This window comes from Mycobacterium sp. PS03-16 (genome assembly GCF_004570325.1).
Taxonomy (GTDB): domain Bacteria; phylum Actinomycetota; class Actinomycetes; order Mycobacteriales; family Mycobacteriaceae; genus Mycobacterium.
Genome location: NZ_SPQO01000010.1, coordinates 1 through 113,544 on the forward strand (window position 1 = coordinate 1; position 113,544 = coordinate 113,544).

The 113,544-nt window shown below is 70.5% G+C and carries 112 protein-coding genes and 2 pseudogenes (1 of these 114 only partly in view); 67 read left to right on the top strand and 47 right to left on the bottom strand.

The features are described from left to right. Positions 1–245: ESX-1 secretion-associated protein (locus E4P42_RS10815; RefSeq protein WP_135126027.1), on the bottom strand; the 245-nt coding region annotated here is incomplete at its 3' end. A gap of 85 nt (positions 246–330) precedes the next feature. Here E4P42_RS10815 and upp point away from each other — a divergent pair. Further along, positions 331–954 carry a uracil phosphoribosyltransferase gene (gene upp / locus E4P42_RS10820; protein ID WP_135126029.1) on the top strand — a complete coding sequence of 208 codons (624 nt, stop codon included), beginning with the start codon at positions 331–333 and terminating at the stop codon, positions 952–954. 4 nt (positions 955–958) lie between these two features. Here upp and E4P42_RS10825 read toward each other — a convergent pair whose 3' ends face one another. Beyond that, complete coding sequence (locus E4P42_RS10825) at positions 959–2,596, bottom strand: phospho-sugar mutase (RefSeq protein WP_135126031.1); 1,638 nt, start codon at positions 2,594–2,596, stop codon at positions 959–961. Beyond that, positions 2,593–3,045, bottom strand: a complete 453-nt coding sequence (locus tag E4P42_RS10830) for a MarR family winged helix-turn-helix transcriptional regulator (protein WP_135126033.1) — start codon at positions 3,043–3,045, stop codon at positions 2,593–2,595. The genes E4P42_RS10825 and E4P42_RS10830 overlap by 4 nt, the downstream gene beginning before the upstream one ends. A gap of 87 nt (positions 3,046–3,132) precedes the next feature. Here E4P42_RS10830 and E4P42_RS10835 point away from each other — a divergent pair, with 87 nt between their 5' ends. Further along, positions 3,133–4,260: an AbrB family transcriptional regulator gene (locus E4P42_RS10835; RefSeq protein WP_135126035.1), complete on the top strand. Its 1,128-nt coding sequence runs from the start codon at positions 3,133–3,135 to the stop codon at positions 4,258–4,260. Here the strand turns inward: E4P42_RS10835 and E4P42_RS10840 are convergent. Beyond that, the gene (locus tag E4P42_RS10840; protein WP_135126037.1) at positions 4,206–5,000 is read right to left on the bottom strand and encodes a purine-nucleoside phosphorylase; all 795 of its coding nucleotides are present in this window, start codon (positions 4,998–5,000) and stop codon (positions 4,206–4,208) included. The genes E4P42_RS10835 and E4P42_RS10840 overlap by 55 nt on opposite strands. A gap of 33 nt (positions 5,001–5,033) precedes the next feature. Between E4P42_RS10840 and E4P42_RS10845 the strand changes: the two genes are divergently transcribed. Genes E4P42_RS10845 through E4P42_RS10855 form a run of 3 tightly spaced genes read left to right on the top strand, consistent with a single transcriptional unit; the run spans position 5,034 to position 8,695 of the window. After that, positions 5,034–6,215 carry a M20 family metallopeptidase gene (locus E4P42_RS10845; RefSeq protein ID WP_135126039.1) on the top strand — a complete coding sequence of 394 codons (1,182 nt, stop codon included), beginning with the start codon at positions 5,034–5,036 and terminating at the stop codon, positions 6,213–6,215. After that, a complete protein-coding gene (locus E4P42_RS10850; protein ID WP_135126041.1) occupies positions 6,212–7,384 on the top strand; it encodes an amidohydrolase in 1,173 nt (390 codons plus the stop codon). The genes E4P42_RS10845 and E4P42_RS10850 overlap by 4 nt, the downstream gene beginning before the upstream one ends. A 39-nt stretch (positions 7,385–7,423) precedes the next feature. Further along, positions 7,424–8,695, top strand: coding sequence for a DUF4032 domain-containing protein (locus E4P42_RS10855; protein WP_135126043.1), 1,272 nt, complete (start codon positions 7,424–7,426; stop codon positions 8,693–8,695). 7 nt (positions 8,696–8,702) lie between these two features. On the opposite strand, the gene E4P42_RS10860 is transcribed toward E4P42_RS10855, so the two are convergent. Beyond that, the gene (locus E4P42_RS10860) at positions 8,703–9,182 is read right to left on the bottom strand and encodes a gamma-glutamylcyclotransferase (RefSeq protein ID WP_135126045.1); all 480 of its coding nucleotides are present in this window, start codon (positions 9,180–9,182) and stop codon (positions 8,703–8,705) included. A gap of 100 nt (positions 9,183–9,282) precedes the next feature. Between E4P42_RS10860 and E4P42_RS10865 the strand changes: the two genes are divergently transcribed. The 7 genes from E4P42_RS10865 (at position 9,283) to E4P42_RS10895 (ending at position 15,824) form a co-directional block, all read left to right on the top strand. Continuing rightward, positions 9,283–10,695, top strand: coding sequence for an NAD(P)H-quinone dehydrogenase (locus E4P42_RS10865; RefSeq protein ID WP_135126047.1), 1,413 nt, complete (start codon positions 9,283–9,285; stop codon positions 10,693–10,695). 53 nt (positions 10,696–10,748) lie between these two features. Next, positions 10,749–12,488 carry a glycerol-3-phosphate dehydrogenase/oxidase gene (locus tag E4P42_RS10870; RefSeq protein WP_135126049.1) on the top strand — a complete coding sequence of 580 codons (1,740 nt, stop codon included), beginning with the start codon at positions 10,749–10,751 and terminating at the stop codon, positions 12,486–12,488. Then, the gene (locus E4P42_RS10875; RefSeq protein WP_135126051.1) at positions 12,485–13,348 is read left to right on the top strand and encodes a pseudouridine synthase; all 864 of its coding nucleotides are present in this window, start codon (positions 12,485–12,487) and stop codon (positions 13,346–13,348) included. Before E4P42_RS10870 ends, E4P42_RS10875 begins: the two co-directional genes overlap by 4 nt. A gap of 120 nt (positions 13,349–13,468) precedes the next feature. Continuing rightward, complete coding sequence (locus E4P42_RS10880) at positions 13,469–14,038, top strand: hypothetical protein (RefSeq protein ID WP_135126053.1); 570 nt, start codon at positions 13,469–13,471, stop codon at positions 14,036–14,038. Further along, positions 14,035–14,631, top strand: a complete 597-nt coding sequence (locus E4P42_RS27395) for a hypothetical protein (RefSeq protein ID WP_245233973.1) — start codon at positions 14,035–14,037, stop codon at positions 14,629–14,631. The genes E4P42_RS10880 and E4P42_RS27395 overlap by 4 nt, the downstream gene beginning before the upstream one ends. 79 nt (positions 14,632–14,710) lie before the next feature. Beyond that, a complete protein-coding gene (locus E4P42_RS10890; RefSeq protein ID WP_135126211.1) occupies positions 14,711–15,034 on the top strand; it encodes an RNA-binding protein in 324 nt (107 codons plus the stop codon). Between the two features lie 19 nt (positions 15,035–15,053). Then, on the top strand, positions 15,054–15,824 hold the full coding sequence (locus E4P42_RS10895; RefSeq protein ID WP_135126055.1) for an SDR family NAD(P)-dependent oxidoreductase: 771 nt from the start codon (positions 15,054–15,056) through the stop codon (positions 15,822–15,824). Here E4P42_RS10895 and E4P42_RS10900 read toward each other — a convergent pair. Then, positions 15,793–16,572, bottom strand: coding sequence for an enoyl-CoA hydratase-related protein (locus E4P42_RS10900; RefSeq protein WP_135126057.1), 780 nt, complete (start codon positions 16,570–16,572; stop codon positions 15,793–15,795). The genes E4P42_RS10895 and E4P42_RS10900 overlap by 32 nt on opposite strands. 99 nt (positions 16,573–16,671) lie before the next feature. Here E4P42_RS10900 and E4P42_RS10905 point away from each other — a divergent pair, with 99 nt between their 5' ends. Then, positions 16,672–17,091 (top strand): hypothetical protein, encoded by a 420-nt coding sequence (locus E4P42_RS10905; protein WP_135126059.1) that lies wholly within the window; start codon positions 16,672–16,674, stop codon positions 17,089–17,091. A 3-nt stretch (positions 17,092–17,094) separates the two neighbouring features. On the opposite strand, the gene E4P42_RS10910 is transcribed toward E4P42_RS10905, so the two are convergent. Then, entirely contained in the window at positions 17,095–17,775 is a 681-nt protein-coding gene (locus E4P42_RS10910; RefSeq protein ID WP_135126061.1) for a TetR family transcriptional regulator, read from the bottom strand. Positions 17,776–17,845: 70 nt separating this feature from the next. Between E4P42_RS10910 and E4P42_RS10915 the strand changes: the two genes are divergently transcribed. From E4P42_RS10915 to E4P42_RS10925, 3 genes are all read left to right on the top strand, one after another. Continuing rightward, on the top strand, positions 17,846–18,919 hold the full coding sequence (locus E4P42_RS10915; protein WP_135126063.1) for a ferredoxin reductase: 1,074 nt from the start codon (positions 17,846–17,848) through the stop codon (positions 18,917–18,919). A 14-nt stretch (positions 18,920–18,933) separates the two neighbouring features. Beyond that, the gene (locus E4P42_RS10920) at positions 18,934–20,040 is read left to right on the top strand and encodes an acyl-CoA desaturase (RefSeq protein ID WP_135126065.1); all 1,107 of its coding nucleotides are present in this window, start codon (positions 18,934–18,936) and stop codon (positions 20,038–20,040) included. 88 nt (positions 20,041–20,128) lie between these two features. Continuing rightward, on the top strand, positions 20,129–21,694 hold the full coding sequence (locus E4P42_RS10925) for a phospholipase D-like domain-containing protein (protein WP_245233974.1): 1,566 nt from the start codon (positions 20,129–20,131) through the stop codon (positions 21,692–21,694). On the opposite strand, the gene nei2 is transcribed toward E4P42_RS10925, so the two are convergent. From nei2 to E4P42_RS10940, 3 genes are read right to left on the bottom strand one after another with little or no spacing between them, the layout of a single operon-like run. After that, entirely contained in the window at positions 21,685–22,458 is a 774-nt protein-coding gene (gene nei2 / locus E4P42_RS10930) for an endonuclease VIII Nei2 (RefSeq protein ID WP_135126067.1), read from the bottom strand. The genes E4P42_RS10925 and nei2 overlap by 10 nt on opposite strands. A gap of 4 nt (positions 22,459–22,462) precedes the next feature. After that, positions 22,463–27,034, bottom strand: a complete 4,572-nt coding sequence (locus E4P42_RS10935; protein ID WP_135126069.1) for an ATP-dependent helicase — start codon at positions 27,032–27,034, stop codon at positions 22,463–22,465. Between the two features lie 45 nt (positions 27,035–27,079). Further along, positions 27,080–27,733 carry a TetR/AcrR family transcriptional regulator gene (locus E4P42_RS10940; RefSeq protein ID WP_135126071.1) on the bottom strand — a complete coding sequence of 218 codons (654 nt, stop codon included), beginning with the start codon at positions 27,731–27,733 and terminating at the stop codon, positions 27,080–27,082. 48 nt (positions 27,734–27,781) lie between these two features. Here E4P42_RS10940 and E4P42_RS10945 point away from each other — a divergent pair, with 48 nt between their 5' ends. Beyond that, positions 27,782–29,170: a cytochrome P450 gene (locus tag E4P42_RS10945; protein WP_135126073.1), complete on the top strand. Its 1,389-nt coding sequence runs from the start codon at positions 27,782–27,784 to the stop codon at positions 29,168–29,170. Here E4P42_RS10945 and E4P42_RS10950 read toward each other — a convergent pair. Both E4P42_RS10950 and E4P42_RS10955 read right to left on the bottom strand, forming a co-directional pair. Further along, on the bottom strand, positions 29,167–29,958 hold the full coding sequence (locus E4P42_RS10950) for an SDR family oxidoreductase (protein ID WP_135126075.1): 792 nt from the start codon (positions 29,956–29,958) through the stop codon (positions 29,167–29,169). The two genes, E4P42_RS10945 and E4P42_RS10950, sit on opposite strands and share 4 nt — an antisense overlap. Positions 29,959–29,968: 10 nt before the next feature. Then, positions 29,969–31,534 carry an aldehyde dehydrogenase family protein gene (locus E4P42_RS10955; protein WP_135126077.1) on the bottom strand — a complete coding sequence of 522 codons (1,566 nt, stop codon included), beginning with the start codon at positions 31,532–31,534 and terminating at the stop codon, positions 29,969–29,971. A 69-nt stretch (positions 31,535–31,603) separates the two neighbouring features. On the opposite strand from E4P42_RS10955, the gene E4P42_RS10960 reads away from it, so the two are divergent. Continuing rightward, positions 31,604–32,080: an Lrp/AsnC family transcriptional regulator gene (locus E4P42_RS10960; protein WP_135126079.1), complete on the top strand. Its 477-nt coding sequence runs from the start codon at positions 31,604–31,606 to the stop codon at positions 32,078–32,080. On the opposite strand, the gene E4P42_RS10965 is transcribed toward E4P42_RS10960, so the two are convergent. After that, positions 32,081–32,350 carry a hypothetical protein gene (locus tag E4P42_RS10965; protein WP_135126081.1) on the bottom strand — a complete coding sequence of 90 codons (270 nt, stop codon included), beginning with the start codon at positions 32,348–32,350 and terminating at the stop codon, positions 32,081–32,083. It abuts the gene before it with no gap. Between the two features lie 78 nt (positions 32,351–32,428). On the opposite strand from E4P42_RS10965, the gene E4P42_RS27585 reads away from it, so the two are divergent. Together E4P42_RS27585 and lat are read left to right on the top strand one after the other, a co-directional pair. Further along, a complete protein-coding gene (locus tag E4P42_RS27585) occupies positions 32,429–32,560 on the top strand; it encodes a hypothetical protein (protein WP_256371149.1) in 132 nt (43 codons plus the stop codon). A gap of 95 nt (positions 32,561–32,655) precedes the next feature. Then, a complete protein-coding gene (gene lat / locus E4P42_RS10970; RefSeq protein WP_135126084.1) occupies positions 32,656–33,987 on the top strand; it encodes an L-lysine 6-transaminase in 1,332 nt (443 codons plus the stop codon). Here lat and E4P42_RS10975 read toward each other — a convergent pair. Beyond that, positions 33,980–34,537, bottom strand: coding sequence for a restriction endonuclease (locus E4P42_RS10975; RefSeq protein ID WP_135126086.1), 558 nt, complete (start codon positions 34,535–34,537; stop codon positions 33,980–33,982). The two genes, lat and E4P42_RS10975, sit on opposite strands and share 8 nt — an antisense overlap. Positions 34,538–34,712: 175 nt before the next feature. On the opposite strand from E4P42_RS10975, the gene E4P42_RS10980 reads away from it, so the two are divergent. From E4P42_RS10980 to usfY, 3 genes are all read left to right on the top strand, one after another. After that, positions 34,713–35,003, top strand: a complete 291-nt coding sequence (locus E4P42_RS10980; protein WP_135126088.1) for a hypothetical protein — start codon at positions 34,713–34,715, stop codon at positions 35,001–35,003. Between the two features lie 119 nt (positions 35,004–35,122). Beyond that, entirely contained in the window at positions 35,123–35,470 is a 348-nt protein-coding gene (locus tag E4P42_RS10985) for a hypothetical protein (RefSeq protein ID WP_245233975.1), read from the top strand. Between the two features lie 99 nt (positions 35,471–35,569). Then, positions 35,570–35,878, top strand: a complete 309-nt coding sequence (gene usfY, locus E4P42_RS10990; protein ID WP_135126091.1) for a protein UsfY — start codon at positions 35,570–35,572, stop codon at positions 35,876–35,878. Positions 35,879–35,931: 53 nt separating this feature from the next. Here usfY and E4P42_RS10995 read toward each other — a convergent pair whose 3' ends face one another. The 3 genes from E4P42_RS10995 to E4P42_RS11005 all read right to left on the bottom strand — a co-directional run bounded on the left by E4P42_RS10995 (position 35,932) and on the right by E4P42_RS11005 (position 37,360). Further along, on the bottom strand, positions 35,932–36,168 hold the full coding sequence (locus tag E4P42_RS10995) for a CsbD family protein (protein WP_135126093.1): 237 nt from the start codon (positions 36,166–36,168) through the stop codon (positions 35,932–35,934). 69 nt (positions 36,169–36,237) lie between these two features. Further along, entirely contained in the window at positions 36,238–36,438 is a 201-nt protein-coding gene (locus E4P42_RS11000; protein WP_245233976.1) for a DUF2795 domain-containing protein, read from the bottom strand. A 55-nt stretch (positions 36,439–36,493) separates the two neighbouring features. Continuing rightward, the gene (locus E4P42_RS11005; protein ID WP_135126097.1) at positions 36,494–37,360 is read right to left on the bottom strand and encodes an SDR family oxidoreductase; all 867 of its coding nucleotides are present in this window, start codon (positions 37,358–37,360) and stop codon (positions 36,494–36,496) included. Between the two features lie 142 nt (positions 37,361–37,502). Between E4P42_RS11005 and E4P42_RS11010 the strand changes: the two genes are divergently transcribed. Beyond that, positions 37,503–38,471 carry a glycosyltransferase gene (locus tag E4P42_RS11010; protein ID WP_135126099.1) on the top strand — a complete coding sequence of 323 codons (969 nt, stop codon included), beginning with the start codon at positions 37,503–37,505 and terminating at the stop codon, positions 38,469–38,471. A gap of 20 nt (positions 38,472–38,491) precedes the next feature. Further along, positions 38,492–39,733, top strand: coding sequence for a glycosyltransferase (locus E4P42_RS11015; protein WP_135126100.1), 1,242 nt, complete (start codon positions 38,492–38,494; stop codon positions 39,731–39,733). A 5-nt stretch (positions 39,734–39,738) separates the two neighbouring features. Here the strand turns inward: E4P42_RS11015 and E4P42_RS11020 are convergent, their stop codons facing one another. Beyond that, positions 39,739–40,623: a glycosyltransferase family 2 protein gene (locus tag E4P42_RS11020; protein WP_135126102.1), complete on the bottom strand. Its 885-nt coding sequence runs from the start codon at positions 40,621–40,623 to the stop codon at positions 39,739–39,741. Here E4P42_RS11020 and E4P42_RS11025 point away from each other — a divergent pair. Genes E4P42_RS11025 through E4P42_RS11065 form a run of 9 tightly spaced genes read left to right on the top strand, consistent with a single transcriptional unit; the run spans position 40,622 to position 50,783 of the window. Then, the gene (locus E4P42_RS11025; protein WP_135126104.1) at positions 40,622–41,683 is read left to right on the top strand and encodes an NAD-dependent epimerase/dehydratase family protein; all 1,062 of its coding nucleotides are present in this window, start codon (positions 40,622–40,624) and stop codon (positions 41,681–41,683) included. The two genes, E4P42_RS11020 and E4P42_RS11025, sit on opposite strands and share 2 nt — an antisense overlap. Before the next feature lie 10 nt (positions 41,684–41,693). Continuing rightward, positions 41,694–43,349 carry a carbamoyltransferase C-terminal domain-containing protein gene (locus E4P42_RS11030; RefSeq protein WP_135126106.1) on the top strand — a complete coding sequence of 552 codons (1,656 nt, stop codon included), beginning with the start codon at positions 41,694–41,696 and terminating at the stop codon, positions 43,347–43,349. Next, positions 43,346–44,848, top strand: a complete 1,503-nt coding sequence (locus tag E4P42_RS11035; RefSeq protein WP_135126107.1) for an HAD-IIIA family hydrolase — start codon at positions 43,346–43,348, stop codon at positions 44,846–44,848. The genes E4P42_RS11030 and E4P42_RS11035 overlap by 4 nt, the downstream gene beginning before the upstream one ends. A gap of 28 nt (positions 44,849–44,876) precedes the next feature. After that, the gene (locus E4P42_RS11040; RefSeq protein WP_135126108.1) at positions 44,877–45,896 is read left to right on the top strand and encodes a glycosyltransferase family 9 protein; all 1,020 of its coding nucleotides are present in this window, start codon (positions 44,877–44,879) and stop codon (positions 45,894–45,896) included. Next, the gene (locus E4P42_RS11045) at positions 45,893–46,462 is read left to right on the top strand and encodes an SIS domain-containing protein (protein ID WP_135126109.1); all 570 of its coding nucleotides are present in this window, start codon (positions 45,893–45,895) and stop codon (positions 46,460–46,462) included. Before E4P42_RS11040 ends, E4P42_RS11045 begins: the two co-directional genes overlap by 4 nt. Beyond that, positions 46,455–47,843 carry a D-glycero-beta-D-manno-heptose 1-phosphate adenylyltransferase gene (gene rfaE2 / locus E4P42_RS11050; RefSeq protein WP_135126110.1) on the top strand — a complete coding sequence of 463 codons (1,389 nt, stop codon included), beginning with the start codon at positions 46,455–46,457 and terminating at the stop codon, positions 47,841–47,843. The genes E4P42_RS11045 and rfaE2 overlap by 8 nt, the downstream gene beginning before the upstream one ends. A 17-nt stretch (positions 47,844–47,860) precedes the next feature. Further along, positions 47,861–48,562, top strand: a complete 702-nt coding sequence (locus E4P42_RS11055) for an SDR family oxidoreductase (RefSeq protein ID WP_135126111.1) — start codon at positions 47,861–47,863, stop codon at positions 48,560–48,562. Next, positions 48,559–49,491: a glycosyltransferase family 9 protein gene (locus E4P42_RS11060; RefSeq protein WP_135126112.1), complete on the top strand. Its 933-nt coding sequence runs from the start codon at positions 48,559–48,561 to the stop codon at positions 49,489–49,491. Before E4P42_RS11055 ends, E4P42_RS11060 begins: the two co-directional genes overlap by 4 nt. Next, positions 49,488–50,783, top strand: coding sequence for a UDP-glucose/GDP-mannose dehydrogenase family protein (locus tag E4P42_RS11065; RefSeq protein ID WP_135126113.1), 1,296 nt, complete (start codon positions 49,488–49,490; stop codon positions 50,781–50,783). The genes E4P42_RS11060 and E4P42_RS11065 overlap by 4 nt, the downstream gene beginning before the upstream one ends. Positions 50,784–50,789: 6 nt before the next feature. On the opposite strand, the gene E4P42_RS11070 is transcribed toward E4P42_RS11065, so the two are convergent. Both E4P42_RS11070 and E4P42_RS26975 read right to left on the bottom strand, forming a co-directional pair. Continuing rightward, positions 50,790–51,806 carry a DNA topoisomerase IB gene (locus E4P42_RS11070; protein WP_135126114.1) on the bottom strand — a complete coding sequence of 339 codons (1,017 nt, stop codon included), beginning with the start codon at positions 51,804–51,806 and terminating at the stop codon, positions 50,790–50,792. Positions 51,807–51,921: 115 nt separating this feature from the next. After that, entirely contained in the window at positions 51,922–52,059 is a 138-nt protein-coding gene (locus E4P42_RS26975) for a hypothetical protein (RefSeq protein WP_167759448.1), read from the bottom strand. A gap of 136 nt (positions 52,060–52,195) precedes the next feature. Between E4P42_RS26975 and E4P42_RS11075 the strand changes: the two genes are divergently transcribed. Beyond that, a complete protein-coding gene (locus E4P42_RS11075) occupies positions 52,196–52,630 on the top strand; it encodes an ATP-binding protein (RefSeq protein ID WP_135126115.1) in 435 nt (144 codons plus the stop codon). 62 nt (positions 52,631–52,692) lie between these two features. Beyond that, a complete protein-coding gene (locus tag E4P42_RS11080) occupies positions 52,693–53,418 on the top strand; it encodes an RNA polymerase sigma factor SigF (protein WP_371287017.1) in 726 nt (241 codons plus the stop codon). On the opposite strand, the gene E4P42_RS11085 is transcribed toward E4P42_RS11080, so the two are convergent. After that, positions 53,389–53,817, bottom strand: a complete 429-nt coding sequence (locus E4P42_RS11085) for an STAS domain-containing protein (protein ID WP_135126117.1) — start codon at positions 53,815–53,817, stop codon at positions 53,389–53,391. The genes E4P42_RS11080 and E4P42_RS11085 overlap by 30 nt on opposite strands. Positions 53,818–54,058: 241 nt before the next feature. Between E4P42_RS11085 and E4P42_RS11090 the strand changes: the two genes are divergently transcribed. After that, entirely contained in the window at positions 54,059–54,607 is a 549-nt protein-coding gene (locus E4P42_RS11090) for an NTP transferase domain-containing protein (protein WP_135126118.1), read from the top strand. Between the two features lie 9 nt (positions 54,608–54,616). On the opposite strand, the gene E4P42_RS11095 is transcribed toward E4P42_RS11090, so the two are convergent. After that, positions 54,617–54,958, bottom strand: a complete 342-nt coding sequence (locus E4P42_RS11095; RefSeq protein ID WP_135126119.1) for a hypothetical protein — start codon at positions 54,956–54,958, stop codon at positions 54,617–54,619. 174 nt (positions 54,959–55,132) lie between these two features. Here E4P42_RS11095 and E4P42_RS11100 point away from each other — a divergent pair, with 174 nt between their 5' ends. After that, positions 55,133–55,957 carry an alpha/beta fold hydrolase gene (locus E4P42_RS11100; protein WP_135126120.1) on the top strand — a complete coding sequence of 275 codons (825 nt, stop codon included), beginning with the start codon at positions 55,133–55,135 and terminating at the stop codon, positions 55,955–55,957. 827 nt (positions 55,958–56,784) lie between these two features. On the opposite strand, the gene E4P42_RS11105 is transcribed toward E4P42_RS11100, so the two are convergent. The 6 genes from E4P42_RS11105 to E4P42_RS11130 form a co-directional block, all read right to left on the bottom strand. Next, on the bottom strand, positions 56,785–58,593 hold the full coding sequence (locus tag E4P42_RS11105; RefSeq protein ID WP_135126121.1) for an acetyl/propionyl/methylcrotonyl-CoA carboxylase subunit alpha: 1,809 nt from the start codon (positions 58,591–58,593) through the stop codon (positions 56,785–56,787). A 548-nt stretch (positions 58,594–59,141) separates the two neighbouring features. Next, positions 59,142–59,558, bottom strand: coding sequence for a SufE family protein (locus E4P42_RS11110; RefSeq protein ID WP_135126122.1), 417 nt, complete (start codon positions 59,556–59,558; stop codon positions 59,142–59,144). Then, complete coding sequence (locus tag E4P42_RS11115) at positions 59,555–60,451, bottom strand: sulfurtransferase (protein WP_135126123.1); 897 nt, start codon at positions 60,449–60,451, stop codon at positions 59,555–59,557. The genes E4P42_RS11110 and E4P42_RS11115 overlap by 4 nt, the downstream gene beginning before the upstream one ends. Positions 60,452–60,486: 35 nt before the next feature. Further along, positions 60,487–61,116, bottom strand: coding sequence for a nucleoside triphosphate pyrophosphatase (locus E4P42_RS11120; RefSeq protein WP_135126124.1), 630 nt, complete (start codon positions 61,114–61,116; stop codon positions 60,487–60,489). 3 nt (positions 61,117–61,119) lie between these two features. Beyond that, positions 61,120–61,398 carry an acyl-CoA carboxylase epsilon subunit gene (locus E4P42_RS11125; RefSeq protein WP_135126125.1) on the bottom strand — a complete coding sequence of 93 codons (279 nt, stop codon included), beginning with the start codon at positions 61,396–61,398 and terminating at the stop codon, positions 61,120–61,122. Between the two features lie 35 nt (positions 61,399–61,433). Further along, complete coding sequence (locus tag E4P42_RS11130) at positions 61,434–63,074, bottom strand: acyl-CoA carboxylase subunit beta (RefSeq protein WP_135126126.1); 1,641 nt, start codon at positions 63,072–63,074, stop codon at positions 61,434–61,436. A 564-nt stretch (positions 63,075–63,638) separates the two neighbouring features. On the opposite strand from E4P42_RS11130, the gene E4P42_RS11135 reads away from it, so the two are divergent. After that, on the top strand, positions 63,639–65,129 hold the full coding sequence (locus tag E4P42_RS11135; RefSeq protein ID WP_135126127.1) for a sugar transferase: 1,491 nt from the start codon (positions 63,639–63,641) through the stop codon (positions 65,127–65,129). Between the two features lie 45 nt (positions 65,130–65,174). Beyond that, positions 65,175–65,693, top strand: a complete 519-nt coding sequence (locus tag E4P42_RS11140; RefSeq protein ID WP_135126128.1) for a PH domain-containing protein — start codon at positions 65,175–65,177, stop codon at positions 65,691–65,693. On the opposite strand, the gene E4P42_RS11145 is transcribed toward E4P42_RS11140, so the two are convergent. After that, on the bottom strand, positions 65,648–66,358 hold the full coding sequence (locus E4P42_RS11145) for a GtrA family protein (protein WP_135126129.1): 711 nt from the start codon (positions 66,356–66,358) through the stop codon (positions 65,648–65,650). The two genes, E4P42_RS11140 and E4P42_RS11145, sit on opposite strands and share 46 nt — an antisense overlap. Before the next feature lie 31 nt (positions 66,359–66,389). On the opposite strand from E4P42_RS11145, the gene E4P42_RS11150 reads away from it, so the two are divergent. Genes E4P42_RS11150 through E4P42_RS11165 form a run of 4 tightly spaced genes read left to right on the top strand, consistent with a single transcriptional unit; the run spans position 66,390 to position 70,179 of the window. Further along, complete coding sequence (locus tag E4P42_RS11150; protein ID WP_135126130.1) at positions 66,390–67,646, top strand: 5-(carboxyamino)imidazole ribonucleotide synthase; 1,257 nt, start codon at positions 66,390–66,392, stop codon at positions 67,644–67,646. Further along, entirely contained in the window at positions 67,643–68,155 is a 513-nt protein-coding gene (gene purE, locus E4P42_RS11155; RefSeq protein ID WP_167759449.1) for a 5-(carboxyamino)imidazole ribonucleotide mutase, read from the top strand. Before E4P42_RS11150 ends, purE begins: the two co-directional genes overlap by 4 nt. A gap of 39 nt (positions 68,156–68,194) precedes the next feature. Further along, on the top strand, positions 68,195–69,361 hold the full coding sequence (locus E4P42_RS11160; RefSeq protein ID WP_135126131.1) for an acyl-CoA dehydrogenase: 1,167 nt from the start codon (positions 68,195–68,197) through the stop codon (positions 69,359–69,361). Between the two features lie 2 nt (positions 69,362–69,363). Then, positions 69,364–70,179 carry a biotin--[acetyl-CoA-carboxylase] ligase gene (locus E4P42_RS11165; RefSeq protein WP_135126132.1) on the top strand — a complete coding sequence of 272 codons (816 nt, stop codon included), beginning with the start codon at positions 69,364–69,366 and terminating at the stop codon, positions 70,177–70,179. A gap of 7 nt (positions 70,180–70,186) precedes the next feature. Here E4P42_RS11165 and E4P42_RS11170 read toward each other — a convergent pair whose 3' ends face one another. From E4P42_RS11170 to E4P42_RS11210, 9 genes are all read right to left on the bottom strand, one after another. Then, positions 70,187–70,519, bottom strand: a complete 333-nt coding sequence (locus tag E4P42_RS11170) for a hypothetical protein (RefSeq protein WP_245233977.1) — start codon at positions 70,517–70,519, stop codon at positions 70,187–70,189. A 150-nt stretch (positions 70,520–70,669) separates the two neighbouring features. Beyond that, a complete protein-coding gene (locus E4P42_RS11175; protein WP_167759450.1) occupies positions 70,670–71,350 on the bottom strand; it encodes a YveK family protein in 681 nt (226 codons plus the stop codon). A 6-nt stretch (positions 71,351–71,356) separates the two neighbouring features. Continuing rightward, positions 71,357–72,715, bottom strand: coding sequence for a hypothetical protein (locus E4P42_RS11180; protein ID WP_135126134.1), 1,359 nt, complete (start codon positions 72,713–72,715; stop codon positions 71,357–71,359). Further along, positions 72,712–73,734, bottom strand: coding sequence for a glycosyltransferase (locus E4P42_RS11185; protein WP_135126135.1), 1,023 nt, complete (start codon positions 73,732–73,734; stop codon positions 72,712–72,714). The genes E4P42_RS11180 and E4P42_RS11185 overlap by 4 nt, the downstream gene beginning before the upstream one ends. Before the next feature lie 3 nt (positions 73,735–73,737). Then, positions 73,738–75,033, bottom strand: coding sequence for a lipopolysaccharide biosynthesis protein (locus E4P42_RS11190; RefSeq protein WP_256371150.1), 1,296 nt, complete (start codon positions 75,031–75,033; stop codon positions 73,738–73,740). Then, the gene (locus E4P42_RS11195) at positions 75,030–76,109 is read right to left on the bottom strand and encodes a glycosyltransferase family 4 protein (protein ID WP_135126216.1); all 1,080 of its coding nucleotides are present in this window, start codon (positions 76,107–76,109) and stop codon (positions 75,030–75,032) included. The genes E4P42_RS11190 and E4P42_RS11195 overlap by 4 nt, the downstream gene beginning before the upstream one ends. Positions 76,110–76,138: 29 nt before the next feature. Beyond that, the gene (locus tag E4P42_RS11200; RefSeq protein ID WP_135126136.1) at positions 76,139–76,966 is read right to left on the bottom strand and encodes a glycosyltransferase; all 828 of its coding nucleotides are present in this window, start codon (positions 76,964–76,966) and stop codon (positions 76,139–76,141) included. A gap of 54 nt (positions 76,967–77,020) precedes the next feature. After that, positions 77,021–78,571 (bottom strand): sugar transferase, encoded by a 1,551-nt coding sequence (locus tag E4P42_RS11205; protein ID WP_167759451.1) that lies wholly within the window; start codon positions 78,569–78,571, stop codon positions 77,021–77,023. Between the two features lie 492 nt (positions 78,572–79,063). Continuing rightward, positions 79,064–80,392, bottom strand: a complete 1,329-nt coding sequence (locus tag E4P42_RS11210) for a glycosyl hydrolase family 28-related protein (RefSeq protein ID WP_135126138.1) — start codon at positions 80,390–80,392, stop codon at positions 79,064–79,066. Between the two features lie 214 nt (positions 80,393–80,606). On the opposite strand from E4P42_RS11210, the gene E4P42_RS11215 reads away from it, so the two are divergent. Then, entirely contained in the window at positions 80,607–81,647 is a 1,041-nt protein-coding gene (locus E4P42_RS11215) for a glycosyltransferase family 1 protein (protein WP_135126139.1), read from the top strand. A 240-nt stretch (positions 81,648–81,887) separates the two neighbouring features. On the opposite strand, the gene E4P42_RS11220 is transcribed toward E4P42_RS11215, so the two are convergent. The 3 genes from E4P42_RS11220 to E4P42_RS11230 form a co-directional block, all read right to left on the bottom strand. Next, the gene (locus tag E4P42_RS11220) at positions 81,888–82,241 is read right to left on the bottom strand and encodes a hypothetical protein (protein WP_135126140.1); all 354 of its coding nucleotides are present in this window, start codon (positions 82,239–82,241) and stop codon (positions 81,888–81,890) included. A 98-nt stretch (positions 82,242–82,339) separates the two neighbouring features. Further along, positions 82,340–83,053, bottom strand: coding sequence for a TIGR03089 family protein (locus E4P42_RS11225; protein WP_135126141.1), 714 nt, complete (start codon positions 83,051–83,053; stop codon positions 82,340–82,342). Beyond that, a complete protein-coding gene (locus E4P42_RS11230; RefSeq protein WP_135126142.1) occupies positions 83,041–84,513 on the bottom strand; it encodes an LCP family protein in 1,473 nt (490 codons plus the stop codon). Before E4P42_RS11230 ends, E4P42_RS11225 begins: the two co-directional genes overlap by 13 nt. 79 nt (positions 84,514–84,592) lie before the next feature. Between E4P42_RS11230 and rfbD the strand changes: the two genes are divergently transcribed. The 3 genes from rfbD (at position 84,593) to E4P42_RS11245 (ending at position 87,494) form a co-directional block, all read left to right on the top strand. Next, positions 84,593–85,456 (top strand): dTDP-4-dehydrorhamnose reductase, encoded by an 864-nt coding sequence (gene rfbD, locus E4P42_RS11235; RefSeq protein WP_135126143.1) that lies wholly within the window; start codon positions 84,593–84,595, stop codon positions 85,454–85,456. A 62-nt stretch (positions 85,457–85,518) separates the two neighbouring features. Further along, positions 85,519–86,400 carry a glycosyltransferase family 2 protein gene (locus E4P42_RS11240; protein ID WP_167759452.1) on the top strand — a complete coding sequence of 294 codons (882 nt, stop codon included), beginning with the start codon at positions 85,519–85,521 and terminating at the stop codon, positions 86,398–86,400. Between the two features lie 2 nt (positions 86,401–86,402). Beyond that, positions 86,403–87,494 (top strand): sugar phosphate nucleotidyltransferase, encoded by a 1,092-nt coding sequence (locus E4P42_RS11245; protein WP_135126144.1) that lies wholly within the window; start codon positions 86,403–86,405, stop codon positions 87,492–87,494. Between the two features lie 10 nt (positions 87,495–87,504). On the opposite strand, the gene E4P42_RS11250 is transcribed toward E4P42_RS11245, so the two are convergent. Genes E4P42_RS11250 through cofD form a run of 3 tightly spaced genes read right to left on the bottom strand, consistent with a single transcriptional unit; the run spans position 87,505 to position 90,385 of the window. Further along, complete coding sequence (locus E4P42_RS11250; RefSeq protein ID WP_135126145.1) at positions 87,505–88,053, bottom strand: NUDIX domain-containing protein; 549 nt, start codon at positions 88,051–88,053, stop codon at positions 87,505–87,507. Beyond that, positions 88,050–89,390, bottom strand: coding sequence for a coenzyme F420-0:L-glutamate ligase (locus tag E4P42_RS11255; protein WP_167759453.1), 1,341 nt, complete (start codon positions 89,388–89,390; stop codon positions 88,050–88,052). Before E4P42_RS11255 ends, E4P42_RS11250 begins: the two co-directional genes overlap by 4 nt. Further along, positions 89,387–90,385: a 2-phospho-L-lactate transferase gene (gene cofD, locus E4P42_RS11260; protein ID WP_135126147.1), complete on the bottom strand. Its 999-nt coding sequence runs from the start codon at positions 90,383–90,385 to the stop codon at positions 89,387–89,389. The genes E4P42_RS11255 and cofD overlap by 4 nt, the downstream gene beginning before the upstream one ends. A gap of 443 nt (positions 90,386–90,828) precedes the next feature. On the opposite strand from cofD, the gene E4P42_RS11270 reads away from it, so the two are divergent. Next, positions 90,829–91,092, top strand: coding sequence for a WhiB family transcriptional regulator (locus E4P42_RS11270; RefSeq protein WP_209305755.1), 264 nt, complete (start codon positions 90,829–90,831; stop codon positions 91,090–91,092). Between the two features lie 16 nt (positions 91,093–91,108). Here E4P42_RS11270 and E4P42_RS11275 read toward each other — a convergent pair whose 3' ends face one another. Then, positions 91,109–91,531, bottom strand: coding sequence for a metallopeptidase family protein (locus E4P42_RS11275; protein WP_135126150.1), 423 nt, complete (start codon positions 91,529–91,531; stop codon positions 91,109–91,111). 133 nt (positions 91,532–91,664) lie between these two features. Here E4P42_RS11275 and E4P42_RS11280 point away from each other — a divergent pair, with 133 nt between their 5' ends. The 4 genes from E4P42_RS11280 to manA all read left to right on the top strand — a co-directional run bounded on the left by E4P42_RS11280 (position 91,665) and on the right by manA (position 95,863). Further along, entirely contained in the window at positions 91,665–92,081 is a 417-nt protein-coding gene (locus E4P42_RS11280; RefSeq protein WP_135126151.1) for a DUF3499 domain-containing protein, read from the top strand. Positions 92,082–92,157: 76 nt separating this feature from the next. Beyond that, positions 92,158–93,555, top strand: a complete 1,398-nt coding sequence (locus E4P42_RS11285; protein ID WP_135126152.1) for a phosphomannomutase/phosphoglucomutase — start codon at positions 92,158–92,160, stop codon at positions 93,553–93,555. Further along, positions 93,552–94,631 (top strand): TobH protein, encoded by a 1,080-nt coding sequence (locus tag E4P42_RS11290; RefSeq protein WP_135126153.1) that lies wholly within the window; start codon positions 93,552–93,554, stop codon positions 94,629–94,631. The genes E4P42_RS11285 and E4P42_RS11290 overlap by 4 nt, the downstream gene beginning before the upstream one ends. 5 nt (positions 94,632–94,636) lie before the next feature. Next, positions 94,637–95,863, top strand: coding sequence for a mannose-6-phosphate isomerase, class I (gene manA / locus E4P42_RS11295; RefSeq protein ID WP_135126154.1), 1,227 nt, complete (start codon positions 94,637–94,639; stop codon positions 95,861–95,863). Between the two features lie 4 nt (positions 95,864–95,867). Here the strand turns inward: manA and E4P42_RS11300 are convergent, their stop codons facing one another. Next, positions 95,868–97,253, bottom strand: coding sequence for an NAD(P)/FAD-dependent oxidoreductase (locus E4P42_RS11300; protein ID WP_135126155.1), 1,386 nt, complete (start codon positions 97,251–97,253; stop codon positions 95,868–95,870). A gap of 65 nt (positions 97,254–97,318) precedes the next feature. Between E4P42_RS11300 and E4P42_RS11305 the strand changes: the two genes are divergently transcribed. The 11 genes and pseudogenes from E4P42_RS11305 (at position 97,319) to lpqB (ending at position 109,908) form a co-directional block, all read left to right on the top strand. Next, a complete protein-coding gene (locus E4P42_RS11305; protein WP_135126156.1) occupies positions 97,319–98,776 on the top strand; it encodes an amino acid permease in 1,458 nt (485 codons plus the stop codon). A gap of 158 nt (positions 98,777–98,934) precedes the next feature. Further along, positions 98,935–100,170, top strand: coding sequence for an alkane 1-monooxygenase (locus tag E4P42_RS11310; RefSeq protein WP_135126157.1), 1,236 nt, complete (start codon positions 98,935–98,937; stop codon positions 100,168–100,170). Between the two features lie 39 nt (positions 100,171–100,209). Continuing rightward, positions 100,210–100,392 (top strand): annotated as a pseudogene (locus tag E4P42_RS11315) (rubredoxin). Between the two features lie 74 nt (positions 100,393–100,466). Further along, a complete protein-coding gene (locus E4P42_RS11320) occupies positions 100,467–101,063 on the top strand; it encodes a TetR family transcriptional regulator (RefSeq protein WP_167759459.1) in 597 nt (198 codons plus the stop codon). An 86-nt stretch (positions 101,064–101,149) separates the two neighbouring features. Further along, a complete protein-coding gene (gene ahcY / locus E4P42_RS11325; protein ID WP_135126159.1) occupies positions 101,150–102,619 on the top strand; it encodes an adenosylhomocysteinase in 1,470 nt (489 codons plus the stop codon). Positions 102,620–102,856: 237 nt separating this feature from the next. Next, entirely contained in the window at positions 102,857–104,083 is a 1,227-nt protein-coding gene (locus E4P42_RS11330) for a lipase family protein (RefSeq protein ID WP_245233985.1), read from the top strand. Positions 104,084–104,174: 91 nt separating this feature from the next. Beyond that, positions 104,175–105,002, top strand: coding sequence for a GAF and ANTAR domain-containing protein (locus tag E4P42_RS11335; protein WP_135126160.1), 828 nt, complete (start codon positions 104,175–104,177; stop codon positions 105,000–105,002). A gap of 43 nt (positions 105,003–105,045) precedes the next feature. Beyond that, positions 105,046–105,678, top strand: a complete 633-nt coding sequence (locus E4P42_RS11340; protein WP_135126161.1) for a dTMP kinase — start codon at positions 105,046–105,048, stop codon at positions 105,676–105,678. A gap of 75 nt (positions 105,679–105,753) precedes the next feature. Beyond that, entirely contained in the window at positions 105,754–106,440 is a 687-nt protein-coding gene (mtrA, locus tag E4P42_RS11345; protein ID WP_024448556.1) for a two-component system response regulator MtrA, read from the top strand. A gap of 49 nt (positions 106,441–106,489) precedes the next feature. Beyond that, complete coding sequence (gene mtrB, locus E4P42_RS11350; RefSeq protein ID WP_135126162.1) at positions 106,490–108,148, top strand: MtrAB system histidine kinase MtrB; 1,659 nt, start codon at positions 106,490–106,492, stop codon at positions 108,146–108,148. An 11-nt stretch (positions 108,149–108,159) separates the two neighbouring features. Then, on the top strand, positions 108,160–109,908 hold the full coding sequence (lpqB, locus tag E4P42_RS11355; RefSeq protein ID WP_371287018.1) for an MtrAB system accessory lipoprotein LpqB: 1,749 nt from the start codon (positions 108,160–108,162) through the stop codon (positions 109,906–109,908). Between the two features lie 4 nt (positions 109,909–109,912). Here lpqB and E4P42_RS11360 read toward each other — a convergent pair whose 3' ends face one another. Continuing rightward, entirely contained in the window at positions 109,913–111,232 is a 1,320-nt protein-coding gene (locus E4P42_RS11360; RefSeq protein WP_135126164.1) for a DUF2252 domain-containing protein, read from the bottom strand. A gap of 68 nt (positions 111,233–111,300) precedes the next feature. Here E4P42_RS11360 and E4P42_RS11365 point away from each other — a divergent pair. The 3 genes and pseudogenes from E4P42_RS11365 to secA all read left to right on the top strand — a co-directional run. Then, positions 111,301–111,914 (top strand): annotated as a pseudogene (locus E4P42_RS11365) (ComF family protein). A 332-nt stretch (positions 111,915–112,246) separates the two neighbouring features. Next, positions 112,247–112,888 (top strand): ribosome hibernation-promoting factor, HPF/YfiA family, encoded by a 642-nt coding sequence (hpf, locus tag E4P42_RS11370; RefSeq protein ID WP_371287019.1) that lies wholly within the window; start codon positions 112,247–112,249, stop codon positions 112,886–112,888. A gap of 132 nt (positions 112,889–113,020) precedes the next feature. After that, positions 113,021–113,544, top strand: partial view of a preprotein translocase subunit SecA gene (secA, locus tag E4P42_RS11375; protein WP_135126166.1) — the 5' portion only. 2,299 nt of this gene lie beyond the right edge of the window; only the first 524 of its 2,823 coding nucleotides appear in the window; the start codon lies at positions 113,021–113,023; the stop codon falls past the right edge of the window.

The following is a 113,544-nucleotide window of genomic DNA, read 5'->3' on the forward strand; positions in this document are numbered from 1 at the left end:
GATCTGGTGTCCGCAGCGGCGCCGAGGCGCTCGGCCAGCGCGGCGGTAGCGTGCGCCTGGGCCGCCACCGCATCGGCCAGCGCAGCCACGAAGCGCGCACCGACAGGCCCCAGCGCACCGTCCCCGGAGGTGAGCGGGACCGCGCCGAGCGCGGCGGCGACCGCGGTGAGCTCCGCGCCGTGGGCGGTGTGGGCATGGGCCAGGGTGCGGACGGATTCGGTGTCGACACGGGTGTGGGCGGACATGCGAGATAGGACGCGCGCCGCACCCCGGTGGTTCCCGCGCTGCGCTGCGCTGCGCAGCGAGCGGCGGGCACTAAGGTCTGTGGCCATGGATGTGCGCGTCGTCGACCACCCGCTGGCCGCTGCGCGGCTGACCACGCTGCGTGACGAACGCACCGACAACGCGGCGTTCCGGTCCGCGCTGCGCGATCTCACGTTGATGCTGGTCTACGAGGCGACCCGCGACGCCGCCCGTGAGGACGTGCCGGTGCGGACCCCGCTGACCGAGACCATCGGCTCGCGGCTGGCCCGGCCGCCGCTGCTGGTGCCGGTGCTGCGGGCCGGCCTGGGCATGGTCGACCAGGCCCACGCGCTGATTCCCGAGGCACGGGTCGGATTCGTCGGCGTGGCCCGCGACGAGGCCACTCACGAACCGACCCCGTATCTGGAGTCGCTGCCCGACGACCTGAGCACCCAGCCGGTGTTCGTGCTGGATCCGATGCTGGCCACCGGCGGATCGCTCGCCCACACGGTCGGGCTGCTGCAGTCGCGCGGGGCGGTGGACATCACCGCGATCTGTGTGGTGGTCGCGCCCGAGGGGATCGCGACGCTGGAGCGGGTGGCGCCCGGTATGCGGCTGTTCACGGCCACCGTCGACGACCGGCTCAACGAGGCCGCCTACATCGTGCCCGGGCTCGGGGACGCGGGGGACCGTCAGTTCGGGCCGCGCTGACCCGTCACCACTGGTGCGCCACGGTGGCGAGTTCGTCGCACAGCCGCTGCGCCTCGGCCCGCGCAGCCGCGAGATCGCTGCCGGCCGCGCGCCGAACCTCGATGTAGGACTTGACCTTCGGTTCGGTGCCCGACGGGCGCACGACCATCCGCACCGACGTGTCGGCGTCCCCGCCGGCGAGGATGAGCGCATCGGTGCGCATCGGTTCCTCGGCGGTGAGCAGGTCGGTGACGGTCACCTCGAAGCCGGCCAGCCGATCCGGTGGGGTGTCGCGTAGCCGGGACAACACGGCGGCAGCCTCATCGGTGCCTTCGACGGACCGGTTCACCGCGGTGGTGGCGTGGACGCCGTGGCGCAGGGCGAGCTCGTCGAGCGCCCGGGTCACGGTGCGGCCCTGCTCGTGCAGCGCCGCGACCAGATCGCAGGCCAGCATCGCCGCGCTGATGCCGTCCTTGTCCCGGACGGCGGCCGGGTCGACACAGTGCCCGATGGCCTCTTCGTAGGCGTAGACGAGCGTGGCGCCGGGGAGGTCGGCGTCGGCGCGGGCCAACCACTTGAACCCGGTGAGGGTTTCGGCGTACTGGGCGCCGTGCGAGGCGGCGATGGCGCTGAGCATGCGCGAGGACACCACAGTGCTGGCCACCACCGTCGCGGCCATCACCTCGCCGGGTTCGATCTGCGAGAGGATGTAATCCCCGAACAGCCAACCGGTTTCGTCGCCGGAGAGCATGCGCCAGCCGTCGGGTGTCGGGATGCCGACCGCGCACCGGTCGGCATCGGGGTCCAGCGCGATCGCGAGGTCCGCGTCGACGTCGGCGGCGAGTGCGAGCAGGGCGTCGACGGTGCCGGGTTCCTCGGGGTTGGGCAGCGTCACGGTGGGGAAGTCCGGATCCGGCGCGAACTGGCTCTCGACCACATGGATGTCGTCGATGCCGCCGCGGTTGAGGACGTCGAGCAGATACTCACCGCCCACGCCGTGCAGCGGGGTGAACGCCACCCGCACCTTGCCGTGTGCGTGCCGGACGTTCGCCGCCCGGTTGACGTAGTGGACGATCTCCTCCATGCCGCCGGTTTCGACCGCGGCCCTTCTGATCTCGTCGGCGTGCGGGGCGTCGGCGATCGCCGCCTCGATCTCCCGGTCGGTCGGCCCGACGATCTGCAGACCCTCTTCGAAGAAGACCTTGTAGCCGTTGTCGGTCGGCGGGTTGTGCGATGCGGTGATCATGATGCCCGCGGCCGCGTGCATGTGCCGCACGATGAACGCGACCACGGGCGTGGGCACGGTGGCCAGCATGAGGATGACCTCGAATCCCTCGGCGGTGAGGACTTCGGCCGCCGCGCGGGCGAATTCGTCGGACCCGTGCCGCGCGTCGCGCCCGACCACCACCTGCGAGCCGCCCCGGCCGCGGTCCTTGAGGACCTTGGCCACCGCCCACGTCGTGCGCAGGACGACGGCGAGGTTCATGCCGTTGGGCCCGGCGCGCAGCGGGCCTCGTAGCCCGGCCGTGCCGAAGGTCAGCGAGCGGGCGAACCGCTCGTCGAGTTCTTCAGGACTGCACGCCGATAGTTCGGCGGCGGTCTGCGGATCGGGGTCGTGGGAGATCCACTCCTGCGCGGTCGTCGAGATCGCCGAGGACGTCATGGGGCAAGTGTGCCCGCTTTCACGTCATTTGATGCCAGCTTGCGAAGGACCGGGGCGACGAGCATCACCAGGTCGAATTCCAGGTCGGTCAGCGTGTCGGCCATTGCCCGGTGCAGCCAGGCGTCGCGCTCGGCGCGGTCGGCGGCGAGGAAGTCGACCCCCTCGGCAGTGGCCTCGATGAGTTGTCGGCGGCGGTCGCGGTCGTCGGGGCGCCGGCGCAGCAGGCCGCGGCCGACGAGTTCGTTGAGGCCGTCGGTCAGCGATTGCGCGCGCACCTGCAGGCGGGCGCCCAGTTCGGCAGGCGTGGTGGTGCCGAGCCGGGTGACCTCACCGAGCAGCTCCATCTGGCTCAGCGTCAGGCCGTGATCGGGCCGGTGGCGGCGCATCTGCCTGGCCACCGCCATGATCGCCTCACGCAGTTCGGTCGCCGGCGCGGCATCACGGGTCATAGCCAAGTTATACCTTCACAACCGTGCTTCTGCCAGCTGATCTACGCATGTTGCAGCTCGGAGTTATGAAGTACATACTTGGTATCTGTGAAGGATGGTCGCGCCGGACGGGTGCTGCGGTGGGTGGTGCTGGCGGCCGCGTCGGTCGCCGTCACCGTGCCGCTGACGCTGGCCGGTGTGCCGTCGGCCGGACTGTTCGCCGCGTTGGCCGTCGGCATCGTGCTCGCGCTCGCCTCGGCCGCGCCCACCGGTGTGCCGCGTCCGCTCGGCGTCGCGGCGCAGGGGGTGCTGGGGGTCTACATCGGCACGATGGTGCAGCACGACGCGGTCGGTGCGCTGGGGGCCGACTGGCCGTTCGTGGTCGCCGTGGCGGTGGCCACCCTGGTGCTCAGCGTGGCGGCCGGGGCGCTGCTCGGTCTGCACCGGGACGTCACCCCGCTCACCGGGTCGCTCGCGCTCACCGCCGGCGGCGCCTCGGGTCTGGTCGCCATCGCCCGCGATCTCGGCGGTGACGACCGGGTGGTCTCCGTGGTGCAGTACCTGCGGGTGGCGCTGGTGACCGCGTCCATGCCGGTGGTGGTGTCGGTCGTCTACCACGCCGACACCTCACACCCGACGGCCTCGCTGGCCCGAACCGACTCGGCCCCTTGGTATCTCAGCCTGGCCATGCTGACCGGGCTGGTGCTGCTCGGCACGGCGGCGGGGCGGCTGCTGCGGCTGCCGGGGGCCGGGCTGCTCGGTCCGATGGCGCTGACCGTGGCGCTGCAACTGAGCGGTCTGTCGTTCGGGTTGAGCGTGCCGGTGGTGCTGGTCCAGCTCGGCTACCTGCTGATCGGGTGGCAGGCGGGGCTGGCGTTCACCACCGAGTCGCTGCGCGCGATCGTCCGGGTGCTGCCCGCGGCGCTGACGTTGATCGTCGTGCTCGGCGTCGGCACCGCCGGCCTCGGCGTCCTGCTGGCGCACTACACCGCGTTGACCCCGCTGGAGGGCTACCTCGTGACCAGTCCGGGCGGGGTGTACGCGGTGCTCGCGACCGCGGTCGAGACCGGCTCGAACGTCACGTTCATCATTGCTGCCCAGGTGCTGCGGGTGCTGCTGATGCTGTTCGCCTCGCCGCTACTGGCGCGGGCGATCGTGTGGGCGGGCCGCCGCCTGCGCCGTCACAACGCCGAGATGACACCGGCCAGCAGCGCGCCCATCCGGCTCGCCGACTGACGGCCGGCCTCGAGCACCTCGGCGTGCGACAGCGGCTGGCCGGTGATGCCGGCAGCGAGGTTGGTCACCAGCGAGATACCCAGAACCCGGGCGCCGGCCTGTCGCGCGGCGATGGTCTCGTGCACCGTCGACATGCCGACCAGGTCGGCGCCCAGCGTGCGCAGCATGCGGATCTCGGCCGGCGTCTCGTACTGCGGTCCGGGCAGCCCCGCGTACACGCCCTCGGCGAGCTCCGGATCGATCCGCCGGGCCAGATCGCGCAGGTCGGGGGCGTACGCGTCGACCATGTCGACGAACTCCGCACCGATCAGCGGTGAGCGGGCGGTCAGGTTGAGATGGTCGCTGATCAGAACCGGTTGACCGACCGCGAAGCCGTCCCGCAGCCCGCCCGCGGCGTTGGTCAGCACCACCGTGCGCACCCCGGCCGCGCACGCGGTTCGCACCGGGTGCACCACATGGCGCAGGTCGTGGCCCTCGTAGGCGTGGATCCGGCCGACGAGCACCAGCACCCGGTGCGCGCCGACCGGCACCGACAACACGCGGCCGCCGTGCCCGGCCGCCGTCGGAGGAGTGAAGCCGGGCAGATCGGCCATCGGCACCGAGGCGGTGGCAGTGCCCAGGGCGCCGACCGCCGGGGCCCATCCCGAGCCCAGCACCACCGCGACGTCGTGGGTGTCGACACCGGTGCGTGCAGCGATCTGCGCCGCCGCCTGCTGGGCGGCCTCGGCCGGGCTCGTCACGGTCGCCGAGCTTAGCGGTGAGATACTTCCCCAATGCCCTCCGCCACCGCTGCCACGAGCGTCGAAGACGCCGTGACCCGGCGGCGCGGGGATCTCGTCGAGCTGTCGCACGCCATCCACGCCGAGCCGGAACTGGCCTTCGAGGAGCACCGCAGCTGCGCCAAGACCCAGGCGCTGGTCGCCGAGCACGGATTCGAGATGACCAGCTCCGCCGGCGGGCTCGACACCGCGTTTCGCGCCTCCTACGGCAGCGGTCCGCTGGTCGTCGGCATCTGTGCGGAGTACGACGCGTTGCCCGGAATGGGACACGCGTGCGGCCACAACATCATCGCGGCCTCGGCCGTCGGCACCGCGCTGGCGCTCGCCGAGGTGGCCGACCGGCTGGGCCTGACGGTGGTGCTGGTGGGGACGCCGGCCGAGGAGGCCGGCGGCGGTAAGGCGCTGCTGCTCGACGCCGGGGTGTTCGACGACATCGCGACCGCGGTGATGCTGCATCCCGGGCCGGTGGACATCGCCGCGGCGCGCTCGTTGGCGCTTTCGGAAGTCAACATCACCTACACCGGCCGGGAATCGCATGCCGCGGTCGCCCCGTACCTCGGCGTCAACGCCGGGGACGCGGTCACCGTCACCCAGGTGGCGATCGGGCTGCTGCGTCAGCAGCTCGCGCCGGGACAGATGGTGCACGGCATCGTCACCGACGGCGGTCAGGCCACCAACGTCATCCCCGGCCGGGCCGAGTTGCGCTACACCATGCGCGCACAGGACTCGACGTCGCTGCGCGGGCTCGAGGACCGGATGGCCGGGTGCTTCCGGGCCGGCGCCGTCGCGACCGGGTGTGAGTACGAGGTCGCCGAGACCGCCCCCGCCTACGCCGAGCTGACCCCAGACCACTGGCTCGCCGAGACCTTCCGGGAGGAGATGCAACGGATGGGCCGCACGCCCCTGCCCGCCGAACTGGAGGCGGCGGTGCCGCTGGGCAGCACCGACATGGGCAACGTCACCCACGTGGTGCCGGGCATCCACCCGGTCGTCGGCATCGACGCCGGCGGGGCGTCCATCCATCAGCCGCAGTTCGCCGCGGCGGCGGCCGGGCCGAGCGCCGACCGGGCCGTCGTGGACGGCGCGGTGATGCTGGCGCGCACCGTCGTCCGGCTCGCCGAGACGCCCGCCGAACGGGATCGCGTGCTGCAGCGGCAGGCGAGGCGGGCCTCATGAGTGTGCTGCCCCACGCCGCCGCGCGGTGGCTGTCGGAGAACTACGACCAGCTCGTCGCGTGGCGCCGGCACATCCACGCCCACCCCGAGCTGGGCCGTCAGGAGTTCGCCACCACCCAGTTCGTCGCCTCCCGGCTGGCCGACGCCGGCCTCAACCCCAAGGTGCTTCCCGGCGGCACCGGGCTGACGTGTGACTTCGGGCCCGACCACGGTCCGCGCATCGCGTTGCGCGCCGATATGGACGCGTTGCCGATGGCCGAGCGCACCGGCGCCCCGTACGCGTCGACCGTGCCGAACGTCGCGCACGCCTGCGGCCACGACGCGCACACCTCGGTGCTGCTGGGCGCCGCGCTGGCGCTCGCCTCGGTGCCCGAACTGCCCGTGGGCGTGCGGCTGATCTTCCAGGCCGCCGAGGAGCTGATGCCCGGCGGCGCGATCGACGCGATCGCCGCGGGCGCGCTGACCGGGGTGTCGCGGATCTTCGCGGTGCACTGCGACCCGCGCCTGGCCGTCGGCAAGGTCGCCGTGCGGGCCGGGCCGATCACCTCGGCCGCCGATCAGATCGAGGTGACGCTGCAGTCGCCCGGCGGCCACACGTCCCGTCCGCACCTGACCGGTGACCTGGTCTACGGGCTGGGCACGCTGATCACCGGCGTGCCGGGGGTGCTGTCGCGGCGCATCGACCCCCGCAACAGCACCGTGATGGTGTGGGGTGCGGTCAACGCCGGGGTGGCGGCCAACGCGATCCCGCAGACCGGCTCGCTGGCCGGCACCATCCGCACCGCCTCGCGTGAGACCTGGCTGACGTTGGAAACCATTGTGCGCGAGACGGTCTCGTCGCTACTGGCGCCGTTGGGCATCGAGCACACGCTGCAGTACCGCCAGGGCGTGCCGCCGGTGGTGAACGAGGAGATCGCAACGCGGATCATGACCCACGCGATCGAGGCGATCGGCCCGGACGTGCTCGCCGACACCCGCCAGTCCGGCGGCGGCGAGGACTTCTCCTGGTACCTCGAGGAGGTGCCGGGCGCCATGGCGCGGCTGGGGGTGTGGAGCGGTCGCGGACCGCAGCTGGATCTGCACCAGCCGACCTTCGACCTCGACGAGCGCGCGCTGGGTGTGGGGGTGCGGCTGCTGGTCAACCTGGTCGATCAGGCCGCACGGCTGTAGAACCGCACCCTCGCGCCCGTGAGGTGACAGGCTGGAGTGATGGCCCTGCCAGAACTGCGGCTGCGGGCGCCGACGGCCGACCTGCTGGCGCTGCCGTGGGACCGGCCGCTCGCGGAGTGGTCGGCGCCCGACGTGCCGCTGCGCGACATCGCGGTGGGACCCAGCCGTCACCTGGTGAAGTTCGTCGCCTGCGACGGCGCGGTGTGGGCGGTCAAGGATCTGCCGCCGCGGCTGGCGCACCGGGAGTACGACGTCCTCGGCCGGCTCGAGGAGATGGGTCTGCCCGCGGTGCGCCGCGCCGGCCTGGTGCTGCAGCCCGACTTCGAGACCGCGCTGCTGCTCACCCGGTTCCTCGACGGCTCCTGGCAGTACCGGCGGCTGTTCCGCCGGCTGCCGCCCGACGAGCCCAAACACCGCGCCCGGCTGTTCGACGCGATGGCCACCCTGCTGGTCGAACTGCACCGCCACGGCGTGTTCTGGGGTGACTGCTCGCTGGCCAACACGCTGTTCTCCCGCGACGGCCAGGTGCTGCAGGCCTGGCTGGTCGACGCCGAGACCAGCGAGGTGCATCCGCGGCTGTCCGACGGCCAGCGCCGCCACGACCTCGACATCCTGGTGGAGAACGTCGCGGCCGATCTGATGGACCTGGCCGCGTGGCTCGGTTCGTCAGAAGAGCTCGAGGACGCGCTGATCGCCGAAGCGCAGGACATCCCGAACCGCTATCAGCGGCTCTGGGACGTGCTGCACGCCGAGCCGGTGTTCGAGTTCACCGACCGCTACCGCGTGGAGGGCACGATCCGGCGGCTCAACGACCTCGGGTTCGCGGTCGAGGAGGTGACCCTGCAGCCGGTCAGCGACGCCATGCCCGACCGGCTGCGGCTCAACGTCGCCGTCGGGGACCGGCGCTTCCACGCCGAGCGGCTCCGCGAATTGACCGGCCTGGACGTCGGCGAGGGGCAGGCCCGCATCCTGCTCGGCGATCTACAGACCTATCAGGCCCAGTTGAGTCAGGAGTCCGGACAGGACGTCGACGAGTCGACGGCCGCGCAGCTGTGGGTGATGGAGATCGCCACACCCACCATGCACCGTGCGCACGATGCGATCGGCGGCGCGGGCACGCCGATCCAGGCGTTCTGCGATCTGCTGGAGGTGCGCTGGCTGCTCAGCGAACGCGCCGGCCGTGACGTCGGCACCGAACGGGCGCTGGTGGCACTGGCCCGCGACGTCATCCCGCCGGACTCGGCGGCCAAGATGGCCGTCGCCGAGGTCCCGACCCAGCCGATGCCGGTGATCGACTTCGACGACGACTGAGGCGCGCTCAGCCCGGCGTGCCGGGGCCGATGTTGCGCGACGGGCGGGTCCGCAGGCCGTGCACGTAGTCGGCGGGGGCACCGGCGATCTCCGCGGCGTCGGCCATCACCCCGAGGTAGCGCGCCGACGGCAGGCCGCCCTCCCACGCGTCCACGACGTACAGCCACGCCAGCACCGGATCGGTGTCGGTGTCCGACGACAGCCGGTGCACCCGGCACCGGATCTTCTTGTGGATGCCGAGTTCGGAGCCCTCCCAGCGGTCGAGGGTCTCCTCGTCCTCCTTGGTCATGTCGTAGAGGACCACGAACACCTTCGACAGCGGATCCTCGACGACCGTGGCCAGCGCACCCTCCCAGCCGATGTCCTCGCCGCCGAAGGTCAGCCGCCAGCCGTGCAACCAGCCCGTCCCGGCCATCGGCGAATGTGGTGCACGCTCCATCATCTGCTCGGGATGCATGTTCGATCCGTAAGCGGCGTAGAGCGGCACGGTAGGAGAGCTTAACTTGCAGGACAGCTCCCGCGACCGGAAGCGTCAGCCCGACGCGGCGCAGCGGCGTCCGCGGTGGGTGACCGACTAGATTGTGCTCGTGGCTACCCGCATCGTGATCATCGGCGGTGGGCCCGCCGGCTATGAAGCGGCGCTCGTGGCCGCGGGCAGAGGTTCCGAGGTTCACGTCACCGTCGTCGATTCCGACGGGCTCGGCGGCGCCTGTGTGCTCTACGACTGCGTCCCGTCGAAGACCTTCATCGCCTCGACCGGCGTGCGCACCGAACTGCGCCGCGCGTCGGGGCTGGGCTTCGACATCAGCATCGACGCCGCGAAGATCTCGCTGCCGCAGATCCACAACCGGGTCAAGACGCTGGCCCGGTCGCAGTCCGCCGACATCGGCAGCCAGCTGCTGCGTGAAGGCGTGACGGTCATCGGCGGCCGCGGTGAGCTGGTGGACGACGCCCCCGGGCTGGCCCAGCACCGGGTCAAGGTCACCACCCACGACGGCAAGACCGGCGTGCTCAAGGCCGACGTGGTGCTCGTCGCCACCGGCGCCAGCCCGCGGGTGCTGCCCAATGCGGTGCCCGACGGTGAGCGGATCCTGACCTGGCGCCAGCTCTACGACCTCACCGAACTGCCCGAGCACCTGGTGATCGTCGGCTCGGGCGTCACCGGCGCGGAGTTCTGCAACGCCTACACCGAGCTCGGCGTCGATGTGACCGTGGTGGCCAGCCGCGACCAGATCCTGCCGCACGAGGACAGCGACGCCGCCGCGGCGCTGGAGGAGGTGTTCGCCGAACGCGGGGTGACGCTGGTCAAGAACGCCCGCGCCGAATCGGTGACCCGCACGGACTCCGGCGTCAAGGTGCAGATGGCCGACGGCCGCTGCGTCGAGGGCAGCCACGCGCTGATGACGGTGGGTTCGGTGCCGAACACCACCGGGCTCGGACTCGAGCGGGTCGGCGTCGAGCTGGGCCGCGGGAACTACATCCCCGTCGACCGGGTGTCGCGCACCCCCGCCCCGGGCGTCTACGCGGCCGGTGACTGCACCGGCCTGCTGCCGCTGGCGTCGGTGGCGGCCATGCAGGGCCGCATCGCGATGTACCACGCGCTCGGTGAGGGGGTCGCCCCGATCCGGCTGCGCACGGTGGCCTCGGCCACCTTCACCCGCCCCGAGATCGCGGCGGTCGGCATCCCGCAGACCGCGATCGATGACGGCAGCGTGCCGGCGCGCATCCTGATGCTGCCGCTGAACACCAACGCCCGCGCCAAGATGTCGCTGCTGCGGCACGGTTTCGTCAAGATCTTCTGCCGGCCGGCCACCGGCGTCGTCATCGGCGGGGTGGTGGTCGCCCCGATCGCCTCCGAGCTGATCCTGCCGATCGCGCTGGCGGTGCAGAACCGGATCTCGGTGACCGACCTCGCCCAGACCCTGTCGGTGTACCCGTCGCTGTCGGGGTCGATCGTGGAGGCCGCGCGCCGGCTCATGGCGCACGACGATCTGGACTGACTCCACGTAGCCTGGGAGGGCAAACCGTACCGACGAGTAACCAGGAGTCCGTCGTGCGCGACCCGATCTCCGGCAACGGGCAGACCCTGCTCGACCCGCACCAGCGTGCGGAGGCCTGGCAGCGGCTCGGCAGCGAGCAGTTCGACGTCGTGGTCATCGGCGGCGGGGTGGTCGGCGCGGGCGCCGCGCTGGATGCGGCCACCCGGGGGCTGAAGGTGGCGCTGGTCGAGGCCCGCGACTTCGCCTCCGGCACCTCCAGCCGCAGCAGCAAGATGTTCCACGGCGGGCTGCGCTACCTCGAGCAGCTCGAATTCGGTCTGGTGCGCGAGGCGCTGCACGAACGCGAACTGTCGCTGACCACGCTGGCGCCCCATCTGGTCAAACCGCTGCCGTTCCTGTTCCCGCTGACCCACCGGTGGTGGGAGCGGCCGTACGTCGCGGCAGGCATCTTCCTCTACGACCAGCTGGGCGGCGCGAAATCCGTTCCTGCGCAGAAACATCTGCTCAAGGCCGGCGCGCTGCGGCTGGCCCCCGGGCTCAAGCGCAGCTCGCTGATCGGCGGGATCCGGTATTACGACACCGTCGTCGACGACGCCCGGCACACCATGACCGTCGCCCGCACGGCCGCCCACTACGGCGCGGTGGTGCGCACCTCGACGCAGGTGGTGAACCTGCTGCGCGAGGGCGACCGGGTGATCGGGGTGCGGGTGCGCGACTCGGAGAACGGTGCGGCCACCGACGTCCACGGCCATGTCGTGGTCAACGCCACCGGCGTCTGGACCGATGAGATCCAGGCGCTGTCGCGCCAGCGCGGCCGGTTCCGGGTGCGGGCCTCGAAGGGTGTGCACGTCGTGGTGCCCCGCGACCGGATCGTCAGCGAGGTCGCGATCATCCTGCGCACCGAGAAGTCGGTGCTGTTCGTGATCCCGTGGGGCACGCACTGGATCATCGGCACCACCGACACCGACTGGAACCTCGACCTGGCGCACCCGGCCGCCACCAAGGCCGACATCGACTACATCCTCGAGACGGTCAACACGGTGCTGGCCACGCCGCTGACCCACGACGACATCGACGGCGTGTACGCCGGGTTGCGGCCGCTGCTGGCCGGGGAGAGCGAGGAGACCTCCAAGCTCTCCCGCGAGCACGCCGTCGCCGTGCCCTCACCCGGGCTGGTGGCGATCGCGGGCGGCAAATACACCACCTACCGGGTGATGGGGGAGGACGCGATCGACGCGGCCGCGGAGTTCGTGCCCACCCGCGTCGCACCGTCGATCACCGAGAAGGTGCCGCTGATGGGCGCCGACGGCTATTTCGCGCTGATCAACCAGACCCAGCAGGTCGGGGTGCGCTACGGCCTGCACCCGTACCGGGTGCGCCACCTGCTCGACCGGTACGGCTCGCTGATCGGCGAGGTGCTGCAGATGGCCGAGAATCGGGCCGACCTCCTGGCACCGATCACCGAGGCGCCGGTGTACCTGAAGGTCGAGGCGTGGTACGCGGCCGCGGCCGAGGGCGCGTTGCACCTCGAGGACATCATGGCCCGGCGGATGCGGATCTCGATCGAATACCCGCACCGCGGTGTGGACTGCGCGCGCGAGGTGGCCGAGGTGGTGGCGCCCGTGCTGGGGTGGAGTGCCGAAGACGTCGACCGCGAAGTCGAGACCTACTGTGCGCGTGTGGATGCCGAGGTGCGCAGTCAGCAGCAGCCCGACGACGAATCCGCCGATGCGCTGCGGGCCGCCGCACCCGAGGCACGCGCGGAGATCCTCGAACCCGTCCCGCTGCGATGAGCCGCGGGCGGCCGGCGCCGCTGCCGGTGCGCGACGGACTCGGACCGGCTCGCGTGCGGTTGCGCGGCGGCGCGGTACTCGTGGAACTGGCCTCCCGGTTCGGTGAGGCCGCCGCGGCGAAGGTCTTCGACGGTGAGGTGGTGACCGCCGACGGCACCGTCGTCACCCCGGGCACCGTGCTCCCGCCGGGTGCCCACGTGTACCTGTATCGCGAACTGCGCGATGAGGTCCCGGTGCCGTTCGAGATGCCGGTGCTGCACCGCGACGACGACATCGTCGTCGTCGACAAACCGCACTTCCTGGCCACCATGCCGCGTGGGCGCCACGTCGCGCAGACGGCGCTGGTCCGGTTGCGCCGCGAACTCGACCTGCCCGAACTGAGTCCGGCGCACCGCCTGGACCGTCTCACCGCGGGGGTGCTGTTGTTCACGGTCCGCCGGGAGATCCGCGGGGCATACCAGACGATGTTCGCGCGGGGGTTGGTCGGCAAGGTCTATCTGGCGCGGTCGGCCGGCCGCAGTGCGGTGCCGTTGCCGACGGTGGTGCGTAGCCGGATCATCAAGCGACGCGGGCAGTTCCAGGCGGTCGAGGAGCCCGGCGAACCGAATGCCGAGACCCTCGTGGAGCAGGTCGACGGTGAGCTGTACCGGCTGACGCCGCGCACCGGGCGGACCCACCAGCTGCGGGTGCACATGGCCCGGATCGGGTTGCCGTTGCTGGGCGATCCGCTGTACCCGGACGTCGTGGACGTCGCTGCCGACGACTTCAGCACACCGCTGCATCTGCTGGCGCACAGCCTGGAGTTCGACGACCCGCTCACCGGGGCGCCGCGCCGGTTCGTCAGCGCCCGCACCGTGTGATTTTCGGTGTTGTCGGTCGCGCTGACCGCGACGAACTACACCGAAATCGCCCGGCGGCGCTGAATTGACGTTTCCGTCGAACGGCATCAGGTAACCCTCTCCTCGACGAGGAGGTGCGAGATGCCCACATGGGTGTGGTTGGTGATCGCTGCCGTCGTGCTGGTCGCGGTCATCGCGGTCGTCGTCTACGGCAAGACGGCCGGCAGCAAGAAGCGGACCCAGCGACTGCGTGAACACTACGGGTCCGAATACGACCGCGCGCTACAGGAGACCGGTGACGCCCGCGCGGCCGAATCCGCGCTGCTGCAGCGCGAGAAGCGGGTAAAGAAGCTCGACATCGTCACGCTCTCACCGCAGGCGTGTGCGATGTACACCGATCACTGGCACCGGGTGCAGAAAGGGTTCGTCGACAACCCGTCCGGCGCCCTGGGCGAGGCCGACATGCTGGTCAACCAGGTGATGCGGGAGCGTGGCTACCCAGTCGACGACTTCGACGAACGGGCCGCCGACATCGCCGTCGACCATCCCGACATCGTGCAGAACTACCGGGCGGCACACAGCATCTTCGCGTCGCAGGAACGCGGTCGGGTCGACACCGAACGCCAGCGTGAGGCGTTCGTCCACTACCGCGCCCTGTTCGACCGTCTGCTGGCCAACGAGACCGATACGCCGAAGGAGGCACGCGCATGACCGCGCCCGATCACCCCACAGCCACCCCGTTCAACCGGGACACCGACCCGCGTGCGGGCCGCGAACCCATGCCCCACGATGCGGGCCCGCACGACCCGAACGCCGCTGCGATGCCCGGACCCGGGGCGCCCGGCGGCGGAGCCGCGGGCGCACGACTGCCCGACGCGACCACCGGGCCGCTCGCCCAGCCGCCGATGTCCGGTGGGCCGCAGACCGCCGCCCACGGCTCCGGCCGGCCACACGGCGACGACGCGGGCACCGACCGCCCCGGCGGAGACGCGGGCACCGACCGCGCCGGCGGCGACGGCGGCCCGGCGGGAGGCGACGACCAGCTGTTCCACGGCGCGGACCTGTCGGGGATGCGCAGCCGCTGGGACGACGTGCAGGCCGCATTCGTCGATGACCCGCGAGCCTGCGTGCAGAAGGCCGACGCCCTGGTCTCGGAGGTCGTCGACCAGCTGACCCGCCAGTTCGCCGAGGCGCGGTCCCGGCTCGAGGGTCAGTGGTCGCGCGGGGAAGAGGCGTCGACGGAGGATCTGCGGATCGCGCTCAAGCGCTACCGCGAGTTCTTCCAGCGGCTGCTCTCGGTCTAGGACAGCCGGACGCGTGCGCGGATTCGGTCAAGACCGCGCACGGCGAGCGGGCCGGGGGCACTATTGACCGGTGCGAAAGATGTGGTGTCTGCCCGGAGCCGGTGCGGTGGCCCTGGTGTTCGCCGGAGGCCTGACGCTTCCCGTGGCCCCGACGGCGTCGGCCACCCTGTGCGGTTCGGTCGGTGGCCGGTTCGTCGACGTCACGGGGTGTGCCGACCCCCTGTCGTACCTGAACGACGTGCCGCCGCCGCCTCCGCCACCCCCACCGCCCCCGCCGCCCGGGGCCGCCCCACCGCCGCCACCGCCCCCGCCACCCCCGCCGCCGGTGTACGTGCCGCCCGCGCCGAACGTGAACGTGTGCGCGAGCGTCGGCCGGCGGATCAGCGTGAGCGGTTGCGTCTGAGCGTGCTCTACTGACACGCGTGGATCGCGCGCGTTTCGACCGACTGTTCGACCTGACCGACCGCACCATCGTGGTGACCGGTGGCACCCGAGGAATCGGGCTGGCGCTGGCGGAGGGCTTCGTGCTCGCCGGCGCGCGGGTGGTGGTGGCCAGCCGCAAAGGCGATGCGTGCGAGCAGGCCGCCGCACATCTGCGCGGGCTGGGCGGACAGGCCATCGGGGTGCCCACCCATCTCGGCGACGTCGACGCGCTCGGCACGCTGGTCGACCGCACGGTGGCCGAGTTCGGCGGTATCGACGTGGTGGTGAACAACGCCGCCAACGCGTTGGCCCAACCGCTGGGGGAGATGACGGTCGAGGCGTGGGCCAAGTCCTACGACGTGAACCTGCGCGGACCGGTGTTCCTGGTGCAGCAGGCGCTGCCGCACCTGAAGAGCAGCGCGCACGCCGCGGTGCTCAACACGGTGTCGGTCGGCGCCTTCAATTTCGCACCAGGGGTGTCGATGTACGCCGCGGGTAAGGCCGCTCTGCTGTCGTTCACCCGGTCGATGGCCGCGGCGTACGCGCCGTTCGGGATCCGGGTCAACGCGCTGGCTCCCGGACCCGTCGACACGGACATGATGCGCAACAACCCGCAGGAGGCCATCGACGGGATGGTCGGATCGACGCTGATGAAGCGGCTCGCCACACCTGACGAGATGGTCGGTGCCGCATTGCTTCTGGTGTCGGATGCGGGCAGTTACCTGACCGGCCAGGCGATCATCGTGGACGGCGGCGGAACGCCTCGCTAGCCGCGCGCATCTCCCCGCTGGTGGACGCCAGGATCTGGCTGCGGTTCTCCAGGTGCAGTGCCGCCTCGAGGCTGCCCGCCTCGAGGTTCGCCCACAGCACCTGCTTGGTCGATTCCAGGCCGAATTTGCCATAGCCGCACAGTGTTTCGGCAATGCTCAGCGCGTCGGCCACCACGTCGTCGGACACCCGTGAGACCAGGCCTAGGGTCAGTGCCTCCTGCGCGCCGACGTCGCGCGCGGTCAGGATCAGGTCGAACGCGTGGCCGGCGCCGATGATGCGCGGCAACGTGTAGCTCACGCCGATGTCGCAGCCGCCCAGCCCCAGCTTGATGAACTGGGTGCAGAACCGCGCGGTGTCGGAGGCGACGCGGATGTCCGCGGCCGCCGCGAGTGCGAAGCCGCCGCCGTAGGCCGGACCGTTCACGGCGGCGATGACCGGCTGGCGCAGCCGGTGCAGCCGCGTCGTCAACTCGGCGATGCGTTCCTGCCAGCGCATCCCGGACCGGGGGAATTCCGTACCGCCACCGGCCTGTTCGGGATTGGGCTCGGTGAGGTCGAGCCCGGCGCAGAAGCCGCGCCCCGCCCCGGTCAGCACCACCACCCGGCATTCGTTGTCGGCGGCGATGTCGCCGAGGGCGTCATGGAACGCCTCGACGAGTTCGTAGGACAGGGCGTTGAGCTTCTCCGGCCGGTTCAGCGTGATGACGGCGATGTCGGGACGCGGGTGGGTGAGCTGCAGAACGGTCATGGGCTCACGCTAATTCGCCGCCGGACGTAGGTCTTGACCGCCCGGTGGCGAGATGGTCTGGTTAGGCCGTCTTTGGCGGTGAACGGAAGGTGGCGGCAGATGCGCCGGGTGGTGGTCGTGGTCGCGTTGGGTATCGGTGCGCTCGTGGGCGGCGGTGTGGCCGTCGCGCAGCCGGCGCCCTCCGCCGATCAGCTCACCGCGCAACTCCAGCGGGTGCTGAACACTTCGGTCGGTGACGCCGAGCGCGCCGCCGAACTCGAGGGCGGCATGGCCGCCGTGCCGACCGCGAACAACATCGCGGCGGTGATGGACCGGTACGGCGCGGTGATGTCGTGGCGCGTCCAAAATCCGGCCCTCAATGGCGACCGACTGGACGCGCAACTGGCAGTGAGCATCCCGATCATGGGTACCCGCACCCACGACATCTACTGGGTGAACCGCGACGGTGCGTGGAAGCTGAGCAACCCGTCGGCGTGCGTGATCGCCCGCGACGCCGCAGGCGCGCAGTGCACGGTCTGACCGTCAGTCGGTGCTGCGCCAACCACTGACCCCGACGGTCACCATGCGCAGCTGTTTGACGGCGAGGCGCCGGATGTCGGCCAGTGCGGCCGCGTCGCCGGGGTCGACGGCGTCGACGGCCTCGGCGATGGAGATCATCGCGTTCACGATCAGTGAGGCGAGGACGTTGAGGTCCTCGGCACTCCAGGTGTTGAGGCCGGGAAACCTGGCGAGGTCGATCGCGAGTTCGGATGTGATCAGGCGGATCTCGGTGCGGATCGCGTAACGCAGCACGCTGAGTCCGCTGGAGCGTTCGCGCCCGATGAAACGCCAGTACTCGCTGCGCTGATTGACCCCTTCGATCAGCATGTCGATCGACGATTCGATGACCCGGTTCGGATCGAGCTTGCCGGTGCGGGCGGTGCGCAACAGCTCGCGCAGCGCGCGGAACGATTCGTCGATCAGCACGAGGCCCAGCGCCTCCATCGACTCGAAATGCCGGTAGAACGCGGCCGGGGCGATTCCGGCCTCGCGGGTGACCTCGCGCAGGCTCAGCTCGGCGAAGCCGTGGTCCTCGAGCAGCGTCAACGCGGCGGCGACGATCGCCCTGCGGGTCGCCTCCTTACGTTCCTCCCGCGACGGCGTGTCGCGCGAACGCGACCGCCCTGAGCGACTCGTACGGGAATTCGGCGTACGACTGTTCACGCTGTGAAACGTACCACAAGCTGCTTCGATCCTCTTGACCGATCCTCTTGTATCGGCGCACGGTATACACATGTTCACTGAAACGCTCAGACCGCGGCTGCGGGACCGAGTGCTGCGGTCACCGCTGGTCGACCTGCTCACCGGGCCACACGGCGTGAACCGGTACACCGAGCTCGTCGACCCCACCTGGACGTCGCAGGACGCCCGCGCGCGGGTGGTCGCCGTCCGGCGGCAGACCCCGCGCAGCGTGACGCTGACGCTCGAACCGAACCACGTGTTCACCGGATTCCGCGCCGGCCAGCACGTCAACCTCACCGTCGAGATCGACGGCCGTCGCCGCACCCGCTGCTACTCACCGGCCAGCGCCGAGCGATCCCGGTTGATCGAGCTGACCGTCGGCCGCCACGACGGCGGTCTGGTCTCGACCTACCTGTGCGACCACGCCCGTCCGGGGATGGTGGTGGGTCTCGAGGCCGTGGGCGGGGAATTCACGCTGCCCACTGTCCGGCCGCGGCGCATCCTGTTCGTCTCCGGCGGCAGCGGGATCACCCCGGTGCTGTCGATGCTGCGCACGCTGCAGGCTGAGCGGTACACCGGCGAGGTGGCGTTCGTGCACTATGCGCGCAGCGCGGCGGAGGCCTGCTACCGCGACGAGCTCGCCGCGATGGCCGGGGTGCGGGTGCTGCACGGCTACACCCGCGACACCGCGGGCAGCGACCTCGTCGGCCGCTTCGACGCCGCGCACCTGGCGGCCGCGATGCCAGACGGCGATGACACCGCCGTGTTCGTGTGCGGTCCGCCGGCGCTGGTCGAGGCGGTCCGGGCGGTGCGCCCCGATGCGCGCGCCGAGAGCTTCGTACCGCCGGTCTTCGAGCTGCCGGCCGAGGCGTCCGGCGGGCGGATCAGCTTCGCCGACAGCGGGGTCGACATCACCGACGACGGGCGGCCGCTGCTCGAGCAGGCCGAGGCCGCGGGCCTCACCCCCGAGAGCGGATGCCGGATGGGCATCTGCCACAGCTGCACCCGCCGCAAGACCCGCGGCGCGGTGAGGAACCTGATCACCGGCGCGGTGTCGAGCGCCGAGGAGGAGGACGTGCAGATCTGCGTGTCCGTCCCCGTCGGCGACGTCGACCTCGCGCTGTAAGAGAGGAGCCCGACATGACCACCACGCTGAACGCACCCGCCCAGCGGACCGTCGAGAAGACCGTCGCCGGCCGGACCGTGCGGCTCACGCCCGAGCAGGCCGAGGCCTTCGGCCGCGAACTCGACGCCCTGCGCGAACGCGTGATCGCCGACCTCGGGGAACGCGACGCGAACTACATCCGCCGCGTGATCAAGGCGCAGCGGGCACTCGAATTGGGCGGCCGCGCACTGCTGTTCGGCGGCGTGCTGCCGCCGTTCTGGTTGGCCGGCACCGCGCTGCTGGGGCTGGCGAAGATCATCGACAACATGGAGATCGGCCACAACGTCATGCACGGCCAGTACGACTGGATGGGCGACCCGGCGATCTCCAGCCGCGGATTCGAATGGGACACCGCCTGTCCCGGCGACCAGTGGCGCCACTCGCACAACTACATGCACCACACATACACCAACATCGTCGGCATGGACCGCGACATCGGCTACGGGATCCTGCGGATGAGCGCCGATCAGCGGTGGCGGCCCTACTTCCTGGGCAACCCGGTGTACGCGTTCCTGCTGATGGTGCTGTTCCAGTACGGCGTCGCGCTGCACGAACTCGAGACCGAACGCATCCGCGCCGGCGAGATCACGATCGCCGACAAGAAAGAGATCCTCGAGGGCATCTGGCGCAAAACCAAGCGGCAGACCCTCAAGGACTACGTCGCATTCCCGCTGCTGGCCGGGCCGGTCGCACCGTGGGTGTTCACGGGCAATCTCACCGCGAACCTGATCCGCAACGTGTGGTCCTACATGATCATCTTCTGCGGCCACTTCCCGGAGGACGTGCAGGAGTTCTCGGTCGAGGAGACCAAGGCCGAGACCCGCGGGCAGTGGTACTTCCGGCAGATCCTGGGCTCGGCGAACCTCACGGGCGGGAAGCTCTTCCACCTGCTGAGCGGGAATCTGTCGTTCCAGATCGAGCACCACCTGTTCCCGGACATCCCGGCGCACCGGCACGCCGAGATCGCGCCCGAGGTGCGCGACATCTGCCGCCGCTACGGTCTGCCGTACAACACCGGCCCGCTGCCGAAGCAGTTCGCCACCGTGGTGCGCAAGATCGTGCGATTGGCGCTGCCCGGCTGACCGCCGAGACTACGGTTGATGACGGATTTCGCCCGATTCCCGTCAGCAACCGTAGTCTCGCGCTCAGCGGTGGACGAAAGGTCGAGCAGTGGACGAAGTGCCCGTGCCGGTGTCGGGCGACCGGCTACTCGTCGCGGGCCGGACGTGCCGGACGATCGCCCGGGCCGACCGGTTCGCCCCGATCGTCGACGGCGCCGACTACCTCGCGCACGTCAAGGCCGCAATGCTGCGCGCGCGGCGCCGCATCATGCTGATCGGGTGGGATCTCGACTACCGCACGACGTTCGAGCCGGGCCGTCCCACTCAGCTCGGGCCGAATCGGCTGGGCCCGTTCCTGCACTGGATGCTGTGGCAGGAGCCCGAACTGCAGGTCTATCTGCTCAAGTCCAACCTCAAACTGCTGCCGGCGCTCGACGGCCTCTGGTTCGGTGTGACGCCGGTGAGCCTGGTCAACCAGTTCACCTCCCGGCGTATGCATTTCGCCGTCGACGGGGCGCGCCCGACCGGTGCGGTGCACCACCAGAAGATCGTGGTGATCGACGACCGGGTGGCGTTCTGCGGCGGCATCGACCTGACCGTCGGGCGCTGGGACACCCGCGGTCACACGCCGGGCGACCGGCGCAGGCAGACCGCGGGCGAGGCGTACGGCCCCCGCCACGAGGTGGCGGCCGCGATGGACGCCGATGCGGCGGGCGCCCTCGCCGTGGAGGCGCGGGAGCGGTGGCAGGCCGCCACCGGGAAGTCCCTGGCGCCGGTCGCGTCGGCCGGCCCGGTCTGGCCGCACCGACTGCGACCCGCACTGCGCGATGTCGAGGTGGGTATCGCGCGGACGCTGCCCGCCCTGACGTCCCGGACCGAGGCGCGGGAGGTGGAGGCCCTCGACCTCGCGGCGATCAGGGCCGCGCGTGAGGTGATCTACCTCGAGAACCAGTACCTGGCCTCCCGCCGCCTCGCCACCGCGCTCGCCGCCCGCCTGCGCGAAGCCGACGGGCCGCAGGTGGTGATCGTGCTGCCCCGCAGCTCGGAGAGCCGGCTCGAGCAGGAGTCGATGGACAGTGCCCGCGAACGCCTGCTCCGGCTGTTGTGGACTGCCGATCTGCACGGCAGGCTGGGCGTCTATTGGCCGGCGGTCCGGGGCGGCACGTCGGTGTACGTGCACTCCAAGGTGCTGGTGGCCGACGACCGCCTGTTGCGCATCGGTTCGTCGAACCTCAACAACCGGTCGCTGGGTTTCGACAGCGAATGCGACGTCGCCATCGAGGCGCCCGACGACGGCCGCGACGACGTGCGCCGGCACATCGTCCGCACGCGCGACGACCTGGTCGCCGAACACCTGGGCGTACCCGCCGAGGTGTTCCGCCGCGAGGTGGCCGACCGCGGCTCGTTCCTGGCCGCCGTCGAGGCGCTGCGCGGCACGGGCCGCTCGCTGCGCACGTTCACCGGGTTCATGGTCTCCGCCGACGCGGGCCCGTTCGCGGAGAACGACCTGATGGATCCCGACCACGTCCCGACGTCGGTGAGTCAGAGCGCGCGCGACGTGCTCTTCAATGCGGTCACGTGGCCGTTGATGCGGGCCGCCCCGCAGGTCTGGTCCGCCGCGCGGGCGGTCGCCCGGCGCATCGCGCCGGAGGCGGCGCCACCTGATCAGCGCTGACAGTGCGGGCACCAGTAACTGACCCGCTCACCGCTGTCGTCGCGCTTGATCGGGGTGCCGCAGCGACGGCACGGTTTGCCGACCCGGCCGTACACCCACACGTCGCGGCCTGGCCGGGTGTCGCCGGTGGTGGTGCGATTCCAACGGTTGCGGTTCAGCCACAACATGTCCCGGGCCCGCTGCACCATGCGCAGCGGATCGGTGACGGCGCTGACCGGCGCGGTCGGCAGGTGTCCGAACAGGAAGCAGATCTCGTTGGCGTACACGTTTCCGACGCCGGCCATGACCCGCTGGTCGAGCAGCGCCTCCGGCAGCGGCCGGTCGGGGTCGGCGATCAGATTCTCGGCGGCCACCCGCGGCTCCCAGTCGTCGCCGAGGAGATCCGGCCCGAGATGGGCCACGGCCTCCATGTCACGGTCGCGCTCGAGCACTTCGAGGACACCGAGGTCGATACCGGCGGCCTGCACCGCCTGCTCACCGTCGCCGGCTTCGAGGATGATCCGGATGCGGTAGCCGGCCCCGCTGGGCCGGCTCGCCGGGTTGACCTTCCAGCTGCCCTCCATCTTCAGATGCGAGTGGATGCTCGCCGGCCCGACGCGGATGAACAGGTGCTTACCGCGGGCGAGCACCTCGTCGACGACGTGACCGGTGAGATCCACGGTGGCGTAGCGCGGGACCCGGACGTCGCAGCGGGTCAACGCCTTTCCGAGCAGTCCGTCGCGCAGGGCGGTGGCGGTGCGGTAGACGGTGTCACCTTCGGGCATCGACTCACCGTAACCGCAGTCCGCGCGGGGTCCGGCTGAAGCCGGCGCCGGTGAGCGCGTCCTGCACGGCTGCGCGCACGTCGCCGGCACCGGCCTCCAGCACCGAGACACCGTTGACCTTCTCCACCAGCAGCGACTGCACGCGGCCGCCGCCGACCAGACCGGCCAGCGCCGCCGCGGCCGCCTGATGGGCCTCGGCGTCGGCGGTGAAGCTGAGCAGCGACCGTCCGCCGCGTTCGAGGAACCACACGAGTTCCCCGTCGACCAGCGCGACCAGCGCGCCGGCCTTGCGGCCGGGCCGGTGCGCGGTGTCGTCGCCGTCCCCGGTGCGGTCCGGCCAGGGCAGCGCGGCGCCGTAGGGGTTGGCGGGGTCGGCGGCCGCGAGCACGACGGCGTGGTATTCGCGGCGTTCCTCGTCGACGCTGTCGAGGTAGGTGCGCAGCCGGTCCACCGTCGAGGCGACCGCGAACTGCGCGCCGCCCAGCGACTCGACGAAGTAGCCGCGCTGGCAGCGGCCGGCGTCCTCGAACGCCGTCAGCACCTTGTACAGCATCGCGAAGCCGCCGGGCACGCCCTCGGCGGCGACCGCACCCTTGGTCAGCACGCCGTACCTGCCCAGCAGCAGCTCGGCGGTGAAGTGCGCCCGCACCGTGGAATCCGGCTCGGCGGCGGGCAACGCCGACCAGCGGCCGGCCACCGTCGGGTCGGCGGCGCGGGTCTGTGCCTGGGCGACGTGGTAGCTACTCAACCGCGGCGGCCGGGCCCGCTGCCGGTGAGCCGGCGCGCCACGCCGCCCGGTGGACCGCCGGGTGCCCGACAGCATCGCCCGCACGGGCGCGAACGTGTCACCGGTGACCCAGCCGGCCCAGATCAGTTCCCACAGAGCGGTTTTGAATTGTTCGGTGTCGGTGCCGGCCAGCTGGCGGAAGAAGTAGGCGCCGCCCGCGCCGAGGGTCTGCATGATCGCCCGATGAGTGTCGGTGAACTCCAACTCGACCGGCGCGGCCAGCGTCAGCGGCGCGGCGTCGGCGTGGTGAAAGGTGATCCAGCCGTCACCACCGCCGATGGGTCCGGCACCCGACCACATCACCTCGCCGCTGGCCAGCAGTTCGTCGAGCATTGCGGGCTGGTAGTCACGCACCCGCTGGGACAACACCAGCGGCTCGACCGCCGACGCCGGGATGGGCACGCCCGCGAGCTGATCGATGGCCGCCGCCAGACCGTCGATTCCGGCGCTGTGCGTCGAGCCGACATGCTGCCAGGACGGCAGGAAGCGGGCGTAGGCCGCGGTGCTGACCGGTTCTACCTGGGCGCGCAGCGCGGCCAGCGAGCGGCGGCGCAGGATCTTGAGAACATCTTCGTCACACCACTGTTCGGCGCCGGCGGGGTCGGCCACGGGGAGGTCGGTGAACTCGCCGCGCACCAACCGACCGTCGACGGCGAGGCGGCCCAGGACGTCGCCGGTCACGCGCAGCCCGAGCCCGAACCGCGCCGCCGCGTCCGCGGTGGTGAAGGGTCCGTGGGTGCGGGCATAGCGGCCGAGCAGCTCGCCGAGGGGGTCGACCACCGGGTCCAGGAATGACACCGGCACCCCGACCGGCACCGCGACACCGACGCCGTCGCGCAGCAGCCCGACGTCCTCGATGGCCACCCACCAGGAGCGGCCGGCGTAGGAGACGGTCAGCACCCGCTTGGCGGCCAACAGCCCCTCGAGCCAGCCGCCGACCTCACGCGTGGTGCACCGGTCGGCGATCTCCTCGGTGGTCAGCGGTCCCAGCAGGCGCAGCAGATCGGCGACGCCCTCGGCGTCGCGGGCGCGCCGATCCTCGCTGAGGTGTTGCAGCTGACGCGCGGTCGAGGCGATGACGTCGGCGTCGAGCAGCTCCCGCAACTCGACGCTGCCCAGCAGTTCGGCAAGCAGCGTGGCATCCAAGGACAAGGCGGCGGCGCGGCGTTCGGCCAGCGGGCTGTCGCCCTCGTACATGAAGGCGCCGACGTAGCCGAACAGCAGCGACGCCGCGAACGGCGACGGAGTGGTGGTCTCCACCTCGACGATGCGCAGCCGCCGCTGGGCGATCCGGTGCATCAGCTCGATCAGCGCGGGCACGTCGTAGACGTCCTGCAGGCATTCGCGCACGGCCTCGAGCACGATCGGGAAGTCCGGATACTTGCGGGCCACGTCGAGCAGCTGGGCGGCGCGCTGGCGCTGATGCCACAGCGGGGAGCGCTTCCCCGGGGTGCGGCGGGGCAGCAGCAGCGCGCGGGCGGCGCATTCGCGGAAGCGGGAGGCGAACAGCGCCGACCCGCCGACCTCCGCGGTGACGATCGGCTCGATCTCGTCGGCGTCGAACACGAACAGGTCGGCGAACGACGCGGCGCCGCCGGACTCGAAGTCGGTGTCGGGCAGCCGCACGATGATGCCGTCGTCGGAGGCGGTCGGCTTCTCGTCGATGCCGTAGCGTTCGCGCAGCCGTCGGGCGACGGCCAGCGCCAGCGGGCCGTGCACCCGCAGCCCGTAGGGGGAGTGCAGGATGATCCGCCAGTCACCGAGTTCGTCGCGGAACCGTTCCACCACAAACGTGGTGTCGGTGGGCACTGTGCCGGTGGCCTGCCGCTGATCGTCGAGCAGCCGGTAGAGGTTGTCGGTCGCGTAGTCGTTGAATCCCATGGTCCGGCAGCGCTCGGCGAAGGCGTCGGAGCCCAGGCCGGCGAGTTCTCCGGTGAACGCGCCGACCGCCGCGCCCAGTTCGGCGGGCCGGCCCACCCCGTCGCCGCGCCAGAACGGCAACCGGGCCGGCTGGCCGGGCGCGGGGACGACCAGCACTCGGTCGTGGGTGATCTCGGTGATCCGCCAGCTGGTCGCGCCGAGTGAGATGACGTCGCCCGGGCGCGACTCGTAGACCATCTCCTCGTCGAGTTCCCCGACGCGCGAAGGTTTGTCGTTGTCGGTGGCCAGATAGACGGTGAACAGACCGCGGTCGGGGATCGCGCCGCCGGACGTGACGGCCAGCCGCTGCGCCCCGGGCCGCGCGGTCAGCGTCCCTGCGTCGCGGTCGTAGACCAGCCGCGGCCGCAGTTCGGCGAATTCGGTGGACGGGTACTTGCCCGACAGCAGGTCCAGCGTGGCCTCGAAGGCGCTGCGCGGCAGCGTCGCGAACGGCGCGCTGCGCCGCACCGCGTCGAACCAGCGGTCCGCGTCGAGCGGTTCCAGCGCGGCGGCGGCCACGGTGTGTTGGGCCAGCACGTCGAGCGGGTTGGCCGGCACCGCCATGGTCTCGATCTGCCCGGCCATCATGCGCTGCACGGTGACCGCGCACCCGATCAGGTCGGTGCGGTGCTTGGGGAACAGCACGCCCTGGGAGATCTCGCCGACCTGGTGTCCGGCGCGGCCGACGCGCTGCAGCCCGCTGGCCACCGACGGCGGCGCCTCGACCTGGATCACCAGATCCACTGCGCCCATGTCGATGCCGAGCTCGAGGCTGGAGGTGGCGACCACGGCCTTGAGCCGTCCGCTCTTCAGATCGTCCTCGACGATCGCGCGCTGCTCCTTGCTGACCGACCCGTGGTGGGCCTTGGCCAGCAGCAGGTCGGCGCCCAGTGAGACGCCGCTGGCCATCAGCTGGGCCGGCGCGCCGCCCCCGACCTGGTCGTTGCGCTCGACGGGTGTGTCCACCCCGAGGCGTTCGGCGTGGATCTCGTTGAGCCGGGAGGTCAGCCGCTCGGCCAAGCGGCGGGAGTTGGCGAACACGATCGAGCTGTTGTGCGCCTCGATCAGGTCGACGATCTGCTCCTCGACGTCGGGCCAGATGGTGTTGTTCTCGAGGTCGGCCATATCGGGCACGGGCACCCGCACCCCGAGGTCGAACGTCTTGGCCGCGGGCGGCGCGACGACGGTGGCGGGCGCTTGTCCGGACAGGAACCGGGCCACCTCCTCGGGTGGGCGCACCGTGGCCGACAGGCCGATGCGCTGGGCGGGGCGCTCGAGCAACTGATCGAGCCGTTCCAGCGACAGTGCGAGGTGGGCGCCGCGTTTGGTGGCGGCCACGGCGTGCACCTCGTCGACGATGACGGTCTGCACCTCGGCCAGCGTCTCGCGTGCCGCCGACGTCAGCATGAGGAACAGCGACTCCGGCGTGGTGATCAGGATGTCGGGCGGCCGGGTCAGCATCTCCCGCCGCTGCGCCGGGGTGGTGTCGCCCGAGCGCACGCCGACGGTGATGGCCGGCGGCGTCTGTCCGTGCCGTTCGGCGATCCGCGCGATGCCGGTCAGCGGGGTGCGCAGGTTGCGTTCGACGTCGACGGCGAGCGCCTTGAGGGGTGACACGTAGAGCACCCGGGTGCCGGCCTTCGGTGGACGCGGTTCCGCGGTGGCCAGGCCGTCGATGGCCGACAGGAACGCCGCCAGCGTCTTCCCGGACCCGGTGGGCGCGATGACCAGCGTGTTGTCCCCGGCGGCGATCGCCGACCAGGCCTGGGCCTGCGCCGGTGTGGGTTCGACGAACGTGCCCGCGAACCACTCCCGGGTCAGCGGGCTGAACCGGGACAGCGCGTCGGTGGGTGAAGTGGCGCGGGCCATCACTCCATCATGACCAGACCCACCGACAAACCCCGGCCCGCGGCGTTACGCCGTCCGTGAACCGGGCGCCACCGCGGCGGCCAGCGCCCAGGGCAGACCGGGAACCCGGCCCACCGCGTCGAGCAGGGTGTGGGCGCAGGAGTCCGCCAGGTAGTCCGCCTCGACGGACGGGTCCAGCAGCCGGCGCCGGCACAGCTCGAGCGTGTAGGCCAGCCAGCCGTGTACCGCGATCCGCAGGTCGCGCTCCACAGTGGCGTCCAACGGCCCGTCGCCGGCCGCGGTAAGCCGCGCGACGATCCGGTCGGCCTGCCGGTCGTTGTCGAGGTCGTCGATGCCGCGCAGTACCGGGTCGATGCGGCCCAGCCCGATCGAGGCCGCCCAGGCGCTGTGCGGGTGTTCCTCGTCGTAGCGGAGATAGTCCAGCACTCCGGCACGCACCTGGGCGTACAGGCTCTGTCCGGGTTGGGGTGCGGTGTCGGTCGCGGTGAACAGGCGCTCGGCCTCGGCACGGACCACCGCGGCGAAGAACGCCCGCTTGTCGGGGAAGTAGTGGTACATCAGCGCACGCGACACCCCGGCCCGCTCGGCGACCTCGTCGATCCGCACCTCGTCGTAGGGACTGCGGCCGAACACCTCGGCGCCCAGAGCGAGCAGCTCGCGGCGCCGGTCGGCCGGGGACAGGCGGCGGCGCTCGGGCATGGCTCCACTTTACTTGACACATGTACAACAGTGCCGGAGGCTGTGCTCATGACCGTGGTCGACAAGCGGGCGCGGCTGCCGCACCCGCCCCGGCGGGTCCCGATCCTGGGCGATGTCCTCGGATTCCGGGCCGACTCCCCGACGCAGGCTCTGATGGAGATGGCTGCGGCCGCACCGCTGTTCGAGTTCCGGGTGCTGGGGGCGCGCTACGTCGTGGCCGCCGGCGCCGAGGCCGTGATGGAGCTCAACGACGAGACCCGATTCTGCAAACACGTCGGCCCCGACATCGAGGCGCTGCGCATCATCGGCGGGGACGGGCTCTTCACCGCCTACAACGACGAACCCAATTGGCGCCTGGCGCACGACCTCCTGATGCCGGCGTTCTCCCAGGCGGCGATGCGCCGCTACCACGCGGTGATGCTCGACGTCACCGGACAGTTCCTCGCCCGCTGGGACGCGGTGGCCGAGGCCGGCGGCCGTACCGACGTGTCCGCCGACACCACCCGAGCCACCCTCGAGACCATCGGGCGGTGCGCGGCCGGGTACTCGTTCGGCTGTTTCGACGGCGCAGCAGACAGCGGACGGGACGACACCGTGCACCCGTTCGTCGAGCACATGGTCTCCGCGCTCAAGGGCGCCGACCGCGTGGGCGTACTGCGTCAGACCTTTCTGCCCGCCGCCGTCGCGCGGTGGGCCGAGCGCGGCGTGCGCCGCGACGCCGCGCGGCTGCACGCCATCGCCGACGAGATCGTCGACCGCAGGCGCGCCGAGGGGCTGGGTCGCCACGACGACCTGCTCGACACCATGCTGGGGGCGGGGCTCAGCCCGGCCAACATCCGCTACCAGCTGCTCAATTTTCTGGTCGCCGGGCACGAAACAACCTCCGGCGCATTGTCTTTCGCGCTCTTCAACCTCTCCCGACACCCTGAGGTCTGCGAGCGGGCGCGCGCCGAGGTGGACCAGGTGTGGGGTGACGACGACCGTCCGCCGTTCGAGCTGATCGGGAAACTGCGCTACGTGCGCCGGGTGCTCGACGAGTCGCTGCGGTTGCATCCGACCGTGCCCGGCTACTACCGGGCGGCACGAGCGGACACCGTGCTGGCCGGGATGCACCCGATGCGCAAGGGAGACTGGGCACTTGCGGTGACGGCCACGCTGCACCGCGACCCCCGCTGGGGGCCGGACCCCGACCGGTTCGACCCCGACCGCTTCGCACCGGACCGGGTCCGGGCCCGGCCGGGCGGGCTGTACAAACCCTTCGGCACCGGCGAACGGTCCTGCATCGGGCGGCAGTTCGCGCTGCACGAAGGCGTGCTGATGCTGGCCGCGCTGTTGCGCCGCTACGAGTTGGTCCCCGATCCGCAGTACCGGCTGCAGATCGCGGAGCGGCTCACGCTGATGCCGCGCGACTTCCTGCTCGGGCTGCGGCGCCGCTAACCGCGCAGCGAGCGCTGATAGCGGCGCATCCCGGAGATCCACCGGTCGTGGTCGGTGATCTTGCCCAGCGCCATGTCGCGCACCTCGGGATGGGGCAGGACCAGGAAGCGGCCCTCGCGCACCGCCGCCACCGTCTGCTCGGCCACCTGCTGCGCGGTGAGCACCGCGCCGGCGTTGACCACCGAATCGGCGCCCAGCCGCGCAACCGTATCGGCCGACTCGCGGATCGCCGACAGCAGCGGGGTGTCCACACCCATCGGGCAGACACACGTCACGCCGATGCCGTCGTCGCCATAGGTGATCGCCAGCCATTCGGCGAATCCGACCGCGGCGTGTTTGGTCACCGCGTACCCGGCGGCGCCGATCTGCGACAGCAGCCCGGCCGCCGACGCCACCGCGACGAAGTGTCCGCGCCCGCGGGACTGCCACTGCGGCACCAGGAGCGACGCCGCGCGGACGTGCGCGCGCAGATTCACCTCCAGGATCCGGTCCCAGTCCGCCTCGGCGCCCAGGCCCGGTGCGCCCATGATTCCGGCGTTGGCCACGAACACGTCCACCGGTTCGGCCGACACCATCGCCTCCAGATCGGCGACCGACGCGGCGTCGGCGCGCAGCGCGGTCACCGCGGCGCCGGTGGCCGCGAGCGCGTCGGCGGTCTCGGCCAGCCCCGCGGTGTCGACGTCACCGAGGATCAGCCGCGCGCCCGCCGCGGCGAAGCTGTGCGCCAGGGCGCGGCCGATGCCCGACGCCGCACCGGTGACCGCGACGACGCTGTTGTCCAAGTCCATGCACTACTACCTAGCCGAAATGCACGCCCTGGGCCAGCGGCAACTCCGTGGAGTAGTTGACGGTGTTGGTCGCCCGGCGCATGTAGGCCTTCCAGGCGTCGGAGCCGGACTCCCGGCCGCCGCCGGTCTCCTTCTCCCCGCCGAAGGCACCGCCGATCTCGGCGCCCGACGTGCCGATGTTGACGTTGGCGATGCCGCAGTCCGACCCGTCGGCGCCCAGGAACCGCTCGGCCTCCCGCAGATCGAGGGTGAAGATCGCCGACGAAAGACCCTGTGGCACCTCGTTATTGAGCGCGATCGCCTCGTCGAGCTCGTCGTAGGTGAGCACGTAGAGGATCGGCGCGAACGTCTCGGCGTGCACCACGTCGGTCTGCGCGGGCATCCGCACCACGGCCGGGCTGACGTAGAACGACATGTCCCCGGACTCGCCGTCGTACATGCGCCGTTCGCCGCCGATCACCTCGCCGCCGTCGGCGCGGGCCGCCTCGAGCGCGCCCAGCATGTCGCGGTAGGCCGCCTCGTGGATCAGCGGTCCGACCAGCGTGCCGTCCGCGGCCGGGTCGCCGACCGGCAGCTGCCGGTAGGCCGCGGCGATCCGGGCGACCAGGTCGTCGGCGATGGAACGGTGCACGATCAGCCGGCGCAGGGTGGTGCATCGCTGACCCGCGGTACCCGCCGCGGAGAACACGATGGCGCGCACGGCCAGGTCCAGATCCGCCGACGGGGTGACGATCGCAGCGTTGTTGCCGCCGAGTTCCAGCAGCGCCCGGCCGAACCGCTCGGCCACCCGCGGACCGACCTCACGGCCCATCCGCACCGAACCGGTGGCCGACAGCAGCGCCACCCGGCGATCGTCGACCAGCCGTTCGCCGGCCTCGCGGCCACCCAGGATCAGCCGGCCGACCGCGCGCGGCGCACCGACGTCGTCAGCGGCCCGCTCGAGCAGGGTCTGGCAGGCGATCGCGGTCAGCGGCGTCAGCTCCGAGGGCTTCCACACCACGGTGTCCCCGCACACCAGTGCCACGGCGGTGTTCCACGACCACACCGCGACGGGGAAGTTGAACGCGGTGATGACGCCGACCACGCCGAGCGGATGCCAGGTCTCCATCAGCCGGTGCCCGGGCCGTTCGGAGGCGATCGTCTTGCCGTAGAGCTGACGCGACAGGCCGACCGCGAACTGGCAGATGTCGATCATCTCCTGCACCTCGCCCAGGGCTTCGGAGGTGATCTTGCCGGCCTCGACGGTGACCAGCGTCGCCAGCGCCGCCTTGTGCTCGACGAGCAGTTCGCCCAGCCGGCCGACCAGCGCGCCACGCACCGGCGCCGGGGTGGTGCGCCAGCTCGTATACGCCTGTGCGGCTTGGGCGATCGCGTCATCGACCTGATCGGCGCTGGTCTCGGGCACGGTGAACAGCACCTCGCCCGTGACCGGCGTGCTGGCGGGTAGGCCCGGGTCCCCGGGGGTGCCGAGGGCGGTGGTCGCGCCGATCGCGGCCAGCGCGTCGCGCACCCGTGCCCGCAACTCGTCGGCGGACGGCAGTGTGGTGCCGGTGGCGGCGGGGATGGTGGTGGTCATGGTCGGTCCTTCTCCTGTGGTGTCGTCCGGTCGGGCAGTCGCGCGCGTGGCCTCGGCTACAGTGCCGCCATGGGTGAACCCGACGATCCGCACCCGCCGGCGGCGCTCGACCACATCGACCGCATATTGGCCCGCGAGCTCGTGGCCGACGGTCGGGCCACGCTCGCCCACCTGGCGGCCAGCGCCGGTCTGTCGGTGTCGGCGGTGCAGTCGCGGGTGCGCCGGCTCGAGTCGCGCGGGATCGTGACCGGATACCGCGCACGGATCGACCCGGAGGCGGTCGGCCACCAATTGTCGGCGTTCGTCGCGATCACCCCTCTCGACCCGTCGCAACCCGATGATGCGCCCGCGCGCCTCGAGCACATAGCCGCCATCGAGTCCTGCCATTCGGTGGCCGGTGACGAGAGTTATGTGCTGCTGGTGCGCGTCGGTTCGGCGCGAGCGCTCGAAGACCTCCTGCAGGAGATCCGCACCGCGGCGAACGTCCGCACCCGAAGCACGATCATCCTACAGACGTTTTACGAGGGACGTCAGCACGTCCCGTAATCATTCCGGCCGTTGTAGTTCTTCGCCGGAAACGGTGGCAGTTTCTGGACGCGGGGTGGTCAGCGCGTGGCCGACGCCGATCGCCACCGCGATGGGCCATTCCACCATCTCGACGGCCACGAGCAGGGCGAGCGCGCCGTAGAACGCGACCTGGTCGGGGCGCGGTATGGGCACCCGTCCGACCACCGGCAGCCGCACGGCGAACCGGTCGGCGCGGCGCACCTCGCGGGCGACGTCGCGGTGGCTGCGTCCCGGCTCGGTGTCCGACACCTGTGCGTCACCTTCCGTTGGTCCAGGTTTGGCGTGTCCCTTACCGTTTCGGTGTTCGCGCCGCCTAGCTTCGCCGTCATGGGCAGCCTACTGAACAGTCTCGGACAGGATGCGGTGCTGGGCAGCGCGGTCCGGCTGCTGACCCCGCCGCTGTGCGACCTCTACGCGGTGCTGGTGCGGACGGGCGTCGTCGTCATCGTCGACGACTGAGCACGCGTCCTTTCTGGCTGTCGGTGCCGACGGCGGAAAGGAACAAGTACGGCGATCAAGCCGTCACGCCGTAAATCTTCCGCTAGTATCGCGTCATGACCGATCTCTTGGCGCGCCCCGTCATGTCCGCTGTCGATGCGGCCGACGTCCACCACGTGCTGTCGCGCAGCATCCTCGCCGACGGACTCGATCTGGTGCTCGACCTCGACCGCTCGGCGGGTTCCCATCTGGTCGACGCGCGTACCGGTGAGCGCTATCTCGACATGTTCACGTTCTTCGCCTCATCGGCGCTGGGCATGAACCATCCCGCCCTCACCGAGCCGCAGTTCCGGGCCGAGCTGGCGCAGGCGGCGGTCAACAAACCCAGCAACTCCGATGTGTACTCGGTGCCCATGGCGCGGTTCGTCGAGACGTTCGCCCGCGTGCTGGGCGACCCGGCGCTGCCGCACCTGTTCTTCGTCGACGGTGGCGCGTTGGCCGTGGAGAACGCGCTGAAGGTCGCCTTCGACTGGAAGAGCCGGCACAACGAGGCCACCGGCCGCGATCCCGAGCTGGGCACGCGGGTGTTGCACCTGCGTGGCGCCTTTCACGGCCGCAGCGGGTACACGCTGTCGCTGACCAACACCGATCCGAACAAGGTGGCCCGGTTTCCGAAGTTCGACTGGCCGCGCATCGACGCGCCCTTCCTGCGGCCCGGCCTCGACGACGCGGCGATGGCGGCCATCGAGGCCGAGTCGCTGCGCCAGGCCCGGACCGCCTTCGAGGCGCACCCGCACGACATCGCGTGTTTCCTCGCCGAGCCGATCCAGGGCGAGGGCGGCGACCGGCACTTCCGTCCGGAGTTCTTCGCCGGGATGCGCCGCCTGTGCGACGAGTTCGACGCGCTGCTGATCGTCGACGAGGTGCAGACCGGGTGCGGGATCACCGGGACGGCGTGGGCCCACCAGCAGTTGGGGATCGCGCCCGATGTCGTGGCGTTCGGCAAGAAGACGCAGGTCTGCGGGGTGATGGCAGGCCGGCGCGTCGATGAGGTGAGCGACAACGTCTTCGCGGTCAGCTCGCGGATCAACTCCACCTGGGGCGGCAACCTCACCGACATGGTGCGCGCCCGGCGCATCCTGGAGGTGATCGAGGCCGACGGCCTGTTCGACCGGGCGCGGCAGGCGGGCGGGTATCTGCGGGCCCGGCTCGAGCAGCTGGCCGTCGAGTACCCCGACGTGGTGCGTGACGTCCGCGGCCGCGGGCTGATGTGCGCGTTCAGCCTGCCGACCGCCGCGCAGCGCGACACGCTGATCCGCCGGCTGTGGGACCGCCGGGTCATCATGCTGGCCAGCGGTGTGGACTCGGTGCGGTTCCGGCCCGCGCTGACCGTCACGCGCGAAGAGATCGACATCGCGGTGGATGCCGTGCGCGACGCGCTCAGCTGACGTCGGTCTGCGCCGTGAGGCGCCGGATGGTCGCGCGCAGCCTCGGCAGATCCGCACCCCCGATCAACTCGCATCCGTGCAGTTCGGCGAGTTTGCGTGCGGCCGGGGTGAATTCACTGTTCGTCACCACCATGGTCTTGGTGCAGTCCTGCATCGGCGCCCCGGCGACCACCTCCTGGACGGCGCCGGCCCCGACCGGCCGGGCCTGCCGTTTGCATTGCACCGCAACCCGATCCGGCCGATGCCCGACGATCAGGTCGACACCCCAGTCGCCGGTCATCGGCGTCATGATCACCGGCACGCCGCACGACCGCGCGATGTGGGCGATGTGGTCCTCGAAGTCGGTGCCCGACACGCCCGCGGCGGGAGCCGGTGCCCGCAGGCCCGAGAGGGCGCCGCGGAGGAAGTGCGGGGCCGCGGCGACGAGCAGCGGTGCGGCCACGGTGACGAGGACGGCGGCGGGCGCGGGCGCGCCGCACAAATAGGCCGTCAGACCTGCGGCGACGCCGAGTGCGGCGGAGAGCTTGAGTCGAATACCGCAGCCGAACATGGCGGCATCGTAAGGGCGCGGCCCGACACGGGCGGCCCGGCCGGGTGGTGCGGCGCCGACCGACCTCGTCAACGCGGCCACATCGGGCGGCCGGAGCGGTAGCGTCACCGGAGTACCGGCCGGGGCGTGACCGGACGAGCGTTCGGCGACGCCCCGGAGGCGAGGGGAGACGACCGTGAAGCGCTGCATCGCCGCAAGTTCGGCCGCGCTGGTGGTGGCCGCGGGCCTGCTCGGCTTCGCGCCGCCGGCCGCAGCCGGTTGCCTGTACGGCGGGCCGGTCATCAGCAAGTGCGACGGACCCGTGCAACCCGACGGCTCCTGGCAGCGGTGCGTGGGCGTCCCCAAGTACGTGCCCAGCGGATTCAGCTCCCACCTGGTGCCCGAGAAGCGGTGCGGGCTCATGGGTCCCGGCCGGCCTCAGGCCGACTCCCTGCTGGCGGATCCGCCGACGCACATCCCCGGCTGAGCCGGCCCGCACGGCCGGTCAGCCGAGGTTTACCGCGTAACCCGGACGGGAACCCAGCGGTCCATTCACAGTGGTGGGGCGAGTCCGGTGGGTGTCAGGTGTACCAGAATCCGCACGATGTGCGACACGACGACCCGCAATTGCGCGAGGTCGTGCGGTTCGCCGCCGCCGTCGCAGTGCTCGCCGGCGCCTTCCTCGCGCTGGCGGCGGTGTGGGTGAGTACCTGCGGCGGTTCGGTGGCCGACGCGCTGGCCTGCGGGCCGCCGCAACGGACGGCGCTGGCCGCCGGTGCGCCGGTGATCCTGCTGGCCGGTGCGCTGTGGGCGTTCGTGCGCGGCCACCAGAACCGCAGGCGCAGTCAGGCCTGGTGGACGTGGCAGGTCGCCGGCCTCGGCCTGATCGCGTTGACCCTGCTGGTCGCCGCGACCAGCATGCCCGGCCTCGCCGGTCCCGCGGTCCTGGGGTGACACCGACGGGTGGCACGTATCGGTCGGTGGTACCGAGCCGCCGTCGTTTCGCGGACTCGGCCACCGGGTAGGTGTAGGTGTGCCGAAGGAGGAGTACCGATGAAGAGTCCTGAAGATCCCGTTGATCATGCGCGGACCACTCGTCCGCATGCCGGGGAGACGATGAAGGACACCAAGAACATGCCGGCGCTGGTGCTGCTGGGTGTGGCGTTGGTGGCGTTCGTCTCCGCGCTGGCCGCCCATGCGACCTCGAATCACACCGTCGGTGTGATCCTCGGCTGCATCTCGGCGGTGGTGCTGCTGGTGTCCGGCGCGTGGTTCATGATCGAACACCGCCGGGTGCGCAACATCGAAGAGCGCTGGCACGCCGAGCATCCCGGCGCCCAACCGCAGCGCCCCAGCGCCTGACCCGCTGACACGAGAAAGGCCCAGCCGATCGGCTGGGCCTTTTCCGTGTGGTCCTACTGTTCGGACTTCTGGCGCTCCTCGGCGGCCTTCGCGCCGGCGCGCGCCGACTCCGCCTCGGCTTCCTTGCGCGCGGCATCCTGCTGCGCGTCGGCCTTGTCCTGCTGGGCCTTGCCCTCTCGGACCATGTCATCGCGGCCGGCGACGGTGCCGACCGTCTCCTTGGCCTTGCCCTTCACGTCCTCGACGACGCCCTTGATGCCTTCTTCCGGGCCACTGTTCTTCTCGGTCATGCTCACCTTTCCGTGTGTCGGACACCTCGACGAATGGGGTGCCCTCACCGTTCCCGCACTAAACGGACGTCAGGAGGTGGACCCACCCAGCGCGTCCTCGTCGCCCAGTGCCTTCATCACCGCGCTCGGTCCGTCGAAGCTGTCCTTCTTCAGGCCACGCAGCGTCTGCACCAGTTCGTCATCGGCGCCGTTGCGCGACGCGTGCTCGGCGAGATCATCCGCCGACCCCGGGTAGTCGAAGCCGGCCAGGCACTTCTGTACTTCTGTCACTTGGTATCCCATGCCCACGCGGTACCCGGCGCCGACACGGCGAAACGTCGGCGGCTCAGCCGGGGAGGGTCTCGCCGCCGATGGGGGCGAGCACCTCGCCGCTGTAGTACGACGACAGCCGCTCGGCGGCGAAGAACACGTAGGACGGGGCGATCTCATCGGGTTGAGCGGCGCGGCCGAACGGCACCTGACCGCCGAACGACTCGGTCTTCTCGGCGTCCATGGTGGCCGGGATCAGCGGCGTCCACACGGGACCGGGCGCCACGCAGTTGACCCGGATCTTGCGGTCGGCCAGGGACTGCGCCAGCGAGTACGTCAGCGCCAGCACGGCACCCTTGGTCGCCGAATAGTCCATCAGCGTCTTGTTACCGCGCAGACCGTTGATCGAGCTGGTGTTGATGATCGCGCCGCCGTCGGGCAGGTGCCGCAACGCCGCCTTGGTGACCAGGAAGAAGCTGTCGATGTTCACCGCGAAGGTGCGGCGCCACTGCTCGTCGCTGATCTCGGTGAAGTCCTCGACGGGGTTCTGATAGGCGACGTTGTTGACCACGATGTCCAGCCCGCCGAACTCGCCGGCCGTGCGCTCGACGACCGTACGGCACTGCTCGGCCTCGGCGAGGTCCCCGGGCAACTGCAGGCACCGACGCCCGCAGGCCTCGACCAGCGAGGCGGTGTGCTGTGCGTCCTCGTGTTCGTCGAGGTACGCGATCGCCACGTCGGCGCCTTCCTTGGCGAACGCCACCGCGACCGCCCGGCCGATACCGGAGTCACCGCCGGTGATCAACGCGCGTCTGCCCGCCAGCAGGTCGCGGCCGACGTAGTCGCGCATCTCGTCGCGGGGCTGCGAGGACATCTCGGAGGTCGACCCGGGATAGGAGATGACGCCGCCGGGATCAGGAATGGGTGGGGTGGATTCAGCCATGTCCGCGGGGGTAACCCGGCGATGGCCCCCCAAACGCGGCCGACGCGGAGGCTGCATCCACTTCGCGAACCCTTCGATGGCCAGATCGCGAAATCTCTAACCGTGGAGGTTTGGCGATAAGTGCCCCGGGTACGACCGCCTCATGTCGTCGGTCACCGAGCGCTCCATCCTGGCGTGGCATGTGCACGGGTCCTGGATGCAGTCCCTGGTGGCCGGTCGGCACCGCTATCTGGTGCCGGTCACCGCCGACAAGGGCGCCGACGGCCGCGGTCTACTGGGCCGGAACTGGGCGCGGGCCCAGGAGATCGACTCCGACCGGCTGCGCGACGAGGACATCGATCTGGTGGTCCTGCAACGAGCCGAGGAGCTCGATCTGGCCGAGCGCTGGACCGGGCGCCGCCCGGGCAGCGACGTGCCCGCGGTGTTCGTCGAACACAACGCGCCGCGGCCGTACGCCGTGGACAGCGTGCACCCGCTGGCCGAACGCCGCGACATCCCGGTCGTGCACGTCACCGACTTCAACCGGCTGATGTGGGACACCGGGGTCGCGCCCACCGTGGTGATCGACCACGGCATCGCCGATCCCGGACTGCGGTACACCGGTGAGATCGCGGTCGCGGCGACCATGATCAACGAGCCGCTGCGGCGCTGGCGCACCGTCGGCGCCGACCTTCTGCCGACCCTCGGTGCCGGCACCCCGATCGACGTGTGGGGGATCGGCACGGCGGGGCTGGCCGACAAGGCGTGGCCCGGTGTGCGGCCGCAGGGCGACGTGCCGGGACCACAGCTGTGGCCCGAGGTGGCGCGCCGCCGGGTGTTCCTGCACACGGCGCGCTGGACGTCTCTCGGACTGTCGCTGTTGGAGGCGATGTTCCTCGGAATGCCGGTGGTGGCCGTCGCCTCGACGATGGCGCCGCTGGTCGTGCCCGCCGAGGCGGGTGTGGTGAGCGCGGATGTCAAGCAACTGGCAGCCGCGCTGGAACAGTTCGTGTCCGACCTGCCCGCGGCCACGGCCGCGGGCAAGGCGGCGCGCGATTTCGCGATGGCGCACTTCTCGCTCGACCGGTTCCTCGCCGACTGGGACCGGTTGATCGACGAACTCTGCGCGTGATTCCGCGAGGGAGGAAGCCGATGAAGATCGCAATGGTTTCCGAGCATGCCAGCCCCTTGGCTGCGCTCGGTGGTGTCGACGCCGGCGGGCAGAACGTTCACGTGGCCGAACTCTCGGCGGCGATGGCGCGCCGCCATCACGACGTCACCGTCTACACCCGCCGCGACGATCCGGACCTGCCCGAACGGGTGACCACGCCGCAGGGTTACGACGTGGTACACGTGCCGGCGGGGCCGCCGCGGCAACTGCCCAAGGACGACCTGCTCGAACACATGGGCCCGTTCGCCCGCTTCCTGGATCAGCACTGGAAGGTCGACCGGCCGGACGTGGCGCACGCGCACTTCTGGATGTCGGGGATCGCCACGCAGCTCGCGGCCCGTCACCTCGATCTGCCCGCGGTGCAGACTTTTCACGCGCTCGGCGTGGTCAAACGCCGGCACCAGGGCGCGCAGGACACCAGCCCGCAGGACCGGCTGAAGCTGGAGGCGATGGTGGCCCGCACCGCGACCTGGGTGGCGGCCACGTGTACCGACGAGGTGTTCGAGCTGATGCGGCTGGGCCGTTCCCGCAACCGGATCTCGGTGGTGCCGTGCGGTGTGGATCTCGACCTGTTCACCCCCGACGGGCCGCGCGCCGAACGCGGTGCGGCCCGGCACCGGATCGTCAGTGTCGGAAGATTCGTGCCGCGCAAGGGGTTCGACGTGGTGATCCGTGCGCTGCCCGCCATTCCCGACGCCGAACTGGTGCTCGTCGGCGGACCGGACCGCGCGGAGGTGGACGCCGATCCCGAGGCCCGCCGGCTGCGGGCGCTGGCCGAGGAACTCGGTGTCAGCGACCGCGTGGTGTTCCAGGGCGCGGTGGCCCGCGCGGACATGCCCGCGATGCTGCGGTCGGCCGACGTGGTCGCCTGCACACCGTGGTACGAGCCGTTCGGCATCGTGCCGCTCGAGGCGATGGCCTGCGGGGTGCCGGTGGTCGCCGCCGCGGTCGGCGGAATGCTCGACACCGTCGTGCACGACGTGACCGGTAGGCTGGTGACGCCCAAGCGGCCGGGCGAGGTCGCCGACGCCGTCAACATCCTGCTGCGCGACGAGTTCCTGCGCCAGAGCCTCGGTGCGGCCGGCCGGGACCGGGCCCGGGCCCGCTACTCGTGGGACCGGATCGCCGCAGACACGTTGCGCATCTACGACCGGCTGGTCCCGGCCGAGCACGAACGGCCGGCGTCGGCGGTGCCGCCCGCGACGTCCGTGTCGTCGGTATGACGGGGCTAGGCGGTCTCCAACAGCGCCAGCGCCCGCTCCACCCGGGCGGGCAACCGGCGCCGCGCGCCGAGCACGGCGGGCAGGCGGCGCACCGCTTCGCCTGCGGCCCTGGCATGGTCGGCGTCGCGCAGCGTGGCGCCGAGCAGGGTGCCGGTGGCCCGCACGCAGTGCCCGGCGGGCCGGCGCAGCCACGTGGTCAGTACGTCGTTGCGCATCACCCGGGCGGCCTGCGCCGCGGTGGTGGCGCGCACCTGCGACGGCTGGTGCATCGCCACCAGCGCCGGGTAGTAGCACAGGTCCCAGCCGAGCGTGGCCATGTCGACCGCCAGCAGCATCTCCTCACCGCGGAAGTGCAGGATCTCGGAGAATCCGCCGGCCTGTTCGAACGCGGTCTTGCGCACGATCGCCGCGCAGGACATGAACCCGAGAATCGCCGGCCCGGGCAGGTGCGGTGGATGGCCGAGCGGGCTGTCGGCGAGCATCGTGCTGAACGCATCCACCTCGTTGCGGGGCAGCACGATGGTGCGTGCGGCGAGCAGACCCACCCCGGGATGAGCGTCGAACGTCTGCTCGGCGATCGCGGGAGCGTCGGGCTGCCACCACGAATCATCGTCGCAGAAGGCCACATACGGCGTGCGGGCCGCAGCGACGCCCGCGTTGCGGCCGACCGCCCCGCGATTGGTGTCGAGCTCGATCAGCCGTACCCGGCCCGCCGCGCGGCCGGCGATCCGTGCCACCACTGCAGCGGAGTCGTCGCGAGAGTCGTTGTCCACCACGACGATCGGGCATGCGGTGGTATCCAGCAGCCGGTTCACCACGGTGGCCAGCTCGTCCGACCGGTCCCGGCTGGCGATCACGAACGTGGTCCGAGGCGAATCATGTTGTCCCATGGTCGGACTCCTTACCCGGCCGCTGCCAGCGCAAACAGCGTTTCTCCTACTACCCTGGGGGTATTTCCGCGTGGTGCATGAGATCAAACGTGCCCTGGTGCTCGGTGGCGGCGGCTTCGTCGGCGGTCACCTGTGCGAACGGCTGCTGGCCTCCGGCGTCGAGGTCACCTGCGTCGACGACCTGTCCACCAGTGCGCCCAACGCCGAGAACATCCTTCGTGACCACTCCGGGTACCGGTTCGTGCGCCACGACATCACCCAACCGCTGACCGCGCTGGGCCTGCGACCCGGGATCGACACCGTCTTCAACCTCGCCTCGCCGGCGTCGCCGGCCGACTATCTGCGCCTGCCGGTGCACACGCTGCGCACCGGCGCGCTGGGCACCGCCAACGCCCTCGACTTCGCCGAGGCCAACGGCGCCCGCCTGGTGCTGGCCTCGACCAGCGAGGTCTACGGCGACCCATTGGAGCATCCGCAGGTCGAAACATACTGGGGGAACGTCAATCCGATCGGTCCGCGCAGTGTGTACGACGAGGCCAAGCGCTACGCCGAGGCGTTGACGTTCGCCTACCGCCGCGGCCGGGACGCCGACGTCGGCGTGGCCCGGATCTTCAACACCTACGGACCGCGGATGCGTTCTGACGACGGCCGCATGGTGCCGACGTTCTGCCGGCAGGCGCTGGCCGGCGAGCCGATCACCGTGACCGGATCGGGTCGGCAGACCCGGTCGCTGTGCTTCGTCGACGACACCGTCGACGGTCTACTGGCCCTGGCTCGCTCCGGGTGTGCCGGCCCGGTCAACATCGGCAACCCGCACGAAGTGACCGTGCTGCACATCGCGGAGCTGATCCGGGACCTGGCCGGCGGTGCGTCGGACATCGCGTTCCTGCCCGCGGTCGAGGACGATCCGCAGCGACGGTGCCCCGATATCACGGTGGCGCGTGAGGAACTGGGCTGGCAGCCGCGGATGGCCTACCGCGACGGGCTGGCCCGCACCGTGGAGTGGTTCCGGACGTCATCACCGAGTTACGCAATCGCCCAGGCGAAGACGGCGAGTTAGGAGACAACCGATGCGGATTCTCGGCATCAACGCGGTGTTCCACGATCCCGCCGCCGCCCTGGTGGTCGACGGGCAGATCGTGGCGGCCGCCGAGGAGGAACGGTTCTCCCGGCGCAAGCACGGCAAGCAGGCCGTGCCGTTCTCCACCTGGGAGCTACCGGTGCAGTCCGCCCGCTGGTGCCTGGAGCAGGCCGGTCTGACCCCGGCCGACCTGGACGCGGTCGGCTATTCCTACGAGCCGCGGCTGATGGACGAATCCACCGAGGGGATGGCCGGACTCGACCGCGACTGGGAGTACCTGCGCACGCTCTACGCCGAGCGGGCGCCGCGCTTCCTGCAGTCCGCGCTGCCCGGTCTGGATCCCAGCATCGTGCGCCATGTGCGCCATCACGTCGCGCACGCGGCGTCGAGCGCGCTGGCCTCGCCGCACCCCGACTGTGCGGTGCTGGTGGTGGACGGTCGCGGCGAGCGGGCGTCGATGCTGGCCGGCGCGTACCGCGACCACAAGCTCGACGTGCTGGCCACGCAGTCGCTGCCGCACTCGCTGGGGCTGTTCTACGAAGAGCTCACCGAGCACCTGGGTTTCGCGCGGTCCAGCGATGAGTACAAGGTGATGGCGATGGCGTCCTACGGCACGCCGCGCTTCGCCGACCGGCTGCGGGAACTGGTCCACGCCACCGGCGACGGCGGCTTCCGCACCGAACCGGTGGACTGGGAGTCGTTCACCCCCAAGCGCAAAGCGGGCGCAGGCAAGGGCCACGCGCTCGACCGGCCCGAGCCCGAGCACGCCGATCTGGCGTGCAGCGTGCAGCTGGTCGTCGAGGAGGTGCTGCTCGACCTGGTCGGTTGGCTGCGGGAGCGCACCGACACCGACAGCCTCTGCCTGGCCGGCGGCGTGGCACTCAACTGTGTCGCGAACTCGAAGATCTTCGCCCGCGGCGGGTTCGACCGGGTGTGGGTGCAGCCGGCGGCCGGTGATTCCGGGACCGCGCTGGGCGCCGCGCTGTCGCTGGCCGGCGAGGCCGGAGAACCGATCGTGCCGATGCCGTCGGCGTCGCTGGGTCGCGGCTGGTCCGACGACGAGATCGAGGCGGTGCTGCGTGAGGCGGCGGTGCCGTTCGAGCGGCCCACCGACTTCGCCACGGCCGTCGGCGACGCGCTGGCCGACGACAAGCTGATCGGCTGGTTCCAGGGCCGCGCCGAATTCGGCCCGCGGGCGCTGGGCAACCGGTCGCTGCTGGCCGATCCGCGGCGCATCGAGAACCTCGAGCGGCTCAACACCGTCAAGGGCCGCGAGCAGTTCCGGCCGGTCGCGCCCATGGTGCTCGCCGACCGGGCGGCCGAGATCTTCTCCGGCGGACCGATTCCCAGCCCGTACATGCTCTTCGTGCACGAGGTCGCCGAGGAGTGGCGCGCACGCATCCCCGCGGTCACCCACGTCGACCACACCGCGCGCATCCAGACCGTCGACGACAGTCACCCCGTGCTGCACGCCACGATCAGCCGGTTCGCGGAGCGGACCGGGGTGCCGGTGGTGGTCAACACCAGCTTCAACACAGCGGGGCGGCCGATGGTCGACAGCCCCCGCGACGCCCTCGAGTGCTTCGGCAGCAGCCCCATCGACGTCCTGGCCATCGGCCCCTTCCTGGTGCGGAGGCCGGTGTGACGGAGGCGAAGACCGCATCGTTCTCGATCGTCATCCCGACGATCGGGCGGGAATCGCTCTACCGGCTGCTGAGTGCGCTGGAATCCGACCGTGGTCCCCGGCCCGAGGCGGTCATCGTCGTCGACGACCGACCCGACGGGCCCGCTCTGCGGATCGCGGGAGAGCTGCCGGTCACCACGCTGCGCAGCGGTGGCCGCGGCCCGGCCGCCGCCCGCAACACCGGCTGGCGGCATGCGCGGACCCGGTGGGTCTGCTTCGTCGATGACGACGTGGTGCCCCAGCCCGGGTGGCTCGCTGCGCTGGCCGCGGACCTGCGCGGCGCCGACGCCGAGGGCGCCGCCGGATCGCAGGCGGTGCTCGAGGTGCCGCGCGCCGAAGGCCGCCGGGCGACCGATGACGAGAAGCGCACCCTGCGGCTCGCCGACGCCCGGTGGATCACCGCCGACATGGCCTACCGGCGCGACGTGCTGGTGGCGGTCGGGGGATTCGACGAGCGATTCCCGCGCGCGTACCGCGAGGACTCCGACATCGCGCTGCGAATCACCCTGCAGGGCAACACGATCATCCAGGGGGAGCGCCGCGCCACCCATCCCGTCGCGCAGGCGTCGTTGATGAGCAGTGTGCGCGCCCAGATCGGCAACCGCGACAACGCGCTGATGCGCCGCAAACACGGCCGCCGGTGGCGCAGCGCGGTCGGCGAGGGCCGCGGCCGGATGCCCGCGCACACTGCGACCACCGCGGCCGTGGTCGTCGCCGGGATGGCGGCGCTGGCCGGGCGCCGACGCGCGGCCGCGTGGGCCGGGTCGGCGTGGGCGGCGCTCACCGTCGAGTTCGCCATGCGCCGCTTCCTCGCCGGTCCCCGCACGCCCGGCGAAGCCGTGCGCATGCTGTTCACCAGCGCCCTGATTCCGCCCGCGGCGGTGTGCCACCGGATTCGCGGGGAGTGGGCGTTCCGCTCGGCGCGGCGGGATCCGCCGCTGGCGGTGCTGCTCGACCGCGACGACACGATCATCGAAGACGGGCCCTATCTCAACGATCCGGCCGGAGTCCGGCCGATGCCCGGCGCCGCGGGCGCGCTCGACCGGCTGCGGGGCCGCGGTCTGCTGCTCGCGGTGGTGACCAACCAGTCCGGCGTCGCGAAAGGTCTGATCAGCACCGAGCAGCTCGCCGCGGTCAACGCCCGCGTCGAGAAGGAACTCGGGCCGTTCGACTCGTGGCAGATCTGCGTGCACGACAACGACGACGGCTGCGGCTGCCGCAAACCGGCGCCGGGAATGGTGCACGCCGCGGCGAAGGCGCTCGGTGTCGACCCGCAGCGCTGCGTGATGATCGGCGACACCGGCGGCGACGTCAACGCCGCGCTGTCGGCGCGCGCCGATGCGGTGCTGGTGCCGACGGATCGCACCCTGCCGCACGAGGTCACGGACGCGCGCAGCCGGGCGCGGGTGGCGGCGACGCTCGTGGATGCGGTGGAACTCGTCCTCCGGGATTGCCGATGAGCGCTTGCGCGAAGAGGAGAAGGTCCCGATGAGCCGGGCATTGGTGGCGAGGCTGGACAGCGCGGGGGACGTGCTGATCACCGGGCCCGCGGTGCGCGCGGTCGCCGCCGCGCACGACGGGGTGACGTTTCTGGCCGGGCCGCGCGGCCGGGCCGCCGCCGAACTGCTGCCCGGGGTCGACGAGGTCGTCGAATGGCAGGCGCCCTGGGTCGATTTCGACTCCCCGGAGCTCACGGCAGGCCACGTCGAATCACTGATCAAGCAGCTGCACGACATCAAGCCGGACCGCGCCTTCATCTTCACCTCGTTCCACCAGTCCCCGCTGCCGCTGGCCCTGATCCTGCGGATGGCCGCGGTGCCGTGGGTGGGCGCGATCAGCGTCGACTATCCGGGCACGCTGCTGGACCTGCGCCACCACGTCGACGACGGTGTGCCCGAGCCGGAGCGGGCGCTGTCGCTCGCCACCGCCGGGGGGTGCGCCCTGCCCGACGGGGACGACGGTGCGCTGCGGGTGCACCCACCCGCGCCGCTGCCCGCCGACCTGGCCGAGGCCGTCGGCGACGGCCCGTACGTGGTGTTCCATCCGGGCGCCGCCGTGCCCGCCCGCATGCCCACCGCCGCGCGCAGCGCCGCGATGGTCGCCGCGCTCACGGCCGCCGGACACCGGGTGGTGGTCACCGGTGGCGCCGGCGAGTGCGACCTGACCCGCACGGTCGCCGGCGCGGTCGCGGTCGACCTCGGGGGCCGCACCGATCTGTCCACGCTCGCCGCGTTGTACGCCGCCGCCGCGGTGGTGGTCGTGCCCAACACCGGTCCGGCCCACCTGGCCGCCGCCGTCGGCGCCCCGGTGGTGTCCCTGTTCGCGCCCGTGGTGCCCGCGTCGCAGTGGAGCCCCTACGGCCGCAACGTCGTCCGGCTCGGCGATCAGGAGGCGCCGTGCCGGCTCACCCGCGCCCGCACCTGTCCGGTGCCCGGTCATCCGTGCCTGGACGGGATCACCGACACCGACCTGCTCGCCGCGGTCGATCGATTGGGAGGAGAACCATGATCGAGACGCATTTCTGCGCGCTCAGCGACGCGGTGGACCGTATCGGGGGTGAGGCGCCACGGCTGACCGCGTGGGGCCGACATCTCGCCGGGGTGCTCACCTCGGGCGGTCGGTTGCTCGCCTGCGGCAACGGCGGCAGCGCGGCCGAGGCCCAGCACCTGACGGCCGAGATCGTCGGCCGCTTCAAGGACGAGCGGATACCCCTGTCGGCGATCTCACTGCACGCGGACACCTCCGCGCTCACCGCGATCGCCAACGACTACGGCATCGAGGAGATGTTCGCCCGGGGGGTGCGGGCCCACGGCAGGCCCGGCGACGTGCTGGTCGCGTTGTCGACCAGCGGCACCAGCCCGAACGTGCTGGCGGCGGTGAAGGCGGGCCACGAACTCGGGATGACATCGTGGGCGCTGACCGGGCCGGCCCCGAACCCGCTCGCGGCCATGTGCGACGACGCGATCTGCGTCGAGGCGCCCACCACGGCCACCGTGCAGGAGATCCACCTGATGCTGGTGCACGCCCTGTGCATCGCGCTCGACGACGTCATCCTGGGGGCGACCAATGGCTGAGCCGCTGGTGATCATCGGCGATTCCATGCTCGACGTGGACGTCGAGGGCAACGCCACCCGGCTCAGCCCGGAGGCGCCGGTCCCCGTGGTGGACGCGGAGCGGGTCTGGCACCGCCCCGGGGGTGCGGGGCTGGCCGCGGTGCTCGCCGCTCGCGCCGACCGGGACGTGGTGCTGGTGACCGCGCTCGCCGACGATGCCGACGGCCGGTCGCTGGTGACGCTGCTCGAGGACGCCGGCGTGCGGGTGGTGGCGCTGCCCATGACCGGGAGTACGGTGTGCAAGACCAGGATCCGCGCCGGTGGGCAGTCGATGCTGCGGCTGGATCACGGCGACGGCACCGCCGCGGGCGGCGATCTCCCCGCCGAGGTGCGTGACGTGCTCGACGGCGCGCGCGCGGTGTGCGTCGCGGACTACGGCCGCGGGGTGACCGCCCACCCGGGGGTCCGCGCGCTGTTGACCGAGGTGGCCGAACGGGTGCCGATCGTGTGGGACCCGCATCCTCGCGGGGCCGTCCCCACCCCGGGCTGCTGGCTGGTCACCCCGAATCAGTCCGAGGCCGAACGGTTCTCCGAACGCGGGGACAGCGATGCGCACTCCGCGGAGCGGTTGCGACAGCGCTGGCGGGCGCACGCGGTGTGTGTGACCCTCGGCGCCGGGGGAGCGGTGCTGGCCAGTGAGGCGGGCAGCGTGCACATCCCCGTGCCCGCCGCGGCCGGGGCGTCCCACGGCCGCCGCGACACCTGCGGCGCCGGTGACCGGTTCGCCGTCGCCGCCACCCAGGCGTTCGGCGCCGGGGACGACGCGGCGGCGGCGGTGTCCGCCGCCGTGGAGGCGGCGAGCCGCTTCGTGGCGACCGGCGGTGCCGTCGGGGTCTCCCAAGCGGTCGCCGTCGACCAGACCCGGCCGGGCGCAGCCCAATCCGGTGCGCTGACCGGGTCTGTCACCGAGGTGCGGGACCGGCTGCGGCGGCGCGGCGGCACCCTGGTGGCCACCGGCGGGTGCTTCGACCTGTTGCACACCGGCCACGTGCGGCTGCTGCACCAGGCCCGCCAACTCGGCGACGCGCTGGTGGTGCTGTTGAACTCCGACGATTCTGTCCGTTCGCTCAAGGGGCCGCGCCGTCCCGTGATGGCCGCCGAGGACCGGGCCCGGGTGCTCGCCGCGCTGGCGTGTGTCGACGCGGTGGTCATCTTCGACGAACACTCCCCGGAGGAGGCGCTGGAACGGCTGCGGCCCGACATCTGGGTCAAGGGCGGCGATTACACCGAGAACGACCTGCCCGAAGCCGGTGTGGTGCGCAGGCACGGCGGCGAGATCGTGCTGCTGCCCACCGTCGCGGGCTACTCCTCATCCAACCTGATCGCCGCGGCGCGATCGTGACTCGAAAAGGACTGCACATGACCGACATCGGCAACATCCTGATCACCGGCGGCGCCTCCGGGCTCGGCGCGGCGACGGTGAAGGCCGTGCGCGATCACGGCGGCACGCCGCTGGTGCTCGACGTCAACCCGCTGCCCGCCGAGCTCGGCGACGGGATCGTGTTCGCCCAGTGCGACCTGGCCGACACCGGTGCCGTCGAGGTGGCGGTCCGCGAGCTCGCCGAGCGCGTCGGCGGCCGCATCGACGGGGTGTTCACCGCGGGCGGCACCGATGCGTGCGGCAAGCTCGGCGACGTCTCGGTCAAGGACTGGGAGCGGGTCATCCACGTCAACCTGCTCGGCACCGCCGCGGTGATCCGCGCCGCGCTGCCGTATCTCAAGGCCAGCCACGGCCGCATCGTGACGTGCGCCTCCACCCTCGGGATCAAGGCCGTCAGCGACGCCACCGCGTACTGCGCGTCGAAGTTCGGCGTCGTCGGGTTCACCCGCGCGCTGGCCGCCGAACTGGCCGGCGAGGTCGGGGTGACCACGCTGATCCCGGGCGGCATGCACACCGCGTTCTTCGACAACCGGGACGACCAGTACAAGCCGCCGCCGGACGCCAAGCTCAACCAGCCCGAGCACGTCGCGGAGACCGTGGTGTTCGCGCTCTCACAGCCGGCGGGATGCGAGGTGCGCGAGTTGGTGGTGTGCGCCTCGACCGAATCGTCGTGGCCGTGACCGACACCATCCTGGTGTTGCGGGCACTCGGGCTGGGCGATCTGCTCACCGGAGTGCCCGCACTGCGGGGGCTGCGCCGTGCCTATCCCGACACGCGGGTGGTGCTCGCCGTGCCCGAGCGGTTCGCCCAGCTGGCCATGCTCACCGGCGCGGTCGACGCCGTCGAACCCACCGCGGGGCTGGGCCGGTTGCGGCCGCTGCGCACCCCGCCGGCGCTGGCGGTCAACCTGCACGGCAGCGGCCCGGAGAGCATCCGCGATCTGCTCGCCATCGAGCCGCGCTCGCTGCTCACCCACCGGCACGACGCGTTCCCCGGTCTGCAGGGGCCGCCGTGGCGGGACGACATCCACGAGGTGGACCGGTGGTGCGGGCTGCTCGACTGGGCCGGGATCGCCTGCGATCCGGCTGATCTCGGGATCGGCCGCCCGCACGGCTGTCCCGACCGCTCCGGTGTGGTGGTCATCCACCCCGGCGCCGCGTCGGGCGCACGCCGCTGGCCGGTCGACCGCTTCGCCGCGGTGGCGGCCGCACTGCGTGCCGACGGCCACGAGGTGGTCGTCACCGGCGATTCCAACGAGCTGGAGCTGGCCAGGGCCGTCGCGCAGCAGGCCGGTCTGCCCGACACCGCGGTGCTCGCAGGCACGCTCGGCCTGCTCGGCCTCGTCGGGCTGATCGCCGACTGCCGGCTGCTGATCTGCGGCGACACCGGCGTCGGGCACATCGCGACCGCCACCGGCACGCCGTCGGTGCTGCTGTTCGGGCCCACACCGCCGAGCCGCTGGGGTCCGCGCGGCCCGGGCCCGCACGTCACGCTGTGGGCCGGCGACACCGGCGACCCGCATGCCGACCAACCGCATCCGGGGCTGCTGCGGCTCACCGTCGCGCAGGTCCTCGACGCGGTCGAGACGTTGATGAAGGAGCGCGTATGACCGCGCTGCGCACCGGGGTGATCGGCGCCGGCTACGTCGGGCTGACCAGCGCGGTCTGCCTGGCCGACCGAGGCCACGACACCGTGTGCGTCGACGTGGACGCCGAGCGGGTCCGCACCCTGTCCGGCGGCACGGTCACGATCGACGAACCCGATCTGCCCGATCTGCTCGAGCGCGGGGTGGCCACCGGCACCCTGCGATTCACCACGGACTACGCCGAGCTGGCCGACCGCGACGTCGTGTTCATCTGCGTGTCCACGCCGAGCGGACCCGACGGATCGGCCGATCTGCGCGCGGTGGACGCGTCGGTCGAGGCGCTCACCGAGGTGCTGCGCGCGGGCGCCGTCGTGGTGGTCAAGTCCACCGTCCCGGTCGGTACCACCCGCCAGATCGCGGAACGGTTGCGCAGCAAGGACATCCGCGTCGTGTCCAACCCGGAGTTCCTGCGGGAGAGCCACGCCGTGCACGACTTCCGCCACCCCGACCGCATCGTCGTCGGAGCCGACGACCCGGCCGCCGCCGACACCGTCGCGCAGCTGTACCCGCCGGCGCCGGTCCTGCGGATGACCCCGGAGAGCGCCGAGGTGGCCAAGTACGCCAGCAACGCCTTTCTGGCGGTGAAGATCTCCTACACCAACTCGCTGGCCCGGCTGTGCGCGCACACCGGTGCCGACATCACCGACGTCACCCGCTCCATGGGGGCCGACCCGCGCATCGGTCCGCACTTCCTGCAGCCGGGCCCCGGCTGGGGCGGGTCCTGCCTGCCCAAGGACACCGCGGCGTTGCTGCATGTCGGTGCGCGCCACGGTGTCACGCTGTCCGAGGTCGAGTCGGCACGGGCCACCAACGCCGCCCAGCCCGCGCACATCGCCGACACGGTGGCCCGGGCCATCGCGGTTCCGCTGACTCAAGCGCGGGTGACCGTGCTGGGGTTGACCTTCAAGGCGGGGACCACCGACGTGCGGGACTCACCCGCGCTGACGGTATGTGCCGAGTTCGCCGGCCGCGGGGCCCAGGTGGTCGCCCACGATCCCCGGCTCGCCGGAATCGACCCGGCGGCGCTGCGCCGCGCGGCGGTCACCGCCGTGGACGACCCGTACTTGGCGTGCAAGGAGGCCGACGCGGTGGTGGTGGTGACCGAATGGCCGGAGTTCCGCGCGCTGGACTGGGCGGCGATCGCCGAACAGTCACCCGGCGCCGTGGTCGTCGACACCCGCAACCTGCTCGACGCGGCCGCGGTGCGCGACGCCGGCCTCACCCACCTGGCCAACGGCATCGCCGGCGGTTACTGAGCCCGCTCAGCTCTTCGCGACGCGGCGGATCAGCCGGGCCGTGCTGCGCTCGAGGATCTCCTGCCGTTCGGTGCTGGTCTTGGCCTTCTCGGCGCGGCGCGCGCCTGCGGCGATGGTCAGCCCGTCCTCGTAGCCCTTCACCACCCGCGGGTCGACGTAGGACGCCCGCGCCACCGCCGGGGTGTTGCCCAGCGCCTCGGAGACCTCTTTCATCACCGCCGACTCGACGCGTTTGATGACGGTCTTGTTGACCGGCGGATCGGCGTCGACGAACGCCGCGGCGGCCAGCACGGTGCCGTGCCAGGTGCGCAGATCCTTGACCGAGTAGTCGTCGCCGACCAGCGCCTTGAACCGGGCGTTGAGATCGTCGGAGTGCAGATCGGTCCAGACGTCGCCGGTGCGGCAGGACAGCAGACGGCCTTCGCGGTCGGGGCGGCGCAGCAGCGCCCGCACCGACCGCACCACCTCCGGGTCGTCGATCACGAGCGTGCGCCGCACCCCGCTCTTGGCGGGATAGTCGAACTCCACCGCCTGCTTCTGCAGTGTGACGTGCTCGCAGAGCAGCGTCGCGATGCCGAACGAGTTGTTCTCCTCGGCGTACTGGTCACCGCCGGCGCGGAAGTACCCGAGGTCGAGCAGGTGCAGCGCCAGCGCGAGCACCCGGTCGCGATCCAGCCCGCGGCGGCGCAGGTCGCCGGCGATGCGGCGGCGCATGTCGGGCAGTCCCGTCGACATCTCCAGCACGCGGTCGAACTTCTCCTCGTTGCGCTCCTCCTGCCACTGCTGGTGGTAGAGGTACTGGCGCCGGCCGGCCGCGTCGGTCCCGACCGCCTGGATGTGGCCGTTGTGGTGCGGTGAGATCCACACCTTCTGCCACGCCGGCGGGATCACCAGAGCGGTGATGCGGTCGAGCGTGTCGGCGTCGGTGATCTTGTCGCCGTTCTGGTCGTAATAGGAGAAGCCCTTGCCTCGGCGCACCCGGCGGAACCCGGGACCGCTCACTACGCTGCGCCGAAGTCGCATGGACACCTACCTGGTTCGGAAATCGGGGGTTTGGCACGGGCCGGGGCTGGGGTATGGAAGGCACACCATGGTGAGCACGGGGTTGGCGCGCGCAGTGAACCGGTCATGGGCACCGTCACTGCATCATCGGCGCGAGCATCAGGAAGGCCGCCGCATAGACGGCCACCCCCGCCAGGAGCACGCCGAGCAGGATCGGGGCGGCCGCGATGAACACGCGCCGCCACGGTCCGCTAGGGTCGTGCACCTGCTCCATGACCGGGTATTACCCGGTGGATCGGTCGGTCACACGTTGACCGGTCACACGTTCGCACCTGCGACTTCCCCCCGTGCCGATGGCTAGCCGGGAAACCGGCTGGGGTAGTCTCGCTTCGATATTGCCGGGAGGTCAGATGGCCGAGGTTGAGAGCCAGCGCAACGGTCAGGCCAATGCCGACCGATCGGTGGAGCTGCGTGTCGCGGCGAAACTGGAGAACCTTGCCGTGCTGCGCACGCTGGTGGCGGCGGTCGGCACGTTCGAGGATCTCGATTTCGACGCGGTGTCCGATCTGCGGTTGGCCGTCGACGAGGCCTGCACCCGATTGATCCGCTCGGCGGTGCCCGAGTCCACCCTCGTCGTCGTCGTGCATCCGCACGACTCCGAGGTCGTCGTCGATGCGTCGACCACCTGTCAGAACACCGACATCCTGGCGCCGGGCAGCTTCAGCTGGCACGTCCTGAGCTCGCTGACCGACGAGGTGCGTACGTTCTCCGACGGCCAGGTACCCGAAGACGGCCGAGTGTTCGGCATCTCGATGACGACGAGGCGAGCGAGTTCGCTACGGTGACGCCGTCGTCGTCACAGGGTTCGTCATCGCGACAGAACTCTGAATACTCGGACGTGGCCGACATGTTCCGGGAACTCGCGTCACTGGAGGCGGATTCGCCGAAGTTCCAGCGCCAGCGCGACCGCATCGTCGAGCGTTGCCTGCCGCTGGCCGACCACATCGCGCGCCGCTTCGACGGTCGCGGGGAGCCCCGCGACGACCTGGTGCAGGTCGCCCGTGTCGGGTTGGTCAACGCGGTGATCCGCTTCGACGTCGAGGCCGGTTCGGATTTCGTCTCGTTCGCAGTGCCGACCATCATGGGTGAGGTCCGGCGGCACTTCCGGGACAACAGCTGGTCGGTGAAGGTGCCGCGCCGGCTCAAGGAACTGCACCTGCGGCTCGGCTCGGCCACCGCGGAGCTGTCGCAGCGGCTCGGCCGCGCGCCGACGGCCAGTGAGCTCGCCGAGGAACTTGGCATGGACCGCGACGAGGTGGTCGAGGGTCTGGTCGCGGGCAGCTCCTACAACACGTTGTCCATCGACAGCGGCGGCAACAGCGGTAACGAGGAAGCCCCCGCGATCGCCGACACGCTCGGCGACGTCGACACCGGCCTGGACCAGATCGAGAACCGGGAGGCGCTGCGTCCGCTGCTGGCCGCACTGCCCGAGCGGGAACGAATGGTGCTGCTGCTGCGGTTCTTCGAGAACCTGACCCAGACTCAGATCGCCGAGCGCGTCGGGATCTCGCAGATGCACGTGTCGCGTCTGCTGGCGAAGTCGCTAACGCGGCTGCGCGACCAGTTGCAGTAGCGGACGCGCCTTCTCCCGCAGCGCGGCGACCGCTGCGTCGACGTCCGTTGCGCACGGGAGCGTGGCGTCGGGGTCGCAGATGCGCAGCAGCCGGCTGACCGCCGCGCTGGGGACCAGGGTCCAGTCGACGCCGGCTCCGGCGCAACGGACGTTGAGCGTGTGCAGCGCGGAAAACCCTGCGGTACTGAAGAACTCGACGCCGGTGAGATCGACGATCACGGCCGCGCCCGCGCAGTCGAGCGCGTAGTCGACGAACTGGCGGGTGTTGGCCGCGTCGATCTCTCCGTGTGCGGTGACCACCGCGATCGACGGAGTCGCGGGGCGGGCGCCGAACCGGGCGGTATGGCATATGACGACCGGTTCAGCAGGTGCCGAGGGGTCGGTGGGGAGAGGGGACATGTGTGACTCCATCAGTCGAAGAATTCGTACTGTGGCTCACGTCAGAAGTCAGGCCCTGCGTTCTCAAAACCTTCGGCGGCTGGGCCGGACACTGTCCCGCCCGACGTCGATGACGTTTGCAGCCGGCTGGTCGCTCAACCTGAATCGACAGTACGCCGGTAGCCGCGCACTAGATAGTCTTCGGCCAGATTGCCGCCCCACACGCGTGGCCGGCGGTCCCGGCGCTTGCCACACTGGGGGTATGTCGAGCGGGTCGGGCGCGACCGGGGTGCTGCTGGCCGCCGGTGCGGGTACGCGGTTCGGGATGCCCAAGGTGCTGGCCGCCGACGGCGCCTGGCTGCGCACCGCGGTCGGCGCGCTGGCCGGGGGAGGGTGTGACGACGTCGTCGTCGTGCTCGGCGCCGCGGTGGTCGAGGTGCCCCCGCCGGCTCGCGCGGTGGTCGCCGACGACTGGGCGGACGGTCTGAGCGCATCGGTGCGCGCGGGGATCACCGCCGCCGACGGCGCGAATTTCGCGGTCCTCCATACCGTCGACACCCCGGACGTGGGCGCCGACGTGGTGCGCCGGGTGCTCGACGCGGCGCGGTCGGCACCGGGCGGCATCGCCCGGGCCGTCTACCGCGATGGCCGGCCCGGACATCCGGTGGCGGTGGCGCGGCGGCACTGGCCGGTGCTGCTCGCCGCGCTGAGCGGCGATGCGGGGGCCGGGCCGTTCCTGCGCGGGCGCACCGATGTGACCGCAGTGCCGTGCGGCGACCTGGCGACGGGGGAGGACGTCGACGAACCCTGACCGGCCGGGTCAGCGGCCGTCGGTGGCGACCGCGATCCCGAGGACCCCGGCGGCGAAACGGCGCACCGACTCGGCGGCGATGCTCGCGGCGTCGTCATGACCGGCGCGCGCCCGGGTGCGCAGGGTGTGTGTGGCCGGGTCGACCACGACCTCGGCGAGCAGCTCGCCGGTGGTCGGTTCGCACACCGCCCACGAGTAGCCGTTGCCGGTCGCCCAGTCGGCCGTGCGGCGGGTGACGTAGTCGGGGTCGGTCTCGCCGAGGTCGGCCAGCGCCGGGCGGTCGTCCATCAACTCGTCGGCTCGCAGTGCCCGCAGGTACCAGGCTCCCGCGTTGATCTCGACCGGTTCCATTCCTCGACTTCCGCGTTGCGTGCCGGTGCACTCTATCGGCTCACCGCCCGGCGGGGATTGATTCGTGACATGGTGACGTTCCCTCGATCGCGCACGTCTGGACGGTCCCGGCGTCGCACCATCGAACGACCACCCCGGCGGCCCCGCCCGCCCGTCAGGAACGAGGACCCCGTAATGCCCACGATCACCACCAACGACGGCGTCGACATCTACTTCAAGGACTGGGGGTCGGGCCAGCCGATCGTGTTCAGCCACGGGTGGCCGCTGTCCGCCGACGACTGGGACACCCAGATGCTGTTCTTCCTGCATCACGGCTACCGGGTGATCGCCCACGACCGCCGCGGGCACGGCCGGTCGACCCAGACCGCCGATGGACACGACATGGACCACTACGCCGACGACCTGGCCGCGGTGGTGCACCACCTGGATCTGCGCGACGCCGTGCACGTCGGCCACTCGACCGGCGGCGGTGAGGTGGCGCACTACCTGGCGCGCCACGGCCAGGACCGGGCCGCGAAGGCCGCGTTGATCAGTGCGGTGCCGCCGCTGATGGTCAAGACCGACGCGAACCCCGGCGGCCTGCCCAAGGAGGTGTTCGACGATCTGCAGGCGCAGTTGGCGGCGAACCGGTCGGAGTTCTACCGGGCGCTGCCGTCGGGTCCGTTCTACGGATTCAACCGGCCCGGTGCCGAGGCGTCCGAGGCGATCATCCAGAACTGGTGGCGCCAGGGCATGATGGGCGGCGCCAAGGCCCACTACGACGGCATCGTGGCGTTCTCGCAGACCGACTTCACCGAGGATCTGAAGCAGATCACGATCCCGGTGCTGGTGATGCACGGTGACGACGATCAGATCGTGCCCTACGAGGACTCCGCGCCGCTGTCGGCCGACCTGCTGCCCAACGGCACGCTCAAGACCTATCCCGGGTTCCCGCACGGGATGCCGACCACCCAGGCCGACACCATCAACGCCGACCTGCTGGAGTTCATCCGGTCGTGACGGCTCAGCGGTCGACCAGGTGGGCTTCGAACGCCACCCGGTCGCCACGGTGGCGCCGTGACCGCTGCGACGACCCGCCTCTCCGGCAGGTGCCGGAGAAGCGGGGCCGCTCCCCCTCAGGAAATGGTCAGGCGTATGTCCCTGATCTGGCCTCACCATCAGCGTCTGCCGGCGGATTAGCCGCCGTCAGTCACGCAGCAAACCCTACCTGAGAGTCGCCTTAACGGCAATGCGTGAGAATATCGGTTAACATCACCCTCATTCTTGACGCAGAGGCAAATACTGCGCCGGCTGTGGCGTCGTTGCTCCGCGCGGCTGGGGGCGGCCCTGGGGCGGATCGGCGGCAAAGTTGCGGCAGCTGCCCCGCGCGGTGTCGTTCGGCCCGGGCGGCGTGCCGGCGGCGTTCGCCCGCACCAGGCGCATTTTGCTTCAATTACCTGTTGGAGCGGGACGCTATCGGCAGAGAAGGTTGCGGAGACGATCGCTGACCACCGGCCGGGGAACCCTCCGCCTGGCTCGGCCGCGTGGTCGTCGAGCGTATGGCTATGGGCCCTGCGAATGATCATGGGCACCGGCTCTTTCGCCGATGTCGCCTTTGCCCCGTCCTCGGGCACACTCGTCCTTTCCGGTTCCTCTGCCGCGGGAAATACCGTCGCGACCGGCCGTCCCCTGGGCTGGTCCGTCGGTTGAGTAGCTAACAATGCAGGTGAACGGTGGGCAAACGCGGTGCCCGAAGCGCTCGCGCGGAGGGGTCCTGCGGGCCCGAAAAAGCCCGGCGCAGCCGCCGGAGGGGCGGACTGCGCCGGGCTGACGTCAGGGGTAAGGGGTTACTCGCCGTCGCTCTTGATCTCGGCGAGCACGGTGCCCTGGGTGACGGCCGCACCGGCCTCGACGGCCAGTCCGGTCACGACACCGTCCTTGTGCGCGGTGACCGGGTTTTCCATCTTCATCGCCTCGAGGACCACCACGAGATCGCCCGCCGAGACCTGCTGGCCCTCCTCGACGGCCACCTTCACCACGGTGCCCTGCATCGGGGCGGTGACGGAGTCACCCGAGGCGGCGGCACCGCCGGCAGCGCCCCGCTTGCGGGGCTTGGGCTTCTTGCGGACGACACCGGGCGTCGCGGCGCCACCGCCGCCGCCGAGCACCATGTCGCCGGGCAGCGACACCTCGAGCCGGCGTCCACCGACCTCAACGACCACCTTCTGCCGCGGGATGGTGTCTTCCTCGTCGATCGGGTCGCCACCGGTGAACGGCTCGACGGTGTTGTTCCACTCCGTCTCGATCCACCGGGTGTGCACGGTGAAGCCGTTCTCGTCACCGATGAACGCCGGATCCGACACGACCGCGCGGTGGAACGGGATCACCGTCGCCAGACCCTCGACGTGGAACTCGTCGAGCGCGCGGCGGGACCGCTCCAGCGCCTCCTGGCGGGTCGCGCCGGTGACGATCAGCTTGGCCAGCATCGAGTCGAACTGGCCACCGATCACCGATCCGGTCTCCACGCCCGAGTCCAGCCGGATGCCGGGGCCCTGCGGCGCCTCGAACCGGCTGACCGGCCCGGGTGCGGGCAGGAAGCCGCGGCCGGCGTCCTCGCCGTTGATGCGGAACTCGATCGAGTGGCCGCGCGGCGTCGGATCCTCGGTGATGTCGAGCGGCTCGCCGTTGGCGATGCGGAACTGCTGGCGCACCAGGTCGATGCCCGAGGTCTCCTCGGTCACGGGGTGCTCGACCTGCAGGCGGGTGTTCACCTCGAGGAAGCTGATCAGGCCGTCCTGGCCGACCAGGTACTCGACGGTGCCCGCACCGTAGTAGCCGGCTTCCTTGCAGATGCGCTTGGCCGACTCGTGGATCTCCTTGCGCTGGGCGTCGGTCAGGAACGGCGCAGGCGCCTCCTCGACGAGCTTCTGGAAGCGGCGCTGCAGGGAGCAGTCACGGGTGCCCGCGACCACGACGTTGCCGTGCTGATCGGCGATCACCTGGGCCTCGACGTGGCGGGGCTTGTCCAGGTAGCGCTCGACGAAGCACTCACCGCGCCCGAACGCGGCGACGGCCTCGCGGGTCGCCGAGTCGTACAGCTCGGGGATCTCCTCGATGGTGCGGGCCACCTTCATACCGCGGCCACCGCCACCGAACGCCGCCTTGATGGCGACCGGGACGCCGTACTCCTTGGCGAACTCGACCACCTCGTTGGCGTCCTTGACCGGGTCCGGGGTGCCGGGCACCAGCGGCGCCTGGGCGCGCGCGGCGATGTGGCGGGCGGTCACCTTGTCGCCGAGGTCGCGGATCGACTGGGGGCTGGGGCCGATCCAGATCAGCCCGGCGTCGAGCACCGCCTGGGCGAAGTCGGCGTTCTCGCTCAAGAAGCCGTAGCCGGGGTGGATCGCGTTCGCGCCGGACTTCTCGGCGGCGTCGAGCAGCTTCTCGAACACCAGGTAGGACTCGGCCGACGTCTGGCCGCCGAGCGCGAACGCCTCGTCGGCGAGCCGCACGTGCGGCGCGTCGGCGTCGGGTTCGGCGTAGACGGCCACACTCTGCAGCCCGGCGTCCTTCGCGGCCCGGATGACCCGGACTGCGATTTCTCCACGGTTGGCGACAAGCACCTTGGAGATTTTCGAGCTGGCGTGACTGGCCACTTCGCCTCCTGCTGATATGCCGTACAGGGCACTCTCTTAAGAACGTCTTGAGAAACTTATCGGGGAGTTTAAGCGGCCTCCCTGTGCCGCCGAGTAACCGGTGTCCGTTACCCGCGGGTAAGTTCTCCCGCCCGGTGCTGTGACCGGCGGGTCCGGCCGGTCAGGCCGCGCGGCGTTGTGGGAATTGACGCCTCGATCGCGGGTCTGTCGCCGTTGCCGTTCACGGCGCCTCCGAACAGAACCGCGGCCCCGCCGCCCGTGCTGGGCTACGTCGCCGAGGAGTTGCCCGCCGGCGGGTTCACCGTCGACCTCCACCACCTCGCGCCGCATGACTCCCGCACCGAGCGGTTCCGCGACGCGGGCCGGCTCGTTGTGACGTCGAATTGCGCTGAGCGCCACTGCGTTTGACCGACATGGACACGTAGGACCCGTGCCACGGGAAGCCGGCGCAGGGTGGAGAAGGTACTCGTCGGAACCGATGTCACCCCTGCGGCGCCTGGCACCCGGTGCCGAGACCCGAGTGGGAGCCGGCGGTCGTCCAGCGGCGGTCAGGCGCCGCGCAGGCGGCGTTTGATGCGGGCCAGCATCGCCGACATCCCGCGCAGCCGCAGCGGGCTGATCAGCGCCGCCAACCCCAGTTCGGTGTAGAAGTCGTCGGGCACGCCGAGGATGTCGTCGGCCGGCTGACCGTCCAGCCCGGTCGCCAGGATGGCCGCGAAGCCGCGGGTGGTCGGCGCCTCGGCGGGGGCGCTGAAGTACAGGCGCACGTGGCCGCGGTCGCTGTCGTCGACGTGCAGGAACAGCGGCGATTGGCACTCCGGCACCGGCTCCATCGCGGCCTCTTCGAGGTCGGCGGGCAGGGCGGGCAGATCGTCGGCGAATTCCAGGAGCAGCCGCAGCTTGTCCTGGCCCGTGACCTCCTGGAATTCGGAGACGACCTCTTCGAGGCCGGCCGGCATGGTCATGCTGATCCGGGCGCCTCACCGGGATCGGGGCCGACGGCGACGGGCACCCGCACCGCGTTGCCCCACTCGGTCCACGATCCGTCGTAGTTGCGCACCCCGGGCAGGCCGAGCAGATGGGTCAGCACGAACCAGGTGTGGCTGGAGCGTTCCCCGATGCGGCAGTAGACGACGGTCTCGTCCTGCGGGGTGAGGAACCCGTACAGCTCCTCGAGTTCAGCGCGGGTGCGGAACTGGCCGTTGTCGCGGGCGGCCTTACCCCACGGGATGGAGCGGGCGGTGGGGATGTGTCCGCCGCGCAGCGCGCCCTCCTCCGGGTAGTCCGGCATGTGGGTGCGCTCGCCGGTGTACTCGGCCGGGGAGCGGACGTCGATCAGCGGCTGCTTGCCGAGGATGGCCAGGACGTCCTCGCGGTACGCGCGGATCGGGGCGTCGTCGCGCTCGACGACGGGGTAGCCGCTGGTCTCCCGAGACGGCACATCGAGGGTGGTGTCACGACCGTCGGAGATCCACAGATCGCGGCCACCGTCGAGCAGGCGCACGTCGGGATGGCCGAACAGCGTGAACACCCACAGCGCGTAGGCCGCCCACCAGTTGCTCTTGTCGCCGTAGATGACGACGGTGTCGTCGCGCGAGATGCCCTTGCGGTTCATCAGAGCGGCGAATTGCTCACCGTCGATGTAGTCACGCACGTTCGGATCGTTGAGGTCGACGTGCCAGTCGATCTTCACCGCGCCGGGGATGTGGCCGGTGTCGTAGAGGAGCACGTCCTCATCCGACTCCACGATGGACAGGCCGGGGCGGCCGAGGTTCGACGCCAGCCAGTCGGCCGTGACCAGCCGTTCCGGGTGGGCGTACTCCTGGAGCTTCGGGCTGGGATCAGGTGGCAGCGGCACGGTCAAAGCCTACCGCCGGAGCGCGTCGCGTCGCGTCAGCGGGACCAGACACGTGGCATCGGCAGGCCCATCTCCGCCAACAGCCGGCGCATCAACGGCAGGCTCAGCCCGATCACGTTCGACGGATCGCCGTCCACGCCGTCGACGAACCAGCCGCCCAGCCCGTCGAGGGTGAACCCACCCGCGACCCCCAGCGGTTCGCCGCTGGCGAGATACCCGTCGAGATCCGCCGGCGAGGGGACGCCGAAACGCACGGTGGTGCTGGCCGCTTCGACGGCGCGCTGCCGTGCCACCCCGCCGCGCAGGCGCACCACGCAGTGCCCGGTGTACAGCTCGCCGGTGCGGCCCGCCATCGTCTGCCACTGGGCCCGGGCCGCCGCCACGGTGCCGGGTTTACCGCTCAACCGGCCGTCGAGCAGCAGCATCGAATCGCAACCGACCACCACACAGTCGGCGGCGACGTCGGCCGGCACCTTGCCGACCACGTCGGCGGCCTTGGCCTCGGCCAGTGCGCACACCACCTGATCGGGGGGCGCGTCCGGGCCGAGCGCGGCGATCACCGCGTCCTCGTCGACGCCCGACACGATCACCACCGGTTCGACCCCGGCCTGCCGCAGCACTTTGAGCCGACCCGACGACGCCGAGCCGAGAACGACGCTGACCATCGGCTAGCGCCGCATGTGGGTCCGTTCCAGCAGCGTCACCCGCTGCCAGCTGGTGAACGCATACCGCAGCTTGTCCACCGGATGGCCCCAGGGGTTGAACTCCTGCGGCCCCGGTTCGGCGTGTCCACCACCTGCGCCGGCGAGCACGGCCGCCAGCGCGGCGACCTCCTCGTCGGTCGGCTCGCCCTTGAGGATGTGGATGTGCGGATCGGCCGGCGGGGGCAGGTCGATGGTCAGCTGACGGTGGTCACTGACCTCGGTGATGTCGGTGTCCTGCGACATGGGCGGGCTCCTCTGTCGTGCCGTGCGAGTCGGATCTACAGGGGGATGTTGCCGTGCTTCTTGGGCGGCGTCTGGGTGATCTTGCGCTCGAGCAGGCGCAGCGCCGTGCCGATGTAGCCACGGGTGTGCGACGGCGGGATCACCGCGTCGACGTAGCCGCGCTCGGCAGCGATGTACGGGTTGACCAGCGTGTCTTCGTACTCCTGCTGCAGCTGCAGGCGCAGCGCGTCCACATCCTGGCCGTCCTTGGCGGCTTCCTTGAGCTGCTGGCGGTAGACGAATCCGACAGCGCCGGAGGCGCCCATCACCGCGATCTGGGCGGTCGGCCACGCGACGTTGACGTCGCAGCCCATGTCCTTGGACCCCATCACGCAGTACGCGCCGCCGTAGGCCTTACGGGTGATCACGGTGATCTTGGCGACCGTGGCCTCGCCGTAGGCGTAGAGCAGCTTGGCGCCGCGCCGGATGATGCCGTTGTACTCCTGCTCGGTGCCCGGCAGGAAGCCCGGGACGTCGACGAGCATGACGATCGGGATGTTGAAGCAGTCGCAGGTGCGCACGAAGCGCGCGGCCTTCTCCGAGGCGTTGATGTCGAGGCAGCCGGCGAACTGGGTGGGCTGGTTGGCCACGATGCCGACCGGCCGGCCGTCGATGCGGCCGAAGCCGACGATGATGTTGCCGGCGTAGCCCGCCTGCACCTCGAGGAACTCGTCGTCGTCGAGGATCCGGGTGATCACCTCGTGCATGTCGTACGGCTGGTTCGGCGAGTCCGGGATCAGCGTGTCGAGTTCGAGGTCCTCGTCGGTCAGGTTGTCCTCGATGGCACCCGGATGCGGATCGGCCGGGTAGCGCGGCGGATCGGCGTAGTTGTTGGGCGGCAGGTAGGACAGCAGGTCGCGGACGTAGTCGAACGCGTCCTGCTCACCGGAGGCGACGTAGTGGGCCAGACCGGATTTGGCCATGTGGGTGTGGCCGCCGCCGAGTTCCTCCATGGTCACCTCTTCGCCGGTCACCGTCTTGATGACGTCCGGGCCGGTGATGAACATCTGGCTGGTCTTGTCGACCATGATGACGAAGTCGGTCAGCGCGGGGGAGTAGACGTGACCGCCAGCCGCCGCGCCCATGATCAGCGAGATCTGCGGGATCACGCCGGAGGCCTTGATGTTGTTGTGGAAGATCCGGCTGTAGAGGCCGAGCGAGACCACGCCCTCCTGGATGCGGGCGCCCGCGCCGTCGTTGATGCCGATCAGCGGCCGGCCCGTCTTGATGGCCAGCTCCTGCACCTTGACGATCTTCTCGCCGTAGACCTCGCCGAGGCTGCCGCCGAAGACGGTCGCGTCCTGACTGAAGATGCACACGTCGCGGCCGTCGATGGTGCCGTAACCGGTCACCACGCCGTCGCCCGACGGCCGGTTGGCCTGCAGCCCGAAGTTGGTGCTGCGGTGCTTGGCCAGCGCGTCGAGCTCGACGAACGAGTCCTCGTCGAGCAGGGCGAGGATCCGCTCCCTGGCGGTCAGCTTGCCCTTGGCGTGCACCTTCTCGACGGCTGCCTCGCCGACCGGGTGCTGTGCCTCTTCGGTCCGCTTGCGCAGATCGGCCAGCTTGCCGGCGGTGGTGTGGATGTCGATCTCGTGGGCCCCCGAGGCCGCAGCGGAGGGATCGGTCACGCTCGTCATGGGTGTCGATGCTAACGATGCACGCCGCGCGGGGTGACACGCGTCCCCCGAATCGGGCTGGTGCGTCCGTCGCGGCGCGCCGAGCGACCACGGCATTGGATGGGGTACGAATTCGCCACAACGCGGACCCGATGGCCGGTTATGACGAGCAGCAAACTCCGCGAGCGAAATCCGCAGACATGTCGGCGCTTCACCGGGAGGACGAAAATGGCGTTTTCGGCGATCGACGGTGGGAAAAAACACCGCGCATGCTCCCCGCAACAATGGGGTAACCAATTCGTTAATGCGCGTTCGGATTCCCGGCACACCCGCCGCAACGGCAGTCAAGGTTCGCATTGACGTCGGCGTAAGTCAAGTCATACGCGCACTACCGCAGCGTGCGGCGGGTGATTTGCTCGATCCGACGGTTGGTGACGAGTTCTCCGGCGACGCCACCCGGGACGGCGTGCATGCATTCTCAAGTGTATTTGTCGAAGTGCGGAGCGAAACTGACGTTCGTGTTGAGAAGATGGGTGCGCCTCGACTAGCGTCTGATGGAAGTCATTAAGAATGTGGGGGGACCGCATGACCGCGGTGAATGATGATGTCTCGTTGACAGCAAAGGCGGTGGCGGAACCGGGGAGGGTTCCGCTGTGGCAGCACAGCTATGCCCGCCGCCTCGTGGTGCTCGACCTGGTCGCCGTCGTGCTGGCGGTGGGCGGGGCGCAGTGGCTGCGCTTCGGCACCCTGCCCGGCACCGTGAACACCTACCAGGCGATGGACTACTCGATCCTGTCGGCGATCATCGCCGTCGCCTGGATGGCGGCGCTGTCGATCAACCGGGCGCGCTCGCCGCGGGTCATCGGATCCGGGGCCGAGGAGTACCGCCGGGTGTGGCTGGCCACGCTCTCGGTGTTCGGCGCCGTGGCGATCGTGTCGATGCTGTTCAAGCTCGACATCGCGCGCGGTTACCTCATGATCGCGCTGCCGACCGGCCTGATCTCACTGGTGCTGTTCCGCTGGATCGCCCGCCGGGTCGTGGTGTGGGCGCGGGACAAGTACGGCCGGTGCATCACCCGGGTCCTGGTGGTGGGCAATCCGCACGCCATCCGGGACCTCACCCGCTCGCTGTCGCGCGAGTCGAGGTCGGAGTACGAGGTCGTCGGCGCGTGCGTGCCCAGCGGCTTCGCCCGTACCAAGCTCGAGATCCCGGATGTCGGCGTCATCCCCACCTTCGGTGACGAGACCAACGTCGTCGGCGCGGTGACCGCCACCAACAGCCATGCGGTCGCGGTCACAGCCACCGAACGGCTCGACGGCCGCGGGATGCGCAATCTGTCCTGGGAGCTCGAGAAGCTCGACATCGATCTGCTGGTCGCACCCGGCGTCGTCGATGTCGCCGGGCCCCGCCTGACCATGCGCCCGGTCGCCGGCCTCCCGCTGATCCACGTCGAGAAGCCGCAGTACAACGGCGCCAAGCGGTTCCAGAAGCGGCTGTTCGACGTGGTGTTCGCCGGCACCGTCCTGCTGATCGGCGCGCCCGTGCTGATCGCGGTCGCCATCGCGGTGAAGCTCACCAGCCGGGGGCCGGTCTTCTACCGCTCCGAGCGCATCGGCCTCGACGGTCATCCGTTCCAGATGATCAAGTTCCGCACGATGGTCGACGGCGCGGACAAGATGCTCACCGAGTTGGCCGCGCTGAACGAGAGCGAAGGCGGCGTGCTGTTCAAGATCAAGGAGGATCCGCGCGTGACGCCGCTGGGCCGGATCCTGCGCAAATACAGCATCGACGAGATCCCGCAGTTCATCAACGTCCTCACACGCGATATGAGCGTGGTGGGACCGCGACCGCCGTTGGCCAGCGAGGTGACCACCTACGACGACCACGTCAAGCGCCGGCTGCTGGTGCGGCCGGGGATCACCGGCCTCTGGCAGGTCAGTGGACGCTCCGACCTGTCGTGGGAGGACTCGGTGCGGCTGGACCTGTTCTACGTGGAGAACTGGTCGATGATCTCGGACCTGCTCATCGCGGCGAAGACGGTCAAGGCGATGCTGCGCCACTCCGGCGCGTACTGAACCGACACCGCCGCGGGCGCCCGCTCGCCCCAGTACAGTGCTGCCGTGGGTTACCCGGACAACGTGCTGGCCAGGGACGAGCAGGTGGTGCTGCACCGGCACCCGCACTGGAAGCGGCTGGTGGGCGCGGTGCTGGTGCTCCTGTTGGCCAGCGCCGCCGCCGCGTTCGTCGCCGGCTACGTCAACACGCTGAACTGGGACGCGAGCGCGAAGAACGTCATCTTCCTGGTGATCGGCGCGATCTGGCTGGTGCTGATCGGGTGGTTGACCGCGTGGCCGTTCCTGAACTGGTGGACCACCCACTTCGTCATCACCGACCGCCGGGTGATGTTCCGGCACGGTCTGGTCACCCGCGCGGGCATCGACATCCCGCTCGCGCGCATCAACAGCGTGGAATTCCGCCACGGGCTGATGGACCGGATATGGCGCACCGGAACGCTGATCATCGAATCGGCGGCGCAGGATCCGCTCGAGTTCCACGACATCCCGCGCGTGGAACGCGTGCACTCACTGCTGTATCACGAAGTCTTCGACACCCTGGGGTCCGAGGAGTCGCCCAGCTGAGTCACGTCGACGCGCCGGGCCGGGCGTCGCAGCGGGGTGACGATGCCGTCCTCGTCGAGCGCGGCGCGCTCACCGTCGGCGGGATGCAGGTCGGCCTGATGGAGTTCGGCATGATCCTCCATCGCCTCCGCGATTCCGCCGCTGGTGAGCGTGGACTCCAGCGCCTTCTCGGGGTTGCGGCCGAACTCGTCGGGGAAGACCCAGCGGCGGAACGCCCAGAACCGGAACGCCATCTGCAGCAGGTTGCCGAGGATGTACGCGGACACGAAGTCGGCGATGTTCTCGATGGTCAGTGAGACCTCGGGCACCCGCAGGCCCAGCACGTAGCTGGAGAAGTACAGCGGCGCCATGCTCAGCAGCACGCCAACCCCGCTGAACGCGAAGAACAGCAGCGCCTCGTGGTGGCGTTCGCGCCCGCCGCGGTCGCGGAAACTCCATTCCCGGTTGAGGATGTAGGACGCGATCACCGCGACGATGCCGGCGATGATCTTGGCCGTCACCGGCTTCGGTTCCAGGATGGTGAGTTTCAGCGTGAAGAAGATCGTCGAATCGATGACGAACGTGGTGGCTCCGACGATCGCGAACTTGATCAGCTCATGATGCTGTTCCGCGTACGGCCGGATGGCCCGCGGCAGCCTCTTGATCGTCGCATCGGCGAAGGACACAAAGAGGCAGTCTACGTAACCGCACCCGCCGATGTCCCATCGCGACGTAGCCGCAGGTCAAGACCACGCCTTCGGTCATGACACCATATTGACCGTGCCAGGTACATCTCCTTCGCCACCCGTGGTGGCCATGATCGGCGGCGGTCAGCTCGCCCGGATGACCCACCAGGCGGCGATCGCGCTCGGGCAGAGCCTGCGGGTGCTGGCCACCGGACCCCAGGAGCCCGCCGCCCAGGTGACGCCCGAGGTGGTCATCGGCTCCCACACCGACCTCGACGCACTGCGGCGGGCGGCAGCGGGGGCGACGGTGGTGACGTTCGACCACGAGCACGTCCCGACCGAACTCCTCGAGACGCTGGTGGCCGACGGGGTCAACGTGGCGCCGCCGCCGCAGGCGCTGGTGCACGCCCAGGACAAGCTGCTGATGCGCCGCCGGCTCGAAGCCCTCGGTGCGCCTGTGCCGCGGTACGCCGCCATCGACGGCGTCGACGACGTCACCGAGTTCAGCCGGCAGGTCGGCGGGCCGGTGGTGATCAAGACGGTGCGCGGCGGCTACGACGGCCGCGGCGTGGTGATCACCCGCGACGGCGACGAGGCGCGGCAGGTGGCGGAGCGCTACCTCGCCGACGGCGTGCCGATCATGGCCGAAGAACGGGTGGCGATGCGCCGCGAACTCGCCGCGCTGGTGGCCCGGTCGCCGTTCGGGCAGGGCGCGGCGTGGCCGGTGGTGGAGACCGTGCAGCGCGACGGCATCTGCGTGCTGGTGCTGGCGCCTGCGCCGGACCTGCCCGACGAACTCGGGGCGGCCGCCCAGCAGTTGGCGCTGCGGATCGCCGACGAGCTCGGCGTCGTCGGCGTGCTGGCCGTGGAACTGTTCGAGACCGCCGACGGGGGCCTGCTGGTCAACGAACTGGCGATGCGTCCGCACAACTCCGGGCACTGGAGCATGGACGGCGCGGTGACCGGACAGTTCGAACAACACATCCGGGCCGTGTTGGACTACCCGCTCGGTGACACCGCGCTGCTCGCGCCGGCCACCGTGATGGCCAATGTGCTCGGCGCGCCCACGACCCCGCAGATGTCGATGGACGAGCGGGTGCACCACCTCTTCGCGCGGATGCCGGAGGCGAAGGTGCACCTGTACGGCAAGGGCGAACGGCCGGGCCGCAAGATCGGCCACGTCAACGTCACCGGCCGGGACCCGCAGGAGTTGCGGGAACGCGCCGAACGCGCCGCACACTGGTTGTCCCACGCAGAGTGGACCGACGGATGGGATCTACATTCATGACCGCACCCACCCCCCGCGTCGGGGTCATCATGGGCAGCGACAGCGACTGGTCGGTGATGGCCGACGCCGCCGAGGCGCTCGCCGAGTTCGGCGTGCCGTTCGAGGTGGGCGTCGTCTCCGCACACCGCACGCCGGGCCGGATGCTCGACTACGCCCGCTCGGCCGCCGACCGGTCGATCGAGGTGATCATCGCCGGCGCCGGCGGCGCCGCCCACCTGCCCGGCATGGTGGCCGCGGCGACGCCGCTGCCGGTGATCGGTGTGCCGGTGCCGCTGGCCCGGCTCGACGGGCTGGACTCGCTGCTGTCGATCGTTCAGATGCCGGCCGGCGTGCCGGTGGCGACCGTGTCCATCGGCGGCGCGCGCAACGCCGGTCTGCTCGCCGTGCGGATCCTCGCCGCGGCCGACCGGGAGCTGCGGGAGCGGATGACGCGCTTTCAGGCCGACCTCGAGCAGATGGTCCTCGACAAGGACGCCGCGCTGCGGGACCGGCTGATGAGCGGCGGCTGATCACAGGTAAAGTTACCGGCGAGTAGCAAGGAGGCCCCGATGGCTGGTTGGACCGGAAACCCGTCCTTCGATGTGTTCCAGTTGCCCGAGGAGCACGAGGAACTGCGCGCGGCGATCCGCGCGCTCGCCGAGAAGGAGATCGCGCCCTACGCCGCGGACGTCGACGAACAGTCGAGGTTCCCGCAGGAGGCCCTCGACGCGCTCAACGCGTCGGGATTCAACGCGGTCCACGTGCCCGAGGAGTTCGGCGGGCAGGGCGCCGATTCGGTGGCGGCGTGCATCGTCATCGAAGAGGTCGCTCGCGTGGACGCCTCGGCGTCGCTGATCCCCGCCGTGAACAAGCTCGGCACCATGGGGCTGATCCTGCGCGGCTCCGACGAGTTGAAGCGCAAGGTGCTGCCCGACCTGGTCGAGGGGCAACTGGCGTCCTATGCGCTGAGCGAGCGCGAGGCCGGCAGCGACGCCGCCGGTATGCGGACCCGCGCCAAGGCCGACGGTGACGACTGGATCCTCAACGGCGCCAAGGCCTGGATCACCAACGGCGGTAAGTCTTCCTGGTACACCGTGATGGCCGTGACCGACCCGGACAAGGGCGCCAACGGCATCTCGGCGTTCATGGTGCACATCGACGACGAGGGCTTCACCGTCGGGGCCAAGGAGAAGAAGCTCGGCATCAAGGGTTCGCCGACCGCCGAACTGTACTTCGAGAACTGCCGCATCCCCGGTGACCGGATCATCGGTGAGCCCGGGACCGGGTTCAAGACGGCCCTGGCCACGCTCGACCACACCCGGCCCACCATCGGCGCCCAGGCCGTCGGAATCGCGCAGGGGGCCGTGGACGCGGCGATCGCCTACACCAAGGACCGCAAGCAGTTCGGCAAGTCGATCAGCGAATTCCAGGGTGTGCAGTTCATGCTCGCCGACATGGCGATGAAGGTGGAGGCCGCCCGGCTGATGGTGTACTCGGCCGCCGCGCGCGCCGAGCGCGGCGAGGGCAACCTCGGCTTCATCTCGGCCGCGTCGAAGTGCTTCGCCTCCGACGTCGCGATGGAGGTGACCACCGACGCGGTGCAGCTGTTCGGCGGCGCCGGTTACACCACCGACTTCCCGGTCGAACGGTTCATGCGCGACGCCAAGATCACTCAGATCTACGAGGGGACCAACCAGATCCAGCGTGTGGTGATGAGCCGCGCCCTCCTGCGCTGACAATGTCCGCCGACGGGTCCGGCGCGGGCTACGACGTCTCCGCGCTGCGCGCACGGTGCCTGGGGCCCGACCGGTGGCGCCGGCTCGACGTCGTCGCCGAGACCGGGTCGACGAATGCCGACCTGATCGCCCGCGCCGGCACCGGTGAGGACATCGCGGGAGCGGTGCTGATCGCCGGGCACCAGACCCGGGGCCGCGGGCGTCACGGCCGCTCCTGGGCGGCGCCGCCGGGCGCGCAGATCTCGATGTCGGTGGGCGTGGAATGCGCCGACGTACCGGTCGACGCGTGGGGGTGGCTGCCGCTGGCGACCGGCGTCGCCGTCGTCGACGCCGTGCGCGGCGCGGCCGGTGTCGACACCGGGCTCAAGTGGCCGAACGACGTGTTGGCAGGGGAGCGCAAGCTGGCCGGCATCCTCGCCGAGGTGGCGCCGAACCGGCCGGTGGTGGTCATCGGCATCGGCCTCAACGTAGGGTTGACCGCCGACGAGCTACCCGCGCCGCACGCCACGTCACTGCGCCTGCTCGGTGCCCCGGTGCTCGACCGCACGGCGGTGGCCGCCGCGGCGCTGGAGACGTTGGCCTCGCGGGTGGAGGCGTGGCGGCGGGCGGGCGGCGCCGACGGTGTGCTTCAGGCCGACTACCGTTCGCGCAGCGTGACCCTCGGCACCCGGGTGCGCGCCAGCGTGCCGGGCGGCGGGGAAGTCCTCGGCTCGGCGGTGGACCTCGACGAGGCGGGCCGACTGGTCATCGACACCGGGCAGGGCCGGGTGACGGTGGCGGCCGGCGATGTGACCCATCTGCGGCCGGCCGGCGGCTGACCGGCACTCACGCCGAGGCGGACTGCGCCGGCCTGCCGTCGCGCCCGGGCAGCGACCCGATGTCCTGCGCGAGCCGGTGGGCAGCGGCGTCGAGACCCTCGAATCCGTACCCGAACGACACGCAGGCGGCGAGCGCCCAGAGATTGCCGAACCACCATGGCCAGGTGGTCGCGGCCGCCCCGTCGGTGAGCCAGTAGACGGCGATGACAAGCGCCCCGTAGCCGCTGGCGATACAGAATCGGGCCTCGCAACTGGCGTGCCACGCCGGGTGGCGGCGCGTGCGCAGATGCCATGCGCCGAGCACCGAGACCAGGACCATGGCGGTACGTGTGGACGCCATGTGACGCACCGCTTCTCTGCTCACGCATCACCCGCAGTGTCGGCGGCCCGCTGGTTCTCAACGGTGCGCCGACCCGAGGATTGTCCCCGGATGTCAACCTCCGCCGCCGGTGCCCGGCCGGGACGAAAACCGATTCGGCGCGAGATCGTTTCAGGGGATGCGTTCGTGATCCCGGTCGTCGGCGTCGAGGCGGGCGGCGCCGTGCCGGGGTGCGGAGCGGGCGTGCGCGGGTCGACGTGCCGACAGCCGGTCCTGCACCAGACCCGTCAGCCATCCCAACAGCAGACCGGCGAGCGCGCCGGTGGCGAGGATGCGCATGGTGGCCGGAGAACTGGGGACGGTCGGGATCTGGGCGGAGTCGATCAGCCGGACCCGCGCCGCCGGCGCGCGCCCGTCCTGAATGGTCTCGATCTCACCGACGAGTCCGATCAGTTGCTCGGCGACGGTGTCGGCGAGCAGCTTGGCCTGGTCGGGACTCGCGTCGCGCACCGAGACGTCGATGATCGCGGTCGCCGGCGGGAACGTCGCGGAGATCTTGGCCTGCAATTCCTCCTGGCTCATGTGCAACCCCAGATCGGCCAGCACGCGCTGCGCCACCTGCGGCCCGCTGACCAGGTCGACGTAGGACGGCACCCGGTCGCGCGCGGCCAGCCCGCCCTGATACGAATCCGCCACCGACGTGCCGGTCGCCATCGTCACGTACAACCGCGACGTGGCCACGTACTCCTTGGTCTGCATCAGCACGTAGGTGCCCGCGCTGATCACACACACCGCGAACACCGCGGCGATGATCGGCCACCGCCGGCGCAGCACCGCCACGACATCGAACATTCCCATCTACCTTGCTCCCATGCTGTAGTCCGGACTGGATCTGATCACTTCGATTCGCCTGCGCGACACGGCCATTGCCGCGTCGACACAGAGGTAGACAAGCCACACCGCAATGGCTACCTGTACGTACTTGCCGATGGTCTCGACGCTGCCGAGCAGTCCCCGTTCGAAGAGGATCGGGATCTCCACGATGGCCAGCCCGAGGGTCAGCAGCACCACCGAGCGTGTGTACAACGCCCTCGACCACGCCACGACCAGGCCGAGCAGAAACGCTGCGCCGAGGGTGACACCGGGATAGCCGCCCAACGCGAAACTCTCGCTGATGTTGCCCTCCGCCAAGGACACGGAGATGTCGGTCATGTCGACCGACGCGCCGCGTACCTCGTTGGCCCACATCACGCCCGCGATGTCCTTCTCGTGGCCGAGCAGCTGCGCGGGAATGAGCGCCTCCACCGATTTCTCCACCACCTCACCCGCGGACAGCCACGGCCGGCCGTCGAGGTAGTACACGTCGGTGGCGGCGCCGAGGAGGTCGAAGCGACGCAACACCGGCAGGAACGGTTGCACGGCCGCGGGGTAGTTCGCGTTCACCGCATCCGCGAGAGCCTCCTCGGGTCCGCTGGTCTTGAACGACTGAAGGAACCCGAAGGCGCCGACACCGGCCACCGCCAGCGCGATGACCAGCGTGGCCCGCCTCCTCGTCCATCCGGAGATGGCGAACCGGACGGCCAGGCCCAGCGCTGCGCCCATCACCGGCGTCTTCGACTCCGAGGCGACCGTCCAGAGGAACTCCGCCGCCGCGATGCCGGAGATCACGAGCGCCGAGGTGACGGCCGACTCCGACCGGAAGAACACGATGATGCCCAGCGCGCCGATCATCGCCAATCCCGTGACGAAGAGCAGAATCGCGTCGGCACTGCGGATTTCGCCGGCCTCGCCGGCGGTTCCGGTGGCGACGGCCTGCAGCCGGCCGAGTGTGCCGAGTACGTAGATCGTCCACATCGTCGGCAGGAACACCGGGTCACCCAGGATCGCTGCCGTGCGGGGTGGGCGGTGCCGGCTCCAGACGGCGTAGCCGACCGCCAGGGCCGCGTAGACCCACAGCCCGACGACGACGGGCTCCATGACCGCTCCGATGGCACGGTCGTAGCCGGCGTCGGCCAGCCGTGGATCGGCGATGCTGTCGCCGTAGCGGGGCGCCGGCTGCAACCAGAGCAACACCAGTGGCTGGGCGACGTAGGACAGCGACCAGTAGGCGACCTGCGCGATGAGGAACACCCGCGCGATGCCTGCGACGCGCGTGGCCGCGACGAAAATCGTGATCAGCGCGCATGCAGTGAGCAGCAGGGCGATGGGGGCGCTCATGACGCGGTCCCGGTGGCGGTGAGCGCGTCGACGATCTCGATGGCGCGGTCGACGTAGCGATGGTGGCCCGCGGTGATCCGGCGGTAGCCGCGCTCGGCGATGTCGGCCGCCCGCACCGGGTTCTGTTCCACCCAGCTCACGATGTCGACCAGTTCGTCGAAGGAGGAGAACAGCAGGCATTGGCTGCCCTCGGCGAGCATCTCGCGGTGTTCGTCGGTGCGCTCCCCGACGAACAATCCACCGGCGGCGGGTACTTCGAACGACCGGCAGGTGTGGGTGTCGCGGTTGTCGGAGTTGAGGAGCACCAGATTCGCCGCGACGTGGCTGACCGCCACGGAGAAGTTCTCGCCGTAGACCGCGCCGCGTACGGCGGCGCTCGAGGCGCGCAGGCACGAGTTGCGCCGCCAGTTGGGGCCCCAGACCGCCATCCGGGCGCCGAAGGTGCGGGCCAGCGAGACGATGGTGTCGGCACGGTCGGGCCGTGCCACCCCGATGAACCCCACGCTGTACTGCGCGGTGCTGCGCCGCGCGGCCGGGTGGTGCCAGGCCGGGTCATACGCGCTGCGCACGAACTTCACCCGCGCCGCGCCGCGGGCGTCGAGTTCGGAGACGTTGTGTCGCTTGGTGGTCACCACGCAGTCCCAGTCGGGTTCGTGCGCCAGATAGTCCGCGGTCAGGTTGACCGGATTCGACACGTCGTCGGGGCTGTAATGCACGCGCAGCCGGGCCGGCGTCGCGAGCAGTCGCGCCTGGTCGAGGTGAAAGGCGTTGAAGCAGAACAACATTTCCGGGCGCAGCCGGATCGCGGCGTGTTCGATCTGGCGATGTACCCGCTCGACCACCCACGGCGGCCGGTGGCCGCGCACCTTCGAGTACGTCCACCCGAGGGACAACCGGCGGGGCAGCGTGACCCCGGTGGTGTCGACGACGACGACGTCATGGCCGGCCTGCCGCAGACCGTTGGCGAGCGAGCGGGCGTTGCTGCCCAGCCAATCGTCGCCGACGAACAGGATCCTCATGGTTCAGTTGGTCCTTCCCGCAACCGGATCCGGTTCGTTCAAGGGGAGTGCCGGGGCCGGCGTCCGCCGGTCCTGCAGCATCAGCCAGGTCATGCGCAGCAGGTACCACGCGGCGACGGTGAACTCGGCGGCCAGCGTGCCGATCACCAGCGCCCACACCGATTGCGTCCGCATCGCGATCACCAGCGCCACGGCCGCGACCGCGGTGCCCAGGACGGCGCCGGTCAGGATGCCGATGCTGTCCTTGCGCACCGGCAGCACCGCCGTCACCACGTAGGAGGTCAGTGCGGTGGCGGGCAGAATGAAGATCTCGAGGCGCAGAACCGGCACCGCAGCGGCGAACTGGTCGCCGAAGAGAATCGACACCAGTAGCGGCGCCGACATCCAGATGACGCTCACCACCACGACCGCGAGCGCCATGCAGCAGGCCAACCCGACGTAGGCACGCCGCCAGAAGCCGGCCGCCCCGTCCCACCGGGCCATCCTGGGCAGCAGCGTGAACCCGATGGGGTCGAGCAGCGACTGGATGGCCCGCACGATGCGGTCGCTGGCCGAGAACAACCCGAGCGATGCGGCGCTGAGCACACCGGCGTACAGGGCGGGCGCCCCCTGCCCGTACCCCGCGGTGAGTAGACGGGAGCCCAGCACCGGAAACCCCAGCCGCAGAAGCTCTCCCGCGCCGCTGGGCCGGCGGGGCCTGCCGTGTCGCCGGATCGCGTCCCACCAGGTGAGCACCACGGTGACCACCGAGGACAGGCACAGGCAACCCATCGCGGTGAACGCGCTGGGCAGGACGGGCAGCAACACCAGCAGCAGCACCAGGTAGGCGCCCCGGCCGATGGTCTGGTACGCGGTGGAGGCGCCGAAGCGTCCCTCGCCGATCAACAGCCAATCCTCGGAGATGGACCACAGCCCGCCGGCGAAGAGCCCGAACAGCACCATCGCCAGGCTTTCCGGGACGTGCACGGCGAGCGCGCCGAGCAGGGCGATCGTCATCGTCGCCAGGGTGGGTAACCGGACCGCCGCATAGTTGCCGCGCAGCTGGTTGACGTCCTCGTGGCTGACCATGGCGGCCACGATCGAGGTGATGCCGAGGTCGACGAGCACGGAGCCGATGAAGTAGGCGGCCATCCCGATGGCGAGCAGACCCACGCCGTGGGCTCCGAGGATCCGCGCGGCCAGCGGCAGCGTCACGAGCGTGACGAGATACTGCCCGTACTTGCCCAGCATGACGTACCCGACGTCCCGGATCAGGGCGGCCGACGCGCGCAGGCGTTCCGAGGTGTGCGGTGGGGTCACCGGTACCGCCCCGCGGCGGCCAGTTCGGCGTAGAGCCGGACGTGCCGGTCCGCTGCGGCCGCCCACGTGAACCGTTCGGCGTGGCGGCGGCAGGCGCGGGCATCGGGCCGCCGGCCCCACAGCGCGCCGAGGAGCCGGTCGGCGAGCGCCTCGGCGTCGCCGGCGGGCACGATGAGCGAGTCGTCGAGGTCTTCGACGCTCTCGGGCAGCCCGCCGCAGTCGGTGACGACCGGGGCGCGGCCCGCGGCGAGCGACTCCAGCGCCGCCAGCCCGAAACCCTCGAGTTCGAGGGTGGGGACGACGGTCAGCGTAGCGCTGCGGTACAGATCGGCCAGTTGATCGTCGCCGACCTGTCCAGCGAATTGAACGCTGCCGCAGAGGTTGCCGTGCCGGGCCTGGGCGCGCAGCGCCGGTTCGGACGGACCGGAGCCGACGATGACCAGGCGGGCGTCGGGCATCTGTGCGCTCACCCCGCGCCAGGCCTCGAGCAGCACGTCGATCCCCATCCTGGGCACCAGCCTGCGGACACACAGCACCGTCGGCCGTTGCTCACCGGGCTGCTCCGCGGCGCGGAAGCGAGCGAGATCGACTCCTGGCGCGATGATCTCGATGCGGTCGTGCGGGACGCGGTAACGTTCGGCCAGCAGATCCCGGAAGTGGCGGGACAGCACGACGTACCGGTCCGCCCCCTGATAGCGGAGGCGTTCGACGAGGTACTTGGCATGGGCGTTGAGCCGTCCGTGTCCGACGGCGAGCGCTTCTGCCGCCCACGGTCCGTGGAAGTGCACGACCAGAGGATGCCGGTGCACCGGCCCCCACGCCGGGCGCCCGTACAGGCAGAAGTGCCGGTCGATCACCGTGCCGGGGGGAATCGCCCACCCGTGTGTCCCGGCCGCCCGGACGCGGCGCAGCGTCGAACCCCGCGCGGCGCCCCAACTGTGGCCGCCGCTCTCCGGCGCGCCGAACGACGCCGCGGTGACCTCTACGTCGGTGCGGGTGGCCAGCGTGGTGTACAGATCGCTGAAGTAGCGGTTCAGGCCGCCGGCGCCGCTGGCGAACCACTCCGCGCCGGTCATGTACACGCGGGGGGTGACGATGGTGTGCATCAGACCCCCCGCCCCGCACCGACCAGCCGCGTGCGCACGGCGAGGCGGGTCAACGCCGCCTTCACCAGGCGCAGATCGCCGTGGGCGACATCGCGTGCGGTGAGCAGTTCTGGATGGTCACGGGCCAGTCGGTGCTGAGCGCGGAACATGTCGGTCAGCTTGCTCAACGTCGAGCTCTGACTGGACAGGTTGAACCGTGACGACCGCCAGGCCGCGGTGACCTCGCCCATACCGTAGAACACCCCGCGCGCCGCCACCCGGGCGAACAGGTCGACGTCCATGGAGAAGACGTCCTTGCGGAACCCGCCGACGGCCAGGAAATCCGATCTGCGGAACATGGTCGCCGCGGTGGGCCCGAAGTCGGCGGGACCCTGCCGCACGATCACCCGCGCCACGTCCCCGGCGCCGTGACGGCCGAGCAGTCCGGGGATGCCCAGCGCGGTCTCCAGGAGGGCGCCTTGCTCGTCGATGACGTCGAAGCGCGACGAGCACACCCTGATCTGCGGGTCGCTCATGATCGCGCACTGGGACCGGACGGCGCCGGGCCGCAGGACGTCGTCGGCGCAGACCACCTTGATCAGGTCGAAGCGTGCGTGGCGCACCGTCCTGTTCCAGTTGTCGTCGATGGGCAGCAGCGCCTCGTTGGTCAGCACCCGCAGGCGCGGATCGTCGAAGGAGCGCGCGATGTCGCCGGTGGCGTCGTCGCTGGCGTTGTCGAGCACCAGGATCTCACCGTCGACGTCCTGATCGAGGATGGACCGCAGTGTGTCCTCGAGGGTGCGTGCGGCGTTGTACGCGGGTACGCACACCGATACCGGGTTCACCACAGGGCCTTCCTTGTCAGGGATGGGGAGTTTCGGGCAGAGTCGTTGTGGCGCAATTCAGTAGGCGCCGTCGCGGCGCAGAACCGCCCGGACCGTGCGGCACACGATCACCAGGTCATGGACCCACGACCAGTTGTCGACGTAGGAGTGATCGAGGCGGATGCGCTCCTCCTCCGAGACCCCGGACCGGCCGGAGACCTGCCACAGTCCGGTCATGCCGGGTTTCACCCGGGCGCGGTTCTCCACGAAGTACTCGACCGACGACCCCTCGCCGGGCACCAGCGGGCGAGGACCGACCAGGCTCATGGATCCGCCGACGACGTTGAGGAGCTGGGGCAGTTCGTCGAGGCTGGTCTCGCGCAGGTACCGCCCCACCCGGGTGATTCGGGAGTCGACGGCCGACTTGAAGAACACCCGGTTCTCTGCGCCGGCCGCCACCCGTTCGACGTCCTTACGGGCGTCCGCGCCGACGGACATGGTGCGGAACTTGACGATCCGGAAGATCCTGCCGTGCTGACCGACCCGGTCCTGCCGGAAGAACACCGGCCCGCCGTCGTCCATCTTGACCGCGACGGCGGCGGCGACCATGACCGGCGTCAGCAGCATCAGCGCCAGCACGCTGAAAACGAGATCGAACAATCGCTTGCCGTACATGGGGAGACCGTCGTGCCGGGGCCGGGCGATGTGGAACAGCGGCAGGTTGTCGATGGGGCGCAGCTTGAGCCGCGGTCCGGCGATGTCGGTCATGCCGGGCACCACGATCATGTCGACGTCCAGCGCGTCGAGACGCCAGGCGAGAGTGCGCATCTTCTCGTGTCCGAGGTGTTCCACCGCAGTGATGGCGATGGCATCGGCCTGGGTGATGCGCAGCGCGTTCTCGACGGCGTTCTCGTCCCCGAGCACCGGGACCACCCCGGCTGCGGTGATGAGATCGGCACCCGGCTCGCCGCTGTAGGACGGAATGCACACGCCGGCAACGGTGTAACCGGACGACGGCGAGCGGCCCAGGCTGTCGCAGAGAACGGCGATCGAGTCGGGGCGGCCCAGCACCACGACGCGGGTGGTGAAATCCCCGGCCCTGCGGCGTTCGCCGAGGCGGCGGCGCAGGACATGCCTGCCCGCCACCAGGCCGAGCAAGCCGACCGGCAGGGCGATCATCAGATAACCGCGGGACAGCTGTGTCTGCAGGATCAGGCTGGCGACCGCCGCGATGCCGAAGACCCACGCCGTGGCCGAGATGACCCGGCGGTACTCCTCGCTGCCAACGCCGACCAGCGACACGTCCCTGGACTGCACCAGACCCAGTGCCGCAAACCACGTGCAGGCCAACACGATCGAGGTCACCGTGGCCGGTCCCCAGCCCTCGCGTTCGGCGGGGTTGTCGACCGGGAGGAGCTGGAACCGGCTGATATGGGCGAGCAGGACGGCTCCGGCGATGACCATCGCGTCGACCGCGAGCACGCTCCGGTGAAACGACCGCTGCCACGCACGGCCGGCGGCTTTGTGCGCGGCGGCATCCTGGAGCAGACGGTCGATCGAGTCCGGGCCGGTGCCGGCGAGCGCCCCGCCGCCGGGCACGGTGAGGCGCGGGGCGGTGTCACTCGCCACCGACCGGGCGCGAGACTTGCCTCTGCGACGCATCGCAGACGGTGCGAACTCACGGGGCCCGGACATCGGCATCCGCTGTGCAACCTTTCTTCGCTAGAAGATGTGGCAGTTAATAGTTACACGGCCTGACCATCGTGTCAGCGGTTGGGTGGTGCGCACTGCTCACCGTCTGACGACAAGAATGTTCTTGGATTTGCTGTTGGTTGTCAACTGCAACGCGGTACATCGGGATGAACTGCGCTAAAAGGCGAGGCCGCGGTATGACGGCCACGTCAAACATCGATTGCTCAATCTGCATATTCGTGCACATTGGAGCCGACCGGTCGGCGGCGACGGGTCGACAGCACGCGCCTGTATCGGTGATCTCAGCACCTGTCGAAGATGTTGCGATATCTGTCACAGTGCGACACGTTCGCGGTGAACCCACAGGTCGCGACGGCAGGACGGAATCGCGGCACCGGCCTCACCGGGCGTCCGCGCCATGGGGCATGGTCAGGCCGGGCGGTCGGGACCGACGTTGCGTGCGGTGACCTCGCCGGCGTCCGACACCGAGAGTCGCCAGTACGTGCCGTTCGGGGAGCGCAGTACCACGCCGGTCTGCGCGGACGTGGACACCCAGTCGCCGCCGCCGGTGATGGCGCACCGCACATCTCCCTCGGCGGTACGGGCCTGGAACGCGTCGACGCGCGGCGGGGTCTGGGCCACCACGGTGTCGGTGAACGGTGCCAGCTCGACGCCGGCACGGCCGAGTACGTTCCAACCCCCGGGGAAGGTGTTCGGCGCGATCGTGCTGCCCGCAGACGAGATCAGGCCGATGGCTGTGCCTTCGGGGCAGTGTTGCGCATTGATCTGCAGTTCGCGCCGCCCCGCCGCGTCCCGGTCTGCGTCGAACACCACGTTGGCGAGATAGGGCTGCCGGCAGTGCTGCAGGTCGATCGCGAGCTTCTGCGCGGCGACCTTGCAGTTCACCATGCCGAATTGGGAGGGCCCGCCCACGCCCGGAGCGCCCACCTTCAGCGCGTACTGGCAGCCTTCGAGCCACACGTTGGTCAGCCACCAGTCGTTGGCGGCTCCGTCGATGAGCACGTGGTACTCCGTGGCGTCCACGGTGGAGACGAATTCGACGTTCGTCATCGCCAGGCCGGCGTTGCGGTTGTTCCCCGTGCCCAGGACTCCGATGTGATTGGTCGTGAACCGAGATCCGCTGACGTAGTTCTGGATACACGACGTCACGAGCCCGCGGCCGAAGTTGTTGATATCGCAGTTGTTGAACGTCGTCCCGCCCGAATCGCCCTCGAGGATGATGCCGGTCTGCCGTTTGTACTGGTCTGACGCCGAGGAGGTGTGTTGGCCGCGGAACATCACGGTGTCGAACGAGCAGCGGAAAGCCTGCGTCAGCCGCACGCAGGTGCTGGTCGGGCCCACGGCGTAGAACCCGATGCTCTTGAACGCGATGCGCTGCTTGCCCGCAATGGTGATCAGCGGCCCGTCACCGCGGTAGAGCAGGGTGGACAGATCCGCGCCGTCACCGAACACCACCGAGTGTTCGTGCATCTCGGGCCAGGCGGACACGGCGTAGGTGCCCGCGGGAAAGAACACGGCGACCGGGCCGTCGGCGCGGAACGCCGCGGCCACCGCCGCGGTGTCGTCGGTGGCTCCGTCGCCTGCCGCGCCGAAGTCGCGAATGTTGCGGTGCGGCAGCGGGGGAGTGACCGGCGCGGCCCGCGGTGTCGAGCAGGCGGCCGTCGCCACGGCGAGCGCGCCCAGCGAGGCGGTGAGCACCCCACGGCGGCGCATTCTGGCGTCCGGACTGTCGGTCATGAACGCCAAGTGTAGCTATATCTGCATCGTCGCGTCGATTTTGTCGGGAAGACGCTGATTACAAGAAAGATTCGACGAATCAAGATCTTGCTGATAATTTGCCCTCATCGCAGCCGCGCGTCGAAGGCCGGGCGATGGTCAGGAGGTCGGGCTCATCAGCACTCAACGAACCGTTGCCGTCAACGGACGATTCCTCACTCATCCGATCACCGGAGTGCAGCGCTATGCCCACGAGGTGGTGTCGAGTTGGGGGCGTGCCGGCGAGGGTGACCGCACCGCTCGAACTGTGCTCGCCCCCGCGGTGACCGCACACCCGACCGACACGTTCGGCCTGCGCGCCCGGCGGATCGGGCGGCTGCGCGGTCACCTGTGGGAGCAGACGGAATTACCCCGGCACGTCACCGCCGACGTGCTGTTCTGTCCGGCCAACACCGCACCCGTGGCCACGCTGCTGTCGCGCACACCGGTCGTCGTCACCGTCCACGATCTGGCGTACCGGTACTTCCCCGAGGCGTACACCCCCGCGTTCCGGGCGGCCTACACGACGCTGGTCCCGATTATCATGAACCGGGCGGCGCTGGTCATCACCGTGTCGGAAACCGAGCGCGCCTCGATCATCGAGCACTTCCCCGCGGTGCGGGATCGCATCGTCGCGATCCCGAACGGAGTATTCGACGGCGTGACCATGGCGGCCCTGGGACGGGACCGCCCGCCCAGCCCCGTGGATGCGCCGTTCGTGCTCTACGTGGGATCGCTGAGCCGGCGCAAGAACCTCGAGGGCTTCCTTCGCGCGTTCGCCCTGCTGCCGCCGGAGTACCACGCCGCTGTCGTCGGCTCCACCCCGCAGATATTCAATCGCTCGGAAGTGCTTGTGCCGGAGCGGATCCGGCGGCGGATCCACTTCGCCGGCCAACTCGACTCGACCGCAGATCTGCTGGCCTACTACCGGAACGCCCGCTGCCTGGTGTTCCCGTCGTTCTTCGAATCCTCCGGCCTGCCTCCGCTGGAGGCCATGGCGGCCGGTTGCCCCGTGGTGGTGTCGGACATCCCCGCCCTCGCGGAGCGGTGCGGCGACGCCGCGCTCTACTGCGATCCCGCCGACATCGAGAGCATCGCCGAACAGACCCGGCGCCTACTCGACGACGGACCGGTGCGCGACGAACTCGTCCGGCGCGGGCGTGCGCGGGCGGCGGCATTCACCTGGGAACGATGCGCGGAACGAACCTGGGACGCCGTGATGCGGGCCGCTGCGTGAGCGCGCCGACGTCGCCGGTGAGTCGGGCGCGGCACCGACTGGTGGGGATCCGGTGCTGAGGAGGCGCTCGAACGACCGTGTTTCCCGCCGAACTCGGAGGGGCACAACGCAATACCAACGGACCCGGCGCTGTTGTCGACGGGGTGCCGCAGGTCTGCGACTGCCACTCACCGCCGCGCTACCTGTGGGACTGCCGGGTCAACGCCGAGTGGTGCAACGCGTCGCGAATCCGCGCTGCGGTCACCGCGTTCCTCGGGGGGCGCCGTCCGGCGCGGTTCGGCGGTCATGCGTGGCCGGTGCGACGCGCGAGGTGGGCGGCGGCGGTTCGCGATCGACCGGCGTGTCGAGCGCCTGGAAGCCGTAGACCAGCGAGGTGCACGAGACGAGCGCCCAGATGTTGCCGAACATCCAGTTCAGATCGGTGCCGCTGGCCGCTCCGGCGAGGAAGTACACCGCCACGGCCAGGAAGGGATAGCCCGTGGTGATGTAGAAGCGGGCATCACGGCTGTGCCGCCAGTTCGGATGCCGGCGGGTACGCAGGTGCCAGGCAGCCAGCACCAGGATCGTCGCGATCCCGGCGACCGTGGACCCCATGTGACCCCCAGCGACCCGTGCCGACTTCTGCTGTCGTCAACTCTGCGCTTTCGCACCCGCCGCTGGCAAGCACATGGCGCGAAGGCGACACGGCCGCGTCAGCCGTGCGTGACCTTCTCCATGGTCCGGCGCCGTTCCATCGCCGCGGGATCCGGGTGGGCCACCTGCACCAGCGAGCCGCCGACCGCGAACACCGAGAGCAGGTGGGCGACGACGTCGTCGGCGGTCGTCCAGGGTGCGGTCGACATCACCCGGGCACCGGGGGTGAGACTTGCTGCCTCCGCGGCACTTCGGGCGTCGGCGACGACCCGGCCGACGGAGCGGCCGTCCAACGCCGGTCCCGGCATCCGTTCCGGCGTGATCTGGTCGCCGTGCACGCGCACCGCGGTGGCGTAGTCCGTGAGGCCCACGGGCAGATCCGCGACCGGCTTGCCGAACGGGTCCAGCGACAGCACCGCGATCTCCCCGGTCCCCACGGCCTGGTCGGCTTCGTCGATCCGGTCGGCGGTGCACAGTGCGACATCCGCGTCCGCGGCCCCGAGCACCGCCTCGGCGCCGATCCACCACAGCCCGAACAGCACCGCGGCGGTCTGCCAGTGCGCGGGCAGCAGAATCGCCACCCGACTCCCCGACGCCGCGCCGAGTTCATCGCGCAACAGGTTGCCGGTCTTGGCTGCCCAGTTGGCCAGCGTCACCGCGGACAACTCGATGCGTTCGCCGGTGGCGTCGTCGTAGTAGGTGATGCGGGGACCGGCCGGATCGGTGTCCAGCAGCGGGCCGAGCAGGGCGGCGGTGACGGTCAGTTCACACACTCCGGGTCGTCGGAGCCGGCGGTGATGATCTGCGGGGGCGGCGGCGGGGCCGCCGGGTCCGTCGCGTCGGCCGCGGCCGGATCGGCGGTCAGCAGCGTGGGATCCGTCCCGTCGAGCCCTGAGCCCGGGCCGGTGTAGTCGTCGCCGAGGATCACCCGCACGCTGCCCGGCGGCACCGAGGCGTCCTCGACGACCGTCAGGCCGCCGAGGTCCTTGGCGACCTGCTGCGCCCCCAGGTCGTCGGCGGTGGCCGCGCGCACCTCGGTGGCCTCGACCGCGCCGCCCTCGTGGTTGCCGGTGGGGCCGGGGGTGAACCCGTCGTCGGTCAGCACCGCCGACACCGCCGCCGCGAGCCCGTTGATGTCGGTGCCGTTGAGCACCTCCACGGTGGTCTTGTCCGGCGTATAGGCGAGTTCCTCGGTCTTTCCCTCGTCCTGGTCGTCGAGCAGTCCGGTCACCCAGTCCTGCACCGCCAGCGGATCGACCCGCACGACGCTCTGCATGCCGTCGTCGCTCCAGCCGTCCTCCCGCAGGACGGGGATGGTGGCGAACGCCACGTTGCCTGCCGCGAGCTTCTGCAGCTGATCGACGAAATCCATGATGTCCCAGCCGTCGGACAGCACCACCGAGCGCTGCACCGCCGCCTCGAGCCGGCTCAGCGCGGCCGGGCTGGACAGGGTCTTGCTCGAGATCACCTCGTGGGCCAGTGAGGCCATCACCGCCTGCTGGCGGGTGACCCGGTCCAGGTCGCCGCGCGGCAGGTTGTGCCGTTGCCGCACGAAGCTGAGCGCCTGCGGGCCGCCCAGCTTCTGCCAGCCGGCCGGGAAGTCGGCGCCCGAAAGCGGTTCGTACACCGGCTCTTTCAGGCACACGCTCACCCCGCCCAGGGCGTCGGTGATCAACGCGAAGCCCAGCAGCCCGATCTCGGCGTAGTGGTCGACGGTCACCCCGGTGAGCTTCGCGACGGTCTTGATGAGCGCCTCGCGGCCGTCCTCCATCGCCACCGGCTCGGCCTCGGCCGGATCCATGCCCTGCCCTTCGACCAGCTCCTTGAGCTTTTCCAGGTGCACCGAGCCGTAGACGCCGTTGATCTTCATCTTGCCCAGCCCGGGCGCCTCGACGTACGAGTCGCGCGGGATCGAGATGGCCGTCGCGGACTGACCGTTGTTGGGCACGCGGATCAGGATGATGGTGTCGGTGTTGGTGGACACGTCGTCGCCGGCGCGCAGCGTGGCCAACTCCTCCTGCGACAGCGGGTTGCCGTGCGCATCGGTGCGGCTGTCGGAGCCGACCAGCAGGATGTCGATCGCGCCGTCCTCGCCGCCCTCGCCCAGGGCGGGCGAGCTGATGTGGTTGATGCCGGATTCGAACGACCGGATCCGGCTCCAGGCCACCCCGGTTCCCAGCACCACGGCGAGCGTCACCGTCACAGCAACGGCACGCAGGAGTCGGGTCGGCATCAGCCCAGGCTACTGGCGCGGGCGGCGCCTGCGGGGTAGCGATCGTCGGCGTGCCAAGGTCCGTGTCAGACTCGCTGGCATGCCGCAGCGACTCGTGATCACCGGTGCCGGCGGCATGGTGGGCCGCATCCTGGCTGGTCAGGCCCGTCAGCAGGGCCGCGACGTGCTCGCGTTGACGTCATCGGAGTGTGACATCACCGACCCCGGCGCGGTCGCGCATGCCGTCGCGGCCGACGACGTGGTGGTCAACTGCGCGGCCTACACCGACGTCGACGCCGCGGAGTCCGATCCGCAGCGCGCCCACGCGGTGAACGCCGACGGGCCGGGGGTGCTCGCGCAGGCGTGCGCCCGTGCCGGCGCCGGGCTGATCCACCTCTCGACCGACTACGTGTTCGGCGGTGACTTCGGCGGTGCGCCGCCGCGGCCCTACGACGTCGACGACCCCACCGGCCCGCTCAGCGTGTACGGACACAGCAAGCTCGCCGGCGAGCGGGCGGTGCTGGTCGCCAAACCCGACGCGTACGTCGTGCGCACCGCCTGGGTCTACGAGGGCGCCGCCGGGACCGACTTCGTCGCCGTCATGCGCCGGCGCGCCGCCGGAACCGACGAACTGGAGGTGGTGGCCGATCAGATCGGCTCGCCCACCTCGGCGGCCGATCTGGCCGGCGCGCTGCTGCAGATCGCCGACGGCGGAGTCCGCGGCCCGCTGCTGCATGCCGCCAACGGCGGGCAGGCCAGCCGCTACGACCAGGCCTGTGCGGTGTTCGAGGCACTCGGCGCGGACCCGGCACGGGTGCGTCCGGTCACCAGCGATCGGTTCCCCCGCCCCGCCCGCCGGCCCGCGTTCTCGGCGCTGGCCGGTGCCGGTTCGGCGGCACGCGGCCTGACGCCGCTGCGGGGGTGGCGGGAGGCGCTGGAGTCCGCGTTGCGGGCCGCTTCCTGACGGGCCGCTACCCTCTACGCCGTGGCGAGAGAAAGGGCCGGTGCGGTGAGGCGGACCGTCGGGTGAGTGACGGATTGATCGTCGTCACGGTGACGTATTCGCCAGGTCCGCACCTCGACCGGTTCCTGGCCTCGCTGTCACATGCCACCGACCGGCCCGTGTCGGTGGTGATGGCCGACAACGGCTCCACCGACGGCACGCCCGAGGAGGCGGTGGCGCGCCACCCCAACACCACGCTGCTGCGCACCGGCGGCAACCTCGGCTACGGCACCGCGGTCAACCGGGCGGTCGCCTCGCTGGACGCCGATGCCGGCGATCCGGAGTTCCTGATCGTCGCGAACCCCGACGTGCAGTGGGGGCCGCGCTCGATCGACATCATGCTGGAGGCGGCGGCCCGCTGGCCCCGTGCCGGGGCGATCGGACCGTTGATCCGCGATCCCGACGGATCGGTCTACCCGTCGGCGCGGCATCTGCCGAGCCTGGTGCGCGGCGGGATGCACGCGGTGGTGGGCCCGTTCTGGCGGAACAACCCGTGGACCGCGGCGTACCGCCAGGATCGGGAGGAGCCCAGCGAACGCCCGGTGGGCTGGCTGTCGGGGAGTTGCCTGTTGCTGCGCAGGGCGGCGTTCTCGCAGATCGGGGGGTTCGACGAGCGGTACTTCATGTACATGGAGGACGTGGACCTCGGTGATCGCCTCGGCCGCGCGGGCTGGCTGAACGTCTACGTGCCCGCGGCGGAGGTGTTGCACCACAAGGGCCACTCGACCGGTCGCGATCCGGCGCGCAACCTGGCCGCCCACCACCGCAGCACCTACACTTTCCTATCTGATCGGTATCCCCGCTGGTGGCAGGCGCCGCTGCGGGGTGCCTTCAAGTCCGCGCTCGCCGTCCGCGCGGGTCTGGTTGTCCGCAAGGCTCGTCGCACGCAGGCAAGGGGGGGATAGGCATGGTCAAGGGTGAACTGAATCCGGCGGATGTGGACGCCGTCGTGCTGGTGGGGGGACAGGGCACGCGGTTGCGCCCGTTGACGCTGTCGGCGCCCAAGCCGATGCTGCCGACGGCCGGCCTGGCGTTTCTGACCCACCTGCTGTCGCGGATCGCCGAGGCCGGTGTCGAACACGTCATCCTCGGAACCTCCTACAAGGCGGAGGTATTCGAGGCCGAGTTCGGCGATGGGTCCAAGCTCGGCCTGCAGATCGACTACGTCTTCGAATCCGAGCCCATGGGTACCGGCGGGGCGATCGCCAACGTCACCGACAAGCTGCGGCACGACACCGCGATGGTGTTCAACGGCGACGTGCTGTCCGGGTGCGATCTGCGCGCGCTGCTGTCCGCGCACGAGAGCAGCGACGCCGACGTCACGCTGCACCTGGTGCGGGTCGGTGATCCCCGGGCGTTCGGGTGCGTGCCGACCGACGCCGACGGCGTGGTGACCGCGTTCCTGGAGAAGACGCAGGATCCGCCGACCGACCAGATCAACGCCGGCTGCTACGTGTTCAACCGCGACGTGATCGAACGCATCCCGCGGGATCGGCCGGTGTCGGTCGAGCGTGAGGTGTTCCCGGGTCTGCTGTCCGGCGGGCTGCGGATCTGCGGATACGTCGACGCGACGTACTGGCGGGACATGGGCACGCCGGAGGATTTCGTGCGCGGTTCGGCCGATCTGGTCCGCGGTATCGCCCCGTCACCCGCATTGCACGGCCATCGCGGCGAGAACCTCGTCCACGACGGCGCCTCGGTGGCGCCGGGGGCGCTGTTGATCGGCGGCACCGTGGTGGGGCGTGGCGCGGAGATCAAGGCCGGTGCCCGTCTGGACGGGGCGGTCATCTTCGACGGGGTGAACGTCGGGGCCGGCGCGGTGATCGAACGGTCGATCATCGGGTTCGGTGCCCGCATCGGTCCGCGGGCGCTGATCCGCGATGCGGTCATCGGTGACGGCGCCGACATCGGCGCCCGGTGTGAGCTGCTGCGCGGGGCGCGGGTGTGGCCCGGGGTGACCATCCCCGACGGCGGGATCCGCTACTCGACCGACGTCTGAGCGGCCTGACTCAGCGCCCGGACCCCCGCTGCGCGGCGGCGGCGGCCAACCGGCGCAGGCCGAAATCGGTGTCCGGCGGCAGGTCGTCGAGCGGCCACCAGCGCAGGTCCAGCGATTCGTCCGAGCGGGTGATCCGGGCCTGCGGCGGCGCGTGGACGACGAACTGCAGGTCCAGATGGCGGGTCGGGACGCCCAGGGAGCACGTGACGGGGTGCACGTGCAGCGCCGCGGGCACCGGATCGATCACCAGGTCGTCGATGCCCGACTCTTCGGCGGCCTCCCGCAGGGCCGCGGCGACGACGTCGGCGTCGCCGGGTTCGCAGTGCCCGCCCAGTTGTAGCCAGCGGCCGATCCGGGGGTGCAGCGTCAGTACCGCGTGGCGGCCGGTGTGGTCGAGCACCAGCGCCGACGCGGTGAGGTGACCGGGCACGCAGGAGCGTAGGCAGCCGTCGGGACGCGCGTGCAGGAACGACAGCACTGCGTGGCGCAGCGAATCCTGCTCCGGGTCGGGCGCCGGCCAGCCGGTGAGCACCTCGACGGCCGACGCGTGCAGGCTCACCGGCGCACCAGCAGCCCGTCGACGTCCACCGGGTCCCGCGGCCCGGACTCCTGCGCCGGGCGGCCGATCGCCACGGCGCCCAGCGGCTCCCAGTCGTCGGGCAGGTCGAGTTCGGCACGCACCAGGTCCGCGGCGAAGATCGTGGAGCCGACCCAGCAACTGCCGACACCGCGTACCGCCAGCGCGACGAGCAGGGCCTGCACGGCCGCGCCGACGGCGACGGTGAACATGGTGTGCTCGGCCGCGGTGCGCGCGGCGTCGGGGTACTCGTGCGCGCCGTCGGGGACGAGAAACGGGATGACGAGTTCTGGTGCGTCGTAGAGGATCCGGCCGCGGGCGACGCGGGCGTCGACGGCCTCGGCCGACTTCCCGTCGGCAGTCAGGTCGGCACGCCAGCGGTCCGCCATCCGGTCGAGCAGCCGGGTGCGGGTGTCGGGCCGCTGCACCCAGACGAAGCGGACCGGACGGGTGTGGTGCGGCGCCGGTGCGGTGAGCGCTTCGGCGACCGCCTCCTCGACGAGGCCCGCGTCGACGGGTTCGGTGCTGAACCGGCGTACCGACCTGCGCAGCAACTGCGCCTGCCGGCGGCCGAGTTCCACCGCCTCGGCGGTGCCGAGCCAGAACAGGTCGTCCTCGCCGGGGCGCAGCAGATCGCGTGCCGTCGACCCGTTGTCGGGCAACGACATTCCGCGGACCACAGCGACCGGGATGCCGGTCAGCTTGCCCTTGACCAGATCGGCGGCGGCGGCGATCTCGTCGGCGACGGCGACCTCGGTCACCAGCAGTTCGTTGCCGTGGGCGTCGCGGGCCCCGCTGTAGCCGTGCAGCACGGTCAGGCCGGCCGCCCCGATGGCCGCGTCGATCTGCCCGTTGCGCCAGGCGCGCCCCATGGTGTCGGTGATCACCACACCGACCGTGACGCCGAGTCGCTTCCGCAACCCGTCGCGCAATCGCGCCGCGCTGCCGTCCGGATCGACGGGCAGCAGGGCGAGTTCGCGGGTGTCGACGTTGGACCCGTCGACCCCGGCGGCCGCCTGGATCAGCCCGATCGCGTTCTCGGTGATCAGCGTCCGGCCCTTACGCGCCAGCACGCGGACGGCCTCGGCGTCGATGAGTCGGCGCCGCAACGCATCCCGCTCGTCGGGGTCCTCGGGTGCGACGACGATGCGGCCCTCGCACTTGGACACCACCTTGCTGGTCACCACAACCACGTCACCCTCGCGCAGCCACGGCGCGGCGGTGGCCAACGCGTCCGCGAGGTCGTCGCCGGGCCGGAACTCGGGCAGTCCGCCGACGGGCAGCACCTCGATCGCCGCGGCCGTGCCGTGCTCGGTCACAGCGCGACCCCGGCCATCCGCACACCGGCGCGCACCATCTCCGCGGTGGTCGCGGGGTCGGTCATCAGCAGCGGCACGGCGCCGACGTCGACGCCGTCGATCTCGGCGTGGTCGCCTTCGTGGATCAGCCATCCGTCGAGGATGCCGGTGCCCGACCGCGCCCCGTAGTGACGTCCCACCGCTTCGGAGGTCGACGCCACGCCGATCACCGACAGACATTCGTCGGCCATGCCGCGCAACGGTTTTCCGGCGATGATGGGGGAGTACCCGATGATCGGCGCCGCGGTGGAGCGCAGCGCGGCGCGCAGCCCCGGCACGGCCAGGATCGAGCCGATGCTGACCACGGGGTTCGACGGGGCGAGCAGCACCACGTCGGCGCCGGCGATCGCTTCGGTGACGCCCGGGGCCGCCGTCGCCTTCTCGGCCCCCACGAACGCGAAGCTGTGGGTGGGCACCTTGGCGCGGTAGCGCACCCACCACTCCTGGAAGTGGATCGCGCGCCTCTCGCCCTCGTGTTCGCCGGGGCCCGGATCGGTGATGACGACGTGGGTCTCGCTGCGGTCGTCGCTGGCGGGCAGCAACCGAGCGCCCGGCGACCACCGGTCGCACAACGCCTCGGTGACCTGTGACAGCGGATAGCCGGCCCGCAGCATCTGGCTGCGCACCAGATGGGTGGCCAGGTCGCGGTCACCCAACCCGAACCAGTCGGGCTGCACCCCGTAGGCGGCGAGCTCCTCCTTGGCGTGCCACGTCTCGTCCCGGTGGCCCCACCCGCGTTCGGGATCGATGCCGCCGCCGAGGGTGTACATGCACGTGTCGAGGTCGGGGCAGATCCGCACACCGAACATCCACGTGTCGTCGCCGACGTTGACCACCGCGGTCAGCTCGTGCTCGCCGCCGGAGCCGTCCGCGAACTGTCCCAGGCCGAGCGCATGCTGGACGCCCAGCAGGAAGCGCGCGCCGCCGACCCCGCCGACCAGAACCGTCACCTTCACACCGACCGAGACTAGGCGGTGGCCCGCGGGCCCGGCGCACCACTGTGCGGGCGCCGGGACGGGACAGGTCACGATGAAGACACGCCGAGATTTCCGACGCGCCGCACAAGTGTCACGGGGTGGTATGAATTTCTGTTCCTGAGCTTGACCCCGGCAGCTAACGCGTGTGTAATCACACCAGTGTCATTTCCCGGTTGGCCGGCCGAAATCGGTGTCGCAGACCGAGATTCGATCACTTGTTCGAAGTGAAATGGCCGCACATCACCATAGTGGGGCTTCCGATGGATCAGACGACACCGAGTGAGGAGGGCGGGGAAATGTCTTTTGAGCAAACCGATTTCGATCGAGTGGTGCGGTTCGACAACCGGCTGCTCGGCGCTGTGGGCGACATGCCGCACGCGGATGTGCAGTCATCACCGATCGTGCCGACGGGCCGGCCACAGCTGAGTCTGGTGACCGATCCGATCGACGTCGACCCGGGGGCCGACGACGATCAGTGGCAGGAGCGGGCCCTGTGCGCGCAAACCGACCCCGAGGCGTTCTTCCCCGAGAAGGGTGGATCGACCCGCGAGGCCAAGCGGATCTGCCAGGGCTGCGAGGTGAAGGACGCGTGCCTGGAGTACGCGCTCGCCCACGATGAGCGGTTCGGTATCTGGGGTGGGCTCTCCGAACGGGAGCGGCGCCGCCTCAAGCGCGGGATCATCTGACCCGCACCCGGCGAGTTCACTCGTCGTCGATCGTCGGATCGATCACCGACGGTTCGACCCCAAGATAGGTGGCCACCTGGGCCACCAGCACCTCATGCAACAGCTCGGCGAGTTCGTCGGAGTCCTTGGCCCGGCGCTCGATCGGTCTTCTGAACAATACGATTCGTGCCCGCGTGGCGTTACCGCGGACATCGACGCCGGCGGGTATCAGCCGGGCCAGCGCCACCGGTCCGTCCGCCACGACCTCCGGCGGCCACTGCACACTGTCGGGATCCTTCGGCGCGATGCGCGGGATCTCATCCACCGCGACGTCGAGTCCGGTGATCCGGTTCTGCCACCGCCGCTCGATCGGCTCGTAGGCCTCGAGCACCGCCATGTCGAAACGCTCGGCCCGGCTGCGCCAGCCCGGCACCGTCGGCGGGAGGAGCGGGCCACGCATCTCGCGACCGCGGCGTGATCTCCAGCGGTTGCGCTCGGCCACGGACACAGATCGTAACGGTTGGCTATCGGCCGGGTTGCCGGTGCGCGTGTCCGGCGCCCCGCGGCGTTTCTCCCGCGATAGCCTTCCGTTCGTGAATGTTCCCCGTCGCTGCTGCCGGCCCGGGTGCCCTCATTACGCGGTGGCGACGCTGACGTTCGTCTACTCCGACTCCACCGCCGTGGTCGGCCCGCTGGCCACCGTGTCCGAACCGCACTCGTGGGATCTGTGCGTCGGACATGCCAGCCGCATCACCGCGCCCCGGGGCTGGGAACTGGTCCGCCACGCCGGACCGCTGCCCTCTCACCCCGATGACGACGATCTGGTGGCGTTGGCCGACGCCGTCCGTGAAGGCCGCGAGGTCGCCGCGCCCGTCCACGGTGTGGTGCCGAGCTTCTCGGATCCCGCCCCCGGCGTGCAGGGCGGGGCGGTGATGGCCCCGCCGGCCCGCCGCCCGGAGACCAGCGGCCGGCGCCGCGGTCATCTGCGGGTGCTGCCCGATCCGTCGTAGTCGCCAGGCATAGTCTCCGGTTCGCCGACGGTTGTCCAGATAGGCTGGCGCCATCACCCCCGTCCCAAGGAGTTGTATGTCTCGGCCGGCCGCGACAGTGCACCGCGTCATCAAGGCCTACGACGTTCGTGGCCTGGTGGGTGACGAGTTGGACGAGGGGTTCGTCGCCGAGGTCGGGGGCGCGTTCGCCCGGTTGGTGCGCGACGCATCCGGTCAGGTCGTCATCGGGTACGACATGCGCGAGAGTTCACCCGGTCTGGCCGCCGCGTTCGCCGACGGGGTGCTGGCCCAGGGCCTCGACGTGGTCCGGATCGGCCTGGCGTCCACCGATCAGCTCTACTTCGCCTCCGGGCAGCTCGACTGCCCCGGCGCGATGTTCACCGCCAGCCACAACCCGGCCGCCTACAACGGCATCAAACTGTGCCGGGCCGGCGCCAAACCGGTCGGACGTGACACCGGGCTGGCGCAGATCGCCGAGGAGGTCATCGCCGGGGTGCCCGCCGGCGACGGGTCGCGCGGCACGATCTCCGACCGCGACGTGCTCGCCGACTACGGCGGCTTTCTGCGTTCGCTGGTCGACATGTCCGGGCTGCGGCCCCTGCACGTCGCGGTCGACGCCGGCAACGGGATGGCCGGCCACACCGCACCCGCGGTGCTCGGCCCCATCGACTCCGTCACGCTGGCGCCGCTGTTCTTCGAACTCGACGGCACCTTCCCCAATCACGAGGCCAACCCGCTGGATCCGGCGAACCTGGTGGACCTGCAGGCCCACGTGGTGTCCGCGCGGGCCGACATCGGCCTGGCCTTCGACGGCGACGCCGACCGCTGCTTCGTCGTCGACGAACTCGGCCGGCCGGTCTCGCCGTCGGCGGTCACCGCGCTGGTCGCCGCGCGCGAACTGAGCCGCGAGATCGGCGCCACGGTGATCCACAACCTGATCACGTCCCGCGCCGTGCCCGAACTCGTCGTCGAGCGCGGCGGCACCCCGGTGCGCTCGCGCGTCGGGCACTCGTACATCAAGGCGCTGATGGCCGAGACCGGTGCGATCTTCGGCGGTGAACACTCGGCGCACTACTACTTCCGCGACTTCTGGGGCGCCGACTCCGGCATGCTCGCCGCGCTGTATGTGCTGGCCGCCCTCGGCAGCCAGGACCGGCCGCTGTCGGATCTGATGGCCGACTACCAGCGCTACGAGTCCTCCGGGGAGATCAACTTCACCGTCGACGACGCGCCGGCGTGTGTGGAGGCGGTGTTGAAGTCGTTCGGCACCCGCATCCACTCCATCGACCATCTCGACGGAGTGACCGTCGACCTCGGCGACGGCCGCTGGTTCAACCTGCGTACGTCCAACACCGAACCATTGCTGCGCCTCAACGTGGAGGCGCGCACCACCGAGGAGGTCGGCGAGGTCGTCGAGCAGGTGTCCGGAACCCTGGCAGCCCAAACCGCCGGGCGCGGTGAGGCCTTGACATGAACGCCACCGACGCCGTGGTCGACCTCGACGACAGTGACGGCCTGCTGGCCGCCGATCGCCAGGGTTTGCTGCGGGCGGCGGCGATGGCGGGTGCGCAGGTGCGCTCCACCGCTGCGGCGCTCGACGAAGGGGTGCTCGAACCGCTGCGGTCGGGGCAGCTGCCGCGCACGCTGATCTGGCTGGCCGGACGCGGCGCCGCCGAGGCCGCGGGCACGATGCTGGCCGCGGCCTTCGGCGCCGCGATCGGAGCACCGATCGTGGTCGCCGCCGAGGTGCCGCCGTGGATCGGCGCGCTCGACGTGCTGGTGATCGCCGGTGACGATCCCGGGGACCCGGCGCTGGTGACCGCCGCCGCGACCGGTGTGCGCCGCGGTGCGCGCGTCGTCGTGGTCGCGCCCTACGAGGGACCGCTGCGCGATGCCACCGCGGGCCGCGCGGTCGCGCTGGCGCCGCGACTGTGGGTGCCCGACGACTTCGGGCTGGCCCGCTATCTGGCCGCCGGCCTGGCCGTGCTGACCGTGGTGGACTCCAACTTTCGCGTCGACCTCGATGGGCTGGCCGACGAACTCGACGCCGAGGCGCTGCGCAACAGCGCCGGCCGGGACGTGTTCACCAACCCGGCCAAGGCGCTGGCCGACCGGATGAGCGGCCACGACGTCGTCCTGGCCGGTGACACCGCGTCCACACTGGCGCTGGCCCGGCACGGGGCGGCGGTGCTGCTGCGGATCGCACAGCAGACGGTGGCCGCGGCGGGCCTCGCCGACGTGCTGGTCGCACTGCGCTCCGGATTCGGCGCGTCGGGCGGCCACGAGACATCGCTCTTCCACGACGACGAGATCGACGGTCCACGCCCGCGCCGGGCCCGCACCTTCCTGCTCGCCACCGAGGCCGAGCGCCCGGTGGTCACCGCACGGGTCAGCGGCTACGACACCCTGGAGGTGGTCGACACCGAGGACGCCGCGGACGGGCCGGAAGAGACCGCCTCGCCCGGCGGCACCAGACTGGAGCGACAGTTGGCCAAGCTGGCCGTGCGGTTGGAGATGACCGCGGTTTACCTGCGACTGGTGCGAGGTTGAGCGGCGTGCATCTGCTACGCGGAGCGGTACGGACCTATGCCTGGGGGTCGCGGACCGCGATCGCCGAGTTCACCGGACGGCCCAGTCCGACAGCGCATCCCGAGGCCGAGCTGTGGTTCGGTGCGCATCCGGGCGATCCCGCCTACCTGCAAGCCGAGGACGGTGAGCGCTCGCTGCTCGACGCGGTGCGCGCCGACCCGGAAGGGCAGCTCGGTTCCGCGGCGGTCGCGCGGTTCGGCGATGCGCTGCCGTTCCTGGTCAAGGTGCTCGCCGCCGACGAACCGCTGTCGCTGCAGGCCCACCCCAGCGCCCAGCAGGCCGCCGAGGGGTATGCGCGCGAGGAGCGGCTCGAGATCCCGGTGTCGGCGCCGATGCGCAACTACCGCGACCGCAGTCACAAGCCCGAGCTGATCGTCGCGCTCGAGGAGTTCGAGGCGCTGGCCGGCTTCCGGCCGGTGGCTCGCACCGTCGAGTTGATGCGCGCGCTGGCGGTCTCCGACCTGGACCCGTTCATCCACCTGCTGAGCGGACAGTCCGAATCCGACGGGCTGCGGGCGCTGTTCACCACGTGGATCACCGCGCCGCAACCCGACCTCGACGTGCTGGTGCCCGCGGTGCTCGAGGGGGCGATCGACTACATCCGCAACGGGCACAGCGAATTCGCCGCCGAGGCGAAGACCGTGCTGGAACTCGGCGAGCGCTACCCGGGTGATGCCGGGGTGCTGGCGGCGATGCTGCTCAACCGCATCACGCTGCGCCCCGGCGAAAGCATCTTCCTGCCCGCCGGCAACCTGCACGCCTACCTGCGCGGCGTCGGGGTCGAGGTGATGGCGAACTCCGACAACGTGCTGCGCGGCGGTCTGACGCCCAAGCACGTGGATGTCCCTGAGCTGTTGCGCATCCTGGATTTCACACCGACCCCCGATCTGGTGCTGCAGCCCGAAAGCGCCAGGAACGGGCTCGAACTGGCCTATCGCACGCCTGCGCCCGAGTTCGCGGTGTCGGTGCTGCGCCTCGACGGCGACAACGTGGGCCACGAGATCGACGCACCGTCGCGGCACGAGGGCCCCCAGGTGCTGCTGTGCACGCAGGGCTGCACGGTGGTGCACGGTAAGGGGGGCAGTCTGACGCTGCCGCGCGGGGCGGCGGCGTGGGTGCCCGCCGACGCCGGGCCCGTCCGGCTGCTCGCCCCGGTCCCGTCGCAACTGTTCCGGGTGACCGTCGGGATCTAGGCGGTCACCGGCTCGCGACCAGCTCCTCGCGCCGTGCGGCGCCGCCGGAGCGCCGCTCGGCCAGCCACAGCCGCATGTTGTGGCGCACCGTGCGGCCCACCAACCGCGCCGACGGCACCATGTAGAGGCTGTCGAGCAGGCTGAACCGCCGCAGGAACCACTCGGCCAGCACGGGATCGGTCTCCGCGGCGCCGAGGAACTGGTCGAACAGGCTGCCCACCGGGCCGTACCACCACGGCGCCGGACCAGTGGCCCGGTGCAGGGTCAGGTCACCGATCGCGTTCATCTGCCACACCGGGAAGGTGGTCTTGGCGGTTGCCTTGCTGAGCGCGCGGGCCAGGTCCGGTGCACCCTGCTGCAGTGCGCGGCGCAGGTGTCCGGCCTGCAGCGAGGTCATGGTCATCCCCTGCCCGAACGTCGGGTTGAAGCTCACCACGGCGTCCCCGAACGGGATGATGCCCGCGGGGAACCGGTCGAGCTTGTCGTAGCGCCGCCACCGGCTGGTCGGGTACTTGTGGAACATCATCTCGCCGATCGGCGTGCCCAGCCGCATCGCCGCGGCCACGTGCGGCGGCAGGATCTGGTCGGCCAGGTCGCAGATCCCGGCGAAGTCGCGCGGCGGCTCGGCCTTGCCCACCCCGAACGTGGTGACGTTCCAGTTGCCGTCCTCGTAGAACAGCATGCCCAGGCCCAGCGGTTGTTCGGCCGACGCGCCGGCCACCACGACCTTCTCCGCCAGCAGTTCCTCGGGAATGTGCACCTGGTGGGAGGCGTAGGCGATGCCGACGTCGACGGTGTCCTCGCGCGGGCGGTCGAAACCCCACTGCGCCAGCCACACCGGCAGCCGCGTGCCGCGGCCGGTCGCGTCGACCACCAGATCCGCCTCGACGGTCTCGGTCGTCTCGCCTGCACCGAGCGTGACCCCGGTGACGCGCTGCTGTGCCCGGTCGAACACCGGCTCGTTGACCGACCTCCGTTCGACGGTCACGTTGGGAATCGCCATGGTGCGCCGGCGGATCTGCCATTCGAGTTGTGGACGGCTGGGTACGTAGGCGGTGAACTCGTCACGCAGGGTGTGTCGGGTGCCGAGTACGTGACCCGCGGCGCCGAAGTGGATGCAATCCGGGCGGTTCTCCAGGATCGGCACCCCGGCGGCCACCATGTCGTCGAGGATCCCCGGGAAGAGGTTCTCGAACTCCTGGGCCCCGCGCGCCATCAGCAGATGGACGTGGCGGCCCTGCGGTACCGCGGCGCGGTTGACCGGCTCGTCGGGCAGCTCGTCGCGCTCGTAGACGGTGACGCGTTCGGAGAAATCCGACAGCACCCGCGCTGCGCACATCCCCGCGATGCTGCCGCCGATGACGATCGCGTGTTTAGCACTCCACCCCATCGGGTCACAGTACTCGGTACTCTGCGCACACCTCATGTGCGGAAGCGATCCGAAAGGAAACCGTCATGGCCGGTAGATGGCGCACGAAGACGATCGAGCAGTCGATCGCCGACACCGACGAACCGGGCACACGGCTCCGCAAGGATCTGACCTGGTGGGATCTCACGGTCTTCGGGGTGTCGGTGGTGATCGGCGCCGGTATCTTCACCATCACCGCCTCCACGGCCGGCAGCCTGACCGGGCCGGCCATCTCGATCTCGTTCATCATCGCCGCGATCGCGTGCGGGCTGGCCGCCCTGTGTTACGCGGAATTCGCCTCGACGGTGCCGGTGGCGGGCAGCGCGTACACGTTCTCCTACGCCACCTTCGGTGAGTTCATCGCCTGGATCATCGGATGGGACCTCATCCTCGAGTTCGCCGTCGCCGCGGCGGTGGTGGCCAAGGGGTGGTCGAGCTATCTCGGCACGGTGTTCGGGTTCGCCGGTGGCACCGCCGAATTCGGCGGGATCACGGTGGACTGGGGCGCGCTGCTCATCATCGTCGTGGTGACCGCACTGCTGGCCCGGGGCACCAAGCTGTCGGCGGAGGTCAGCCTCGTGATCACCGTGATCAAGGTCGCGGTGGTGCTGCTGGTGGTCGTGGTCGGCGCGTTCTACATCAAGGCCGCCAACTACTCACCGTTCATCCCGCCTGCCGAGGCCGGCGAGGGCGCCTCGGGATCCGAACAGTCCCTGTTCTCTCTTCTGACGGGTGCGGAAGGCAGCCACTACGGCTGGTACGGCCTGCTGGCCGGTGCGTCGATCGTGTTCTTCGCGTTCATCGGCTTCGACATCGTTGCGACCACCGCCGAGGAGACCAAGAACCCGCAGCGCGACGTGCCCCGCGGCATCCTGGGCTCGCTGGCGATCGTGACCGTGCTGTACGTGGCCGTCGCGGTCGTGCTGTCCGGCATGGTGTCTTATACGGAACTGCGCGACGCGGAGAGCCCGAACCTGGCGACGGCGTTCGCGGCCAACGGCGTCGACTGGGCGGCGACCGTCATCTCTGTGGGCGCGCTCGCCGGTCTGACGACCGTGGTGATCGTGTTGATGCTCGGCCAGACCCGGGTGTTGTTCGCGATGTCGCGCGACGGCCTGATGCCCCGTCAGCTCGCGAGGACCGGTGAGCACGGCACGCCGGTGCGCATCACGCTGATCGTCGGCGCGCTCGTCGCGATCGCGGCGTCGGTGTTCCCGATCGGCAAGCTCGAGGAAATGGTCAACATCGGCACGCTGTTCGCGTTCGTGCTGGTGTCGGCCGGCGTCTTGGTGCTGCGGCGAAACCGCCCCGATCTCAAGCGCGGGTTCAAGGTGCCGCTGGTGCCGCTGCTGCCGATCGCCGCGAACATCGCCTGCGTCTGGCTGATGCTCAACCTCACCGGGCTGACCTGGATCCGATTCCTGATCTGGATGGCCATCGGCGTGCTCGTCTACTTCGCCTACGGCCGCAGGCATTCGGTGCTCGGCCAGCGCGAGCGCGTCTGACCCCTGAAGCGAGTGGCCAGTTGTCGCACGCCTTTCGACCGTCGGCGTGCGATAACTGGCCATTCGTCGCCCAACGCCGTTTTACAAACGGAGGATCTTTGTCTAGACGAACGACAAATTTAGCTTTATAGTCAAGTCATCGCCGTGATGCCACTCACATGGAGGTGACCGTGACCGCACAGACCGACGCCGTCGACCCGCTGCTCTGGACCGATCGCAAGCGCTACCTGTGGCTGATGGGGTTGATCGCCCCGACCGCGCTGTTCGTGATGCTGCCGCTGGTGTGGGCGCTCAACCAGCAGGGCTGGCACGCCGCCGCGGCCGTGCCGTTCTGGATCGGCCCGATCCTGCTGTACGTCGTGCTGCCCGCGCTCGATCTGAGGTTCGGCCCGGACGGGCAGAATCCTCCCGAGGAGGTGATGGAGCGGTTGGAGAACGACCGCTACTACCGCTACTGCACCTACCTCTACATCCCATTCCAGTACGCGAGTGTCGTCCTGGGCGCCTACCTGTTCACCGCGACGGATCTGAGCTGGCTCGGTGTCGACGGCGGCCTCGGCTGGCCGGCCAAGATCGGCCTGGCGCTCTCGGTCGGCCTGCTCGGCGGGGTCGGGATCAACACCGCCCACGAGATGGGGCACAAGAAGGACTCGCTCGAGCGCTGGCTGGCCAAGATCACGCTGGCGCAGACCTGCTACGGCCACTTCTATGTCGAGCACAACCGCGGGCACCACGTCCGCGTCGCCACCCCGGAGGATCCCGCGTCGGCCCGCTTCGGCGAGACCGTCTGGGAGTTCATGCCGCGCAGCGTGATCGGCAGCCTGCGCTCGTCGTGGGAGCTCGAGGCCAAGCGGCTGGAGCGGGCGGGCAAGTCCACGTGGCACTGGTCGAACGACGTGCTCAACGCGTGGGCGATGTCGGTGGTGTTCTACGGCGCCCTGATCGCGATCTTCGGCTGGGCGCTGATCCCCTACATCGTGATCTCGGCGGTGTTCGGCTTCACGCTGCTGGAGACCGTGAACTATCTCGAGCACTACGGGCTGCTGCGTCGGCGGCTGGGCAACGGCCGCTACGAACGCTGCACGCCGGTGCACAGCTGGAACTCCGACCACATCGTGACCAACCTGTTCCTCTACCACCTGCAGCGGCACAGCGACCATCACGCCAACCCGACCCGGCGCTACCAGACGCTGCGCAGCATGGCCGGCGCGCCGAACCTGCCGAGCGGTTACGCCTCGATGATCGCGCTGACCTACGTGCCTGCGCTGTGGCGCAAGGTGATGGACCCCCGGGTGCTCGAGCACTACGACGGCGACATCACCCGGGTGAACATCCACCCGCGGGTGCGAGACAAGGTGCTGGCCGACTACGGCCCCACCGGAAACGCTCGCTGACCACGACGCGAGAGTCACCGCCGATCGAAGGGAAACCCCATGACCGACTACAAGCTGTTCGTCTGCGTGCAGTGCGGCTTCGAGTACGACGAGGCCAAGGGCTGGCCGGAGGACGGTATCGCCCCGGGCACCCGATAGGACGACATCCCCGACGACTGGAGCTGTCCGGACTGCGGCGCGGCCAAAGCCGACTTCGACATGGTGGAGATCGCACGCCCGTGACGGCGGCACGCGCGGCCGAAGACGATATCGTCGCGCGTGTGACCACCGGGCGCGACCGTCGCAGCGCGCAGCGCATGCCGTACGCCGAGGCGTCGAGGGTGCTGCTGCGCGACTCGATCCTTGACGGCATGCGCGACCTGCTGACCAGCCGCGACTGGTCGTCGATCACGCTGTCGGACGTCGCGAAGGCCGCGGGGATCAGCCGCCAGACCATCTACAACGAGTTCGGCTCGCGGCACGGCCTGGCGCAGGGGTACGCGCTCCGCCTGGCCGACCGGCTGGTCGACGCCGTCGACGACGCCATCGAGGGCAACGTCGGCGCGGTCCACGCCGCCTTCCTCGAGGGGTTCCGGGCGTTCTTCACCGAGTCGGCCGCCGATCCGCTGGTCATCTCCCTGCTGTCCGGGGACACCAAGCCCGATCTGCTGCAGATCATCACCACCGACAGCGGCCCGATCATCAGCCGGTGTTCGGAGCGGCTCACCGCGACGTTCCAGCACAGCTGGGTCAAGGCGAGCGACACCGACGCCGGCATCCTGGCCCGCGCGATCGTGCGCCTGGCCATGAGCTACGTGTCGATGCCCCCGGAGGCCGACCACGATGTGGCCGGTGACCTGGCCCGGCTGATGACGCCGTTCGCCGAGCGATACGGTGTGATCGAGCAGAATTAGCGGCGGCGATGAAGCACGCCGCGACGACTAATGTGTGTAACCGAGCTAAATGATGCGACGCGCGCACGAGAAGGAAACGTATAACCATGACCACGACTGAGCAGCGGATGACGGTCGATGTCCGCAACGGCATCGAGTACAAGGTCGCCGACCTGTCCCTGGCCGAGTTCGGCCGCAAGGAGATCCGCCTGGCCGAGCACGAGATGCCGGGCCTGATGGCACTGCGCCGCGAGTACCACGACGTGCAGCCGCTCAAAGGCGCCCGCATCTCGGGGTCCCTGCACATGACGGTGCAGACCGCGGTGCTGATCGAGACCCTGACGGCCCTCGGCGCTGACGTTCGATGGGCGTCCTGCAACATCTTCTCCACGCAGGACCACGCCGCCGCCGCGATCGTCGTCGGCCCCCACGGCACCCCCGAGGAGCCCAAGGGCACCCCGGTCTTCGCCTGGAAGGGTGAGACGCTCGAGGAGTACTGGTGGGCCGCCGAGCAGATGCTGACCTGGCCGAACGAGCCGGCCAACATGATTCTCGACGACGGCGGTGACGCCACCATGCTGGTGCTGCGCGGCGCCCAGTTCGAGAAGGCCGGCGTGGTCCCGCCCGCCGAAGACGACGATTCGGCCGAGTACAAGGTCTTCCTCAACCTGCTGCGGCAGCGGTTCGAGACCGACAAGACCAAGTGGAGCAAGATCGCCGAGTCGGTGCAGGGCGTCACCGAGGAGACCACCACCGGCGTGCTGCGGCTCTACCAGTTCGAGGCCGCCGGCGAGCTGCCGTTCCCCGCGATCAACGTCAACGACTCGGTCACCAAGAGCAAGTTCGACAACAAGTACGGCACCCGCCACTCGCTGATCGACGGCATCAACCGCGGCACCGACGTGCTGATCGGCGGTAAGAAGGTGCTGATCTGCGGCTACGGCGACGTGGGCAAGGGCTGCGCGGAGTCGCTGGCCGGCCAGGGCGCGCGCGTGCAGGTCACCGAGATCGACCCGATCAACGCGCTGCAGGCGCTGATGGACGGCTTCGACGTGGTGACCGTCGAGCAGGCGATCGGCAGCGCCGACATCGTGATCACCTCGACCGGCAACAAGGACATCATCACCCTCGACCACATGAAGGCGATGAAGAACCAGGCCATCCTGGGCAACATCGGCCACTTCGACAATGAGATCGACATGGCGGCCCTCGAGCGCTCGGGCGCCAAGCGGGTCAACATCAAGCCGCAGGTCGACGAGTGGACCTTCGAGGACGGCAAGGCGATCATCGTGCTGAGCGAGGGCCGCCTGCTCAACCTGGGCAACGCGACGGGCCACCCGTCGTTCGTGATGAGCAACAGCTTCTCCAACCAGGTGATCGCCCAGATCGAGCTGTGGACCAAGAACGACGAATACGACAACGCGGTGTACCGACTGGCCAAGCATCTCGACGAGAAGGTCGCGCGCATCCACGTCGAGGCGCTCGGTGGCACGCTGACCAAGCTCACCAAGGAGCAGGCGGAGTACATCAACGTCGACGTCGAGGGTCCGTACAAGCCGGAGCACTACCGGTACTGACCGATCGGTGAGTGAACGAGCCCCGGCACACGCGTCGTGTGCCGGGGCTCGTCTCATGGTGCCCCCGCGATCGAAAACGCTTGTGTCAGCGGCCGGATGCGCAGAAGCTCACCATGGCCGATGGCGTTTTGTTAACGTTCGCGGGTGGGTCGGGGGATTCGGGTACTCGTTACAGTCGTCGGTCTGATTGTCATCGCGGTCTCGGGCGCCGTACCCGCCGCGGCCGACGATCCGACCATCGACCACCACCATCCGTACTTCAACGAGGACGAGTACCAGGCGTTCTACACCCCGCCCGTCCCGCTGCCACCGGGCCGGCCCGGGGACGTGATTCGCAGCGAACCGTCGCGGCTGGTGCTCGAGCCGTCCGGCCAGTTGGGCATGATCATGGCCAACGGTACGCGAATCATGTACCGCAGCAACGATGCTCGCGGCAATCCGGTGGCGGTGACCGGCACCTACTTCGAGCCGCACAACCCGTGGCCGTTCGGCGGGCCGCGTCCGCTGATCGTCTACGGACCCGGCACGCAGGGCCAGGGCGACCAATGTGCGCCGTCCCGGCAGTTCAACCAGGGCATCCACTGGTCGCCCTACCTCGACATCGCCTTCAACTACGAGGAGCTGTTCGTCGCGACGATGGTCGCGCGCGGGTTCGCGATCGTGATGACCGACTACGAGGGCCTCGGGACTCCCGGACTGCACACCTACGTCAGCCGCGTCTCGCAGGGCCACGCCATGCTCGACGCGGCCCGCGCCGCCAAGCGGCTTCCGGGGACCTCGCTCAATCCCGATGGGCCCGTGGCGTTCTGGGGATACTCCCAGGGCGGGGGAGCGGCGGCGTCGGCGGCCGAGATGGCCGAGCAGTACGCGCCGGAGCTCGATCCGGTCGGCACCTACGCCGGGGCGCCGCCCGCAGACCTCAAGGCGCTCTTTCCGTTCGCCGACGGCAGCATGCTGGTGGGAGTCGTGGGATATGCATTGAACTCGGTGATGACCGCCTATCCCGAGCACGAAGCGGCGATCCGGGCCACCCTGACCCCGCGCGGCGCCGACATGCTGTTCAAGGTACGCGATCAGTGCATCGCGGAGACGATCACGAAGTTCATGTTCCGGCACCTGCAGCCCTACTTCAACGACGACATCAACGGCCTGGTGCAGCGCGAACCGTTCGTGTCGCTGTTCGAGGAGCAGAAGCTGGGGCGCTCGAAGCCGAATGCGCCGGTGCTGATCAACGCCAACCGATTCGACCCGCTGGTGCCCTGGGCGCCGGCGATGCAGCTCGGCCGCGACTGGTGCGCCCAGGGCGCCGATGTGGAGGCGCGGACCAACGAGCAGCCACCGTTCCTCAACAAGGCCGTGGTCAACCACGCGCTGCCGATGCTGGTCGACGGTGAACCGGCCATGCAGTGGATCGCCGACCGGTTCAAGGGAGTGCCGACGGCCCCGAACTGCGGGCGGTTCTGACCACGCGCGGTTCTTACGGCTCGGTGACCACCGTTTCGCGCTACGGACCCTCGGGTACTGGGAGCTCACAGTCGGTTGAGGAAGGGCGTGAGTGGGCGTGCACATCGGTGACGAGCAGACCTTGGATCAGACGGCGGGACTGGTGGCGCCGATCAACCTGATCTCGCACGCGACCCTGCGCACCGCGGTCGGCCGACTGCAGGAGCAGCGCGGAATCGCCGACGCGGACATCGCCTTTCGCGCCCTGCTGAGGGTCGCGATGCGCTACGGCGTCAAGCTGCGCCATCTGTCCGCGGCGGTCATCGCCACCGACACCCGTCCGCGCGACGCGGTGCGCGCTCCCGCACCTGCGCTGTCGTTCTCGCTGCGCGGCCGGGGCGAGGCGCCCAAGCGGGCCGACGTGCTCGCCGACCTGCTCACCACCGCGGTGGACCTGTTCGCCGCTCCCGCCGGTGCGGTGCAGTTGCGCGACGCCATGCACGGCGGGCTGTGCATCGAGAGCCACACCGGGGTCACCGAGCAGTTCCGCCAGCACTTCAGCTACCTCGAAGACGGCGGTTCGGCCGCCGCGCACGCCACCGCGCAGTGCGAGGTCACGCGGGTCGACGACGTGTCGATCTCGCCGCTCTACCGCCTCGCCGACATGGAGGTGCTGGCCGGCAGCGGTGTGCACGCCGAGATCGCGGTGCCGATGTGCGACGAGGACGGCCGCAACTGGGGTGCGGTGACGGTCATGTTCGGCACCCCGCATCCGCGGCTGGACCCGTTCGCGATCGAGATGCTGCACGGCCACGCCGACTCGTGTGCCCAGTGGCTGCGGTGGTACGACAGCGCGGTCATGCCCATGCTCGTCGATGCCGTACACGACGTGGCCGCGGCGCTGGCGGCGGAGAAGGGCGGCACGGCCGTCTCCGCGTGAGCCGTACCCGCCGCGCCGGGCGGGACGTGGTTACGCTCGCCGGGTGCTCATCGCGATCGAGGGTGTCGACGGCGCAGGCAAACGCACGCTGACCGACGGGCTGCGCGCCTCGTTCGAGGCGGCCGGCCGATCGGTCACCAGCCTCGCCTTCCCGCGCTACCACCAGTCGATCACCGCCGACCTGGCCGCCGAGGCCCTGCACGGCGGGCACGGTGACCTCGCCGAGTCGGTGTACGCGATGGCGGTGCTGTTCGCACTCGACCGTGCCGGCGCCCGCGAGCAGATCGGCGAGCTCACCGCCGCCCACGACATCGTGATCCTCGACCGCTACGTCGCCTCCAACGCCGCCTACAGCGCAGCGCGGCTGCACCAGGACGCGGGCGGGGAGGTGGTCGAATGGGTGCGGGCGCTCGAGTTCGACCGGCTGGCCCTGCCCGCACCGGACTGGCAGCTGCTGCTCGACGTGCCGACCGCGCTGGCGGCCGAACGCGCCGAGCGGCGCGCCGCCCAGGAAGCCGACCGCGCGCGCGACGCCTATGAGCGCGACGGGGGTCTGCAGCGGCGCACCGGTGAGGTGTACGCCGGACTGGCCGCCGCACACTGGTGCGGCCGCTGGTCGGTCGCCGGACCCGATGTCGAGCCGGCCGCGCTGGCGGCGACGCTCTTGGGGCGCTGAGCAGGGGACCCGCCGTCGTCCCCGTTGCGAAACGCCCAGCGTGGGAGCGGGGTTTTATCGCGATCTGGTGACACCATGGACACCATGAGGCAAAGGATTCTGGTTGTCGACGACGACCCGTCGCTGGCGGAGATGCTCACCATCGTCCTGCGCGGGGAGGGGTTCGACACCGCCGTCATCGGCGACGGCACCCAGGCGCTCACCGCCGTGCGGGAACTCCGGCCCGATCTGGTGTTGCTGGATCTGATGCTGCCGGGCATGAACGGGATCGACGTGTGCCGGGTGCTACGCGCCGACTCCGGTGTGCCGATCGTGATGCTGACCGCCAAGACCGACACCGTGGACGTGGTGCTCGGCCTGGAGTCCGGCGCCGACGACTACGTGATGAAGCCGTTCAAACCCAAGGAACTGGTGGCGCGGGTGCGGGCCCGGCTGCGGCGCAACGAGGACGAGCCGGCGGAGTTGCTGTCGATCGCCGATGTCGACATCGACGTGCCCGCCCACAAGGTGACCCGCCAGGGTGAGCAGATCTCACTGACCCCGCTGGAGTTCGACCTGCTGGTGGCGCTGGCACGCAAACCACGGCAGGTGTTTACTCGAGATGTGCTGCTCGAACAGGTGTGGGGTTACCGTCACCCCGCGGACACCCGTTTGGTGAACGTGCATGTCCAGCGGCTGCGGGCCAAGGTCGAGAAGGATCCGGAGAACCCGCAGGTGGTGTTGACCGTTCGAGGAGTGGGATACAAGGCCGGACCTCCGTGACGATCCACCGCCCGCGTGTGGTCGTCGCGCCGACCGCACGGCGGCGGTCGTGATCTGGGGGTCGCGCCGCCGCATCCACCGGCGTTCGGCGCCCCTGGTCCGCGGGCTGGGAGCGCTGGGCCGGGCGCTGAGCCTGGCGTGGCGCCGGTCCCTGCAGTTGCGGGTGGTGTCGCTGACGCTGGGCCTGTCGCTGGCCGTCATCCTGGTGCTCGGCTTCGTGCTGACCAGCCAGATCACCGACCGCATCCTCGAGGTCAAGGTCAAGGCCGCCACCGAGGAGATCGAACAGGCCCGCAACACCGTCGGCGGCATCGTCGGCGGTGAGGAGACCCGCTCGCTGGACAGCAGCCTGCAGCTCGCGCGCAACACCTTGATCGACCGCAAGGCCGACGCCGGGGCGGGACTGGCCGGCGCCTACGACGCGGTCCTCGTCGTGCCGGGGGACGGTCCACGCGCCGCCACCGCCGCAGGCCCCGTCGCCCAGATCCCGGAGTCCCTGCGTGACTTCGTGAAAGCCGGTCAGGTCAGCTACCAGTACGCGACCGTGACCACCGACGGGTTCACCGGTCCGGCGCTGATCGTCGGCAGCCCCACCACGTCGGCCACCTCGTCGGTGACCAATCTCGAGCTGTACCTGATCTTCCCGCTCAACAACGAGGAGTCGACGATCGCGCTGGTGCGCGGCACCATGGCCACCGGCGGCATCGTGCTGCTGGGGTTGCTCGCGGCGATCGCGCTGCTGGTGGCCCGGCAGATCGTGCTCCCGGTGCGGTCGGCGTCGCGGATCGCCGAACGCTTCGCCGAGGGGCACCTGACCGAACGGATGCCGGTGCGCGGCGAGGACGACATGGCGCGTCTGGCGGTGTCGTTCAACGACATGGCCGAGAGCCTGCACCGGCAGATCACCTCCCTCGAGGAGTTCGGTAACCTGCAGCGCCGGTTCACCTCCGACGTCTCCCACGAGTTGCGGACCCCGCTGACCACGGTGCGGATGGCCGCCGACCTGATCCACGACCACAGCGAGGAGCTCGACCCGGCGCTGCGCCGCTCGACGGAACTGATGGTCAGCGAACTCGACCGGTTCGAGACACTGCTCAACGACCTGCTCGAGATCTCCCGGCACGACGCCGGCGTCGCCGAACTGTCCGTCGAATCGGTGGACCTGCGCGACACCGTCCGAAGCGCGCTGGACAACGTCGGCCACCTCGCGCAGGAGGCCGACATCGAGCTCATCGTCGACCAGCCCGCCGACGAGGTGATCGCCGAGGTGGATTCCCGCCGGGTGGAACGCATCCTGCGCAACCTGATCGCCAACGCGATCGACCACGCCGAACACAAACCGGTGCGAATCCGGATGGCCGCCGACGAGGACACGGTGGCCGTGACGGTGCGCGATTACGGCGTGGGACTGCGGCCGGGCGAGGAGAAGCTCGTGTTCAGCCGGTTCTGGCGGTCGGACCCGTCGCGGGTGCGGCGCTCCGGCGGGACCGGGCTCGGACTGGCCATCAGCATCGAGGACGCCCGCCTGCACCAGGGGCGGCTCGAGGCGTGGGGTGAGCCCGGCAAGGGCGCCTGTTTCCGCCTGACGCTGCCGCTGGTGCGCGGACACAAGGTCACCACGAGTCCGTTGCCGCTCAAACCGATTGCGCCCGAGCGGGCGCCGCAGCGCTCGACGCGCGAACGGGAGCCGGCGGGGGAGACGGTGTGAGGCACGTACGGGTGGCCGCCTGGCTGCTGGCGCTGGCCATGGTCGTCGCGGGATGCGCCGGTGTGCCGAATTCCTCGGCGCCCCAGGCCATCGGGACGGTGGCACGGCCCGCGCCGCCGAGCCTGCCGAAACCGACCCCTGGCATGGATCCCGACGTGCTGCTGCGGGAGTTCCTCAAGGCCACCGCCGATCCCGCCAACCGGCACCTCGCCGCCCGGCAGTTCCTCACCGAATCCGCGTCGCAGGGGTGGGACGACGCCGGTAAGGCGTTGCTGATCGACCGGGTGGTGTTCGTCGAGACCCGGCAGCCCGAACGTGTGTCGGTGACGATGCGCGCCGACATCCTCGGCTCGCTGTCCGATATGGGGGTCTTCGAGACCGGTGAGGGCGCGCTGCCCGATCCCGGTCCCATCGAGCTGGTCAAGACCTCGGACGGCTGGCGTATCGACAAACTGCCCAACGGGGTGTTCCTGGACTGGCAGCAGTTCCAGGCCACCTACAAGCGCCACACCCTGTACTTCGTCGATCCCACCGGCACCACGGTGGTCCCCGACCCGCGCTATGTCGCGGTGTCCGATCCCGACCAGCTGGCCACCGAACTGGTGTCCAAGCTGATCGCCGGGCCGCGCCCCGAGATGGCCAACACGGTCCGCAACCTGGTCGGGGCGCCGCTGACGCTGCGCGGCCCGGTGACCCGCGCCGACGGCGGGAAGACCGGGATCGGTCGCGGGTACGGCGGCGCCCGTGTCGATCTGGAGAACCTGTCCACCACCGACCCGCACAGCAGGCAGCTGCTGGCCGCGCAGATCATCTGGACCCTCAACCGGGCCGGGATCAACGGGCCGTACGTGCTCAACGCCGACGGGGCACCGCTGGACGACCGGTTCGCCGACGGCTGGGAGACCTCCGACGTCGCGGCCACCGACCCGGGCGCCTTCGCCGGCGCCGCGGCGGGACTGCACGCGCTGATGGGCGGATCGCTGGTGTCGCTGGACGGTCAGCGCGCCCCCCGCATCCCGGGCTCGTTCGGACAGGCGCCCAACCAGGCGTCGGCTGCGATCTCGCGCAGCGGACAGGACGCCGCGTCGGTCGTGGTGCTGCGGCCCGGCGCGCCGGACGTGGCCTCGTCGCTGTGGATGGGGCCGCTGGGCGGGCCCGCCGGTCAGGCGTTGGAGGGCCGTAGCCTCACCCGGCCGAGCTGGTCGCTCGACGACGCGGTCTGGGTGGTGGTCGACGGCATCAACGTCGTGCGGGTCTTCCGCGACGCCTCCGGAGCGCCCGCCCGGATCCCGGTCGACTCGGCGCCGGTGGCGATGAAGTTCCCCGGTCCGATCACCGAACTGCAGCTGTCCCGTGACGGCACCCGGGCGGCCATGGTGGTCGCCGGAAAGGTCATCCTCGCGTCGGTGGAGCAGACGCCGGGCGGGCAGTTCGCGCTGACCTATCCGCGGCGCCTGGGCTTCGGCCTCGGCGACACCGCGGTCTCGCTGTCGTGGCGCACCGGCGACGACATCGTGGTCAGCCGCCGCGACCCGCAGCACCCGGTGTCCTATGTCAACCTCGACGGCGTCAACTCCGACGGGCCGAGCCGCAACCTCGCGATGCCGGTGACCACCGTGGCGGCCAGCCCGTCCACCGTGTACGTCGCTGACGCCCGCGGCGTGGTGCAGCTGTCGGCGTCGACCGCCGAGGGCGATCCGGTGTGGACCGAGGTGCGGCCGCTGATGGTCGCGGGCACGGTGCCGGTGCTGCCGGGCTGACGGCTCAGGAGTTACGCGTCGACGTCACGCCGGGGATCAGTCCCTCCCGGAACGCGTCGACGAACAGCCGGTGGTCCTGCCGCGCCACCGCGCCGTACTCGAGGCCGAACGTCACGATGTCCTCGACGAACTCGTCGATCCGGTCGCCGATCACCGCCGTGATCGCCTCCTCGGTCGAGAACTGCACCAGCGACTGGTCGCTGTCGGAGTCGCCGACGCAGTGCACCTTGGCCACCGCCCGCCCGAGCTGTTCGATGACCTCGCCCAGCTCGTCGGGTTCGGTCAACTCGCTCCAGTCGAGATCGGCTTCGTAGGGAGACAACTCGCTCACCACGAACCCGACGCCGTCGATGTCGGTGTAGCCCAGCAGCGGGTCGGCGTGAGCCTGCAATGCCCGCTGGGACACCGCGGTGCGGTGGCCGTGGTGCAGGAAGTAGTCGTGGACCGGGCGGTCGTCGACCACCCGGCTCGGTGCGGCGACGTTGCCCTGTTTCATCGACAGCACCGCGTCGTTGTCGAGCGCCTGGTTGAAGCCCTCGATCAGCACCGTGTAGGTGGGCAGGCCGGCGCTGCCGATGCCGTGTCCGGATTTTCCGACCACGTCCTTGATGTCGTAGGTGATCCCCTGGTAGCGCTTGGTCTCCGGGATCGTGGTGAGGTACCGGGCGAACGCCTCCTCCACCTTCGCGCGCTCCGCATCGCCGAGGCGGCGCACGCCGGCCGCCTGGCGGAACGAGCGGTCCCAGGTGTCGACCGTGGTCATCCGGTCGAGCATCTCCGAGCGGGTCGACAGCCGCGCGGTCTGCAGCGTGTCGAGCACCGCCCCGCGCGCGGTGGTGAGGTCCAGGGCGAACGACGCATCGTCGTCCACATCGACGAACCAGTGCACCTGGTCGACGTAGGCGCGTACGAACGTCTCGATGAGCCTGTGGATCTCGGCGTCCGAGAGCGCCTTCTGCCAGCACATCAGCGCGACGCTGGCGGCGAACCGCTGCAGGTCCCAGGTGAAGTGCCCGACGTAGGCCTCGTCGAAGTCGTTGACGTCGAAGATCAGCGCCCCGGCGCCGTCCATGTAGGTGCCGAAGTTCTCGGCGTGCAGATCACCCTGGATCCACACCCGGCTGGTGCGATCGTCGGCCCAGCGGTCCTCGCGGGCCGCGACGTCGGCGTAGAACACGCACGCGCTGCCCCGGTAGAACGCGAACGGCTCGGCGGCCATCTTGCGGAACTTGGTCCGGAACGCGTCGGGATCGGCGTCCATCAGTTCCTTGAAGGCCTTCACCAGACAGTCGACGAGGAAGGACTGCCGCTCGTTGTCCGCCATGGCTCCATCCAACCCGAACCGGCGGGCGGTCGCCGTCGGATGTCACACCGGATGGTCAGACTGCGGTCATGCTCGATCTGGTGCTGCCGCTGGAGTGCGGCGGATGCGGGCAGCCGTCGGTGCGGTGGTGTGCGGCGTGCGCCCGCAGCCTGGCCGTCGCCCCCGACTCACCGCACGTGTCGGTCCGCGTGTCGATCCCGGGGTTCCGGTGTTCTCGCTCGGCCGCTACGCCGGCGCGCGGCGGCGGGTCATCGTCGGGGTCAAGGAGCGCGGCCGCGCCGATCTGGTGCCGGTGCTCGGCCGGGCCCTGGCCGACGGGCTGGCCCGCCTCAATGCCTGGGGCGTGGTGGCGGGCCCGGTGCCGCTGGTACCCGCGCCGACCCGCCGGCTGGCGGCGCGGCGGCGCGGCGGTGACCCCGTCACCCGGATGGCGCACCACACCGGGCGCGACGTGCTGCCGGTCCTGCGGATGCGCGCGCTGGCCCGTGACTCGGTCGGCCTCACCGTCGCCGACCGGCAGCGCAATGTCGCCGGCCGCGTCACGCTGCGCGGGCCGGTCGCCGGCGAGGTGGTGCTGATCGACGACGTCGTCACCACGGGTGCGACGGCGGCGGAATCGGTCCGCGTGCTGCAAAGGCGCGGCGCCCGGGTACTGGCTGTGCTGACCGTCGCGCACGCCTGACCGCGGAGCCGATCACGATCGGGTGGGTCAAACCCCTGTGAAGAACCGAAAACAGTCTCGTGAATGACTGGCCGAGCTCATGAACAACGACTACCGTCGGCCTTAACCACCCGTGAATTCCAGGGTCGGCGCTTCAGAACCAAGCGCCACTTCGCCGCACAACGGTAGGAGGTGAGTACTCGACACCTTGCGCCGGTGGGCTGCGGCCAGTGCTCCCCTACGCAACTCGCCGGCGCGTCTCGTGAATGGCCCGGGCACGCCCCGTGCGTGCGACGTGAAAGAGAAACGAGTTGCCACGTATGTCAACGCATTCCATGGAATCCGACCGCACAATGGTGATCGAGGAGGAATCCGCCGCCCCCGAGCCGCGCGCCGACGTCGTCGTCACCGGACGCAACGTCGAGGTCCCCGATCATTTCCGAACCTATGTTGCCGAGAAGCTCGCGCGTCTCGAGCGGTTCGACCGCAGTATCTACCTCTTCGACGTCGAATTGGACCACGAGAAGAATCGCCGGCAGCGCAAGAACTGCCAGCACGTCGAGATCACCGCGCGCGGTCGCGGACCCGTGGTGCGCGGTGAAGGCTGCGCCGACAGCTTCTACGGCGCGTTCGAATCCGCGGTCAGCAAACTCGAGAACAGGCTGCGCCGGAGTAAGGACCGCCGCAAGATCCACTACGGGGACAAGCGCCCGGTCTCGGTGGCCGAGGCGACCGCGATGGCGGCGGCGCTCGACGAGCCGCAGCCGGCCGCCGACGAGCCGATGATCGACAACACCCCGCTCGACGACCACGAACCCGGCCGCATCGTGCGCACCAAGGTGCACCCCGACACGCCGATGACCGTCGACGACGCGCTCTCGCAGATGGAGCTCGTCGGCCACGACTTCTTCCTGTTCCACTGCAAGGAGACCGATAAGGCCAGCGTCGTGTACCGGCGCCACGCCTACGACTACGGGATCATCCGGCTCGGCTGAGCCCGGCGCGTAGCCCCGCGACACCTCGGTGTCGCGGGGCTCGACGCTGGTTGTCGGCGCGGAAAGCGGAGTTCCCAGGCGCGACCTCTACCATGGGACAGGTCTGATACCTCAACCCACAGGGGAAAAAGCGTGCTCGATAAGTTGCTCCGTCTCGGTGAAGGCCGCATGGTCAAGCGCCTCAAGAAGGTGGCCGACTATGTCAACACCTTGTCCGACGACGTCGAGAAGCTGTCTGATGCCGAGCTGCGGGCCAAGACCGACGAGTTCAAGAAGCGCATCGACGGCGGCGAAGACCTCGACGACCTGCTGCCCGAGGCGTTCGCTGTCGCCCGGGAAGCCGCCTGGCGCGTGCTGTCCCAGCGCCACTTCGACGTCCAGGTGATGGGCGGTGCCGCGCTGCACTTCGGCAACGTCGCCGAGATGAAGACCGGTGAGGGCAAGACCCTGACCGCGGTGCTGCCGTCCTACCTCAACGCGCTGTCCGGTAAGGGTGTGCACGTCGTCACCGTCAACGACTACCTGGCCAAACGCGACGCCGAGTGGATGGGCCGCGTGCACCGGTTCCTCGGCCTGTCCGTCGGCGTGATCCTGTCGGGCCTCACCCCGGAGGAGCGCCGCACCGCCTACGCGGCCGACATCACCTACGGCACCAA

Coding starts and splice junctions, on each gene's coding strand:
- hpf (WP_371287019.1), top strand. CDS start 112,247: ATGGTGATCGAGGAGGAATCCGCCGCCCCCGAGCCGCGCGCCGACGTC.
- lat (WP_135126084.1), top strand. CDS start 32,656: ATGACCGATCTCTTGGCGCGCCCCGTCATGTCCGCTGTCGATGCGGCC.
- E4P42_RS11090 (WP_135126118.1), top strand. CDS start 54,059: ATGTCGAGCGGGTCGGGCGCGACCGGGGTGCTGCTGGCCGCCGGTGCG.
- E4P42_RS11210 (WP_135126138.1), bottom strand. CDS start 80,392: ATGACCGACAGTCCGGACGCCAGAATGCGCCGCCGTGGGGTGCTCACC.
- nei2 (WP_135126067.1), bottom strand. CDS start 22,458: ATGCCCGAAGGTGACACCGTCTACCGCACCGCCACCGCCCTGCGCGAC.
- E4P42_RS11180 (WP_135126134.1), bottom strand. CDS start 72,715: ATGAGCGCCCCCATCGCCCTGCTGCTCACTGCATGCGCGCTGATCACG.
- E4P42_RS10905 (WP_135126059.1), top strand. CDS start 16,672: ATGCGCCGGGTGGTGGTCGTGGTCGCGTTGGGTATCGGTGCGCTCGTG.
- E4P42_RS10875 (WP_135126051.1), top strand. CDS start 12,485: ATGAGCCGCGGGCGGCCGGCGCCGCTGCCGGTGCGCGACGGACTCGGA.
- E4P42_RS10995 (WP_135126093.1), bottom strand. CDS start 36,168: ATGACCGAGAAGAACAGTGGCCCGGAAGAAGGCATCAAGGGCGTCGTC.
- E4P42_RS10940 (WP_135126071.1), bottom strand. CDS start 27,733: ATGCCCGAGCGCCGCCGCCTGTCCCCGGCCGACCGGCGCCGCGAGCTG.
- E4P42_RS26975 (WP_167759448.1), bottom strand. CDS start 52,059: ATGGAGCAGGTGCACGACCCTAGCGGACCGTGGCGGCGCGTGTTCATC.
- E4P42_RS10920 (WP_135126065.1), top strand. CDS start 18,934: ATGACCACCACGCTGAACGCACCCGCCCAGCGGACCGTCGAGAAGACC.
- E4P42_RS11300 (WP_135126155.1), bottom strand. CDS start 97,253: ATGGGGTGGAGTGCTAAACACGCGATCGTCATCGGCGGCAGCATCGCG.
- E4P42_RS11010 (WP_135126099.1), top strand. CDS start 37,503: ATGTCGTCGGTCACCGAGCGCTCCATCCTGGCGTGGCATGTGCACGGG.
- E4P42_RS10825 (WP_135126031.1), bottom strand. CDS start 2,596: ATGACGTCCTCGGCGATCTCGACGACCGCGCAGGAGTGGATCTCCCAC.
- E4P42_RS11125 (WP_135126125.1), bottom strand. CDS start 61,398: ATGTCGCAGGACACCGACATCACCGAGGTCAGTGACCACCGTCAGCTG.
- E4P42_RS27585 (WP_256371149.1), top strand. CDS start 32,429: ATGGGCAGCCTACTGAACAGTCTCGGACAGGATGCGGTGCTGGGCAGC.
- E4P42_RS11160 (WP_135126131.1), top strand. CDS start 68,195: ATGGCTGGTTGGACCGGAAACCCGTCCTTCGATGTGTTCCAGTTGCCC.
- E4P42_RS11020 (WP_135126102.1), bottom strand. CDS start 40,623: ATGGGACAACATGATTCGCCTCGGACCACGTTCGTGATCGCCAGCCGG.
- E4P42_RS11170 (WP_245233977.1), bottom strand. CDS start 70,519: ATGGCGTCCACACGTACCGCCATGGTCCTGGTCTCGGTGCTCGGCGCA.
- E4P42_RS11120 (WP_135126124.1), bottom strand. CDS start 61,116: ATGGTCAGCGTCGTTCTCGGCTCGGCGTCGTCGGGTCGGCTCAAAGTG.
- E4P42_RS11135 (WP_135126127.1), top strand. CDS start 63,639: ATGACCGCGGTGAATGATGATGTCTCGTTGACAGCAAAGGCGGTGGCG.
- E4P42_RS10850 (WP_135126041.1), top strand. CDS start 6,212: ATGAGTGTGCTGCCCCACGCCGCCGCGCGGTGGCTGTCGGAGAACTAC.
- E4P42_RS11045 (WP_135126109.1), top strand. CDS start 45,893: ATGATCGAGACGCATTTCTGCGCGCTCAGCGACGCGGTGGACCGTATC.
- mtrA (WP_024448556.1), top strand. CDS start 105,754: ATGGACACCATGAGGCAAAGGATTCTGGTTGTCGACGACGACCCGTCG.
- E4P42_RS11095 (WP_135126119.1), bottom strand. CDS start 54,958: ATGGAACCGGTCGAGATCAACGCGGGAGCCTGGTACCTGCGGGCACTG.
- E4P42_RS10935 (WP_135126069.1), bottom strand. CDS start 27,034: ATGGCCCGCGCCACTTCACCCACCGACGCGCTGTCCCGGTTCAGCCCG.
- E4P42_RS11195 (WP_135126216.1), bottom strand. CDS start 76,109: ATGACCGGCGCGGAGTGGTTCGCCAGCGGCGCCGGCGGCCTGAACCGC.
- E4P42_RS11220 (WP_135126140.1), bottom strand. CDS start 82,241: ATGGGGTCCACGGTCGCCGGGATCGCGACGATCCTGGTGCTGGCTGCC.
- E4P42_RS10950 (WP_135126075.1), bottom strand. CDS start 29,958: ATGGACTTGGACAACAGCGTCGTCGCGGTCACCGGTGCGGCGTCGGGC.
- E4P42_RS11110 (WP_135126122.1), bottom strand. CDS start 59,558: ATGACCATGCCGGCCGGCCTCGAAGAGGTCGTCTCCGAATTCCAGGAG.
- E4P42_RS10830 (WP_135126033.1), bottom strand. CDS start 3,045: ATGACCCGTGATGCCGCGCCGGCGACCGAACTGCGTGAGGCGATCATG.
- E4P42_RS11185 (WP_135126135.1), bottom strand. CDS start 73,734: ATGAGGATCCTGTTCGTCGGCGACGATTGGCTGGGCAGCAACGCCCGC.
- E4P42_RS11070 (WP_135126114.1), bottom strand. CDS start 51,806: ATGCGACTTCGGCGCAGCGTAGTGAGCGGTCCCGGGTTCCGCCGGGTG.
- upp (WP_135126029.1), top strand. CDS start 331: ATGGATGTGCGCGTCGTCGACCACCCGCTGGCCGCTGCGCGGCTGACC.
- E4P42_RS11150 (WP_135126130.1), top strand. CDS start 66,390: ATGTCCCATCGCGACGTAGCCGCAGGTCAAGACCACGCCTTCGGTCAT.
- rfbD (WP_135126143.1), top strand. CDS start 84,593: ATGCCGCAGCGACTCGTGATCACCGGTGCCGGCGGCATGGTGGGCCGC.
- E4P42_RS11065 (WP_135126113.1), top strand. CDS start 49,488: ATGACCGCGCTGCGCACCGGGGTGATCGGCGCCGGCTACGTCGGGCTG.
- E4P42_RS27395 (WP_245233973.1), top strand. CDS start 14,035: ATGACCGCGCCCGATCACCCCACAGCCACCCCGTTCAACCGGGACACC.
- E4P42_RS11305 (WP_135126156.1), top strand. CDS start 97,319: ATGGCCGGTAGATGGCGCACGAAGACGATCGAGCAGTCGATCGCCGAC.
- E4P42_RS11175 (WP_167759450.1), bottom strand. CDS start 71,350: ATGTTCGATGTCGTGGCGGTGCTGCGCCGGCGGTGGCCGATCATCGCC.
- E4P42_RS11360 (WP_135126164.1), bottom strand. CDS start 111,232: ATGGCGGACAACGAGCGGCAGTCCTTCCTCGTCGACTGTCTGGTGAAG.
- E4P42_RS10845 (WP_135126039.1), top strand. CDS start 5,034: ATGCCCTCCGCCACCGCTGCCACGAGCGTCGAAGACGCCGTGACCCGG.
- E4P42_RS11085 (WP_135126117.1), bottom strand. CDS start 53,817: ATGTCCCCTCTCCCCACCGACCCCTCGGCACCTGCTGAACCGGTCGTC.
- E4P42_RS11275 (WP_135126150.1), bottom strand. CDS start 91,531: ATGCGTGGCCCGCTCCTCCCGCCGACGGTGCCGGGCTGGCGCAGCCGG.
- E4P42_RS10880 (WP_135126053.1), top strand. CDS start 13,469: ATGCCCACATGGGTGTGGTTGGTGATCGCTGCCGTCGTGCTGGTCGCG.
- E4P42_RS11005 (WP_135126097.1), bottom strand. CDS start 37,360: ATGGCTGAATCCACCCCACCCATTCCTGATCCCGGCGGCGTCATCTCC.
- E4P42_RS10915 (WP_135126063.1), top strand. CDS start 17,846: ATGTTCACTGAAACGCTCAGACCGCGGCTGCGGGACCGAGTGCTGCGG.
- E4P42_RS11075 (WP_135126115.1), top strand. CDS start 52,196: ATGGCCGAGGTTGAGAGCCAGCGCAACGGTCAGGCCAATGCCGACCGA.
- rfaE2 (WP_135126110.1), top strand. CDS start 46,455: ATGGCTGAGCCGCTGGTGATCATCGGCGATTCCATGCTCGACGTGGAC.
- E4P42_RS11320 (WP_167759459.1), top strand. CDS start 100,467: ATGCCGTACGCCGAGGCGTCGAGGGTGCTGCTGCGCGACTCGATCCTT.
- E4P42_RS11025 (WP_135126104.1), top strand. CDS start 40,622: ATGGTCGGACTCCTTACCCGGCCGCTGCCAGCGCAAACAGCGTTTCTC.
- E4P42_RS10960 (WP_135126079.1), top strand. CDS start 31,604: ATGGGTGAACCCGACGATCCGCACCCGCCGGCGGCGCTCGACCACATC.
- E4P42_RS11130 (WP_135126126.1), bottom strand. CDS start 63,074: ATGACGAGCGTGACCGATCCCTCCGCTGCGGCCTCGGGGGCCCACGAG.
- E4P42_RS11165 (WP_135126132.1), top strand. CDS start 69,364: ATGTCCGCCGACGGGTCCGGCGCGGGCTACGACGTCTCCGCGCTGCGC.
- E4P42_RS11230 (WP_135126142.1), bottom strand. CDS start 84,513: ATGCCGACCCGACTCCTGCGTGCCGTTGCTGTGACGGTGACGCTCGCC.
- E4P42_RS11030 (WP_135126106.1), top strand. CDS start 41,694: ATGCGGATTCTCGGCATCAACGCGGTGTTCCACGATCCCGCCGCCGCC.
- E4P42_RS11055 (WP_135126111.1), top strand. CDS start 47,861: ATGACCGACATCGGCAACATCCTGATCACCGGCGGCGCCTCCGGGCTC.
- E4P42_RS11015 (WP_135126100.1), top strand. CDS start 38,492: ATGAAGATCGCAATGGTTTCCGAGCATGCCAGCCCCTTGGCTGCGCTC.
- E4P42_RS11285 (WP_135126152.1), top strand. CDS start 92,158: ATGTCTCGGCCGGCCGCGACAGTGCACCGCGTCATCAAGGCCTACGAC.
- E4P42_RS11100 (WP_135126120.1), top strand. CDS start 55,133: ATGCCCACGATCACCACCAACGACGGCGTCGACATCTACTTCAAGGAC.
- E4P42_RS10855 (WP_135126043.1), top strand. CDS start 7,424: ATGGCCCTGCCAGAACTGCGGCTGCGGGCGCCGACGGCCGACCTGCTG.
- E4P42_RS11290 (WP_135126153.1), top strand. CDS start 93,552: ATGAACGCCACCGACGCCGTGGTCGACCTCGACGACAGTGACGGCCTG.
- E4P42_RS10890 (WP_135126211.1), top strand. CDS start 14,711: ATGTGGTGTCTGCCCGGAGCCGGTGCGGTGGCCCTGGTGTTCGCCGGA.
- E4P42_RS10900 (WP_135126057.1), bottom strand. CDS start 16,572: ATGACCGTTCTGCAGCTCACCCACCCGCGTCCCGACATCGCCGTCATC.
- E4P42_RS10945 (WP_135126073.1), top strand. CDS start 27,782: ATGACCGTGGTCGACAAGCGGGCGCGGCTGCCGCACCCGCCCCGGCGG.
- E4P42_RS11080 (WP_371287017.1), top strand. CDS start 52,693: ATGTTCCGGGAACTCGCGTCACTGGAGGCGGATTCGCCGAAGTTCCAG.
- E4P42_RS11040 (WP_135126108.1), top strand. CDS start 44,877: ATGAGCCGGGCATTGGTGGCGAGGCTGGACAGCGCGGGGGACGTGCTG.
- purE (WP_167759449.1), top strand. CDS start 67,643: ATGACCGCACCCACCCCCCGCGTCGGGGTCATCATGGGCAGCGACAGC.
- E4P42_RS11310 (WP_135126157.1), top strand. CDS start 98,935: ATGGAGGTGACCGTGACCGCACAGACCGACGCCGTCGACCCGCTGCTC.
- ahcY (WP_135126159.1), top strand. CDS start 101,150: ATGACCACGACTGAGCAGCGGATGACGGTCGATGTCCGCAACGGCATC.
- E4P42_RS10955 (WP_135126077.1), bottom strand. CDS start 31,534: ATGACCACCACCATCCCCGCCGCCACCGGCACCACACTGCCGTCCGCC.
- E4P42_RS11245 (WP_135126144.1), top strand. CDS start 86,403: ATGGTCAAGGGTGAACTGAATCCGGCGGATGTGGACGCCGTCGTGCTG.
- E4P42_RS10975 (WP_135126086.1), bottom strand. CDS start 34,537: ATGTTCGGCTGCGGTATTCGACTCAAGCTCTCCGCCGCACTCGGCGTC.
- usfY (WP_135126091.1), top strand. CDS start 35,570: ATGAAGAGTCCTGAAGATCCCGTTGATCATGCGCGGACCACTCGTCCG.